The organism is Streptomyces sp. NPDC088915, from assembly GCF_044749825.1.
In the GTDB taxonomy this organism is placed as follows: Bacteria; Actinomycetota; Actinomycetes; order Streptomycetales; family Streptomycetaceae; genus Streptomyces.
The window spans coordinates 1-110,380 of the sequence record NZ_JBIVIR010000015.1; the positions used below are offsets into that span (position 1 = coordinate 1).

A 110,380-nucleotide genomic window follows, 5' to 3' on the forward strand; every position below is an offset into this window, starting at 1 on the left:
AGGCTGAGGTTGAGCTCGACGAGGGTGTTGCGGACGTAGGCGTGTTCGGGGGTGCCCTCTTCGAGTGCGGTCAGGCGGGTGAGGAGGGCGGCGGAAAGCTGCTGGGCGTCGTCGGTGGAGACGGTGGTGGGCCGGGTCAGCTCGGGCAGTCCGTCCAGCGCCGCCCGGCGCATCGAAGCCCCCGGATTCCCGGCGACCTCCGGATCGGAAGCCGGATCGGCCGCCAGGGGGCGGATGGAGCTGTTTCGGACGGTGGACATGAGGCTCCTTCGACGGTGGCGATGGGCCTGCGCCGCTGCCGTACAAAGGTGGCGGAGGGGGTCCTTCTGTCGAGCTTCCTCTCAAGAGAATGCCCGTTTCGGGGGGTTTGACACGATTTTCGGGGTAGTCGCGAACGGATGACGCGGACGGTGGGGGCGGCGCGAACGGTAAGAACGCGTCGGTCGCGCGGCCTCGCGGTGGGAACGTCGCCCGGAGGAGGTGCCCGCGATGGGAGAAGTCCGGCTCTCGGAACGTGAGTGGCGTGCCCTCGCGGAGATGGAGGAGCGGCTGGACCGGGACGAACGCCTCGCCCGGCGGTTGCGCACGATGCGACGACGGCCCCGCCTGCTTCCGCCCTTCCCCTCCCCGTCGGCCGGCGTGCGCCGCCGTCTGCCGGCCCTCGTCATGGCCTCCCTCGCCGTCGCGGCTCTCGTTCTGCTCGTCCTCGCCGTGACCACCGGGGCCCCGGCGCTCATCCGGGCCTTCGCGGCCGTGTGGATCCTCACCCTCCTGGCGGTCCTCGGCGTTTTCGTCCACTGGGCGCGGCGCAGGGCGGGGAAGGGGAGGGGAAGGGGCTAGCGCGCATCATCTGCGCGCTATGTGAGGTTTGAGGCAAGCGGGCGAGGGTGAGGCGCAGGAGACGAGGGAACCCCACACCAGAGAGGAACGCACAGTGTCGCTCGACGGAAAGAACGTTCTCGTCCTCACGACGAACTACGGCACGGAGCAGGACGAGCTGGAGAAGCCGGTGGCCGTCCTCCGCGAGGCGGGAGCCCGCGTCACGGTCGCCGCGCAGAAGGACGAGGGCGTCCAGACCCTCGTCTCGGACAAGGACCCGGGCTCCGTGGTCCAGCCGGACACGACGCTCGCCGAGGCCTCCGCGGACGGATTCGACGCCGTGGTCGTCCCGGGCGGCACCGTGAACGCCGACCAGCTCCGCACGGACGACGACGCCCGCCGTCTCGTCTCCGCCTTCGCGGAGTCGGGCAGGCCGGTGGCCGCCATCTGCCACGGACCGTGGCTCCTCGTGGACAGCGGGCTGGCCAAGGGACGCCGACTGACCTCGTACCCGTCCCTCAGCCCCGACCTCGAGAACGCGGGCGCCACCTGGGTGGACGAGGAGGTCGTCGTCGACACCTCCGGGAGCCACCCCCTGATCACCTCCCGCAACCCGGGCGACCTCGACGCCTTCTCGTCGGCGATCGTCCGCAGCCTGGGCGGCGACGCGGGGGCGTAGCGCCCGCCCCGCGTCCTGAGGCGCCGCCCCTGCGGACGTACACGCCCGGGCGCAGGAGCCACCGCTCGCCCCGTGAACCGTGGACCGTGCCGGCCCCCCGACGACGACCGTCGGGGGGCCGGCACGGTCCACGGGGCGGAGCGGAAGGAGCGCATGCACATGTCCCGGGACCTCATCCGGTACGCGGAACAGGGCTTCCCGGCAGCCTGGGCCCGCCTGCCCACGGCGCCGGACGCCCTCCTCCCGCCCTTCCGGGCCCCTTTCCGCTCCGGTTGCCGCTCCGAGCTGCGTGAGTGAGCTTGTAAGGGGTACTGGGAGGTTCCGAGCGGGACCACCGATCCCCGGTCGTCCGATTCTCAGGAGGAAACATGGCTTACCCCGAGCAGGACCCGAACCAGCAGGAAGGCCCCGCGGACGGTGGTGCGGCCGGTAAGCCCGGCGTGCACGACGGTGGTGCCGACGGCGGTGCCGAGGGTCCGGCGGACGGTGGTGCGGCGGGTACGCCGGGCGTGCACGACGGCGGCGCTGACGGCGGTGCCGAGGGTCCGGCGGACGGTGGTGCGGCCGGTAAGCCGGGCGTGCACGACGGTGGTGCCGACGGCGGTGCCGAGGGTCCCGCGGACGGTGGCGCGGCCGGTAAGCCCGGCGTCCACGACGGAGGCGCCGACGGCGCGGCCGACGAGAGCGGTCGCGGCGTTTGAGCACGACCTCCACGACGCTTCGGGACACCGCCGCCGACACCGGCCGCGGTGTCCTCGAAGCGCGTCTGACGAGCCTCGGCCGCGAGGAGTTCGCCCGCGACGTCTGGGGGCGCACCCCGCTGCTCACCCGCGGAGCCGGTGACTTCTCCGACCTGTTCTCGGCGTCCGCCGTGGACGAGCTGATCTCCCGGCGCGGACTGCGCACGCCGTTCCTCCGCGTCGCCAAGAACGGCTCCACCCTCCCCGAGCCGTCGTTCACCTCCTCCGGAGGAGTCGGCGCGACGGTCGCGGACCAGCTCGACGACACCGCGCTGTGGCGGAGCTTCGCCGACGGCGCCACCCTGGTCCTGCAGGCGCTGCAGCGCACCTGGGAGCCGGTCACGGACTTCGCGTCGCGGCTCGGCACCGAGCTGGGCCATCCGGTGCAGGCCAACGCCTACGTCACCCCGCCGCAGAACCGCGGGTTCGACGCCCACTACGACGTGCACGACGTCTTCGTCCTGCAGATCGCCGGCACGAAGCGCTGGATCGTCCACGAGCCCGTCCACCCGGACCCGCTGCGCGACCAGCCCTGGACCGACCACCGGGCCGCCGTCGCCGAAGCCGCCCGGGGCGAGGCGCACCTCGACACCGTGCTCGCGCCCGGCGACGTCCTCTACCTGCCGCGCGGCTGGCTGCACGCCGCCGAGGCGCAGGGCGCGGTGTCGATCCACCTGACGCTCGGCGTCCACACCTGGACGCGACACGCCCTCGCCGAACAGCTCACACGGGCCGCCCTCGCGCTGCTGCGCGACGACCCCGAGATGCGCGCCTCCCTCCCCCTGGGCGTGGACGGGCCCGAGGACGCACTCGCCCTCGTACGCCGACGTCTCGTCGACGCCCTCGCCGAGGCCGATCCCGAGCCGCTGTTCCACCGCGCCCGCCGCGCCCAGGCGCGCCCCGGCCCGCTGGGCCCGCTGGCGCAGCTCGCGGCCGTCGAGGGGCTCTCCACCGGGACGCCGGTGCGCCTGCGCGAGGCGCTGGAGGCGCGGCTCGACGGCGGGCGGCTCTCCACCCGCGTCGGCTGGCTCGATCTCCCGGAGACGGACCTGTCCCCGGTGCGCCGGATCCTCGACGGGGAGGTCCATCGCGCCGGCGACCTCGGCCTCCCCCTCGTCGAGCGGCTCCTGCGCGCGGGCGTCCTCGTGCCCGCCGAGCGGTGAAGCGGGCGGGATGACGGCTCCGGCACGCTTCTTCTGCGCCGAGGCCGCCCGGCTGCGCGGCGACGCGCTCGCGGGCACGGCTCCGTACGGCTCGGTCTGGATCCTCGTCGAGTACCGGGCCGGCTGGCCGACCAACGGCTTCGACGGTCTCGACCTCGAACCGGAGGTCAAGGCGCGGGTGTACGCCGCCGCCCAGGCGCTGCGCGCCCGCATCCTGCTCATCAGGCGCCACGGGCGCCGCAGGCCGGACGACCCGCCGCGCTGGGCCGTCCTGCGGTACGACGGGGACGGCGCCCACCGCCAGAAGTGGGGCGTCTGGCGGAACGACGGGGACCTGGTGGAGATCGTCGACGCCCTGGACTCGCCCGGAGAGCGGGACCGCCCGCCCGTCCTCCTGGTCTGCGCCCACGGCACGCACGACGCCTGCTGCGCCGTCCGCGGGCGTCCGGTGGGGCGCGCGCTGAGCGACCGCTGGCCGGAGCTGGTGTGGGAGTGCACGCACGTGGGGGGCGACCGGTTCGCCGCCAACGTCCTCGTCGCGCCCGACGGCGTCTACTACGGCAACCTCGACGCCGCTTCGGCGGTGACCGTGGTCGAAGGGCACCTGGCGGACCGCATCCGCGCGGACCACCTGCGCGGGTACACCGACCTCGTCCCGTCCCAGCAGGCCGCCCTGTCCGCCGTGCTCCGGCACGCGGGCCCCTCGGGGCGGCACGACTACGCGATCGGTGAGACGGTCCGCGAGGGCGACCGCTGGCGGATCCGCGTCACCGGCCGCCTCGCCGGACTCTCGGCCTTCGAGGCCGAGGTCCACACCCACCGGTCCCCGCCCCTCCGACTCACCTGCCGCGGCCTGGCCGCCGCCTCGGCGGTGTCCTACGAGGTCGTGTCGCTCCGCGTCGGCTGACCGGGCGCCCGGGCCGTCCACGACGGGCCGGGCGGGAAGCCCGAATCCGGGCGGTCGCGGAGCGTTTCCCTTTCGGGCCGCTCGTCGTTGCCCGAGCGGCAGGGTGCGTTCCCGCACCTTGTTCCCGGCACGTGCCCACCTGCGAGGAACGATGATGACCAGCCAGGACTTCCTGACGGCGAAGATCGGGCGAGGGTTCGACCAGCTCGACGTGAACGGCACCGGTGTGCTCACCGAGGACGACCACGTGGAGATGGGCCGCCGGGTGGCGGCCGCCCTCGGTCACGCCGACGGCTCCCCGGAGACCGGTCGGATCGTCGACGCCTACACCGCGATCTGGCGGGAGGTACACCTGCCGTTCCTTCCGGCCGGCAGCCGGGGAATCCCCAGGGAGCGGTTCATCGCCTCCACCCGTGCGCTCGCCGAGAACCCGGAGGCCGCGCGGGCCGCCCTCGGCCGGATCGCCGAGACCTACCTGCAGATCGCCGACATCGATCAGGACGGCCGGATCAGCCCGGCCGAGTTCCTCGCCTTCCAGCGCGGGCACTTCCCTGAGCTGACCGAGCAGAGCGCGGCCGAGGCGTTCCGCCGCCTCGACACCAACGGCGACGGTGCGCTGTCGGCCACCGAGTTCACCGACGCGGTCATCGAGTTCTGGACCAGCTCGGACCCCGACGCCGCCGGCAACTGGTGGATGGGGCGCCCCGTCGCCCCCCACGCCTGACCCGACCGCACCACGGCGTCCCGGCCGCCGGCGCCGTCGGCTTCTTCCTCCGGTGTCCGGCCCCCGGGGCATGGGCCGGGCCGCCTCCGGCAGTGCGGTGACCTACGGGTGACCGGGGCCGGCGGGGCCGTGGGTCGGCAGGACGTGGAGCAGTTCCAGGAGGTAGAGGAAGGCCTTGGCCATCGGGGCGTCCTCGGTCTCCTGGCGCACGCGCGCCCAGTCGACCCGCTCGCGCAGTCCGCGTGCCACCGGCAGGAGGGTGCCGAAGTCACAGTGGTGCTCCGAGAACGCCATCAGCCGGGAGACCAGGAGGTCGGTCGGCGCGATCACCGGCATGTGGACGGAGTCCACCGGGAGCGTCTGGGCCCGTTCGAGGAGCTCGGTCGTGACCGGCTGTCCCGCCAGGGAGAAGATCAGGTCGATCTCCTCGCCGCCGGAACGCGCCTTGACCAGCCAGTCCTCGGGCGGCTCGACGATCCGGATGCCGTTCTCCCGCAGCGCGTTCGTGACGGCCTCGGCGTCCTCCCGCCGTACGGCGAAGTCCGTGTCGTGCTGGAGCCGGACCGGGATGCCGTGCGCGTAGGCGGCGACACCGCCGACCAGGGCGAACGGGCACCCCAGTGCCTTCAGGACGGCTCCGACCTGCTTCGTCGTCTCCAGGATCGCCTGGGTGTGGTCGGGCGGCAGCGCGGTCATGTCGCCCTCGCGGGCTCCCCGGCCTCCGGACTCCTCCCGCGGAGCCTTCCGCGGTTCGGGAGAGCCGGTACCCGCGTACACGGGGTCGTGGCCGGCGGACGCGGGGTACGCCTCTCCGTTCGCCGACCGGCGCGCGGCCGGGTCTTCCGTGAGGTTCATCGCCTGCTCCTGTCCTCGCCACTGGTCGCGATGGCCCCTCCCAGAGGGGTGGAACCGCATCTACCCAGACCGGGCCCGGCCATACGCCCCCGACGACCGGTCGCCACCGGGGACAATTCGCCGTCCGTGACCTGTCTGTCCTCCTCCGTACCGGGTAGTCGCCGGAACGAGAGAGCGTCATCGGAACGATCTTGAGGAGGCCCGCCGTGCGGAGCACGGAGCAGCGGACGAAAAGCGAACGGAACCGGCTCACGGACGAGGAGTTCCGCGCCCTGATGCAGGAGGCGTCGGCCGAGGCACGACGCCTGTCGCTCGGCGATCCACCCGGGGCGGAGTCCGACTTCGCCCTGCGCACCCAGCACGCCGAATTCGGAGCCGCCGCCCACTGACCGGCGGTCCGGGCGCCGCCCGCCGCGCGGTCGGCCCGCCGCACGCCGGATAGGGCCGACGCGGACGGGTAGTCGCGTACCGGCCGTGCGACATCCGGATTCCGGAGGGAGATGGACGCCATGACCGGACCGAGCAACCCCGACCCGGAGCCCCGGGACACACCCGGCTTCGGCGCTGGGGGAGGAACCGGCACCCCCAGCACAGGTACGCCCAGCAGCGGCACACCCAGCACCGGCGCACCCGGCTTCGGCCCCGGGGGCGCAGCCGGTGCGCCAGGCCTCGGCGCCGAAGGCAGGACCGGCGCCCCGGGGCCCGGCGCCGAAGGCGGGATCGCGCCCGGCGAGACGCCACCGGCCGAGTCCGGGACGGGAACGGGGACCGGGCCCTACCGGCCGCTCAAACGGGGATGGGCCACCGGCCCGCTCCTCGCCCTGTGGGCCGTCGTGATCGTGTTCGCGCTGTTCTTCCTCGCGTACGCGATCATCCTGGCCACCGACTGAGCCGGCACCCGCCGCTTCCCGGACCGTATCGGGCCGAGCCGCCCCGCCCGCGCGGGCGGCTCCCGAACCACGACTTCCACCCTGTGAAAGGAAACCCCCCATGGACCGCAACGAGCCCGACACGGACGAGGCCCGCGGCGACGACGTCTACCAGCCCACCCACTCCGACGTGGACAACCGTCCCACCGACGAACTCGATCCGGACAACGCGATCCTGACGGACCCGCTGGAGGACATGTCCAACCCCGGCTACTCGCCCCCCGAGCGCCCGCGAGGGGTGACCCGGTACGGCACCACCCAGCGGGAGCAGCGCGAGGGCGAGTCGCTCGACGACCGGCTCGCCCAGGAGGTCCCCGACCAGCAGCCGCCGGAGGGCGACAGCATCGGCGACCTCCCGGGCGGCACGGGCGAACCCGTCGACGAGCAGGCCGGCACCACCCGGGCGGGCCGCCTCACCTCCGTCGACACCCCGAGGGAGACGGGGAACCGCACCGTCGCCCGGGACGTCGGCCCGGACGACTGGGCCGCGCCGGCCGAGGAGGCCGCGATGCACGTGGACACCGGGGCGGACGCCACGGTGGACGAACCCGAACCGTTCGGGCGGCGCGAGGAGCCCGGGACGGAGCGCTGACCGCCTCCGGACCCCGCCCGTTCCGACCGACCCCCGTGGGGACACCATGAACCTCGACTTCCTGAAACCGCTCCTGGGACACCCCGGCCCCTGGGCCTCCGTCTACGTCGAGACGGGCCGGTCCACCGAGGACGCGGCGCAGATCCAGCAGCTGCGCCACCGCGCCGTGACCGGACAGCTCGTCGACGAGGGCGCCGAACCGGCCACGATCCGCGCGGTCGCCGAACGGCTCGCCGCCGAACCCGTCTCCGACGCGCCGCCCGGACGCGCCCTCTTCGCGACGGCGGGCGAGGTCGTCCTCGACCTCCCCCTCGCGACGGCCCCGCCGTCCGCCGGGGCCACGTGGACGAGCCTCCCGCACATCGCACCCCTGGTGCTCCTGCGGAGCGACGAACCCGCCTGCCAGGTGGCCCTCATCGACCGCGCGGGCGCCGACCTCGAACTGCGGGACTCCCGCGGCACGCGGAACCTGGGCGAGGCGCACGGGAAGCAGTGGCAGGGCCGCGGACACCGCTCCCTCCCGCAGGACCGGTACGAATGGCACTACAGCAACAAGGTCGAGGACGCCTGGGAGGAGACGGCCGACATCATCGCCGGCGAACTCGTCAAGCGCTGCCCGCAGGACGGCGGCACCCTCCTGGTCCTGGCCGGGGACGCGCGCGAGCGCAAGGCGGTACGGGAACGGCTGCCGCAGCGGCTCCGGAGCGTCGCCGTCGAGGTGGACCACGGCAGCCGCGCGCCCGGCGCCTCCACCGAGCTCCTCGACCGGCAGATCGAGGAGGCCCGCTCCCGCTACGCCCGGGAACGGGTGCGGAGCGCGCTCGACGACTTCCGCAGGGCGCGCGGCCGTCCCGGCGAACACCGCGAGACGACCGTCGACACCGGTCGCGGACCGGCCGCCGAGGGAATCCCGGCCGTGGCCGCCGCCGCCCGGGAGCACCAGGTCGCCACCCTCCTCCTCGGCCGGGACGCCCCCGACGCGAGCCGCCCCGTGTGGGTCGGCCCGGGGCCCGACGAGATCGCCGCGGGCCGTGCCGAGGCCAGGGGATGGGGCTTCGGCCGGCCGGAGGAGGCGCGCGCCGACGACGCGCTGCTGCGCGCCTGCGTCGCCGCGGGCACCGAGGTCCTCGTGGTGCCGGAGGAGATGGCGGGTCCCGCGGGCGGCCTCGGAGCCGTCCTGCGCTGGAGCGACTGACACCACCGCTCCGTCGCGGCCGGCCCGCTCCCGTACGTCGTCCGTCATCCGTCGCCGTAGAACGACCTGTGCCCCCGCCGTCCACGGCGGGGGCACGGGTGTGTCCGTCGGCCTACGCCCCCGCCGCCGTACGGGCGGGAGCGCCGGTCAGGGCTTGCGCCAGTCGTCGGACGTCAGGTGCGAGCCGGCCATCGGGCCCATGCGGAGCATCCCGCCGTCCACCGCCCAGGACGCCCCGGTCACGTACGACGCGTCGGGGCCCGCCAGGAAGGCGACGACGGCGGCGACCTCGCGCGCGTCCCCCGGCCGCCCGAGGGGAACGCCCGGCCGGGACGTGCTCCGGACGTCCTCGTCCTCCTGGCCGGTCATCGGGGTGGCGATCTCACCGGGCGCGACGGAGTTGACCGTGATGCCGTACTCGCCCAGCTCCAGGGCCATGACCTGGGTGAGCAGCCCGAGGCCGCCCTTGGCCGCGCAGTACGGCCCGGCGCCCACCCGGGGCTGGTGCTCGTGCACCGAGGTGATCTGCACGATGCGGCCCCCGCGCCCCCGGTCGATCATCCGGCGGGCGGCGCGCTGGGCGCACAGGAACGGGCCCGTCAGGTCGACGTCGAGCACCTCCCTGACCTTCTCCAGGCTCAGGTCGAGGAAGGACTCGGCCGTGCCCGTGCCGGCGTTGTTGACCAGGACGTCGACCCCGCCCAGCTCCTCCGCGAGCCGGTCGACCACGTCGGCCGCGCCCGGCAGCTCCGTCAGGTCCAGACGGGCGACGGCCGCCCGCCTCCCGTGGGCGCGGACCTCCTCCGCCGTGGCCTGCGCGCCCGCCTCGTCGGTGTGCCACGTGATGCCCACGTCGAGCCCCGCCTCCGCGAGCCGTACCGCGACGGCGCGTCCGATGCCCGAGTCCGAACCGGTGACGATCGCCGTACGCGGGTCGAAGCCCTGGATGTCGGCCATGGCTCCGCCTCCTCTCGTGCTCCTGGTGCTTCTCGTCCGTACTGCCCCCGCCGCTACCCCCGTCGCGGCCGGCCATGCTCCGCCACCGTCGGTGACGACCCCGCCCCCCACCTGTGGAGAGCGGCACGGAAACGGACGACGAAGGGGAGACGGGCATGGCGCCCGCCGGATCGGGGAGACGCGTCAGGAGAAGGGCACCGGTACGCAAGGACACCGGTCCACCCGACGTGAGGAGAAGCCATGAGCGGTCCGCAGAGCCCTGAACAGCGCAGGAGCGGAAAGGGCGCGGCCACCCCGCAGGACCTCGCCGAACTCAAGGCTCGCCAGGCCCACCGGCCCGACGAGAAGGGCCGGGGCACGGCACACGGCACGGACAAGGGGGAGAAGGGCGGCGGCGAGGGCGGCGGAACCCCTCCCGACCAGCGCCCCGACGAGACCTGACCCCGCGGAACGACCCCGCCGCGGGCCGTGGGACGAAGGACCACGCGCCCCGGCGCACCACCGGCACCCCGACGGTTCGCACCGCCGGGGTGCCGGCACGAGTGGACCCCGCCCGACCGGGCAGGGGCCGGGTGCCGCTGTCCGGGCCCTTCCCCTCCTGCCCGGGCAGCGGTCCGGGCCTCCGGGCGCCCCGCCGCCGACGCCCGCCCGTCACTCCTCCGCCCCGCCGCCCGTCACCCCTCCACGCCCGTGGCCTCGTGCGTGGCGCCGACGGGCTTCGACTCCGGTGAGCCGCGCTGGCGCAGGTACACGGAGAGGACCGCCATCGAGGCCACGGCCAGCAACTCCGACTGCCAGTTCTGCAGGGACCGGCTCCAGAAGTCGGACGAGGCCAGATAGGAGCGCCAGGGGATCGGCGTCTGGAGCTGCCGCAGCCGCAGCTCGTCGTAGGCGGCGACGCCCGAGACCGACTGCGCCAGCCAGGACAGCAGGAAGAAGGCGGCCATGACCAGGCCGAGCGACCGGGAGTACAGGGCCTGCCGCCAGTCCTTGGTGCTCGCCCACCGGGGCGAGTCCGCCTTCGCGTGGTCGCCCATCCGCTGGTCGCGTTCGCTCTCCGTACCCACCCTGTCCAGGGGCTTGGACTCGGGCGAGCCGCGCTGGAGCAGATAGACCGTGCCGAAGATGTACAGGAAGAACTGGAGGAACTCCGACTGCCAGTTCTCGGTGACGTCGACGGCGAAGTCCGAGGACATCAGATAGTCGCCGAAGCCGACCTGCTGCAGCCCTTCGAGGGCGAGCTGCTCGTTGAACTCCGCACGCCCGGCGACGGCCTGCGCGCCGAGCACGATCAGGAAGGCGGCCCCGAAACAGAGGGTGAGGCTGTTCGACCGCCAGAAGCCCTCGCGGTCCCGGCGGGCCGTCATCGGTGCATCATCCCGATCGCGGTGAAGTACGCGAGGCCTCCCACGACGGTCAGCACGCACACGGTGAACACGGTCCGCACGGTCACGCCCCCTTCAGTGCGCAGCGGTACGGCTCGTCGCCGCCCTCCGGCACGCATCCGGCGGCGGTCACCCGCCACCCGTCGTCGAACTGCGACAGGAACAGCGTCTCGCCGCCCAGCCGGAGCAGCGCCTGCCGGCCGTAGACGTCCACGCTCGACGCGCCCTCGCCCCGGGGCAGGTCCTGCGAGGGCAACGCCCGTGCGCACGGCTGCTTCTCGTCCTCCTCCAGCTGCTCGCGGCTCTCCGGCGCGAGCAGCGCGCACGCCGCGCCGTACGCGCCGGAGGCGAGGGCCTCCTCGAAGGCGCGGCCCGCCCGGGTCGCCCCGTCCTGACGCGCCTGCGAGGCACCGCACCCGCACAACACCATCGCGGCCGCCAACGCTCCGAAGAGCACGGGGATCCTCACCCAGTTCCTCCGTCCGGTCCTCACGGCCACGGCGCCAGATCTCGTAGGCCGTCTCCCAGCTACGCGCTTCCGGGCCGGGACGGCAAGAACGGCGAGGCCGAATGCTCCTGTACCTCACCTGTTCGAGTGCCCCGAGCCGCGGCTTCTGCGACCGGGGTCCGAACATCCGTTGTCAGTGGCCCTGGTTAGTCTCCCCGCATATCGCAGTTCAGGGGCTTTCGACCCCCTGGTTCGGGCTGCGCGGATCCGGACGACAAGCGGAGGGGACACGGCCGATGGCGTGGCTGACAGCGGACGAGGGGTACGAGATCACCCTCGATGAGGGGCGCGTGGTCGCACGGCGCGCCGGGGGACGGCAGTTGAAGTCCCTGCCGAAGGCACTGCGGGACCATCCCGAGGTCGACCGGCTCCGGCGGCTCGCCGAATGGCTGGACCGGCACGTGGCCGCGTGCGTGGCCCAGGTGGACACCTGGATGGTGTCCTCGCTCCCCGTGCCCACCGGGCTGATCGCCCGCGTGTGGCCGGACGAGGCCTGGCAGTCCGCCCTCCGCGACATGGCCGTGGTGGGCGACGACCCGGACGAGGTCGGCTTCCTGCGGGACGTCACCGCCGACGGCGGACTGAAGGTCGTCGACCTCGACGGCGAGACCGTACGGCTCTCCCCGCGCACCGTCACCCTCCCGCACCCCGTGCTCCTCCCCGACCTCGACGACGTGCGGGACTTCGCCGCCGAACTCGGCATCACCCAGCGGGTGGAGCAGATCCACCGGGCCACCTGGACCAGGCCGGCCGCCGCCCATCCGGAGACGGCGACGGAGGTACGGGACTACGCGGGCGGGAAGTTCGCCTCGCGCTTCGGCCTCGCGGCCCGCGCGACCTCGCTCGGCCACCGCGTCTCCGGCGGCTACGCCACCTGCAAGGTCCGCGACGGGGGCCGCGCCACGGAGGCGTCGGTGTGGATCGGCGAGCCGTACTGGGACGGGGAGTCGGAGACCGGCGCGCTCGGCTGGCACGACGACGACGGCCGCGCCGTGCGGCTGAACGAGGTCGGACCGGTGGCCTGGTCCGAGGGAATGCGCATGGCCGCGGCGCTGTACGCCGGCCGCACGATCGAAGAGGGTGGGGACGCGTGACCGGCACGACCGCTTCCGACAGGACCGTGGACGGGGCTCCCGGAGGAGCCCGCGACGACGCGGAACTCCTCGCGGCCGGAGCCGTGCTCCCGCCCGACGCCCGGGACGCGGGGGCCTCGGCGGTCGACCTGACCGCCCGGACCTACCGCCACCCCGTCCTCGGCGAGGACCGGGTCGTCGTCCGCCTCGCCGCGGCCGAACTCGGCCCCGCCGAGGACCTCGCCGCCGGTTTCCTCGGCCTCGAACCCCACGGGGAACCGGCCGTCGTGGGCCTCGGCCGCCGCCAGGAGCTGGGCTTCCCCGAATGGGTCCTGGTGCACCACCCCGAGGACGGCCACCACGCCCTCGCGGTCGTGCCGGAGCTCGACCGCCTCGCCCGGCAGGCCAGGACCAAGCCCAAGGCCGCCCTGGACGCCTGCCTCGAACTCGCCGGCCGGCTCGCCTCCGCCGTCCCGCACTTCCTGCCCGTCTTCTACGAGCAGGCCGCCCGCGTCTTCCTCGGCGTCGAGAACACCACGTACGCGGGGCAGCTCTTCGCCCGCGCCCGCACCAGCGAGGCCCAGCACGGCCTCGTCGTCGACGAGGACCGGCTCGACGCCGTCTTCCTCGAATTCGCCCTCGTCGGCGCGCTGCCGGTGAAGGTCCTCACCGGCTACGGCAAGGAGCTCGCCGCCCGGCTCGCGCCCACCGAGGCGTACGAGCGCTTCCGCCGCCTGTGCGTGCGCCGGACCGCCGGCGGACTCGCCCCCTCGGCCCAGGCCACCACGGAACTGCGCCGCCTGGCCCGCGCCGCCGGCCTGTCCGCCGCCGAGGCGGAGCAGGACCACCTCGCCGAACTCCTGCCGCTGCCCGCCACCCTGCGGGCGGCCGAGGGCTGGTGGAAGACGCACCGGTCCGCCCTCGTCGCCCTGGCCCGCCGCGTCCCGGCCGTACGGGGCACGCTCCTGGAGATGATGCCGCCCTCCGACGACGGCGAACTCAGCGAGCTGTGGCTGGGGATCCTCACGGAGTCCGGGGCCGACGCCGGGCTGACCGGCGCCGACGTGCCGCCGGAGGAGCGCTGCGCCGACGGCGCGGCCGGCTGGCTGGAGCGCTTCCACACCGCCCGGCACCGGGGCTGGGGCGACCGCCGCACCCTGCCGGCCCTCCTCGACCTGGTGGAACGGGCGGCCGGACGGCTGCGCGCCGACCTGGCGGCCCGCCCGGACGACCGGGCCTTCCTGCGGATCGGCGTCGAGGACCTCGACCTGCTCGACCTACTGCTCGCGCTGGACCTCCCGGTCGCCGACCCGAAGCCGGAGAGCCCCAGGGCGAGCGGCGCCTCCCTCAACCTGTCGGACTGGGCGCGCGGCGAGAACCCCCGCGACCTGACCGCGCTCGCCGCCGACCCGCGCTTCCGCCCCGCCTTCCGACGCTCCGCGAACGCCTACCACGACGCCTCCTCCGGAGCGGACGTGATGCGCCGGCTCGCCGCGGCGGCCGGAGGCCGCCCGATGCTCACCGAGTGGGTGCGCGAGGTCGCCCGCGACTCGGTGGCGGCCGGACTGCCCGGAGTGCCCAAGGCGATCGCCCGCCTGTCGTGGCTGCCCGCCGAGGCCCTCGCGCTCGCTCCGGAGGAGGTGGCGGCCGCCGCCGGAGCCGACCTCGGCGAGACCCTGGCGCGCACCCTGCGCGGCGGCCTGTGGGAGGAGTTCCACTGGCCGGCGTGGGAGGAGGCCGTCGCGGACCTGACCCCCGGGCGCGACAAACTCGACGACCTCGCCGTCTTCGAGGCCTGGCCCCACCTGATCGTGGCCAACTCCACCCGGGTGCGGGTCATCGACGCCGACTCCACCGTCCTCACCCACGACCTGCGCGTGCCCGCCGGCCGGTCCTCCCACCGGTGCGGCTTCCACTACGTGGACGGCGCCCTCCTCGTGTTCTGGACCGGCTACGGCAACAGCTCCGTACAGGGCTACTGGCACACCTCGCCCGACCGCGTGTTCACCCTGGACGCCGAGATCAGCTACTGGTCCCTCCGCTCCGACCGGCCCACCCTGCCGCTGCCCGGCGGCGGCCGCACCATCGGCGGCGGAGTCCTGCACGTCGGCGACACGAAGCTGCCGAGGGAACGGGCGGTGATCTCCGACGGCACCTCGTACTGGGTGTGGGAGAACACGGGGGACCACCGGGGGGAGGGCGCCTGGGTCGAGTACGACCCCGCCGAGAACACCCGGGGCCGGCGCTCCCTGCCCGGCTTCCTCGCGGACGCGACCCGCTCCCACGCCCCCGGCGCCGAACTGGCCCCGCACTCCTCGTGGGTGCGTCCCGCCCCCGTGGTGGAGGGCTCGGCCCTCGGCGCCCCCGCCGACGGCCTGCTCGGCTGGCGGGTCCTGCGGATCCCCGGCGACGGCTGGTGCGCCGACGACACCGCGGGGCGCACCGTCTCCCTCCCCGAGGGCTCGGACATGCCCGTCGCCGCCCTGACGTTCCCCGGCGACGACCGGCCCAGGGCCCTGACCCGCCAGTGGCGGGAACTGCTGCTCACCGACCCGGACGGCGTGGTCACGACGGTGTCCGACGGCGACCGGAACGACATCTACGGCACCGCCGCCACGCCCCTGCCGCCGCTGACCCACTTCTACGCCCTCCGCCCGCGCGACCCGCGGGGCTCGGACGCGCTGCGCGCCGCCGACGCGGAGACGGCCGGCACCCTCCTGAAGGCGGCCGTCCTGGCCGAGCGGGCCGCGGACGTCCCGGACCTGGTGACCGCCGCGCTGCCGGGGATCACCGCGCCCGAACTGGTCGCGGGCGTGGCGAAGGCGCTGCGCTTCGCCGTCGCGCAGCAGAACGCCCTGGACGCCGTGGCCGCCCGGCTCGACCCGGCGGCCGAACCCGGGGAGGCGCGCGCCGAGGGCCCCCACGACAGCCTGCTCGCCGAGGCGCTCGACGGCCTCACCGGCTCCGGCTACTACAGCCGGGGCGCCGCCTCGGACGTGGCCCACCGCTTCCTGGAGGAACTGGCGGCGGCGCGGGCCGGCGCCTCCGCCGCGGCCGCGCCGGGGACGCTCCACTACGACCTGCCCTCCCTGCCGTACTCCCCGTTCTCCCTCGTCCCCTTCCTGCACGAACCGGCGGCGCTCGCCTACCGGGCCGTCGCGCCCGGCAGCGGTGCCGAGCACCGGGCCGCGCTGCTCGACGTGCTCGGCCGGGTCGACGCCCTGGGCCTCGCCTCGACGGCGGGCTCGACCGACCACTGGCGGCGGGTGACGCTCCACCTCGCCACCCCCCACCTGCACACCCCCGACGGCCAGGAGCGCGGCACCTCGTACCGCACCGTCCTGCCGCTCGGCGGGGGAGCGGTCCTCGGGATCACCGAGAACGACCGGGGCGTCGCCGACGGGCGGGAGTTCGAGGCGCTCCTCCACGACCCCGACGGCCGGTTCGGGGCACCCGCCCCGTACACCCTGCGCACCGCGACGCCGGTGGGCGACCGCACGCGCGGCGCCGACTGGCTGACCGCCTTCCTGCGGGAGGCGGAGAACCGCGCCGAGGTCCCCTTCCTCGACGAAGCCTCCTTCCTCGACGGGGCGGCCGAGGAGTTCAGCGGGCTCACCGGCGTCCCCGGAGCACTGGCCCGGCTCGTCCTCGCCGGCATGCCGAACGTGGACGACTGGGAGAACAACTTCCTGCCGACGGAGCTGCGCACGTCCCTCGGTCTGAAGGTCGCCGAGGCGGCCCGGGCCCGCGACGAACTGCGCGGGCTCTCCGTCGAGGTGCGACGGGCCGTGGTGGCGGCCCTGCTGCCCGAGGACCCGGCGCGCCTGTGGACCGAGGGCCCCGACGCGGCGTCGGCGGCGGCGGTCTGGAACGCGCACGTGGGACGGCGCACCCGGGTCCCCGACCGGCTGATCGCGGAGGCCGACCGCGAGGTCGTCACCGGCTGGCCCGTCCACCGGGCCCTCTCGGCGCTCCTCGGCCCCGACGCGTCGCCCGAGCTCTCCACCGACGTCGCGTGGCACATCGCGGGGGACCGGCCGGCGCCCGTGACCCCGGTCGACCACCCGTTCACCGAATCGGTGCTGACCGCCTCGATGGGCCTGGCCGCCTGGCTGGCCCACCGGCTCCCCGCCGGCGATCCCGCGCGGGCGGCCCTGCCCAGCGCCCTCACCGCCGTACGGCAGCGCCTGGCCTCGCCCGAACTCCTCGTCTCCGCCGGGCCCTACACCAGCCTCACGGACTTCCGGAAGGTGGCGGGCACGCCGACCGAGACGGCACCGGACCACGAGCGGTACGGCGCGGTCCTCATGGCCACGCACGACGACCGGCCCCGGCCCGCCCTGCGGCCCGCCCTGCTCGACTCCACCGGCTCCGACCCGTACCTGACGGTCCTGCGCGGCCCCGACCAGCATCCGACGGGGGTCGAGACGGCCCTGCGGCGGGCCCACGACCCGGCGTTCGCACGGCTCCTCGCCGACCCGGGCGCGCCCGCCGCCGGGGAGACGGACCGGGACGGCACCTGGTGGCCGCAGGACCCCTCGCGCTCCGTGCCCGACCTGGTCGCGGAGGTCGCCGGGACCCACGGCCTGGGGGCGGACGCGGCGACGCTGTACCTGACGCTCCTCGCCCTGCCCGACCCCACCGACCGCAACACCGCCCGGTGGACGGGGTGGAAGCCGGCCCGCCTCAAGGCGGCCCGCGCCGAACTGGCCGCCACCGACCTCGTGGTGTCGGCCGTACGGGCCCGGGCGGGACGCTCGCTGTTCCTGCCCGGAGCCTGGTCCGAGCAGAAGGGGCGCGGACTGCCGGTCGAGCAGTGGAAGCTGCCGATGTACGGGCCTTTCCTGTGCGCCCCGGTGCCGGTCGAACCGGCCGCCGAACTGTTCGCCCGGGCCTGGCGGCGGATCCTCGACGGCGACGTCCCCCGCTTCGAGGAGCTGAAGGTCCGGCGCACCAGGCGCCGCCGCTGACCGGCCGTCGTCACTTACCGGCCCTCATCACTGACCGGCCGCCGCCGCTGACCGACCGCCGTCGGTCCGGCCGCCGCCCGGTCGACCACCCGCCGAACACGGCGGTGGCACGGCACACCGCCGCCCGCCCGCCCGCCGCACGCGGCGACGGCGCGGCGCACCCCGACCCGGGTGCGCCGCGCCGGCCCCCGTACCCCTTTCCGGAGGAACCCCGCATGACCGTCACCGAACAGCCCGCCCCCGCCCGGCAGGTCCGGTCGGCCGAGGAGCGCCACGCCGCCGAACTCGCCTTCCTCGCCGCCCAGGACCCCGGCCCGCGCCCGCCCGGCTGGGCCCTGACCCCCCGCGCGGTCGTCACGTTCGTCTGCGGCAGCGACGGCGCGGAACTGACCCTGCCGAAGCGCCGCGCGGGCCTGCCGGCGAAGCTGGAGATCACCCCGAAGTTCGTCGGCGAACGCGCCCTGGTGGAACGCTGCGTGGTCACCCTCGCCGGAGAGCGCGGACTGCTCCTCACCGGCGAGCCCGGCACCGCCAAGTCGATGCTGTCGGAACTGCTCGCGGCCGCCGTCAGCGGCACCAGCTCCCTCACCGTGCAGGGCACCGCCGGCACCACCGAGGACGCCTTCCGCTACGGCTGGAACTACGCCCTGCTGCTCGCCCAGGGCCCCACCCCGCAGGCCCTCGTCGACTCCCCGGTCCTCGCCGCCATGCGCACCGGCCGGGTGGTGCGGGTCGAGGAGATCACCCGCTGCCTGCCCGAGGTGCAGGACGCCCTGGTCTCCCTGCTGTCCGACCGCCGGATCACCGTCCCCGAACTGACCTCCACCGAGGACGCGGTGGTCGCCGCCGCGCCCGGATTCACCGTCATCGCCACCGCCAACCTGCGCGACCGGGGCGTCTCCGAGATGTCCGCCGCGCTCAAGCGCCGCTTCAACTTCGAGACCGTCGACCCGATCGCGGACGCCGACGCCGAGGCCGTCCTGATCCGCCGCCAGGCCGTCGCGGCGGTCCAGCGCGCGGGCGCGTCCTTCGGCGTCGACGACGCCGTCCTGGACGCCCTCGTCACCGTCTTCCGGGACCTGCGCTCCGGCCGCTCCACCGAGGGCTGGGACGTGGAGCGGCCGGGCACGGTCATGTCCACCGCCGAGGCCGTCCAGGTCGCGGCCTCCCTCGGGGTCGCGGCCGCCTACCTCCCGGGCGGGGACGTCCTCGACCTCCTGCCCGGCCACCTCCTCGGCGTCGTCCGCAAGGACGACCCGGCCGACCACGCGCGCCTCCTCGGCTACTGGGACGGCCCGGTCCGCCGCCGGGCCGAGAACGGCTCGGCGATGTGGCGCCGCCTCTGGGACCTGCGCGGGAGCCTGCGGTGACGACCCTCGACCCACGGGCGGCCGTGGACGCCCTCGCCGCGTCCCGCGGCCCGTACCTCCTCGGGGTGCGCCACCACAGCCCGGCGCTGGCCGCCGTGGTGCCCGCCCTCCTCGACGAGGCGGGCGCCGAGGTGGTCTGCGTGGAACTCCCGGCCGACTTCCGGCCCTGGCTGGAGCACCTGGCGGACCCGGAGACCGTCGCCCCCGTCGCCCTGGCCGGGGCGGGCGGGGACGGACGCCTGTCGTTCTACCCCTTCGCGGACTTCTCCCCGGAACTCGCGGCGGTCCGGTGGGCCCGGGACCACGGCGCGGAGGTCGTCTGCTGCGACCTCCCCCTGTCCGACCCCGGCTGGTCCCTGCCGGGCACGGACCGGAACCGCGACGACGGGATCGACGACGGAGCGGACGCTGGGGCGGACGGCGACCGCGCCGCCCCGGGACGCGGCGCCTTCGCCGCCGCGCTCGCCGCCGCCGGCACCGGCCGGGACGGCGAGGACATGTGGGACCGCGCCGTGGAGGTGCTGGCCCCCGGCTGCGCCCCGGAAGCGGTGCGCCGCGCCGCCCTGGGCGTGGGCTGGGCCCTGCGCGCCGACGCCGACGTGCCCGCCGTCGACCTCGCCCGCGAGGCCCGGATGCGACGGGTGATCGCCGAGGCCTCGGCCGGGGGCCGGCGCGTCGCCGCCGTGATCGGAGCCTTCCACGCGCCCGCGCTGCTCGTACGGGGGGAGGGGCCCACCGATGCGGACCGGACGGCTTCGGGCACGACCACGGCGGTTCCGGCCACGGCCCCGGAGAGCGCTGTCACCGGCACCGGCGTCAACACCGGTACCGGCCCCGGTACGGACGCGCCTGGCAAGGCCGGCCGGGGCCGCGCTCCGGGGACCTCGGGCGCGGTTCCGGCCGTGACGCAGCCGGACACGATTCCGGAGGCCTCGGGCACGGCCGTGACGGTTCCGGCCACGACCTCGGAGGCTCCGAGTACGGGCGCGACGGTTCCGGCCACGGCCCCGGAGGCTCCGAGTACGGGCGCGACGGTTTCGGCCACGGCCCCGGAGGTCCCGGGCACGGACCCGGCCCCGGCGGTGACCTCGTTCGTTCCGTACTCCTTCGACCTGCTCGACTCCCGGTCCGGCTATCCCGCCGGGATCCGTGACCCGCTGTGGCAGCAGGCCGTGCTCACCGCGGCCGGGGACCCCGGCCGGATCCGGGAGGCGGCCTCCGCCGCGGTGACCGGCCTGTGCCGGGAGATGCGCCGCGCCGGGCACACCGCCGGCACCGGCGAGGCCGCCGAGACGCTGCGGCTTGCCTGCGACCTGGCCGCGCTGCGCGGTCTCCCCGCCCCCGGGCGCGGAGAACTCCTGGAGGCCGTCACCACCGTCCTCGGACAGGGCGAACCCCTCGGCCGGGGCCGGGCGCTGGCCCGCGCCCTGGAGGCCGTGCTCGTCGGCACGGCACGCGGCCGGATCAGCCCGCACGCGCCCCGCTCCGGACTGGGCCCCTCGGTCGAGGAGGAGCTCGCCCGGCTGCGGCTGCCCCGCCCGGAGGAGCCCGAGCCCCGGGAGGTACGCCTCGACCCGCTCCGTTCGCCCCTCGACGGGCGCCGCGAGGTGCTGCTGCAACGCCTCCTCGTCATCGGCGCCTCCTACGGCGAGCCCCTGGCCGTCGCGGCCACCGGCGACGGCACCGCGCTCGGCACCAAGTGGCGCCTGACGTGGAACCCGTCCGTGCCCGCACGGCTCGACCTCGCCGGAGTACGAGGGGTCACCGCGGCCCAGGCCGCCGCCGGCACCCTGGCCGAGACCGCGCGCCGCGAGGCCGCCGAGGGCGGCCCCACCCCGGACCAGGTCCTCGCCGGGCTCGCCGCCGCCGCCCGCTGCGACCTGCCCGACCTGGTCGACGCGCGGCTGCGCGAGGCCTCCGCCGTCCTGCCCGACACCGCGGGACTGCCCGAACTCCTCGAAGCGCTGGACCTCCTGGAGGGCGTGCGGCGCGGCCACTACCCCGGCACCACCGAGGACGCCCGCGCCGCGGCCGGCACGCTCACCGGTGAACTCCTGGAGGCCGCCGTGCGGTCACTGCCCGGCCTGGCCGGCAGCGACACCCCCGCGGACGCCGGAGCCCTCGTCGCACTCGCGGACCGGTCGGCCGCCCGGCACCTGGGCCTCCGGATGGACCGGGCCCTCGCCGAACTCGCCTCCGAAGGATCCCCGTTGATCCAGGGCGCCGCCCTGGCCGTACGGGTGCTGCTCGACCTGGACCCGGCCGCGGACCTCGGAGAGCGGACGGCCGGCTGGATCGACGGCGCGACCTCCCCCGACGCGCGACGGGCCCTGACGAAGCGCCTCGCCGGACTGCTCACGGCCGCCGGCCCGCTGCTCCAGGCCTCCCCGGAGGCGCTCACCCCGCTCCTCGACCGGGTCGACGCCCTCGCCGACCAGGACTTCCTCGACCGGCTCCCGGCCCTGCGCGGCGGCTTCGACGCCCTCGCCCCGGCCGCCCGGGACCGGCTCCTGACCACGGTGACCGAGCGGCTCGGCGACCGGCTCGACCTCTCCCTCGACGCCCCGCCCGAGCTGCTCGCCCTGTGGGCGGCGGCCGACGCGGCCGGACTCGCCGCGCTCAAGTCCCTGGCGCTGCCCGACCCGTACTCCGTACCTGAGACCGACGCCGACGCCGAAACCGACGCCACCGCCCTCGCGGACACGCCCCCCACCCGGGCACCGGACCGGCGACTCGCCCCGGCCGACCGCTGGCGACTCCTCCTCGGCCGCCACCGGGACCGGCTGTCCGCCGACGCGCGCCGCTACGCCCGCGCCCTGGACGAGCTGTACGGCAGTGGGCGCGGCGAAGGAGCCGACGACCTGGACGCCGGATCCGGCGGGGGCGCCGGACAGGAGCACTCCTTCCCCACCGCGCGCGAGTGGTCGCGGGAACTGGAGGCCCTCTTCGGCGCCGACGTGCGCGAAGAGGTCCTGGCCGAGGCCGCCGATGCGGGACGCACCGACGTGCTCGCCCAGCTGGACCCGGCGGCGGTCCGCCCCTCGGTGGAACTCCTCGGCTCGGTGCTCTCCCTGGCCGGAGGCATGCCCGAGGCCCAACTCGCCCGGCTGCGACCGCTGGTGAAGCGGCTCGTCGACGAGCTCGCCCGCGAGCTGGCCACCCGCCTGCGCCCGACGCTCTCCGGACTCGCCACCCCGCGCCCCACCCGTCGGCCCGGCGGACGCCTCGACCTCGCCCGCACCCTGCGCGCCAACCTCGCCCACACCCGGCGCACGGACGACGGCCGGGTCGTGGTCGTGCCGGAACGGCCGGTGTTCAGCACCCGGGCGAGCAAGGAGTCGGACTGGCGCCTGATCCTCGTGGTCGACGTCTCCGGCTCGATGGAGGCCTCGGTGATCTGGTCGGCGCTGACCGCCGCGGTCCTCGGCGGCGTGCCGACCCTGTCCACGCACTTCCTGGCCTTCTCCACGCAGGTGGTGGACCTGACCGACCGGGTCGACGACCCCCTGTCCCTGCTCCTGGAGGTGCGGGTCGGCGGCGGCACGCACATCGCGGCGGGCCTCGCGCACGCCCGCTCGCTGATCACCGTGCCGAGCCGCACCCTCGTCGTCGTGGTCAGCGACTTCGAGGAGGGCGCGCCGCTCGCCGGCCTCCTCGGCGAGGTCCGCGCCCTGGCCGCCTCCGGCGCGCACCTGATGGGCTGCGCGGCGCTCGACGACGCCGGGGCGCCCCGCTACTCGGTGCCGGTGGCGCGCCGGCTCGTCGCCGCCGGGATGCCGGTGGCCGCCCTCAGTCCGCTCGCCCTCGCCCGCTGGGTGGGCGACCGCCTCCGTGGAGAACCCCGTTGAGCCCCGCATCCCTGCCGCCCGTCGCCCCCGACGTCCTCGCCGAGGCCGTGGAACAGCTCAGCGCACGGCTGCGCAAGAAGCTCGACGCCGCGATCGAGGGCTGTGCCGAGCACGCCGCCCGGGCCGACGACGGTTCCCTCGGCGTGCGCTTCGGCGAGGACGCCCTCGTCACCCTGCGCCCCGGCCCCTCGGGCACGGTCACCGAAGCCGGACAGGCCGTCTGCACCTGCCTGCTCGCCCCGCGCTGTCTGCACCGCGCCGCGGTCCTCGGCGCGGCACCGATCGCGGACGCGGAAGCGGCACCGGACCTCCCGGACCCGGCCGCAGACCTTCCGGACCCGACCGCAGTCCCTACGAAGCCGACCGCAGACCTTTCGGACCCGACCGGGTCCACCGCTGACACCACGCCCACCTCCGGAGGATCCGCTCCCACCGCCCCCGAGCCCTCCGCGCCCCCGCTCACCCCCGCCCAGGTCCGGGCCGCCAGCGCCCTGTGGGAGGCGGCCGCCGAGGCCCTGTCCGCGGGAGTCACGGCCGGCGGGGCGGTGGTCCAGGCTGAACTGCTGCGCGCCGCCCACACCGCGCGCCTGGCCGGACTGCCCCGCGCCGAAGCGGCCGCACTGCGCGTCGTACGGGGACTGCGCGCCGCGCGGGAGCGCGGCCGGGGGCAGCGCCTCGGCGACCTCGCGGGCGCCTTCCGCGAACTCCTCGCCGGGGCCGCCCTGCTCGCCTCGGGGACGGCGGGGCCCGGCGCGGCCGGGACCGCGCGCCGCGCCTACGTGCAGGGCGGCAGCCTCAGGGCGTACGGCCTCTGCCGGGAGCCGGTGCTCTCCGCCACCGGGTACGGAGGCGTGTCCACCCACCTGGTGGGCCCGGACGGTTCCCGCTACACGGTGTCCGACGTGCGCCCCGGCGGACTGGCCAGGGCCAGGGGAGCGGGGTCCGCGTCCGTGGCGCTCGGCGGGGCCGTCCTCGACCACGCGGGCCTCGCGCGCGGAGGGCTGCGGATCGTCGGCGCCACCGTCTCGCCGGACGGGCGGCTCGGGGCGGGCCGGGGCGTGAGCGCGACCCCGCTGCGCGGGGTGGACTGGTCCGAGGAGCCCGCCGCCGCGCTGTTCGCCCGGCCGGTGGGCGAGGCGATGGCCGCGGCGCTCGACGACGGTGCACGGGAGGCCGACACTCCCGAAGCCGCCCTCCTCGGCTGTGACGTGGAGGTGGTCGGCGCGGCGGGGGAGTACCTCGTGGCCCGGGTCGCCGGGGGCGGACCGCTGCTGCGGCTGCGCCCCGCCCACCCCCATCCGGAGCTGCCGCACGCCGCCAACCTGCGCAGGATCGCGGAGCACCCCGGGCTCGCCCTGCGCGTCCTCGGCCGTCCGGACCTGGACCGGGCGGCGACGCTCCGGCCGCTGGCGGTCGGCCCGGTGCCGGGGGAGCCGTACACGCTGCGGCTGCCGGAGGAGTGGCTCGGCAGGGCCGACCTGGGCTACGACCGCCTCCAGGGAAGCCACTTCCCGCGCGGGGCCGCAGGCCCGGGGCCGGTCGTCCCGCCGGCCGCCGTACCGGATCCGCTGGCGGACGCGCCGCTGTGGCGGGTGCGGCGGCTCCTGGAGACGGGGGTCGCGGGCGGGCGGCGCGCCGTGGCCGAGGCCGGTCGGGGGACGGACGCGGCCGCCCTCCTCGCCCCGCTGCGCCGGGCGGGCCTCGGCGGGGCGGCGCAGCTCGCGGCGGCCCTGACGGCGGAGGCGGACCGCCGCCCCCGGGACGCCTTCGGCCGCCTCACCGACGCCTCGGCCGACGGCTACGCCCGGGCGTGGCTCGCCTCGGCGGTCCATCTGGCGGCCGCGGAACGGTCGTTGGTGGTGGCGTCCTGGTCCTGACCGAGCCCCGGGGCCGGGCACCCACGAAGACCCGGCTCCTGGCCCCGGTGGACTGCGCGAAAGTGCGGACCTGCGTGGGACGGTGCTCCTCCACGAGGACCCGGACGTGCTTCGCACAGCGACCACGGAAGAAGGGCCCGCTCTCCAGGGGGAGTTCACCGTTCCTCCCGCTCACCCGGAAGGACCGGCGGCTTCCGGTGCACGCGTCGGCGGCGGGGCGCGTGCGCCGGTGGTCCCCGGGACGAGCGGCCCGTACGGCCGTACTAGCGTGGGACGACGACCCACTCGCTCTCCCCGGGGATCCGCGACCGGTGGCGTCCGGACGCCGGGGCGCTCCTCCGGACGGGGCGCCGGACGCTCTACCTGCTCACCGCGCCGGTGACCGCCGCGGCCGGATTCCTGCCGGTACTCGGCGGAGTGCTCGCCGCGGCGGTCGCCGCCCTCGTCTGCGCCGCCCTGGGCGCGGCGCCGTGGAAGAGGCGGAAGCGATGGACGGGAACGGACCTCGCCGGGTCCTCCGACAGGCGCGGGAAGCGGCTGCTGGGAGCCCTCGGCGCTGTTCACCGGCGTGGTCGCCGTGGCGAACACGACGACCGCGGCGGCCCCCGGACCGGCCCTTTCGGCGTTCCTCGACGGCGGCTGGTGACACACCGCCGGCCCACCGGGCGCCGCGCCCCGGGCCGGTGTCACCCGCTCGGCGGACGGAGACCCCGCCGGGGGCGGGGAACGGTAGGTCCCGGACCGTGCGACGGGCGGACACGAGGACGGGACGAGGGCATGCGACATGTGCTGCGGAAGCGGCGGGAGGCCGCCCGGGCGCGGCAGGAGAGGCTCCAGCGGCTCCGCCGCGACGACCGGACGCTCCTCGACCGCCTGTACGGGACTCCGTACGAGGACGTCGCCTTCCCGCCGCCCCGCCCCCTGGACGACGCCGAGGCGGTGGAGATCCTGGGGTTCGCGCTGCGCCTCGGCCGTGCGCTCTTCCTCGCCGGGGCGGAGACCCGGCGGATCGAGTCGTCCGTCGTGGCCGTCACCGCCGCCTGGGGGATGGGCAGCCAGGAGGTCGACATCAACGCCCGGTCGATACAGGTGCAGTACGCCCCCGAGGGCCGCCGGCCCGTCGTCATGCTGAAGGTGATGGGCTCGGAGGACAGCCGGGACCTGGACCGGCTCGCCGCCCTCGAACGCCTCACCACCCACGCCGCCTCCGGCCGGCTGACCCGGGAGGCCGCCGCCGGGGCCCTGGACAGGATCGAGACCGGCACCTCCCGCTGGCCCTGGTGGTTCGGCCTGGGCGGCGGGGCGGTCCTGGCGGCGATGCTGTGCGTCCTGGCCTCCGGGACCGTCCGCGCGGCCCTGGTGTCGCCCCTGGTGTTCCTGCTCGCCGACCGGGGCGCCTGGGCCCTCTCCCGGGGCGGGCTGCCGTCCTTCTTCGTCACCGTCGCGCAGACCGTCCTGCTCCTCGTCGCGGTCACGGGGCTCACGGCGGCCGGGGGCCTGAGCCACGCGGAAGCGGCCAGTGTGATCGCGGCGAACGTGATCCTGCTGCTGCCGATCTTCACGATCATCTCGCTGACCGAGGACGCGATCGACGGCTTCCGCTCCATGGCGGCGGGCCGCGCGGTGAGTCTGCTCGCCTTCTTCACCGCCCTGGGCTGCGGCTTCCTCGCGGTCGGCTTCCTGCTGCGGGGCGCCGACGCGGACGCCCGCTCCACCGCCCTGGTCCCCCTGCCGGTCGTCCTCTCGCTGCTGACCAGCGCGATCGGCGCCCTCGGGAACACCGTGTTCATGGGCGGAGGACCGCGGATCGTCCCGCCCGCGGTCACCACCGCGGTCCTGGGCGCGGGGGTCAAACTGGCCTGCGTCGACGCGTTCGGCTGGTCCGCGCCCCTGGCGACCGGCCTCGCGACGGTGGTGATGGGCCTCGCCGCCGCGGTCCTGTCGCCGCGCACGGGCATCCCGGTCCGCGCGTTCGTGATCCCCGGCATCGCCGGAGGCGTGCTGCCGGGCCCGGACCTGTACCGGAGCCTGCTGCAGTGGCTGCTGCACGTGGAGGGCGCGGGGGCCTATCTGGTGTCCACGATGGCGTCGGTGGCCGCCATCGGCATCGGCGTGGTCTTCGGAACGCTGCTCGGCACCGGCGCCGAACGCCGGTGGCGCTACCGGAGCACCGGGACCGGAACGGGGGCCGGCCCCTCCCGTACCGCAGGGGGAACGGTCCCCGCCGCGGGCGAGCCCGAGCGGGACGCCGGGGCCCGCTGAACCGCCGTCCTTCAGGCGGGGTGACCCGGCGTGAGGTCCGCGACGTCACCGAGCCGGAGGAGCGGCGCCCCGTCCGGCCCCGACGGGCTCTGCTCGACGGGGGCGAGCAGGAAGCCGACGTGGTCCCCGCCCTCGACGCGCTCCAGGATCCGGCCGACCAGCCAGGCGCGGGAGTCGGCCAGCACAGGCGCCCCGCCCTCGGCCGGCCGCCAGTCCACCCGGGCGAACTTGTCGGTGTCGTCGCCCGTCCGCCCGCCGAAGAGCGCCGCCGTCTCCTTCTGGTCGCTCCGCAGGACGTGGACCGCCAGGTGGGAGGCGCGGCACGCGACGCGATAGGTACGGTTGGCGGTGGAGAGCCACGCCATGAAACGGGGCGGGTCGATCGAGCACGGGGAGGCGAACCCCACGAGGCAGCCTCCCCGCTCGCCGTCCGCCGTCGCCGCCGTGACGACGTACATCGGATAGTCGAGGGCATCGGTGAAACCGTCGGCCACGGTCGGCTCCTGGGGGACGAGCCCCGGAGCGCCTCCCCGGGGGGTGGTACCCCTTGCCCCGATGGCCGACCGGCAAACGCGCGACATGGGCCGCTTGTATGACATAAGGCCTCTTCGGCGGGGTAGCGGCAGACCCATGGACACGACACCCCTGCGCGCCGTCGCTCTCGTCTGCACCCTCTCCCCATCACCCGCACGTTCCAGTTCGCAGCTCCTGGCGGAACAGGTCATGGCGGCGCTGGGCGAGCACGGCGTCACCGGCAAGACCATCAGGATCGCCGACCGCAACGTCCTGCCCGGCGTGAAGACCGACATGGGGGAGGGGGACGACTGGCCGGAGATCCGCGACACGATCCTGGGCGCGGACATCCTGGTCCTCTCGACCCCCATCTGGCTCGGCCACCCCTCCAGCATCGCCCAGCGCGTCCTGGAGCGGCTGGACGCCGAACTCTCCGAGACGGACGACGAGGGCCGGATGCTGACCTACGGCAAGGTGGCGGCCGTCTGCGTGGTCGGGAACGAGGACGGCGCGCACAAGGTGAGCGCGGACCTCTTCCAGGGCCTCAACGACGTCGGCTTCTCCCTCGCGCCCAACGCCGTCACCTACTGGGTCGGGGAGGCCATGCAGGGCACCGACTACCAGGACCTCGACAAGACCCCCGAGGCCACGGCCGGCACCACCGCGACCCTCGCCGCCAACACGGCCCACCTGGCCCGCCGCCTCAAGTCCGCCCCGTACCCGCCGTCCTGACCCCGGCCCCCATCCCGAACCCGATCGAGACCGAGGAGCGACCGACATGACCCACCACCGGAACGACGGACCGCACCCCCGCACCACCCCTCCCTCCGAGGCCCCGGGGGAGAGCGGCGACGAGGAGGCGCGCAAGGAGGCGGCCGACGCGGTCGTCGGCGAGGCGGGCGACGAAGAGGACCGTGACGAAGAGGACCGTGACGAAGAGGGCGACGAGGTCTCCCCGTAAAGGGATGCGCCGCAGCGAAAAGCCGGGGAGGGCCGTGAGAACGTCACGGCCCTCCCCGGCGTACAGCTGCGTACGCGCGCGCCGGAGGGCTCAGGCGGTCATGGCCGGAGGCGCGCTGCCCGGGGCCTGGAGCGGTACGGAACCCGGGCCGGTCACCGTCAGGGCGATGCCGAGGCTCGCGCACATCCTGCGGGCCCGGGCGAGCGCGCTGTAGGAGGCCGGGGACGGGGAAGGGGTCGGGAATTCGAGGAGGACCCGGGCGGGACGGTAGGCGGAGACGATCGCCTCGATCTCCAGGGCCGCCGCGGCACGGCTGGTGACGTCGAGCTCGCGCAGGAGTCTCAGGTGCAGGGTGCCGTCCTCGAGGACATGGCTCACGAGCATGGTCTACCTCCCGGACCGGGTGGGCGCCGCGGACGCGGCACAGGGCGGTGATGAGGAGAGGGACCGACGAGCGGTCCCGGTGCGGCGCACGGTGGGCGGTTCGTGGAACTCGACGGGAAGACCGTGAGCGCCGCATCCTCGGCGCGAGCCGGCCTCGATGCCGTTCTCCGCCGCAGGACGCTCCGTGTCCAGCCTGAAGCAGCTCGACAGGTGGCTGCCACCCTCCATTATGCAAGGAACGCGCCTGCCTGCACCTTTCCCGTTCCGGCTCCGCGCACCGGACTCGTGGGGCCTGATTGAGGCAAGGGCGGCCGGGTACGCGGGTGACGACCACAACGGAACGAAGGAGGCAAACCGGTGAGTACGGTCGAGAAGACCATCGATGTGGACGTCCCGGTGCGGAGCGCCTACGACCAGTGGACGCAGTTCGAGGAGTTCCCCCACTTCATGGAGGGCGTGGAGGAGGTGCGGCAGGTCGACGACCGCCACTGCCACTGGCGGACCAAGGTGGCGGGAGTGCGCCGCGAGTTCGACACCGAGATCGTCGACCAGCTTCCCGACGAGCGCGTCGCGTGGCGCACCGTGGGCGGAGAGGTCCGGCAGAAGGGCGTCGTGACCTTCCAGCGCCTCGACGAGGACCACACCAGGGTCCGGCTCGCGATGGAGGTGGAGCCGGAAGGCGTGGTGGAGAAGACCGGCGACGCCCTCGGGATCCTCGACCTGCGGGTCAAGGGCGACCTGAAGCGGTTCAAGGGGTTCATCGAGGAGCGCGGGCAGGCGACCGGCGGCTGGCGCGGCCGCGTCCGTCCCTCGGACGCCACGGGCACCGGCCCGGCCACGACCGGCGGCACGACGGCGCCGACCGGCGGCCCGGCGAGCACCCGGAGCACGACGGCCACCCCGGGCCCGGCCGGTCGCTTCCCCACCGTCCCGGGCCAGGCCGACAGGTCCTCGCGCGGCGCGGACGCCTGGCCGCCCGCCGACCGTCCCTGAGGTTCCCGGACACCGCTGAAACACCGATCAGGGCCAGGGGCCGGTCGCGGGGACGGACGACGTCCCGCGACCGGCCCCGCCGCCGTCCACCGGCCCCACGACCGCCCGCCCCTCCCGCGGGACCGGGCCGGGACCGGGAACGGTCCCGGGGACGCCGAGCGCGCGTCCGGGCCGATGATCTGGAAACTTGGGGTACATGAGCAAGACCGCCCTCGTCGTCATCGACATGCTCAACCGCTACGACCACCCGGACGCCGAACTCCTCGTCCCCTCCGTCGAACGGGCCCTCCCCGCCGTGGTGGGCCTCCTGGAACGGGCCCGCGAGCGGGACGTGCCGGTCGTCTACGCCAACGACAACTTCGGCAAGTGGCGCTCCCACCACGGGGAGATCCTGGAGGCGGCCCTCGGCGGCCCCCGCGCCGACCTGGTCGACCCCGTCCGCCCGGACGAGGCGTCCTACTTCGTCGTCAAGGCGCGCCACTCCGCCTTCTACGAGACCCCGCTCGCCTACCTGCTGGAAACGCTCGACGTGGACCACCTCGTGCTCTGCGGACAGGTCACGGAGCAGTGCGTGCTCTACTCCGCCCTCGACGCCCACATCCGGCACCTCTCCGTCACCGTCGCCCGGGACGCCGTCGCCCACATCCACGAGGACCTGGCCGACGCCGCCCTGCGCATGATGGAGACCAACATGGGCGCGCGCATCACCCCCGCCGACAAGGCCCTGGACTGAGCGCGGCGCCCGTCCCGCGCCCCGGGACGGACCCGTACGACGGCGGCTGCCGGGCGGCCCGGCCCCTCCCGGGGCACATTGGTACGGAGGGGCGACCGCGCCCCCGCGTCGGCCGGCCGCGCGTACGGCACGCGGTGCCGGGTAGTCGGGGGCAGGAGACCCTTTCCGGAAGCGAGGAGGCTCCTTCCGGCAGCGGGCGGAGAAGAGACGGGGCCGGTCCCCGCCGCCCGGGCCCGAACCGTCTTTCCCGGCGTGAGCGAGAAGGGGCATGACATGAGCACCGATGACGGCACTTCCCGCGTGGTGGTGGGCGTGGACGGCTCCCCCGCGTCGCACGCCGCCCTGCGCTGGGCGCTCCGGTACGCGCGGCGCACCGGCACGACCGTGCACGCCGTGGGGGTCTACGACCTCCCCGGGGCGGAAGGATGGTCCGCGCCGGCCGTGGACGTGCTGTTCGACGAGGAACAGGCCCGCCTGTCGCTCTCCGAGGAGCTCACGGCCGTCCTCCCCCCGGACGACGACGTCCCCGTGGTCCAGCACGTGGTGCGCGGGAACGCCGCCCGGGTGCTGATCGACGCGTCGGAGGGCGCCGAGCTGCTCGTCGTGGGGAGCCGGGGCCGGGGCGGTTTCGCGAGCCTGCTCCTCGGCTCGGTGAGCCAGCAGAGCGCCGCGCACGCGTCCTGTCCCGTCGTCATCGTCCGCCCGGAGACGGCCGACGGCGCTCCGCCCGCGGGCGACACCACCCCCTGACAAGCGTCGGTGACACGGAGGTCGGACCATCATGAACGCATCCATGTCCTTGGTGCTTCTGCCGGACGGCCATCTCGTCCTTCCCGCCGACGAGGTGACCGGCCTGCTCCGGCACCTCGCGGCCGGGTGGCTGGAGTCGACCGGCGAAGACGACCTCGACCTCGCACCGGAGACGGTGGTGGCCCTGGCGGGAGCGCTGACGGAGGTCGCCGACCGGATCGACGTGGAGTGCATCGCGCTCGCGCCGCGCGGCGACGAGGACCCGTTCGACCAGGAGAGGCCGTTCGCCGACGGGAGCGGCGAGGAGGGCCCGCCCGACGACGGGGCCCCCTTCGACGGCGTCCCGTACAACGAGGGCAGCCCGTTCGACGAGGGGCGCCCGTTCGGCGAAGGGGGCCGCTTCGAGGACGGGAACCCCCTCAGGGACGAGCACGGAGACCCGTACGACGGAGGCGGTCCGCCGCAGCCCTGAGGGAGCGCCCGCGCGGAGCCGGGCTCCACGGGTCCTCCTTCAGGAGCAGGTCCACGTCGGTGAGGCGCCGGGCGCGCGCGTCGAGCGCCGGATCGCCCAGGGCGTCCCAGGCGAGCGGGGCGGCGACGGGCGCGCCGGCCCTGGCCCGCACCGTGTACGGGGCCACCGCGGTCTGCCCGTACGCGTTGCGCTGGATGTCGAGGTAGAGGCGCCCCTCCCGGGCCTTCTTGCGCACCTCGGTGGTGAGCAGGTCGGGGTGGCGGGCGGCGAGCACCCCGGAGACGTCGGCGGCGAAGGCCCGCACGTCGTCGAAGGGGGCGCTCCGGTCCAGCGGCACCAGGACGTGCAGCCCCCGCGAGCCGGTGGTCATGAGCAGCGACGGCAGCCCCAGCTCGTCGAGGAGGTCGCGGAGCCACCGGGCGGCGTCCCGTACCGGCGCGAACCCCTCCCCGGACGGGTCGAGGTCGAAGACCAGCCGGTCGGGGTGGTGGGGGCGGTCGACCTTCGACAGCCACCGGTGCAGGGTGACGGAGCCCTGGTCGGCGAGGAGGACCAGGGTGGCCGCGTCCTCGGCCAGGACGTACGTGACGGTGCCGCCCTCCTTCGGCATCTCGGCGCGCCCCACCCAGTCCGGGAAGTGGTCCGGCGCGTCCTTCTGGAAGAAGCCCCGGTCGCCGATGCCGCCCGGATGGCGCTCCAGGGTCAGCGGGCGGCCGCGCAGGTGCGGCAGCATCTTCGGTGCCACGGCGCGGTAGTACTCCGCGAGGTCGGCCTTGGTGACGCCGTCCTCGGGGAAGAGCACCTTCTCCGGCCTGCTGACCGTGACGGCGCGCCTGCCCGCCCGTACCTTCAGGGTCTCCGTCATCGCGTTCTCCCTCTCCGTGCCCGACGTCTCCGTGCCCGAGGTCTCCGTGCCCGAGGTCTCCGTGCCCGACGTCTCCGCGCCCGACGTCCGTCCCCGGTCGCCCGTGCGTTCGCGCGGGGTCCCCTCACGAGCCGCTACCCGCGAAGCCGCGCGCCTACCGTGCGTCCCCGGCGGCCGGCGGACCCGCGGGACGCATACGACCCGGTGGTCCGGGGCACTCGCGCCGTGACCCCCGGAAGCCGCATGTGAGGAGTTTGACCATGAGGGCGTTGACCTGGCACGGACACCGGGACGTTCGTGTGGACACCGTGCCCGACCCCCGGATCGTCGACCCGACGGACGTGATCGTCCGGGTCACCTCCAGCGGAATCTGCGGCTCCGACCTGCACCTGTACGAGGTGTTCGGGCCCTTCCTGGACCCCGGCGACATCCTCGGCCACGAACCCATGGGGATCGTGGAGGAGGTCGGCCCCGAGGTGAGGAACCTCAAGGTCGGCGACCGGGTCGTGGTGCCGTTCAACGTCTCCTGCGGCACGTGCTGGACGTGCGACCAGGGCCTGCAGTCCCAGTGCGAGACCACCCAGGTCAGGGAGTACGGGACGGGCGCCTCCCTGTTCGGGTACACCAAGCTCTACGGGCAGGTCCCCGGCGGACAGGCGGAGTTCCTGCGCGTCCCCTTCGGCGACACCCTGCCCATCAAGGTCGGCCAGGACGCCCCCGACCAGCGCTACCTCTACCTCTCCGACGTGCTGCCGACCGCCTGGCAGGCCGTGGCGTACGCCGACATCCCGCCCGGCGGCACCGTGACCGTCCTCGGACTCGGCCCCATCGGCGACATGGCCGCCCGCGTCGCCCTGCACAAGGGCGCGAGCAAGGTCATCGGCGTGGACCTCGTCCCCGAGCGGCTCCGCCGCGCCCGCGGCCGCGGCGTGGAGGTCCTGAACCTCAAGGAGCACGGCAAGGACCTCGGCGACCGGGTGCGGGACCTCACGGACGGCCGGGGCACGGACGCGGTCATCGACGCCGTCGGCATGGAGGCCCACGGCGCCCCGCTCACCAAGCTCGCGCAGAAGGTCCCCGGGTTCCTGCCCGACGCGATCGCCCAGAAGATGATGACCAAGGCCGGCATGGACAGCATGGCCGCCTTCGACACCGCGGTGGACGTGGTCCGCCGCGGCGGCACCATCAGCCTGTCCGGCGTCTACGGCGGCGCCGTCGACCCCGTGCCGATGTTCAGCCTCTTCGACAAGCAGATCCAGCTCCGCATGGGTCAGGCCAACGTCTGGCGGTGGGTCGAGGACATCCTCCCGCTCCTCGACGACGCCGACCCGCTCGGCGTCGACGACTTCGCCACCCACACCCTGCCCCTGGAGGACGCCCCCCAGGCGTACAAGACCTTCCAGGACAAGGAGGACGGCATGATCAAGACGGTGCTGACCCCCGGCCGCTGAGCGGGCGCGTCCCGCTCCGCCCGACCGGGCGCGTGCCGTATCCGCCCCGGTCGGGCGGTGTGAAACCGCGACTTCGTGGAACCCGTCTCTCATGAAAGCGACACCGCAGGACATGCCAGGACCCACGCGCGCCCCTCTGCTCGACAGCACCGCAGCCCTGCTGATGAAGGGGTACGCGTGGCTTCCCGATCTGCGCCGGCGCGCCGGGAACGCCCCGGCCGTCCCCGTGCGGATCCTCGGCCGGCGCGGGGTGGCGCTGCACGGCAAGGAGGCCGTGGACTTCTTCTACGACGAGCGGCACGTCCGTCGGCACGACGCCCTGCCCGGGCCCGTCCTGGACACCCTGTTCGGCCGCGGAGCCGTCCACACCCTCGACGGGGGGCCGCACCGCGGCCGGAAGGCGATGTTCCTGACGCTGCTCAAGGACCCGGAGCGGATCGCCGCCCTGGTGGAACACGCCCAGCGCGCGTGGGACCGGGCCGAGGCCGGCTGGCAGGGCCGGGAACGGGTGGTGCTCTTCGACGGGGCCGCCCGCGTGCTGACCCGGGCCGTGCACGACTGGGCCGGCGTCCCGCTGTCCGACGGCGAGGAGGAGACCGCCGCGCGGGACCTCGTGGCCATGGTGGACGGCTTCGCCGCCGTCGGCCCCCGGCACGTGCGCGCACGGCGGGCGAGGACGCGGCAGGAGGAGCGGCTCGCCCCGCTGATCGAGGAACTGCGGTCCGCGGGCGCCCCCTCGGGGCAGGCGACGATCGCCCAGGCGGTGGCCGCGCACACCGACGCGAACGGCCGGCAGCTCGACCCGCACACCGCGGCCGTCGAACTCCTGAACGTCCTGCGCCCCACGGTCGCGGTCAGCTGGTTCCTCACCTTCGCCGCCCACGCCCTGCACCGCTGGCCGGAGCACCGTCCGCTCCTGGCGGCGGACGAGCGGTACGCCTGGGGCTTCGCCCAGGAGGTCCGCCGCTTCTACCCCTTCGCACCGTTCACCGGCGGTCTCGCGGCGGCCGACACCCGGTGGGGCGGCGTCCCGATCGAGAAGGGCACCCTGGTCCTCCTCGACCTGTACGGGCACGACCACGACCCCGACCTGTGGCCGGAGCCGTACGCCTTCGACCCGACCCGCTTCACCCGGCCGGGTGCGACGATCGGCCGTGACGACCTCGTCCCGCAGGGCGGCGGCGACCCGGCGGCGGGCCACCGCTGCCCCGGCGAGGACATCACCCTCGCCCTCCTGGCCGCCCTGGTCCCGCGCCTCGCCCGGCTGCCCCACGACGTGCCCGACCAGGACCTGTCGATCCCCCTGCACCGCGTGCCGACGCTCCCGCGCAGCGGATACGTCATGGAACGCGTGCGCCTGGGGGCGTCGACGGCCGCGGGCTGACCGCCGTACCACCCGACCGGACACCGGAAGAGGAGAACGGAATGAGCGACGCGCACACCCCCGGGAACTCGGACGACCCGATACCCCGCGACCGCGAGGACGAACAGGCGGCCGAGGGCGAGGACCCGCTGGCCATCACCGTCACGCGGGACCCCGGCGAAGAGGAGCTGCCGGACACCGAAGAGTCCGGCACGGGCCCCAGAGGGCGCCCCGAGAACGGAACCGTCAACCCCGAGCAACCCGTCCCCGACGAACCGGCCGACTGACCGGGGCGTCACCGTCGTCACCACCCCCGCAGCCCTTGGAAACGGAGAGCCCCGCCCTTGAGCCCCGCCGACCTCGTGTTCACGGCCCTGGGCCTCGGAGCGTTGGCGGCGGCGGTCCTGCCGCGACTCGTCCGGCGCATGCCGTTCTCGATGCCCATGGTGTTCCTGCTGGTCGGAGCCCTGAGCGGCCTGCTGCCCCTGCCGATGCCCGCACTCGACCCCGTGGCGGACCGGGTCTGGGTCGAGCACGTCACCGAGATCTGCGTGATCGTCTCCCTCATGGGCGCCGGGCTCGCGCTGAACCGGCGCTTCGGGCTGCGCGCCTGGGCCGGGCCGTGGCGGCTCCTGGGCATCACCCTGCCCCTGACCGTCGTCGCGACCACCGCGCTCACCTGGTGGCTCTTCGACTGGCCCCTGGCCACCGCGCTCCTCGTGGGCGCCCTCCTCGCGCCCACCGACCCGGTGCTGGCCGCGGAGGTGCGGGTGGGGGAGCCGACCGACGAGGAGGACGACGAGGACGAGGTCCGCTTCACGCTCACCGCCGAGGCCGGCCTCAACGACGGACTGGCCTTCCCCTTCGTCCTCGCCGCCGTCGCGCTCGCGGGCGCGGGCGGCGTCTGGGCGGAGGCCGACTGGGGGAACTGGTTCGGCTTCGACCTCGTGGCCAGGGCGGTGATCGCCGTCGCCATCGGGATCGTCCTCGGGCGGCTGCTCGGCTGGATGTTCTTCCGGGCCGAAGCTGAATCGTTTCGGCTGTCCGAACACATGGAGGGCTTCGTCGCGCTCGCCGCGACCTTCCTGTCGTACGGCCTCACCGAACTCGCCCACGGCTACGGCTTCGTGGCCGTCTTCGTCACCGCCTGTGCCATCCGGGCCGCCGAGCGCGGCCACGGCTACCACAAGGTGCTGCACGGCTTCACCGAGCAGATCGAGCGGCTCCTGACGGCGGCCCTGCTCTTCCTCCTCGGCCACTACCTCGCCGCCACCGGCATCGAGGCGCTGACCTGGCCGATGCTCCTGCTCGCCCTGGCCCTGATCGTGGTCGTCCGTCCGGTGACCGGGTGGATCGCGCAGCTCGGCTTCGTCACCGGCCCCCGGGAGCGCGTCGTCGCCGCCGTCTTCGGACTGCGCGGCATCGGCTCCCTCTTCTACCTCGCCTACGCCCTCGGCCACCACGGATTCGAGGACCACGCGCAGGAGTTGTGGGTCCTGACCGCCACCACCGTGGCGCTCTCCGTCGTGCTCCACGGCGCGAGCGCCACCCCGGTCATCCGCCGTCTGGACCGCCTGCGCGAGATCCGTCCCTCCGACGCGCCGCCGTGAGCCCTCGCGCTCTCGCCCTGGTGGGCCCGGCCGGAGCCGGGCCCACCAGGGCGAGAGGAGCGGACGAACCGTCAGCGGCGCTTCCTGAGCCTGCCGAGGAGCTGCCGGGCGCGGGCCTGGTTCCGGGGATCGGCGGCGGCGCGCCGTACCGACGCGATCGCCCGCTGCCCCTGGGGGCTGCGGCCGAACCGCTTGATGCGGGCCAACAGTGCGGACATGGAACCTCCTGTGCTCGTACGTCGTCTGCGTGGTGCTCCGGGGCGGAACGCCGGACGGCGGGACCCGGTCCCGACGGGGCGTCGATCACCTCCCGTGACGGCGCCTCCACGGTTTCCGCATACCCCTGATGCGGCCGGACACGCGACGCCCCGCCACCCGGCCGCCGCCCGGCCCGATCGAGACCGGTCGGACGCCGACTCCCTTTGCCTGAAAGGGTTTTGAGGGGGCACACATACCACATGACCGTTTCCAAGACCGGCGTCCTCGTCCTCGACACCACCGACCCCGAACCCCTCGCCCGCTTCTACGCCGCCCTGCTCGACGCCACCGTCGAACCGAGCCCCGGCGACCCCGACCTGCTGCTGCTCTCCGGCTCGGAGGGCCTCGTCCTGGGCATCCGCCGCGACCCCGGCCAGGCGCCGGCGAGCTGGCCCCGGCCGGACGACGCCCAGCAGGCCCACCTGCTCATCCTCGTGGCGCCCGACGCGCTCGACGAGGCCGAGCGGGAAGCCGTCTCGCTCGGCGCGCGCCCCGTCTCCGCCGACCGCAACGGCAGCCGCCTCGACCGGCGCACCGACACGCGCCGCTACACGGACCCGGCCGGCCACGCCTTCGTGCTCGCCCCCGTCGGCGGCGTTTCCGCGTGACGCCGGGGGGCAGCCGCCCCACGGACCCGCCCGTACGACCGAGGAGGACGACCATGAGCCATCACGAGCGCCGACGCACCCTGCCCGCGGACTCCCCGCCGCGCACCACGCCCTCGGAGGCCGTCGGCGAGAGCGGCGACGTCGAGGCGCGCCGGGAGGCCGAGAAGGCCACGCGGAAGCACCCGGACGGGGCCGCGGACGACGAGGGCGGCATGAACGCCAAGCGCCAGACCCCGGGCCTGGGCCGCGAGGAACAGCGCCGCCCGCACGGCCGCAGGGGCGAGGCCGAGACCGAGGAGGGCCGGCCGTAGGAGGTCAGGACCCCGTCCGGGACGCGTGCCGCCCCGCGCCGGTGACGACGAGCGAGACGTTCTGCCCGCCGAAGCCGAAGGAGTTGCTGAGCACGGCCTCCTGGGGAACGTCCCGCCGCTCCGCGACCACGTCGAGGTCGATGCCGGGGTCGACACCGGCCGCGGCGAGGTTGCGGGTCGGCGGGATGACGCCGTGCTCCACGCTGAGGACGGCGATGAGCGCCTCGATCGCACCGGCGGCGCCGAAGAGGTGCCCGAGCGCCGCCTTGGGGGCGGTCACGGTGGCGCGGCCGAAGACCTTCCCGATCGCGAGCGCCTCGGCGACGTCGCCGACCGGGGTCCCGGTGGCGTGGGCGTTGACGTGGCCGATCCGCTCGGGAGCCAGCCCGGCCTGCGTGAGCGCCTTGCGCATGGCCGCGATCTGGCCGGAGCCGTCGGGCGCGGGCGCCGTGATGTGGTGGGCGTCGGCGGCGATGCCGGCGCCCGCGAGCACCGCGTGGACGCGGGCGCCCCGGGCCTCGGCGTGTTCGGCGCTCTCGAGCACCACGACGGCCGCGCCCTCGCCGAGGACGAATCCGCTGCGGTCCGCGGCGAACGGCCGCGAGGCCGAGGCGGGTTCGGCGGTGTGCCGTGACAGCGCCTGCGCCTGGACGAAGCCGGCGACGGTGATCGGGGTGATCGCGGCCTCGGTCCCGCCCGCGATGACCACGTCCGCCTCGCCGGCCCGGATGAGCCGGGCCCCCAGGGCGATCGCCTCGGCACCGGAGGAGCACGCCGAGACGGGTGTGTAGACCCCGGCCCGCGCGCCGTACTCGATGCTGATCAGCGCCGCCGCCGCGTTGGGCATGAGCATCGGGACCGTGCGGGGCGAGACGCGCCGCACCCCGGACGCCTCCAGGACGTCGTCCTCCCTCAGCAGCGTCTGTACGCCCCCGATGCCCGTGCCGACCGCCGACGCGAGCCGGTCCGGGTCCACCCGCGGGGCGCCGGCGTCGGCCCAGGCCTCGGCCGCCGCGGTGAGGGCCGCCTGCTGCGAGCGGTCGAGCCGCCTGGCCCGCGCCGGCGGCAGCGCCCCGGCGGGGTCGGCCGCCATGATCCCCGCGACGGTGCCGGGAAGGCCCGTGTGCTCGTGGCCCGGCAGGACGTCGCCGCGGATGCCGGACTCGCCGGCGAGCAGGGCGTCCCAGGTGGACGCCACGTCTCCGCCGAGGGGCGTGATCGCGCCGAGTCCGGTCACGACGACTTCGGTCCGGTGCATGTCCTTCACCTTTTCTTGTATGCGATACAAGCGAACGGATCCATGTTGTATCACATACAATTCGAGGGTGGAGAAGAAGCGAACCGAAGCCGGATCGACGCCGACCCGGCCGACATCCGCCCGATCGACGGCACCGGCCCGCTCGCGCGACCGCGGCCGCGCGACGCGACGCCGACTGATCGAGGAGGCCGCGCGGCTCTGCAAGGAGCGGCCCGGCGCCGAGGTGAGCGTCGCGGAGATCGCGGAGGCGGCGGGGGCCTTCCCCAACCAGGTCACCTACCACTTCGGCTCCAAGGACTCGCTGCTCGTGCACGCCGCCTTCCTCGGCCTGCTGCACGACGCCCGGCGGATCGAGCGCATCGGCCGCCAGGCCCCCGACGCGGCGGCGTTCCGGCGCAACATCGCCCGCGCCGTCCTGGCCATGCCCTCGCTCCCCCCGGTCGCGCGGGCGCTCGCCGCCGGGATCTCCAAGCCCGAACTCGCCCCCGTGGTCGACCGGCACCTCCAGTTGCTCTTCCGGCAGTCCGAGCGCTTCGTGGGCCGGCTCGTCGACACCCGCGGCTGGCGGACCCGGCGGCCGCTCGACGTGGAGGCCAGGACGTTCTGGAGCACCGCACTCGGCGCGGTGCTGCTCGTCCGCGCCGGGGCGCACGGCACCGTCGCCGACCTCGACCTCGCCGGAGCCCTGTCCCTCCACGACGCGTCCGAGCGCGAGCCCGCGTACGACCGGCCCGGCCGGGCGGATCCGGAAGCCTGAGGCCCCGTGCCGGAACGCCGCGACCCGGTGTCCGGCCCTGTCGGAGACGGCTCGCCGTCGCCGCGTGCGCGACCGGTTCAGCCGAGCAGCCGGAGCACCGCCCGCTCCACCGCGCCCCGCGTGGCCGGATGCCCGAACCCGCCGTCCTCGCCCAGCCGTTCCAGCGCCCCGGCGACGGTGACGCCCTCCTCGAAGCGCTCGACGACGAGCGGGTCGATGTACGAGGCGCGGCAGACCGACGGCGTGTTGCCGAGGTGGCCGCTGACCTCGCACACGGCCCGCCGGACCGCCTTCGACCGCGCTGTCCGCGACTCCCCGGCCACCGGGGCCGACACCCCCAGCGCGACGGCGGCGAGCACCGTGGCGTGCCAGGTGCGGAAGTCCTTGGCGGTGAGGTCGGCGCCGGAACGCTCCCGCAGGTACGCGTTCACCTCCGCCGCCCGCACGTCGTGCCAGTCCCGGCCCTCCCAGTACGCGAAGAGGCGCCCACCGCCGCCGCGCCGCCGGAGCAGCGCCCGGACGACCTCGTGCGCCGGCCCGTCCACCAGGCTCCGCGTCTGCCGGACGCCCGACTTCGCCGGGTAGTCGAGGGACACCTGCCCGCGCGCGCAGCGGGCGTGCTCGCGCAGCAGGGTCGTGAGGCCGTGCGAGGAGTTCTCCCGCAGGTAGCGCTCGCCGCCGACCCGGAAGAACCCCAGGTCGAGCAGGCGGACCGTGCAGGCGAGGACCCGGTCGCGGCACAGCCCGCGCAGGTCCAGGTCGTGCTCGACCGCCCGCCGCAGCCGGGGGAGCCGGCGGGCCACCTCCCGCACGTGCTCGTGCTTCGCCTCCTCCCGGCGGCGCCGGAACTCCTCGTGGTACAGGTACTGCCTGCGGCCCGCCGCGTCCGTCCCCACGGCCTGCACGTGCCCCGTGGGCCACGGGCAGACCCAGACGTCCCGCCACGCGGGCGGGATCGCCAGCGCGAGCACCCTGTCCCGGTCCTCCGCGCCCAAGGGGGCGCCGTCCGCGTCCAGGTACCGGAAACCCCTGCCGTGGTGGACGCGCCGCCAGCCGGGCCGCCCGGGATCACTCGTTCTCAGTCGCACCCCTTCCCATTGCCCCGGCGCGGCCCCGCCCACTCCCCGGCGGGCCGGGGGAGGAATGGTGCGTACGGGACGGGGGAGACGCGACGGTGAGGGCGGCCGTCCCGCACGGAGCGCGCCGCCCCGGGACCCACACCGGCAGGACGAACAGGACGGAGGAGCGCGATGGACACCGGCGAGAACGAGTACCGGATCGCCCGGTTCAGGGAGCGGCTCGCGCGTGAGGACACGGCCGAGCTCGGGGTGCGCGTCGAGGCGCGCGGCACCGCCGTGCTCCTGACGGGCACCGTCCCCACGGCCGTGCACCGGGAGGAGATCCTCCGGCTCGCCGAGACGGAACTGGCCGGCCTGCCGGTCCACGCGGACCTGACGGTCGCCTGCATCGATCCCCCCGAGCGCCCGGAGGAGCTGCTGTGACCGCCCCCGAGAAGCACGAGGACGGGGCCGTCGTCCGGGTGGCGGCCGTCGGCGACATCCATCTGAGCCCGGACTGCCGGGGCCTGTTGCGCCCCTCCTTCGAGACCCTGCCGCTCTGCGCGGACGTCCTCCTCCTCGCCGGGGACCTCACCCGGCACGGAACGGTCTCCGAGGCGGAGGTGGTCGCGGACGAGGTCCGGGACCTCGGCGTCCCCGTGGTGGCCGTCCTCGGCAACCACGACTACCACTCCGACCAGGAGGCGGACATCGCGCGCGTCCTCACCGACGCGGGCGTCGCCGTCCTGGAGGGCGACCGGACGGTCCTGCCGGTGGACGGCGGCCGGCTCGGCATCGCCGGTACGAAGGGGTTCTGCGGCGGCTTCGCGGGCCGCAGCGCCGGGGAGTTCGGCGAACGCGAGATGAAGGACTTCGTCCGCACCACGCGCAAGGCCGCCGAGGGCCTCCACGAGGCCCTGTCCGAGCTGGCCGACTGCGAGGCGCGGATCGCCCTCACCCACTTCTCGCCCGTCCCCGACACCCTCGCGGGCGAACCGATCGAGATCTACCCCTTCCTGGGCAGCTACCTCCTGGCCGAGGCCATCGACGGGGCGGGCGCCGACCTCGCGGTGCACGGCCACGCCCACATGGGCACCGAGCACGGCATGACGGCGGGCGGAGTGCGCGTCCGCAACGTCGCCCAGCCCGTCATCGGCAAGGCGTTCGCCCTCTACCACCTGCCCCTCACCCGGACGCGGGAGCACCCCGAGGCCCGGGAAGCGCCCGGCAGGGCCGGCCGGCCCCCGGCGGCCGACGCCCCCATGTGACACCGGCCGCGCCACCCCGCACGACGCGGAAGCCGTACGACCCGGAGGTCGTACGGCTTCCGCGTCCCGGGCCACGGAACGGCCCTACGGCAGGGGGGTGCCGCCGGTCGCGTTGACGATCTCCCCGGTGATGTAGCTCGCCCCGGGCGAGGCCAGGAAGACGTACGCGGGCGCCATCTCCGCCGGCTGGGCGGGGCGCCCCAGGGGCGACTGGCCGCCGAACTCCTTCACGTCCGGCATCGTCGAGGGGATCAGCGGGGTCCACACGGGCCCCGGGGCGACCCCGTTGACGCGGACGCCGCGCTCGGCGAGCAGCTGCGCCATGCTGTGGGTGAAGGAGACGATCGCGGCCTTCGTCATCGCGTAGTCGAGGAGGTGCGGGCTCGGCTGGTAGCCCTGCACCGAGGTGGTGTTGATGATGGACCCGCCGCGCGGCATGTGGGGGAGGACCGCGCGGGAGAGCCAGAACATCCCGTACAGGTTGGTCTTCATCACCCGGTCGAACTGCTCCGTGGTGATGGCCTCGATCCCGTCGGGCTGGGACATCTGGTACGCGGCGTTGTTGACGAGGACGTCCACGCGCCCCAGCTCGTCCACCGCCCGGTCGATCAGGGCCGCGCACTGCTCCTCGTCGCGGACGTCGCACTCGACGGGAACCGCCGTGCGGCCCGCCTCGCGGACCAGGCGCGCCGTCTCCTTCGCCTCCTCCGTCTCCTCGGGAAGGTGGGTGAAGACGACGTCCGCGCCCTCGCGGGCGAACGCCAGGCACACGGCCCTGCCGATCCCGGAGTCCCCGCCGGTGACGACCGCCGCCCGGTCGAGGAGCAGGTCGTGGCCCCGGTAGGAGTCCTCGCCGTGGTCGGGCCGCGGGTCCATCCGCTCGGTCGAACCGGGATGCTCCTGCTGCTGGTCGGGGAACGGGGGGACGGGGTGGTGAGGGGTGTTCTCGCTGGTGTTCATGAGGTTCGGCTACCCGGGGGCCCGGCCCGTATCCCGCTTTCCGGCCGGACAGGAGCCGTCCGGCCGTCCCCCGGGGGCACGCGAATGAGTCGCGGGGACCGGGGCAGGCGGAGTCCGGACGCCGGCGGACCGCCGGCCGTCCTTTCCCCACCGGAGGAGTTGGTGACGCATGACCGAGCACGCGTGGAGTTACCGGTCGACCGCGGGGCACCTCGCCGGCGCCGACCTGACCGGTTACAAGGTCGAGGCGTCCGACGGCGCCATCGGGAAGGTGGACAAGCACTCGGACGAGGTCGACGACGCCTATCTGGTCGTGGACACCGGGGTCTGGATCTTCGGCAAGGAGGTCCTGCTGCCGGCGAGCACCGTGACCCGGATCGACCCGGAGGAGCAGAAGATCTTCGTGGACCGGACCAAGGAGCAGATCAAGGACGCTCCGGAGTTCTCCCGCGAGACGCACCTCGGCGACCCGGCCTACCGCGAGCAGCTGGGCACGTACTACGGCCTGGGCGGACCTTTCGGCGGCCGTCTCGTCTGACGCGCCGGGACGCCCTCCGCACCGTACCCCCCCCGGACCGGATGGCCGCGGGGCTGGGCACGGAGGGACGTGGGGGGGCCCCCAACACACGGTTTTGGGGCCCGCCCCTCGTCCGTCCGGCCCCTGCTCCGCCGGACGGGGTGCCCACTAGGCCGCGGCGGCTCCGCTCCGCAGGGCCACCTCGCGTTCCTGTTCCGTCAACCCGCCCCAGACTCCGTAGGGTTCCGCCACGCTGAGGGCGTGCTCCAGGCAGCGGACGCGCACCGGGCACGTCGCGCAGACGGCCTTGGCCGCCTCCTCGCGGGCCGTGCGGTCCGGTCCCCGTTCGCCCTCGGGGTGGAAGAACACCTCGGTGCCCACGCCGCGGCACGCGGCCGACATCTGCCAGTTCCACTGGTGCTCCGCCCGCCCGGGCAGATGCGACACCTTAGCCATCCCGCTTGTCCTCCTCGCGTCGGTTCGTGAATGCCTCCAATGTCGCGTCTGGCCGCAAAGGGCACCTCGAAACGCCCGGGCGCGGAAAACGCGCCGACGCGTGGGGACGGAAGGGCTACCCGGGCAGCTCGACCGAGAGGTGCGGGGACAGGGCGCGCAGGAAGGCGGGCGCGTCGAAGGCCGCACCGGCGGAGGTAACGCCGAGCGCCCCGGACCGGCCGGTGAGGAGGCGGTCCAGCGCCTCCACGGCGAGCGGCGCGCTGACGGCGTAGATGTCCCGGCCGCGCGCCACGGCCCGCCGCTCCTCCCCGCCGGAGCGCACCACGACGTCGACGAGGAACGTCTGGTCGGACCGCCCGCGCTCGTCGACGGCGGCCGGCGCCGGCGTGTCGGGGGCGGCCAGGTCCCGCGCCGCCTCGACCGTCATGTAGGTGCGCACCTCGGCAACGGCCAGGTGGCTGGGGACCGTGACGACGTCGGCCATGGTGAACTCCCCGATCACGGACCGGACCCCCAGCGGCTCGGGGAAGGTCCACTCCAGGGTCGGCGGGGCGTCGTCGCGGTGCTGAAGCCTCCCGCCCTCGAACACCACGCGCCGGCCGTCCCTGCGCTCCCGGGAGACCGCGCCCGCCGTGCGGGTCCCGGCGGTGGGGTGCCAGCCGCTCAGCCCGTACGCGACGTGCACCTCGTCGGCCTCCGTCCGGTCGCCCATCGCCGCCGTGACCAGCAGATCGCCGAGACCGCCGAAGAACGCCATCGCGGGGACCACCGGGACGCCGGCCGCGGCGGCGCGCTCCGCGAAGTGCGCGAACGTGTCGAGGTTGGCCTCGATCTCCGCGGCCACGTCCACGTACGGGATCCCGGCGCGCAGCGCCGCCTCGACCACCGGTCCCGCGGTCGTGGCGAAGGGACCGGCGCAGTTGACCACGGCGTCCGCACCGGCCAGCGCGCGGTCGAGCGAGACCGGGTCGTCGACCGTGGCCGGCCGGACGCCGAGCCCCGGGCGGGAGTCCGCGAGCGCCCGCAGCCTGCCCTCGTCGCGCCCGGCCAGGACCGGCACGAACCCCCGCTCCAGCAGCTCCGCCACCACGAACCGCCCGGTGTGCCCGTACGCGCCGAACACCGTCACGACCTGCCCCGCACCCATCACGAATCTCCCACCGCTCTTGATTGTTCAACCGTGAACCATCTTGGTGGGGGCGGCCGATCGGCACCAGGACCGGAAGTGCCGTCGGCCGCACACTTTCGGACAAGGGCCTCGGACGGGCTTTGGGGGAGCTCTAAAGGGAGACGGAGCCGGGCAGTTCGGTGACGGGCCGGCGGTCGGCCCGGGGGAGGCCGAGGGACTCGCGGACCCGGTGCACGGCCGCGAGCTCCCCGGCCCCGTGCGGACCCCGGTCGAAGAGCTCCAGCGCCTGCTCCGGAGTGGCCAGGACCCGGACGGGCGCGCGGCCGGTGTCCGGATCGACGGGAGGGGGACCGAGACGCGTGAGGACGGCGGCGTACCGGACGAGCGCGTACGGCCCGGCCGGGTCGAGGAGGTGCCCGAGGTACAGGGGACGGGCGGCCGTGCCCGCCGCCGTCCCGCCCGCCTCGCGGACCGGGACCGCCCAGGGGGCGTCGCGGTCCGCCGGTCCGGGCGCGCCGCCGGGCAGCCGGGCCGCGCCGGTGCCGGGCTCGAGGAGGACGAGGACCCGTCCGTCCGGGGCGAACAGCCAGCCCCGCGACCGGTGGAGCGGCAGGCCGTCCGGGACGGGGCCGGGCCGGAAGGGGTGGTGGAGGCGCTCCCGCGCGGTGCCCAGGGCGCCGACCCGGTCGAGGACGCCGGGAGCGATCGGGACGCCGTCCTCCAGGAGCGCGGGGCCGCCGCCGTTGATCCGGGCGCGCAGCGCGGACAGGGCGCGGCGGGCGTCGCCCGGGATCATCAGACCGGGCAGGTCGGCGGGCTCCACGAACTCCACGGCCTCGACCTCGTGCCCCGGCAGCCGGATCGCGGCGATCCGCCCCTCGTCCCAGACGCCCCCGTCGTACACGTGCACGATCTCGCCGGGGAACCGCATGACCCCGGGCGCCCCGAAGGCGTCGGCGGAGACCCAGTCGACGGCGAGGCCCCGGTCGACGACCGCCGTCACCCCGAGTTCCTCCCACAGTTCCCGGGCGGCGGCCCGGGCGGGCGGCTCGCCCCTGTCGACGGCCCCGCCCGGCAGGAGGCGCGAGGGGCGGTAGTCGACCCGCTGGACCAGGACCCGCCCGCGCTCGTCGGTGATCAGCACGGACGTCCCGGCCCACAGCGCGGCGGAGGCGCGCAGGGCCCCGTACTCCTCGTCGGTCATCGACGTGCCGGGAGACCCGTCGGGTGCGGAAGGCGTCGTCGTCATCTCTCTCCGATCGGTGCGGCGCCCCGGAGGGCGGCGAAGACGGGCCGCGCTGCGGCCGGTGGGGACGCCACGGAGCCGTCCGGTGCCGTGGGGACCGTCTCCTTCCCCGGCGGTCCGACGGGCACACGTCCTCCCGGACCGCTCAACGGACGAGGGGAGCGGGGCGTCACGCCCGGTCCTCCCGCGAGGGAGCGACCCCACCGCCGGGCACGCCGTACCGCGTGCTCAGTCCACCCGGATCCCCAGGACGCACGCGTCGTCCTCGTGGCCCGCGATCCCGGGATCGGCCAGCAGCGCGTCGACCACCTCTCGCGGCTCCAGGAGCGACGAGGCCGCCACCGCGTCCGCCAGCCGCGCGATCCCCACGGCCACGTCCTCGCCCCGGTGCTCGACCATGCCGTCGGTGTAGAGCACCAGCAGGTCGCCCGGGCGCAGCGGCGTCGACGAGGTCTCGTACGCGTATCCCGGCAGCGCGCCGAGGAGCGGACCGCGCTGCTTGGCCTCCAGCGGCTCGGCGCGGCCGTCGCGCAGCAGCAGCGGCGCGGGATGGCCGGCGTCGGCCCAGTGCAGGACCTTCTCGTCGTCGAGGTGGCCGACCACCACCGTCGCCGTCTGCCCCGCCGGATCGCTGCACACCAGCTCGTTCAGCCAGGTCGTGATCTCCCCGGCGGACGCGCCCGTCTGCGCGAGGCCCGCCAGGGCGTGCCGCTGCTGCGCCATCCGCGCCACGGCCTCCAGACCGTGCCCCGACGCGTCGCCGATCGCCACGAGCACCCGGCCGTCCGGCAGCAGCCGGCACTTGTACCAGTCGCCGCCCACCGCCGCGTCGGGCTCGGCCGGCCGGTAGGAGGCCGCCACCGTGAGGCCGACCGCCGCGAGCGCCTCCGAGTGCGTCGGGAGGATCGCCTCGCGCAGCGTGTCCGCGATCCTCCGCTCCGCCTCCGTCTGCCGCCGCAGCAGGTCCGTCTCCCGCTCCGTCTCGGCCAGCCGCCGCCGACTCCGGATCTGCGGCGTGAGGTCGCGGGCCACCAGGTTGAGGGCCCAGGCCCTGCCGTCCGTCCCGGTGGCCGGCCGCCCCAGGAGGTCGAGCGTGCGCACCTCGCCGAGCACCACGAAACGGATCCGGGTCCAGGCGGGCTCCTCGCCCGCGAGGACCGAGGTGAGGAACTCGGCGAACGCCGTCAGGTCGTCCGGCAGCAGCGCGTCGCACAACTGCTCCAGGGACCACGGCATGCGCACGTCGGCGTGGAGGATCCGGCTGAGCCCCTCCGACCAGGTCACCTTCCCGGAGAGCAGGTCCCAGTTCCCCCATCCCATCGAGGCGATGAACTGCGCGTCGATCGTCATCATCTCGGCCGTGCTCTGCAGCGGCCGCCACGTCACGAGGAGCTGCTCGCCGCACCGGGCGGCGGTGTACAGCAGCGGGGTCCGGTGGATCCGCCCGAGCCGCTGCTCCGTGTAGTCCACCACCTGCCCGTTCAGGGGCTTGCCGGTGCCCACCACGTCCGTCAGGGCGGCGAGCAGGCCCGAGTCCGCCGCGCCCGGCCGCGCCTCCAGGAAACGCTGCCCGACCTGGTGGTCCGGCTCTTCCAGCCAGTCGGCCGACCGGATGCGGTTGCCGGCGACGATCCGGAAGTCCGGGATGCCGCCCGACTCGTTCCACAGCGGTTCGAGCAGCACGGCCGAGGCCGGGATCGCGGCGAGGACCGAACAGGTCCCGCGGGCGCCCGGCTCGTGGCTGCCGCACAGGCACGGCGACGCCTCGCCTGTCCCCGCGGAGGGCGGCAGCACCGCCAGGGACCGCACCGGCGACGTCCGGTCGGTACCGGCCGGCGCGCCCGGCGGACGCTCCGTGTTCCGGCGCACCGCCGCACGCAGGGAGGTGACCTCGCGGCCGATCATGTCCTTGAGGGCATCGACGCTGTCGGGCAGGGGAAAGCTCATCGTCCGCCTCCGCGAACCGCACGACGTGCCGCTCGCCGCCGGGCACCGGCGGCGCCTCGCTCGGCTCCACCGGCCACCCGCCCGACGGCGACCCGCACGGCCGCCAGGGCCCCGGCCGCCAGAGGGGCGGCTGCCCACCGCCGCCCGGGTTCATGCACGGGGCCGGACGCGCCCGGGGACACCGCACCGCGACGGCCCTCCGGCCCCGGAACGTGCCCCACCGGCGGCTCAGGCGGCCTCAGCGGCCCCGGTCGGTGTTGAGCCGGGCCGCCCGGCGCGTCAGGTGGTCCCGCTCGGCCAGGTTGGGCGCCTTGCGGGCCGCCTCCGCGTACAGCCGGGCCGCCGTCGCCGTGTCACCGGCGCGCTCGTGGAGGTACGCCTCCACCGCCGTGTACCGGGGCAGCGCACCGTCCAGGGCCGCGAGCGCCGCCAAGCCGGCCCGCGGCCCGTCGGCCTCGCCGACCGCCACCGCGCGGTTGAGCCGGACGACCGGGCTGTCCGTCAGGCGCGCGAGCTCGTCGTACCACTCGACGATCTGCACCCAGTCCGTCTCCTCCGCGGTGGGCGCGTCGGCGTGCAGCGCCGCGACGGCGGCCTGGGCCTGGAACTCGCCCAGCCGGCCGCGGGCAAGGGCCGCCTGCAGGATCCCGACGCCTTCGGCGATCACGCCCGTGTCCCACCGGCCCCGGTCCTGCTCGGCGAGCGGCACCAGGCTGCCGTCGGGCGCGGTCCTGGCCGCGCGCCGGGCGTGGTGGAGCAGCATCAGGGCGAGCAGCCCCGACACCTCCGGATGGTCGATCACGGCCGCGAGCTGCCGGGTGAGCCGGATCGCCTCGGCGGCGAGGTCGACGTCGCCCGAGTACCCCTCGTTGAAGACGAGGTAGAGCACGCGCAGCACGGTGGCCACGTCGCCGGGCCGGTCGAGGCGCACGCCGGAGACCGTGCGCTTGGCCCGGCTGATGCGCTGCGCCATGGTCGTCTCGGGCACCAGGTAGGCCTCGGCGATCTGGCGCGTGGTCAGCCCGCCCACGGCGCGCAGCGTGAGCGCGACCGCCGACGACGGCGTCAACGACGGGTGGGCGCACAGGAAGTAGAGCCGGAGCGTGTCGTCCACGGCGGACACGGGTCCCGGGGCCGGTTCCTCCTCCACGAGGTCCTCGCGCCGGCGGCGGGCGGTGTCCGCCCGGGTCGCGTCGAGGAACCGGCGCCAGGCCACGGTGACCAGCCAGCCCTTCGGATCCCGCGGCGGACCGGCCGGCCAGACGCGGACCGCCTCGACCAGCGCGTCCTGTACGGCGTCCTCGGCCGCCGCGAAGTCGGCTCCGCGGCGGACGAGGATCCCGAGGGCACCCGGGACGAGGCCCCTGAGCAGGGCTTCGTCCATCAGTGGCACCACTCCGTGGTGGTGGGAGGGGCGGTCAGGAAGGGGCGCACCTCGAGCCACTCGTGGATCGGCTTCCCGCCCGCCCCGGGCGCGGCCGACAGCTCGCCCGCCAGCTCCACGGCACGCTCGTAGCCGTCGACGTCGATCACCATCCAGCCGGCGATGAGGTCCTTGGTCTCGGCGAACGGACCGTCGGTGACCGGCGGGCGGCCCTCGCCGTCGTAGCGGACCCACGCCCCCTCCGGGGCGACCGCCTGGCCGTCGACGAACTCCCCGCTCTCCCGCAGCCGGTCCGCGAAGTCGTTCATGTACCGCATGTGCGCCGAGATCTCCTCCGGCGTCCACTGGTCCATCGGCACGCAGTTGACCGGCTCCGGGGCGCCTCGGTAGTGCTTCAGCAGCAGGTACTTGGCCATGGTGACCTCTCCTCGAAGGGCGTGCGACCCATTGTGGTCGCGTTCACCCCGGGGACGGAGCGGGGCACGGGATCTCGACATCACCCGCCGAGGTTTTCCCGATTTTTCTCGCGAGACGCGTGAGAGAGGACGTGAAAAGGGGCGGCTCCGGCCCGGAGCCGCCCCGAAGGCGCAGGTCAGCCGGTCGCGCCGGGGACCCAGTGGTGGTGGACGCGCATGACGCGCGGGGCGATGCCCGTATCCGGCCAGCCGTGCTCGGTGGCGACGGGCGTCATCTTCTCGGCGAACGCGTTCATCTGCTGCTCGGTTTCCCAGATGTCGAAGACCTCCAGCCCGTCGTCCGTCGACACGCACGCGTGGACCAGGCAGCCGTCGAAGACGCCGGGCGTCTGCTGGAGGGCGGCGTTGAGCTTGTCGTACTGCTCCGTGGTGACTCCCGGGACGACGGCGTGGACGAAGAACGCCATGGCGGTCCCTCCTCGTGAGGCGGGGCGGAGGGCCCCGGCCCGCCCCTGTGGCGGCGGTCCGCCCCTCTCCCTCTGCCGGCACACCACCTACTGCCCCGTACGGCACCCGAGCGCCCCCGGCACCGCCTCAGCGGCGCCGCCGGGGGAGGTGCGGGCCCCTGAGGGCGGCGCGGGCCGCGTTGGCGCCGGGGGCCCCGTGGACGCCGCCGCCCGGGTGCGCCGTGGCGGAGGCGAGGTAGAGGCCGCGGATCGGGGTGCGCGGCCGCCCGGTGCCCGGTACGGGGCGGAAGACGAGCTGCTGGTGCAGATTGGTGGTGCCCTGGTTGACGGCTCCGCCCACCAGGGCCGGATTGAGCCGCTCCAGGTCGGGCGGCGCCAGCACCCGCCGGGCGCGGACGGTGGCGCGGAACCCGGGCGCCAAGCGCTCGATGCCCGCCTCGACGCGGTCGGCGATCGCCTCCTTCTCGCGCTCGTCCCAGCGTCCGCGGATGTCGTCCTCCCCGGCGTCGGACCGGATGTGCTGCGGGACGTGCGTGTAGCCCCACGCCGACTCCGTACCGGCGGGGGAGCGGCTCGGGTCCGCCGTGGTCATCTGCCCGAGCACGGTGAACGGCACCTCCGGCACCTGCCGCATGGCGATCTGCCCGGCGAAGCGGGTGAGCGCGTCCATGCCCTCGGCGACGTGCACGGTCCCGGCGCGCCGCGCGCCCTCGGAGGTCCAGGGGATCGGACGGTCGAGCGCCCAGTCCACCTTGACCGTGGAGAAGTCCCACTGGAAGCGGCGCAGCTCGGCGCGGAGCCGCGGCGGCAGGTGCTCCTCTCCGACGAGCCGCTCGTACAGCAGGGGCGCCGGGACGTCGGCGAGGACCGCCCGCCGCGCGGGGACCTCGGTGCCGTCCTCGGTGCGGACGGCGACCGCCCGCCCGCCGCGGACCACGACCTGCGCCACGGGACGGCCGCAGCGCAGCTCGCCGCCCCGGTCGAGCAGCCGGGCCACGAGCGCGTCGGTGAGCCGGCCCGCACCGCCCACCGGCACGGGGAAGCCGTGGTCCTGACCGAGCATGCTCATGAGCCAGCCGAAGCCGCCGCCGAGGGCCGACTCGGGGCCCAGGTCCGCATGGAGCGCGTTCCCGGCGATCAGCAGCTTCCCGCCGTCGCCCGCGAAGTTCTCCTCGCCGAAGCGACGGGCGGGCAGGAGCATCGTGCGCAGCAGCCGCAGCGCGTCGTTCGGACCGGTCCGGGCGAGGAGCCGCGCCCCCGCCCGTACCGGCGGGAACGGGGTGAACAGACACCCGATCAGGTCGTCGGCGACACCGCGCCAGAGCCGGTGCAGCCGCTCCCAGGCCGCGCCGTCGCCCGCGGCGAAACCGGCCGCCGACGCGGCGGTCTCCCGGACGTCGCGTTCGAGGACCGCGCAGCGCCCGTCGGCGAGCGGATGGGCCACGACGGCCGGGGCGTGGCTCCAGCGCAGGCCGTACCGGTGGAGCGCCAGGTCCCGGATCACCGGCGACGCGGCGGCGAGCGGGTAGAAGGCGCTGAACGTGTCGTGGACGTAGTCGGGGTGGACGCCCCGGTCGCTGCGCACGGCCCCGCCCGGCTCGTCCCGGGCCTCCAGGACGACGACGTGCCATCCGGCGTCGACGAGGAGGTTGGCCGCCACCAGGCCGTTGGGTCCGGCGCCGATGACCACCGCGTCGGGCGCCGTCACGGCCGGGCTCCCTGCCCGCGGCCCGCTTCCCGGGCCCGGGCGACGGCCAGCTCCTCCAGGCGCGCCAGCATCCCGCGGTGCCGCCAGCGCGTCAGCGTGTCGACGGCCGCGTTGTGCCAGCGCGCCGCGGGGCCCCGGAGGGGGTGCTCGTCGACGATGACGAGGGTGTCGCCGCCCCACGGCACCAGGCGGAAGGCGATGCGGGCGGTGCCCAGGTCGGTCTTCGCCTCCAGTTCCAGGCGGCGGCCCGGCTCGCAGATCCGGGAGGTGGTGCGGCCCCGGTACGACTTCGGCCCGAGCTTCAGCACGTATCCCAGCTCCGCGCCGGGGGCGGGCCAGTCCCCGTCCTCCTCCCACGTGTCGTGGGTGCCGACCACGAACCGCGAGTACAGCCGGCCGTCGCTCAGGACCGACCAGACGTCCTCGGGCGTGGCCTCGACGAGGCGGTTCCACTGTGCCATGGCTGCGATCTCCTCAGGAGGAAAGTCGGGAGGGAGGTCAGAAGGGAAGTCAGGAGGAACGTCGGAAGGGAAGCCGGGAGGGAGATCAGGAGGGAAGCCGGAGCGGACGCCGGGAGCGGACGCGGAGGGCGCCGGCCACCACTCCGGCCCCGGCGGCCAGGGCGGCGGCCCGGCGCCCCGCCGTACGGAGCCGCGCGTGCCGGCCGCCGGACACCGCCGCGGTGTCCCCGGACGGGTCGTGGAGGATTCCGGCGGTGTCCGGGGCCGTGCCCGGGCCGCCGAAGTACGTCTTCTCGGTACGCCGCCGGATCGCGCGCCGCACCAGACCGGGCGCCAGGGCGTGGGCGGCCGGCAGGAGCCGCGCACCCGGTCCGACGACCACGCGCCGCCGGGGGCGGACCGCCGCGCGCACGACGGCCGCCGCGACCCGCTCCGGGGTGGCGACGGCCGGCAGGGACCGCACACGACGGCCCGTGCGATTGGCCGCGTGCTGGAAGAAGGGGGTGTCGACGCCGGTCGGAAGGACGGTGCAGACGGCGACCCCGTGGTCCCCGGAGAGCGCCAGCTCCTGGCGCAGCACCTCGTCGAGGGTGATCAGGGCGGCCTTCGAGGCCGCGTAGGGACCCTGGTAGGGCGCCTCGACGGCGCCCCCGAGCAGGGACGAGACGTTGACGATCACGCCCCGGCCCCGGCGGCGCATCGCGGGCAGTGCCGCCCGCAGCCCGTGGAACACGCCCAGGACGTTGACCTCCCACAGCCGCCGCACGTCGTCCGACGGCACCTGGTCGAGGCGGCCCAGGACGCCGACCCCGGCCGCGTTCACCCAGACGTCGATCCGGCCGTACCGGTCGAGCGCCGCCCGGGCGACCCTGGCCGTCGCGGCCTCGTCCGTGACGTCGGCGGGGACGGCCGCCGCCTCGGCCCGGGCGTGCGCGGCCGTGCACTCGCGCGCCACCTCCGCCAGGGCGTCCGTGCTGCGGGCGGTGACGACCAGGCGCGCGCCGCACTCGGCGAACGCCCGTGCCACGGCGCGTCCGATCCCGCTCGACGCGCCCGTGACCACGACGACGGTGCCGGGCGCGGGCCCGCGTTCTCCTGTCCTCATGCGTCGCATCTGACCCGCTTCAGGGGGTTCATGCACTCGGGGTGGTCCATCGGAGCGGGACCGGACCCCGCCCTACGCCTGCTTCCCCGGCGTGTCACCGGGCGACCGCCGGTCCCCGGCGTCCCGCTCGATCCCCTCGAACCGGCGCACGTCCTCCTCGTCCCAGGCGCGGGTGTCCCGCGGCTCGGTGTACGGCTCCTGGTCCGGCGGCATCCCGCCGAGCACGGCCCGCTGCCGCACCGTCTCGGCGTCGAACTCCAGCCCCAGGAGCAGGGCGAGGTTGCTGATCCAGAGCCAGACCAGGAAGACGATGACGCCGGCCATCGTGCCGTACGTCTTGTTGTACGAGGCGAACTGGCTGACGTACAGGGCGAACCCGGCGGAGGCGAGCATCCAGATCAGCAGGGCCAGGAAACTGCCGGGGGTGATCCACTTCCACCCCTTGACCTTGGCGTTGGGACTGGCCCCGTACAGCAGCGCGATCATGGCCGACACCAGCAGGACCAGGACCGGCCACTTGGCGATCGACCACACCGTCAGCGCGGTGTCACCGATGCCGAGCGCGGTCCCGGCCTGGCGCGCCAGGGTGCCGGTGAACACCACGATCAGGGCGCTGACCACCGCGAGGACCATCAGGACGGCCGTCATCCCGACCCGTACGGGCAGGAGCTTCCACACCGGGCGGCCCTCCGGCATGTCGTAGACCTGGTTGGCCGCCCTGATGAACGCCCCCACGTAGCCGGACGCCGACCAGAGGGCGAGCACCACGCCGATGATCGCCATGACCGAGCCCGTGCCGGCCTGCCCCTGGAGCTGTTCCACGGCGTTGTTCAGCATGTCGCGGGCCGGGCCGGGGGTGAGCTGCCGCAGGTTCTCCATCACCCGGTCGGTGGTCGACTTCCCGCTGATGCCGAGCAGCGAGAGGAGCACCAGGATGGCCGGGAAGAGGGCCAGGATGCCGTAGTAGGTGAGGGCGGCCGCGCGGTCCGTCAGCTCGTCGTCCTTGAACTCCCGCACCGACCCCTTGAGGACCCCGAGCCAGGACCGGCCCTTCAGGTCGGTGGGGGCGTCCGGCGCGCGCCGCTCGACTTCGGGCCCCGGACCGACCTCCTCGGGCGTCGGCGTCGCGCGCTCCGCGGCCTCGCCGCCGCGTTCTTCGTCTCCTGCGTGGTGAGATGTGACCATGCCCCTGCGGGTGCCCCCGCTCGGCGCGCATAAGCCCACGTCGTCAGGCCGCGTCGGCCCGTCCGGTGTCCGTGCCGGCCCTGCTCCCGGACGCGGCCCCGCCGCGGACCGACCGGTGCCGCGCCGGGCGGCGTTCGGCGGCCGGCCGGCCGGGGGCCTTCACCAGCCGGAGATGGCGGCCGGCGTGGCGCGAGGCCCTCGGCGGACCCATCACCCGGTCCTCGACCCGGTCCATGAGGAACAGCAGCAGTCCCAGCAGGGGGAGCAGCAGGACGGCGATCGCAACCACGGCACATTTCCTCCTCGTCGAACGCGTCGGACTCGCCGAACCGCGTTTCCTCGCTCCTCGTGCGGGTGCCCGGATCGGCGTCCGACGCGCGACGGCTCGTGTGAAGGTTCTGCGACCACCCGAACGGGCCGGCCCCTGGTGCCGGCGGGCCGGTCTTCGCCGTCGGCGGGCCCGTGCTAACCGGCGGCCATGTCGGGGCCGGGCAGGAGCGTCTCGTCGAGGTGGTAGCCGAGTTGGTGCAGGCCGCGGGCGACGGCGATCGCCCGCCCGCGCAGTTCGGTGACCTCTGCGGGTTCCCGGGCGCCCCGTGCGGGAGCCGGGTCGGTGCCGGGGTCGGGCGGGGGCGGCGTGGCGGCGAGGACCGCGTCCCAGGCCTCGCGGGCGATGCGCTCCGCCGTGGCGTCGTCGATGCGGCGGTCGCCCGGGTCGGCGCCCTCGCCCTCCCGGGCGTCCTCCGGGGGCTTCTCGCCCGTACCCGTACGGCTCAGATAGGACTCGATGGCCGCCCGGGCCGCGCGGACGTCGGCCGATCCGGCCCGGTCCCCTTCCGGTTCTGTCGTCATGGGGGCACCGTAAGCACGCGGGGCCGTCACCGGGGCGGTGCCACGCGGTACCCCGCCCCGGTTCGGACCGGATGCCGTCCCGCCGCGGTCACACCGCCCCGCGGCCGTGGGAGGACGGCCTCAGTAGGTGTGCCCGACGTGCGCGAGGGCCTGCTTGAGGAGTACTCCCCGGCCGCCCGGCATCTCGCCCTGCACGGCAGGGGAGGCCGCTTCCTGCGGGCTGAACCAGACGAGGTCGAGGGCGTCCTGGCGGGGTCGGCAGTCGCCGGTCACCGGCACGATGTAGGCGAGGGACACCGCGTGCTGACGGGGGTCGTGGTACGGGGTGATGCCCGCCGTGGGGAAGTACTCGGCGACGGTGAAGGGCTGCAGGGAGGCGGGCACCCGGGGGAGGGCCACCGGGCCGAGGTCCTTCTCCAGGTGGCGCAGCAGCGCGTCACGGACCCGCTCGTGGTGCATGACACGGCCGGACACCAGGGTGCGGCTGATCGTTCCGTCCGCGCCTATGCGCAGGAGCAGTCCGACGCTGGTGACTTCGCCGCTGTCGTCCACGCGCACGGGCACGGCCTCGACGTACAGGATGGGCATGTGGGCCCTGGCCATCTCCAGGTCGTCCGTGGACAGCCAGCCGGGCGTGGTCTCGGTCATGTCAGACATCGCTTGATCATACTTACCCGGTCGGCTCCAGCGGAACGGGGCAGGACGGCCACACCCCTCGTTCGGGTGACGTTTCCGGGGAACCCCTATGCGGCTCCCCGGTCCGCGAAGGGCCGGGCCGTACGAGCCGCGTGGGCCGTACGGGTCGTGCGCGTCGTGCTCCGGGGCGGACGGAGTTCGGCCCTGCCGAAGAGGAGGGCGTAGCCGGAGGGGAGCTGGTCGACGATGCGGTCGACGAGCTCGGGACCGGCCAGCCGGGCCACGGGGGCGAGGACGGCGCCGACGTCCCAGCGGGTGGTGGCGGGGCTGCCGCCGGTGCGCCGGGCCAGGTCCTTGACGAACTCCCAGCCGGTGAGGGGGGTGGTGGCGGGCACCTGGGCGGTGAAGGTCAGGGCCGCCTCGACGGGGAGGCGGGCGGCGAGCTCGACCCGCTCGTCACCGACGAGCTGCCGTCCCAGGGCCGCAAGCACGGCGCTCACGGACTCCTCGGCCCGCTCGCGGGTGGGATAGGCGCCTTCGTAGCGGACCCGTTCGAGCAGGCCGGAGTAGGAGACTCCGTCGGGTGCCGACGCGGGTGCCGACGCGGGCCGGGGCGCGGGGGCCGTGGGGGACAGGGGGGTCGTCGTCTCGGTCCGGAGGGTCATGATCGTGTGTATCGCCGTTCTCTTCGGGCCCGGCGGGGCCGGGCGGAGCGGACGGGTTTCGACGGGGTGGGCCGGACTCACCGGGAGAGGTGCGGCCGGCCGAAGAGGAGGTCGTAACCGGGCGGGAGCTGGAGGAGGAGCTGGCCGGTGAGGTCCTCCCCGGCGGCGTCGGCGACGACGCTGAGGACGGCGCTGACGTCCCAGGCCGCGGTCCGCTCGGTGGCTCCCTCGATCCAGGCGGCCGTCGCGCGCACGAAGCGTTCCGGCGAGAGCGGTTCGGCGGCCTGGAGGGGGTTGAGCAGGACGACGGCGAAGGTCTCCGGGAGGCGGGCGGCGAGCGCGGCCCGCACGTCGCCGACCAGATGGGCGCCGAGCAGCGCCAGTACGACGCGGGCGGCCCGTTCGGCTTCCTGGGGCGTGTCGTAGTCGCCGCGTTCCCGGACGTGGTCGAGGAACGTGTGCCATCGCGGTCTCATCACGGCCCCTTCCTTCGGGTGGGGAGGCGGAGCGACGGGGAGCGGGAGCGAGGAGAGGTGACGGGGGAGCGGGGGAGGGGAGACGGGCTTCCGTCCCCCGCTCCGGTCTCGCGGCGGCTCAGCCGCTGATCTGCTTGCGGCCGTCGCCGCGGCCGATGGCGATCTTGCGGGGCTTCGCGCGCTCGGCGATCGGGATCCGCAGGGTGAGGACGCCGGCCTCGTAGTCGGCCGTGATCTTCTCGGTGTCGAGGGTGTCGGCCAGCATGAGCTGCCGGGAGAAGACACCGAGGGGCCGCTCGGACAGCTCCATCTGGACGTCGTCGGCCTTGGGGACGGGCCGGCGCTCGGCCTTGACCGTCAGCATGTTCCGCTCGACGTCGATGTCGATCGCGTCCGTCGACACCCCGGGCAGATCCATGACGATCACATACGCGTCGCCCTCGCGGTAGGCGTCCATCGGGACCGCGGAAGGACGGGACCACGTGCCGCTCGTGCCCAGCATCTGCTGCGTGAGGCGGTCGAGCTCGCGGAACGGGTCGGTGCGCATCAACATCGCGAAACACCTCCAAGTGGGATCAGGCAGTGACTGCCAATGCGCTTCACCTGACACCGTTGTAACATGTCAACGGATGGACGACAAGTCCATCGTCAACGGAAAGACGACAAGGGGAAAGGATGTGATCCCATGACAGGAGCCGACCTTCCCGTCACCTTCCACGCAGCTCTCACGGCCCTCGCCGCGATGGACGAAACCGTGCGGAGGGCCCGGTCCGCGGACGCGCCGGGTGGGCCGGGCGCACCGGACGCGCCGGACGCCTCGGGCGGGCGGGGCGACCCTTCGAGAACCTCCTCCGAGGAGGCGCTCGCCGCGCTCCTGCTCCTGCGCGAACTGCGCGAGCAGCTCGCCGGCTGGGAGCCCGGCCTCATCGAGGCCGCGCGCGACGCGGGCGCCAGCTGGGCCGAGCTCGCCCGCCCCCTCGGGGTCACCAGCCGGCAGGCGGCCGAGCGCCGCTATCTGCGGGTGCGCCCCGGCAATCCCGGCGCCACCGGGGAGCAGCGCGTCCAGGCCACCCGCGACCGCCGCGCCGCCGACCGCACCGTCACCACCTGGGCCCGGGGGAACGCGGCCGACCTGCGCCGCCTCGCCGGTCAGATCACCGCCCTCGACGCCCTCCCCGCCGCCCTCCGGCGCGACCTCGGCGAAGCCCTCGCGGACGACGACCCGGCCCTGCTCCTGGAACCCCTCGCCCGCACCCACCGCCACCTCGCCCCCCGCCACCCGGACCTGGCCGAGCGGGTCGGCACCCTCACCCACCGCACCGCCGCCCTCCGCGAGGAGAGCGACCAGCGCCGCTCCGGCCCCCCGTAGCCGTGCCAGGAAAGGGCGCCGACCACTCCTTGCGGTGAGGGCATACGCTGTTGCCCATGAGGCAAGAGGACGAGGACCTGGACGGCCTGGTGCGCAAGCGGATCCGCGCCCTGCGGTTGGCGCAGGGCTGGTCCCTGGAGGAGCTGGCCACCCGCGCCCGGCTCAGCCAGTCCTCCCTCAGCCGCATCGAGAACGGTCAGCGCCGTCTGGCCCTCGACCAGCTGGTCGTCCTCGCCCGAGCCCTGGACACCACGCTCGACCAGCTCGTGGAGACCGCCGCCGACGACGTCGTCATCAGCCCGATGATCGACGGCGCGCGCGGGCAGATGCGCTGGCCGATCAAGGGCGAGCCGGGCATGACCGTCATACGCCAGCGGATGACCGACCCACCGCCGGACAACCCCTCCCGCATGCGTGCGCACCCGGGACGGGAATGGCTCGTGGTCCTGTCCGGCACCGCGACCCTCATGCTGGGGCACCGCCGCTTCCGCATCGAGACCAACCAGGCGGCGGAGTTCCCGACGATGATGCCGCACGCGATCGGCGCGGAAGGGGGGCCCTGCGAGGTCCTGGGCATCTTCGACCGCGACGCCCGCCGCGGCCACCAGCGCGACAACGGCGACCGCGAAACCCGGGAGCCGCCCGGCCGGTGAGGCGGCACGGACGGCCGCGTCTTGCGCCTCGGGCAGCGGACGGGACGATCTCCTTGCGTAAACGGAATGAAGTCGTGCCGCACGCGCATGGCCGTCCTAGCGTGGAGCCATGACCCACGCACACCTCCCCTCCCACGCTCACGACGCCTCCGCCGGCCATTCCCACGGCCACGACGCCCCCCACGGCCACTCCCACAGTCGCTCTCGCAGCGCGGAGGACCAGGCGGAGCTCCTCGACCTGGACGCGGAAGTCCTCGCCGAGCACCTCGCCGACCTCGTCTCCTGGCTCCCCGTCCGGACGCCCCCGCGCGAGATCGTGGACCTGGGCGGCGGCACGGGAGCGGGCACCTTCGCGCTCCTCGACCGCTTCCCCGAAGCCCACGTCACCGCCGTCGACTCCTCGGCCGCGCACCTCCAGCGGCTGAGGGAGAAGGCGTGCGCCAGGGGCGTGGAGGAACGCGTGCGCACCGTGCAGGCCGACCTCGACCTGGTCGACTGGCCCGACCTCGGCACCCCCGACCTGGTGTGGGCCTCGGCCTCCCTGCACCACATGCGCCACCCCGACCGCGCCCTGCGCCAGGTCCACGGCCTCCTCGCCCCCGGCGGACTGTTCGCGGTGGTCGAACTGGCCGGGTTCCCCCGCTTCCTGCCCGAGGACGCCCCGGAGGAGCGGCCCGGTCTGGAAGAGCGCTGCCACACCGCCAGCGAGCGCTTCCACACCGAGCACGTGCCGCACCGCGGCGCCGACTGGGGGCCGATGCTCGCCGACGCCGGGTTCGCCCTCGACGGGGAACGCACGGTCACCGTGAACATCGAGGCCTCCCGCGACGACACGGTCGGCGCGTACGCCCTCGGCGGCCTGCGGCGCATCCGGCACGGCGTCGCCGACCTGCTCCCGCCCGAGGACCTCGCCGCGCTCGACCGGCTGCTCGACACCGACGGGCCCCACAGCATCCTGCGGCGCGAGGACCTCGGCGTACGCACCGAGCGGACCGTCTGGGCCGCCCGCCGAGAGGGCTGATCCGCGGTGCCGCCGTCGGTCCGGGGCGCGGAGGGAGACGACCGCGCCCCGGGCCCGTACCCGTGGGCACCGCCCCCTCAGTCCCCGTCGTCGACGGGGATGCCGAGGCGGTCGGCCACGTCGGTGAGGGCCGCCCCCAGGGGGAGCGCGACGCGGGTGACGGCGTGCCGGTCGCCCCGGGTCGGATCCCTATTGACGATCAGTACCGGCTTCCCGTCCTGGGCCGCCTGACGGACGAACCGGAGCCCGGACATCACCGTCAGCGAGGAGCCCAGTACCAGCAGCGAGGTCGCCCCGCGGACCAGCTCGCGGCAGTGCTCGACCCGCGCCGGCGGCACGGCTTCGCCGAAGAACACCACGTCCGGCTTGAGGACGCCGCCGCAGACCGCGCAGGGCACCACGCGGAAGTCCCCGACCTGCTCGTCGGTGAGGTCGGCGTCGCCGTCCGGGTTGATCCCGGCCGCCACCGGATCGAAGCCCGGGTTGGCCTCCTCCAGCCGCCGGGCGAGGTCACGGCGCGGGCTGAAGGTGCCGCAGGAGAGGCAGACGACCCGGTCCAGGCTGCCGTGGAGCTCCACGACGCCCTCGCTGCCGGCGGCCTGGTGCAGACCGTCGACGTTCTGGGTGATCACGCCCGAGAGCAGGCCGTGCCGCCCGAAGGCGGCCACGGACCGGTGCCCGGCGTTGGGGCGGGCGCGGCCGAAGGTGCGCCGGCCCAGGTGGCTGCGCGCCCAGTAGCGGCGCCGGGCCGGGGCACTGGCGGTGAAGTCCTGGTAGGTCATCGGGGTGTGCCGGCTCAGGCTCCCGCCCTCGCCCCGGTAGTCGGGAATGCCCGACTCGGTGGAGAGGCCCGCCCCGCTGAGCACCAGCACGCCGCCGGCCCCCAGCGCGTCGGCGACCGGCTCCGGATCCGTGGTGCCCGGCGGCAGGTCCTCGGCGGGGGTCCAGCTCAGAGTGGGACGCATGCGCATGCCGCCAGGGTACGGAACGGGCACCGCCGTCCGCCGCGACGGCGAGGATCCCTCCCTCACCGGCCGGTCAGACGAGGCAGAACTCGTTGCCCTCCGGGTCCTGGAGGACCACCGCGTAGTAGTCCATGCCGTTCGGCCGGTCCATCGCGTACAGGACGGTCGCGCCGATCGCCGTCAGCCGGGCCACCTCGCCGTCCACCCGCTCGCGGCGCAGCGCGAGCGGGACCTCGCGGCCGCCGCCGACCTTGAGGTCGAGGTGGACGCGGTTCTTGACGGTCTTCGGCTCCGGGACGCGCTGGAACCAGATTCGGGGGCCCGTGCCCTTCGGGTCCACGATCGACTCCGGGAGCTCCCCGGCGTCCCCGCCCAGCTCCTCCTCCGGGACGCCGATGGCCTCCCAGTACGCCCGCCAGGTGGCGTGGCCGACGGGCGGCGGATCGGGGACGTACCGCAGGGCCTCCAGCCAGAAGGGCACGAGGCGCTGCGGGTCCGCGCAGTCGATGGTCAGTTGCAGGGTCAACTCGGGGCGCTCGGAACGCCCGGGGCGCTCCGGCGGTGCGGTTCGGTCCATGGCACGAGCTTCCCAGACGCCACTGACAGACGACCGTTCCACGCCGACGGCCCGGACACGGCCCGCTGCCCAACCGTCCCTACCCGTCGGTCACTTCCTGGGGGAGAATCACCGGCAGACGACGATCGAGGGGGAACCGTCCATGGCCACCACCACCGGTACCGAAGCGCCCGAGCTCGCGGGATTCCCGCTGCTCGGCTCCATGTTCGACCTCAAGAACGACTCCCTGGCGACCTTCCTGCGCGCCCGGCGCGAGCACGGGGACGTCGTCCGGATCACCGCGGGACCGCCCGGCATCCGCACCACCGTCTACGGGGTCTTCTCCGCCGAGGGCGCCCAGCAGGTCCTCGCCGGGGAGTCGGCCAACTTCCGCAAGGACAACGCCTTCTACCAGGAGGTCCGCGAGTCCTTCGGCAACGGCCTCCTCACCAGCCAGGACGAGGACTACCTCCGTCAGCGCCGGCTCGTCCAGCCCCTCTTCACCCGCCGCCGCGTCGACGGCTACGCCGCGGCCGTCGCCGCCGAGGTCACCACCCTCACCGGCGAGTGGCGGGACGGCGGAGCCGAATCCGTCGACGTCCTCCAGGAGATGGCCCGGCTCGCCCTGCGCGCCGTCGCCCGCATCCTCTTCGGCACGGACGTCGACACGGCCGTGGAGATCGTGGAACGCAGCTTCCCCGAACTCGGCGCGTACGTCCTGCGCCGCGGCTACTCCCCCCTCAACGTCCCCCGCGACTGGCCCACCCCCGGCAACCGCAGGGCCGCCGCCGTCCACCGGGCGCTGTACGACGTCTGCGACCGCATCATCGCCGAACGCCGGGACTCCGGCCGGGCGACGGACGGGGGAGACGACCTCCTCACCCTCCTCGTCGGGGCCGAGAGCGCCGAGGACGGCAGTTTCGACGCCACCGAACTGCGCGAACAGGTCCTCGTGTTCCTGCTCGCCGGGCACGAGACCACCGCCACCTCCCTCGGCTTCGCCCTCCACCTGCTCGGCCTCCACCCGGAGGCGCAGAAGCGGGCCCAGGAGGAGGTCGACCGGGTCCTCGCCGGCCGCACCCCCGGCGCCGCCGACCTCGACGCGCTGCCCTACGTCACCCAGGTGCTCAAGGAGGCCATGCGCCTCTTCCCGGCCGCCCCGGTCATCGGCCGCCGCGCCGTCGCCGCCACCGAGATCAACGGCGTCGCCATCCCGGCGGGCGCGGACGTCGTCGTGGCCCCCTGGGTCACCCACCGCCACCCGGACTACTGGGAGGACGCCGAGCGCTTCGACCCCGACCGCTTCACGCCCGAGGCGGAGGCCGCCCGCCCCCGTTACGCCTGGTTCCCCTTCGGTGGCGGCCCGCGCGCCTGCATCGGCCAGCACTTCTCGATGCTGGAGTCGGTGATCGCCCTGGCGATGATCCTCCAGCGGTACGGGTTCGAGGCCGTCGACACCGAGGTGCCCCTCACCTCCGCGATCACCCTCCAGGCGACGGGCCCGGCCCGCTGCCGCCTGACCCCCAGGGAGGCGTGACCACCGCCGGGTCCTCGCACGGGCCCGGAACAGCGCGTCCGGAACGGCGGGCCCCGGAATATTCGGTGCCGTACCGGCCGGCGGAGGCGCAGACTCTCCCCATGGCGGACATGAGGGCGCTCCGGGACGAGATCGGCCGCTGGGCGGACGGCGGTTCCGGGACCGCGGCGAGGGAACTGGCCGCGGCCCTGGGGCCGCGGACGGCGGTGCTCCTGGAAGGACCGAGCGACTCCGCGGCCGTCGAGGCCCTGGCCGCGCGGCACGGCCGGGACCTCGCGGCGGAGGGCGTGTGCGTGGTCGCGATGGGCGGGGCGATGAACATCGCCCGCTACGCCGCCCTGCTCGGACCGCCCGGCCTGGGCCTGCGGCTGACGGGACTGTGCGACGAGAACGAGCGGGGCTTCTACGACCGAGGCCTGGAGCGGGCCGGAGCGCCGGCCGACGGCTTCTTCGTCTGCGTGGCGGACCTGGAGGACGAACTGGTCCGCGCGCTGGGCCCGGGAGCGGTCGAGGAGGTCATCCGGACGGAGGGCGACCTGCGCGCCTGGCAGACCTTCCTGAACCAGCCCGCCCAGCACGGCCGGCCCCGGGAACGGCAGGTGAGGCGCTTCCTCGGCACGAAGAAGGGCCGCAAGATCCGCTACGGCCGCCTCCTGGTGGAGGCCCTCGACGCCGGGCGGGTGCCGGGCCCCCTCGACGACCTCCTGACGATCCTGTGACCGCCGTACGACGGCACGGCGGCGCACCGCGCGCAGCGTACGACACCCTCCAGCTCTAGGGGTTCCGGATCTCGAAGCCGGAGCGGGCCTTCTCCAGCAGGTCCCCGGCGGTCTTGGCCGCGCCCTTCCCGTCGGGCACGTCCACCCCCAGGGTCACGCGCTCCTGCCGGGTGGTGACGACGATGAGGGTCTTGTACAGCCGCCGCGTGACGTTGTCCTCCTCCTGCCGGCTGTAGGTCTCGGTGATGACCGCCGCGTCACGGCCCTGCTGGGTGGTGGACTCGACGCTGGCGACGCTGGGGGCGCCGCCGGTCGGCGGCGAGGCCGACTCGTGCTCCCTCTTCCACCGCTCGGCGATCGCCCGGGGGGTCTCGGTGGCCTGCTCCATCCGGTCCACGAGCAGCCACGTGTCGCCCTTGGGCGTGGTGTAACGGGTGCCCCGGTAGGCCCCGTTCTCGTTGTCCAGCTTGTCCTCGACGGCGATCGCCCAGTCGGTCGGGGCCGCGACGGACAGTCCCATCCGGTACTCGTCGTACCTCTTCCAGCCCTCCGGCGGCCCGTCGCCCGTGAACCGGAGCACCAGGGTGACGAGCAGGGCCAGGACGACCACGGCGGCGGCCCCGGCACCGTAACGGCCGCGGAGCAGCCGTACCGGCAGCGGGGCGGGCGGCTCGCTCGGCGCACCGTCCACCACCACGGTGGGCGTACGCACCGGCGCGGGGTGGAGCGGGGGAGCGGCGAGGGCGTTCAGGAGGGGCCGTGCGGCCTGGACGGTGAGGCGGCTCTCGGGCTCCTTCCGCAGCAGGCCGGTGATCAGCGCCGTCATCTCCCGCGAGCGCTGGGGCGGGGGCAGCTCCGCGAGGAGGATCGCCTGGAGGGTGGAGGGGGTGGTGCGGCGGCGGAAGGGCGAGACGCCCTCGACCGCCTGGTAGAGCATCACCCCGAGGGACCACAGGTCGGACTCCGGGCCCGGCCGCCGCCCCAGGACGCGCTCGGGAGCGAGGTACTCGGGGGAGCCGATGAAGCTCCCGGTCTCGGTGAGCTTCTGCTCGCCCTCCACCTGGGCGATGCCGAAGTCGGTCAGGACGACCCGGTCGTGACGGCAGACCATCACGTTGCCGGGCTTGACGTCCCGGTGCAGGACGCCGGCCTCGTGGGCGGCGTGGAGCGCGCTCAGGACGGCCTGCCCGATCCGCGCCGCCTCCCGGGGCTCCAGCGTGCCCTCGTCGAGGACCTCGGCCAGGGACCTGCCCCGCAGGAGTTCCATCACGATCCACGGCCGGTCGTCCTCCACGACGACGTCGTGGAGGGTGACCACGGAGGGGTGGTCGATCCGGGCCGCGGCCCGTGCCTCGCGCCGCATGCGCTGGTGGGCGGTGCGGCGCTCGGCGGCGGAGAAGTGCTCGGGGACGCGGGGCTCCTTGACGGCCACGTCACGGTCCACGACCTCGTCCCGGGCCCGCCACACCGTGCCCATGCCGCCCGCACCCAGGCGTTCGAGCAGCCGGTAACGGCCGCCCAGCAGCCGTCCGGCACCGGTCTCCGAGGGAGACGGCGCACCGGCCGGCCGGGCCCCCTCCGCCGGCCTTTCGTGCCGTTCCCCCGGACCCGCGGAATCCCCGGAGCTCGCGGAGCCCCCGGGGCCCGCAGGATCCCCGGGGCCCGCGGATCCCCCGGGGCCCGCGGATTCCCCGGGGCCCGCGGCACCCACCGGGCCCGCGGGATCCGCCGGGCGCGGGGCGGTCGCTCCGGCCCGGGGAGGCGGCACCGGCGGCCGCAGCCCGTAGCTGGTGGGCTCGTCCCCGGTTCCCCCGCGCGTCGTCATGTCCCTCTCGCCCTCCCCGTTCCGTGCCCTGCGTGAGACGGATCCCCGAACGCCCCCGAGTCAAGGGGGAGTTCTGCCGGCCGCTCACCGTGCTCCGACCATAGACGCCCGCCGACGGGCCATCATCCCTTCCTGGAACTATTCGCACCTCCACCCGGCGCGGTAGGGACCGGACGCCTGCAACGCACGCGGTACGCGCACCCCGTGACCGGACACCGGCTCCGGAAGGCCCGTGCGGCACACGACTCGTACCGCACACGGCCCGCACGGCTCCCGGACCGTACAACCACCGTGGTATGCCGCTGGGTTGACGCCCGTCCGGTCGAGGGTGGCTAGGCTGCGGCGATGCAGCTCCGTCCTCTCCGCAGCCCCCTCGTCAACGCGCTCATCGGCGTCGCGATGACGGGACTGGCGCTGCTCCTCGGACAGGACGCCGCCGCCCAGCGCTGGCCGGTCCTCGACCCGGTGGCCTACGCGCTCATCGTCGTGGTCAACCTGCCCGCCGTGGTCCGGACGCGCTTCCCCGTCGCCGTCTTCGTCCTCGCGCAGAGCGGCTTCGCGGTCTACGTGGCCTTCGGGTACTGGCCCGTGGTCAACTCCCTGGCCACGCTCCTGGCGACCTACACCCTCGCCTCGGAGCGCCCGGCCCGGATCTCGGTGCCCGGCGCGGCGGTCACCGGCCTGACGTGGCTCGGCGCCGGCCTGCTCGACGAGGTGAACGGCGGACACCACGGCTCGCTGGCGGCCGCCGCGGGCCAGGCGGTGGTCTTCCCCGCCGTGCTCTGGTGGTTCGGCGCGCTCTCGCGCAGGACCACCGAACTCACCCGCGCGCTCGCCGCCGAGCAGGAGGAACGGGCCCGGCGGGAGGTCGCGTACGAACGCGGCAGGATCGCCCGGGAACTCCACGACGTGGTCGCCCACCACATGGCCGTGATCTCCGTGCAGTCGGGCCTCGCCCGGTTCGTCTTCGACAGCGATCCGGCCACCGCGCGCACCGCCCTGGACACCATCGCCGACACGGGCGCCGAGGCGCTCGACGAACTCCGCCGCATGCTCATGCTGTTGCGCGAGGGCACCGACCCGCGCGCCCCGGACCGCCCGATGCCCGGCCTGGCCCGCCTCGACGAACTCGTGGCACGGGTCGGGGCCGGAGGGACGCCCGTCGCGCTGACCGTCGCGGGGATCCCCCGTCCCATCGGCTCCGGCGCCGACCTCTGCGCCTACCGCGTCGTGCAGGAGTCGCTCACCAACGTCCTCAAGCACGCGCCCGGAGCCGCGACCGAGGTCGTCGTCCGCTACGGGCCCCGCCACTTGGAGGTCGCCGTCACCAACGAGGGCGGGCGAACGATTCCGGCCCACCTGCCCACAGGAACCGGCCACGGCTTGATCGGCATGCGGGAGCGCGCCAAGCTGTACGGCGGGCGGATCGACATCGGCCCGCGCGACGACGGCGACGGTTTCGCCGTGCGACTGACCCTGCCCCTCACGGCACGGGCCGGCGCACTGCCCGCCACCGGCCGTCGCGGTGGCCCCGCCCCGGACGACCGGCCCCCGCCGGCGCCCCGGGAGGGCTGAACCCGCCGGCGCGACAGGAGAGCCACCCCTCGGATGAGCCAGGTGATCAGGGTCCTGGTCGTCGACGACCAGTTCCTCATCCGCGCGGGCCTGGTCGGGCTCCTGAAGGCCGCCCCGGGCACGGAGGTGGTCGGCGAGGCCGTGGACGGCGAGGAGGCCGTGGCCCTCGCGGCGCGACTCCGCCCCGACGTCATCCTCATGGACATCCGCATGCCCGGCGGCAACGGGATCGACGCCACCGCCCGCATCCTCGCCGAGGCACCCGACCCGGCGCCCCGCGTCCTGATCCTCACCACCTTCGACCTCGACGAGTACGTGTACGGGGCGCTGCGCGTCGGCGCCTCCGGCTTCCTGCTCAAGGACTCCGGCCCCGAACGGCTCCTGGCGGCCGTGGCCGCCGTGGCGGGCGGCGACCACCTCTTCGCCCCGAGCGTCACCAGGCGCCTCGTCGAGGCCTTCGCCCACCGCGCCGCACCCGCCGCCGAGGAGACCGTGCGGTCCGGGGCCCCCGAACTCGACGCGCTGACCGGCCGGGAGCGCGAGGTGCTCCGACTGACCGGCAAGGGCCTGTCGAACGGGCAGATCGCCGGGGAGCTCCACATCAGCGAGGCCACCGTCAAGACCCACCTCAACCGCGCCATGGGGAAGCTCGGCCTGGCCAGCCGCGCGCAGGCGGTCGTCGTCGCCTACGAGAGCGGCCTCGTCGTCCCCGGCCTCTGACCCGACGTGCCCGGGGGCGACCCGGGGCGACCCGGGGCGACCCGGTACGGGACGGAGTTCCGGCGCCGTCGACGACACCGCCTGTGGACCGCCGAAGGCCCCCTCGGTAACCTGCGTCACCATGACGCGCGCCTGGACCCTCCCGACGTTGTTCCTGCTCTGCGGCTCCGCCGTCGCCGGCCTGACCTTCCGCGAGAACCCCGGTGGAGCGGCGGCGATCCTGCTGCTGTTCGTGCTCCTCGCGGGCGCGCACTCGCCCCTGGCCTTCCCCCGGTCGATCGGCGCGGAGGAGGCGCGACGCCTCGGCGCGCTCGACGGCCGGCCGGTCGTCTTCTGGCGGCCCGGTTGTCAATACTGCCTGCGCCTGCGCGCCCGGCTGGGCCGCGACGCCCACCGGCTGCACTGGGTCGACATCTGGCGCGACCCCGCCGGCGCGGCCGTGGTGAGGGCCGTCAACAACGGCGACGAGACCGTGCCGACCGTCTTCGTCGCGGACCGGCCGCACGTCAACCCCGAGCCCGCGTGGGTGCGGTCGCAGCTCCCCCCTCCCGCGTGACCCGGCGGGCGCACGGGTGTGAGGTCCGGTCCTCGGGGCAGGCGGTCCCCCTCAGGAGACGTCCGAGAACGGAGGAGTGAGCGGTATGGCGGAGAACGTGTGGAGCTACGGGCAGGCGTTCGGGCATCTGGTGGGCACGGACCTGACCGGCTGGCGGGTCGAGGCGTCCGACGGGCACATCGGCAAGGTCGACAAGCACTCCGACGAGGTCGACGATTCCTACCTGGTCGTCGACACCGGGGTGTGGATCTTCGGCAAGGAGGTGCTGATCCCGGCGAGCGCGGTCACCCGGATCGACCTGGAGGGGCAGGAGGTGCACCTCGACCTGACCAAGGAGCAGATCAAGGACGCGCCGGAGTTCCACTCCGACAAGCACCTCGCCGACCGGCAGTACCGGGAGGAGATCGCCGTGTACTACCGGACGGGCGGACCGTTCGGAAACGGGCCGCTCGGGGGCGGGCCGACCCCCGTCTGACCCCGGTCGGACACGACGAGGCGGTCCCCCGCAGCCGATCGGTTGCGGGGGACCGCCTCGTCCCGTGTCAGCCCTTCAGCTCCCCGCGGTCCGCCCTGCTCCTGGCGGCCGCCGAGTGCAGGGCCCGCAGGGCCAGCAGGAGGACGCCGACGTCGTCCAGGTAGACCGGGTCCGGGACGAGGTCGATCGGCGACACCGTGTACACCACGGCCGTCCAGAAGAGGGCCTTGGACTGCAACGGGACGCCGGCGTCGAGCAGCAGCCTGCGGGCCCGGAAGACGCGCACGAGCAGGACGGCCGCGTATCCCGCCACCACGAGCGCGAGGACGACGGCCACCACGATCCAGAAAGAGCTGTCCATGCCGCCCTTCTACCCCGGTTTCCCCGAACCGCCCCCGCCGGCGTTCTCGCCGGCAGGGGGAGGGGCCCTCCCCGGGCACGGGGAGGGCCCCTCGCGCGCACCTCGTCAGGCCGCCCGGTACGCCGTCGTCAGCCGTGCGACCGCGCCCGTCAGGTCACCCGAGAGCAGCAGCCGGTCCGCCTCCGCGAACGGCCCGGCCGTCGCCGGGGTGATGTCCTGACCGATCCTCTTCTGGACGACGTCCCGCGCCCGGGACAGCAGCTCCCGGCCCTCCGGAGACGTCCCGCGCCCGGCCGCCTGGAGCACCTTGGCCGCGACCCCGATCGCCTTGAGCGTCAGCTCGCCCCCGGCCTGCGGGACCGGCCGGGTCGTCAGCCCCCAGCCGAACGGGAACTGCGGGTCGTACGAGGCGTCGCCGACGTTGATCGGCAGCTGCGCCTCGGACTTCGGCCAGGTGACCGGGAGCTGACCGGTGAACGGCCGCGTCCCGTACAGCACGTCCGCCACGCCGTCTCCCTCGGTGCCGGGCAGCCAGGACGCCACCAGGGCGTCGATCGCCCCGAGCCGGTCCCCGATCAGCTGAGGCCGCCCGGAGACGACCAGGACCGCGCACGGCATCGCCGCGCAGACCTTGTCCACCGCCGCCTTGTCGGCCGCCGTCAGCTCCAGGTCGTGGCCGTTGCCCACGTCGCCGATGCCCTCGGCGTACGGCGTCTCGCCGACCACCACGACCCCGACGTCGTACCCCTCGGTCGCGGCCGAGGCGTCCTTCGAGTAGTCGACCGTCGTGTCCGGAGCCGCCTTGCGCATGCCTTCGAGGATCGTCGTGCCGGTCGTGTTCCGGCCGGACGAACCCTGCCAGCTGATGGTCCAGCCACCGGCCTGGTTGCCCAGGTCGTCGGCGTTGGAGCCGGCGACGTACACCTTCTGCGTCCTCTTCAGCGGCAGGACGCCGCCGTCGTTCTTCAGCAGCACCTGGGACTTGGCGACCGCCTCCCGTGCCACGGCGCGGTGCGCGGCCGAGCCGACCGCGGAGAGGTGCGTGGTGTCGGCGTACGGCTTCTCGAACAGGCCGAGCCGGAACTTCTGGGTCAGGATCCGCGCGACCGCGTCGTCCACGCGCGCCCGGGAGACCCGTCCGGCCGTGACCTCCTCCGCCAGGATCCGGGTGAAGTCTTGGTAGTTGGTCGGCACCATGATCATGTCGAGTCCGGCGTTGATCGAGGTCCGCACGTCGCTCGCGTAGTCGCCCGGGATCTGGTCGATCGCCTGCCAGTCGCTGATCACGAACCCCTCGAAGCCCATCCGCCCCTTGAGGACGCCGTTGATCATCTCGGCGTTGGCGTGCATCTTCACCGGGCCCTCGTCGTCACCGACGACGTCGAGCGAGGAGTACGAGGGCATGACCGTGCCCGCCCCGCGCTTGACCGCCTCGGCGAACGGCGCCAGGTGCACCGCCTCCAGCTCCTGCCGGGTCACCTTGGTGACGCCCTGGTCGATCGTGTACGAGCCCGTCGTCGACGACCCGAACTCCGTGCCGCCGTCGCCGACGAAGTGCTTGGCGCTGGTGAGCACCTTGTCGTTGCGGTCCAGGTCCGCGCCGCTGCTCGCGCCCTGCATGCCGTTGATGACCGTCTCCATGGCCTTCACCAGGGCCGGGTCCTCGCCGAACGCCTCGTACGAACGGCCCCAGCGCTCGTCCCGGGTGACGCACAGGCAGGGGGCGAAGTCCCACGGGATGCCGGTGGCCCGGACCTCCTTGGCGGTGACCGCCCCGGTCCGCTCGGCGACCTTCGGGTCGCGCCCGGCGCCGATGCCGATGTTGTGCGGCATGATCGTCGCGCCGATGACGTTGTTGTGCCCGTGCACCGCGTCCACGCCGTAGATCAGCGGGATCTGGAAGCGGGTGGCCCGGGCCCTGAGCTGGTAGGCGTCGATCATCTTCGCCCACGCCTCGGGCGTGTTGGGCGTCGGCACCGAGCCGCCGCCGGAGAGCAGCGAGCCGAGCCGGTAGGAGGCGATGTCGCCCTGCGACCGCAGCGCGTTGCGCTCGGCCTGCGTCATCTGCCCGGCCTTCTCCTCCAGGGTCATCCGCCCGAGCAGGTCGGCGACCCGCTTCTTCACCGGCAGCCGCTCGTCGAGGTACGGAAGGCCGTGGGCGTCCACGACGACCTGCGGCGTCTCGGCGGGCGCCTTGGCGCCGGTCACGTCGAGGGTGAGCGGGATCGTCTCGGCCTCCTCGGCCGCACCGTCCTTCCTCGTCGCCACGGTGACGGTCTGCGAGGTGCCGGACGGGGTGCCGGCCGGGAAGGTCAGGGTGCCGCTGACCGGCGCGTAGTCCTTCCCGGCCTCGGCGGTCCCCTTCCCGGTGGTGTACGCGACGGTGACGGGCTCGCCGATGGGGCCCGAACCGGTGGTGGCCACCGACACCTTCACCCGCGCGCTGCCGCCCTCGGCCACCGGGTACACGGCGGCGTCGGTGATCACCCTGGTGTTCAGCGCGGGCTCCGCCTTGCCGTACAGCTCCACCCCGTCCAGGGCGAACGAGCCGGGGGAGCCGGGCGGCAGGGTCAGGGCGTAGCCCCACATCTCGTTGAGCCCGAGGATCTGGTCGATGCCTCCGACGGGCTGGTAGTCGGCCCGGTACTGGAACTCGGAGAACGGGATCTCGACGAGGTGCCAGCCCTCCCAGTCGTCGGTGAAGGACGTGGTCCACAGCTCGGACGCCTCGCCATTGGCGCCGCCGTCCTTGAGCTCGAAGTTGATCCGCTTGCCCGAACCGGGCGGCAGGGGAGCGGTGTTCCGGCCGTACCACCAGAAGCGGATGCCCTTGGACGCGGTCCAGTCGTGGGCCGGCTCGTCGAAGGCGAAGTCGTGGGTGAAGCCGCCCCAGCCGCTGATGTCGAACGTGCCCTCCAGGACCTTGGAGCCCTCGGGCGCGTCGGCCCGCTCGGCGATCCGCAGCGCCGGGTGGTCGTCGGCGTCGCTGCCCCAGGTGAAGATGCCCTCCGCCGGCGGGTTGCCGAAGGGGACCTCCCCCTCGAACCGGTCGACGGCCACCGGCGCGGGCTCGTCGGCGGCGGCGCTCGGCAGCGCCCCGGCCAGCAGCCCGCCGAGCACGGCGACGGCGCCGGCCACCGCCGTCGCGGTTCTGCCCCGGACACGGTTCCCGAAGCGGCTCTGGTGTCTGGTGCGTGGCATTGCGGCTCCTTCAGTACGGGCGGGATCCTTCGATCACTTCACGAACACGGTCCGCGACCGCGGAGCCCCCGCGTCAAGGGACGACATCGCTGCCGGGACCGCTCTGGGAGCGCTCTCAGAGCGGTGCGGGCGAGTCAACCGTCAGCCCGTCACGTCGTCAAGAGTTCACACGGACAACGACTGAAACCGGCGCGGCTCCCATCGGGAGGCCTTCATGCGACCTGTGTGTATTCAAACCCTGAACGCTCGAAGGGGCTTGACGAGCCGTCCCTCCAGGGGGAAGAGCCCCGGCATGGGGTGGGCGGGGCGCCGGTTAGGGTGCTGGTTCGACGTCGAAGGGGGAACCGCACCATGACGTTTCCGCATGCGCAATCGCATCCACCATCGCATCCACCGCACCACCCGCAGCAGTACCCGCCTCCGTACCCGCAGCAGCACCCGCCCGCGTACCCGTACCCGCCCGCGTACCCGTACGCACCCGTGTACCCGTCGGCGCCCGGCTGCGAGGTCTGCGGGGCGCAGCCCGCGACCGCCGTGACCGCCCGCGCCCACCAGGGCATGATCGTCGTCATGCGCACGGTCACGCGGCGCGGGACCTTCTGCCGCACGTGCGGACTCGCCGTCTACCGGCAGATGACCTCCGGCACCCTGCTGACCGGCTGGTGGGGCCTCTTCTCCCTCTTCGTCACGCCCTTCGTGATCCTGGCGAACGTCTTCGGCGCCCGGGCCGCCCTGCGCCGCCTCCCCGAGCCGTACGGCGCCGTGCGACCGCCGCTCGACCCCGGCAGGCGAGTCCTGCGCCGGGCTCCCGCGATGCTGATCCTCACCCCGGTCGCCCTGCTCGCCCTGGCGGTCCCCACCCTGGTGCTCGTGGGCCTGTTCACGGACGACGGGGGGCCCGCCGCGCTGTCCGTGGGCGATTGCGTACGCAACGAGGCCGACTGGCCCGACCAGCAGTTGCGGAAGGTCGACTGCGGGTCCCCGTCGGCGGAGTACCGGGTGCTGGACGAGGCGTCCTGCGGCCCCGGCGACTACCTCCTGCGCTCCGAGTACGTGATCGACTCGCCCGGCCGCCCGGGCTCCTGCGTCGCGCCCCTCTGACGGGCCGGCGCGCGAAGGCGCCCGGACCGCGTCGGCCGGGCACGAACGACACGAAGGGGAGAGACCCGTGGAGCAGACTTCGTTCGTCCGGTTCCAGGGAGTGGTGAGGCATCCGCGGGGGCACTTCCCCGGTGTCTTCGTGCTCGCCAACGAGCTGGCGGCACAAGGCAGGCTGACCGACGAGCAGTACCGGTTCTGGAGGGCCGGCAACGACTGGTACGACGCCCATTACACCAACCCGACCCACGTGGACCCCGCCGTGTACGACCCCCGGGTGCATCCGGGCGCCGTCGCCTGGTTCAAGGCGTCCGCCCGGCACCTCATCGAGCGCGTGGACGGCTACCTGGAACTCCTCGCGGCCCACGGCGTCGAGTGCCACCGTCTGGAGTCCTCGAACCCCGGCAGGGTCCTCTACGAGGACGCGGACCAGATCGTGGTGGCGGCGGAGGAGGAGCCGGACCCGGACGCACCCCGGCCCGGTGCCGCCCGAGGCGGGGGCACCGGGCCGGGGCGCAACGGTCAGGCGGTCGGCGTCACTTGCCGTACCACGCGTTGCGGATCGTCAGGGTCGACGTGTTGCCCTGCTTGTCCGTGACCTCGGCGGAGAGGGCGATGCCGCCGTCCTTCGCCGGGCTCCTCACGGAGATCCGGCCGCCTCGGACCTCCACGGACTTCCAGGTCTTCCCGTCGTCGTAACTCACGGACACGGCCAGCGCCTTGAGGTTCCCGCCGGCCGCCGAGCCCTGCACGGTCACCGGCACCAGGACCGGAAGGCCCGCGGGAAGGCGCGAGGCGAGGTCGACGGGGGGCGCGAAGCGGACCGTGGACACCGGCAGGGCGGTGGTGGCCGCGACCTGCTTCGAGCGGAACGTGAAGCCGGCGTCGATCCGGGTGGAGGCCGCGGCGACGTCCGCCGGGCGCTCCACGGAGGCCGTCAGCCGGTACTCGGCGTCGGCGGCGTCCACGGTGAAGGGCTGCGAGCCGCTCAGCGGGTCGTCGTTCCGGCCGACCTCGACGCCGTCGCGGTACAGCGTCGACGTGGCGGAGGCGTATCGCGTGCTCCCCGCGTGGCCCTCGCCGTCGGCGAGCAGCGGCAGGGCGCCGACGAGCCGCTGCTCGCCCGTGTCCGGGTCGGGGGCGGTGCGGAAGACGCCCATGCCCTCGCCCAGGAGGGGGCCGAAGACCCCGGTGTTGAACGTCTCCCGGTACGTCCCGCCGGCCTCGTACCGCTTCGGCCGGACCATCTCGTAGGCACCCTCGAAGGCCGGGTAGCCCCATTCGTCGGGCTCGCCCGTCTGGTTGAACCGGGTGAGCCACGTGACCCCGTCGCCGGTCGAGACGTGGAAGGTGCGCGTGCCCGGCGCCGGCTGGGGCGCGGAGAAGCCGTTGCCCTCCGGCGCACCGGGAAGGTGGGCGTACGGGGAGGCGAGGGCGGACTTCCCGGGGGCGGAGGCGCCGAGGCCGACCTTCAGCGTGGCCAGCTCGTTCGCCCTCACGTGCCGGGCGTATCCGGTCGCGACCCTGCTCACCTTGCCGCCGAAGGCCACCGCGTACTGGCTGGTGGCGTCCTTGAGGAAGTGCGCGTCCCAGGTCTGCAGGAGGGAGCCGTCGGTGACGGCCGGGCCCGTGTGGGCGGTGCGGAATCCGGTGAAGCCCCGGAGGACCCAGCCGTTGCCGACCCGGCCGATGTCGGTGGCGCGCTCGTAGTACGTCCCCGCGTAGTCCGCCTTGTCGATGCCCGGCACGGTGAGGGCCACCGGCCTCGTGGTGCGCGCGTCGGCGACGACCGTGGTGTCACCGGTGACGTCCAGCTTCGGCCGGGCGATCCAGTCGGTGCCCTTGGTGTAGTCCGCCGGATCCTGGTAGACGGCCGTGCTGAGCGTGTACGAGCCCTTGGGGACGCGGATCGTGCGGTCGCCCGGCTCGTCGTCGACGCGGGCCTCGAAGCCCGCGGCGGGGCCGCCGACGCCGACCAGGGTGCTGGAGAAGTTCTGTGCGTCGGTGCCGTCGCGGCCGAGGGTCCTGAGCGTGAGGTCGTAGGACTCCGCCTCCCGTACGGCCACCGCGGCCGTACGGACGGACTGCCCCGCGCCGGTGGCGGTGACGTAGCCCGAGTAGGCGCCGTCGGCGTCACCGATCCTGGTGTCGGCGACGAGGTCCACCTCGGCCGTGCCGCCGGCGGGCACGGTCACCCGCGGGGAGCCGAGCGCGAAGAAGCCGGCCGGGGCCGGCCCGCCCGCCGGGTCCAGGCCGGACACCGACAGGTCGAGGGTGACGTCGTCGGCCCCGAGGTTGCGGTAGACGACCTTCCCGGTGAGGGGGTCGTCGTCGGCGTGCGGCCACCGCGCCGTGCCGAGGTTCAGCGAGACCGGTTCGGCGATCACGCTCTGGGACAGCGCCCGGTCGACCTGGACGCGGCCCGAGCCCTGCTGGAAGGCGGTGTGGTCGCCGCCCTCGGCGGACGCGACCAGCGCGCCCTTGAGCTCGGCGGACTTCCAGTCCGGGTGCCGCTGCTTCAGGATCGCGGCCGCACCCGCGACGTGCGGGGTCGCCATGGAGGTGCCGTCGATCTGGAGGTACCCCGGAGCGGGGTGCGGGGTGCCCGGGCGGGTGTCGAGGGCGCTGCCGGGGGCGGCGGCCGCGGTGATGGCGACGCCGGGCGCGGTCACGTCCGGCTTGACGGCGCCGTCGCCGACGCGCGGCCCGGTGCTGGAGAAGGGGGCGAGCCGGTCGTCCTCGTCGACCGCGCCGACGGTCAGCGCGGCGTCCGCGCTGCCCGGCGAGCCCACCGTCGACCCGCCGGCCTCGCCCTCGTTGCCCGCCGCGACGGCGAACAGGACGCCCTTCTCGGCGGACAGCCTGTCGATCGTCGCCTCCAGCGGGTCGACGCCGGGGCTGTCGGCGCTGCCGAGGCTGAGGTTGACCACGTCCGCGCCCTCGGCGGCGGCCCACTCCATGCCCGCGACGACGGCGGAGTCGTCCCCGTAGCCCTCGTCGTCGAGGACCTTCCCGCTGATCACCTCGGCGCCGGGGGCGACGCCCTTGTACCGGCCGCCGGACCTGGCGCCGGTGCCGGCGGCGATCGACGCGACGTGCGTGCCGTGTCCGACGCGGTCCACGGCGTCGGGGGAGGCGGAGAAGTTCTTCTCGCCCACCACCCGCGTCCTCAGGTCGTCGTGGGTCTTGTCGACGCCGGTGTCGAGGACGGCGATCTTCACGCCCGTACCGTCGTAGCCGGACTCCCACGCCCGGTCGGCGCCGATCTGCCGGACGCTGCGGTCCAGGCTCGCGCCGCGCACCCCGTCCAGCCACACCTTTCCGATGCCGGAGGCGGTGGCGCGTACGCCGTCCTTGCGCCGGTCGGTCAGCGCCTCCCACACCTCGGCCAGGTCGTCCCGCGAGGCGTGGACCGCGTCGGCGCCGAGGGTCGGGAACGTGCGCCGCAGCCGGGTCTCCCCGGCCGTGCGCACCTCGGCCCGCGCGGCGGTGGCGCCCCCTTCGTACTGCACGATCAGCTTGAGCCCGTCGCGGTGGCTCTCGCGCAGCCTCGGGTCGGTGAGCACGTCGAGGTCGAAGAGCCGCTGGTCCAGCCTGCCCGTGGCGATCAGGCGCTGCGCGTCGGCGGGCACCACCAGGGTGTGCTCCCCGGTGCGCCGCAGCTGTACGGGTATGTGTGCGCGGCCCTCGGCGGCCTCGAAGCCCACCATCCGGCCGGTGGCGTCCACCACCACGCGGTCGCCGGTGACGAGCGGGATCCGCTGGTCGCCGCCGACGCGGGTGATGTCCGGTGCGGCCGTCGCGTGCGCGGCGATCGCCGTCGCGGGGCCGGTCGTGCCCGCCGCCAGGGCCGCCGAAGCGGCCACCGCGACGGTGAAGGCGCCTGCTCTCTTCACATGTGCGCGCAAGTCTCCCCCAGGAGTCAGGGATGGGGTGGATCGGTCGTTTCCGGTCGGGGCGCGAGGGCGCCCGCCACCGGCCAGCGCAGTATGTGAGGTGGAAAAGGCGTGATCAACGCCGGTGCGGGGGAGGGGAGTCGAGCCGTAGGGTTTCAGGCCATCCTGAGGTCGGCGCGTTCGATGGGACGACGACGGCGGTGTGACGGCTCCGTGACGGCCGGACGATGCTTGTACGACACCGGCGGCGCACCGGCCCGCCGGATCGCGCTCCGGCGCAGCTCCCACGGGCTTTTCGCGGAGCGGCGCCCCCGCGGACGGAGGGCGCCGCTCCGATTGGCCGTATCCGTGCCCGGAGGGAACGGCTCTCCGTCCGGGCACGGGAACGCGGTCCGGACGCCACCGACCGGGGAGCCACGACCGCGGGCCTCTCCTTACGCGTCCTCCTCCTCGTAGTGCAGCGTGCCGTCCTCGTCCATGCGCGGGTGCATCTTCGTCGGCCCGTACTCGTCGATGTCCGAGGGGCGCGGCCCCTCGGGACCGTCGGGGCCGAAGCGGACCATCCGCTCGACGCGGCAGATCCGGAACTCCCGGCCGTCCACCCGTACCTCGTCGGCGCGCTCGGCGGCCCGGAACAGCTCACCGGCCCGCCGGTACCGCTCCCGCTTCTCGTCGCCCCACTGGTACAGCCGGGCCCACAGGTCGGTGAGGTCGTCGTACAGGTCCCGCCGCGCCTCGTGCGGGGACGGCGCCAGGCCGCCGACCGGCTGCCAGACGTCGCCGGAGCGCTCCACGATGCCGAAGCCGACGGGCAGCATGGCGACGTCCGGATGGGTGGTGACCGCCTTGCGGGAGTCGGCCCGGACGGCGGCCGGGTAGCGCTTCCCGGCGTAGTGGAACTCCCGCAGCCCGATCCGCAGGGCCTCGGCCATGAGTCCGCGCACCTTCTCCGGGTCGAGCACGGTGCCGGTGTCGAGGCAGCGGCGGGCGCCGCGCTGCCGCTCCCAGACCCGGAAGACCGGCTCGGGGTCGGTGGGGCGCGGCGGTTCGAGACCGTCGTCGCCCATGCGCGCGACCTCGTCGCCCCGCACGATCCGGTACGTCGTGCCCAGCACGACGAGTTCGTCGACCGGCTCCCGTTCGAGGACGCGTACGGCCGCGAGGAGTTCGCGCCGCACCTCCGGGTCGTCGGTGTCGTCCTTGGCCCAGAAGAAGAATTTCGACTGCAGGCCGTCCCGGGTCTGCTGCGGCATCCCGTCCTGCAACGGCATCACCACCCGCCACGGGGCGTCCGCGCCCGCCTCCCGCGCCGCCACCCCGAACAGCGAACCGCGCACGGCGAGCCGCGGATACCGCACGGCGGCCTCGGCGGCGTCGGCCTCGGTCACCCAGGCGACGGGATCACCCTCCCGCACCAGCCCCGCGCGTACTTCGTCGAGTCGTCGCTTCCAGTGTTCGTCCATGCGCGCATTGTGGCGCCGGACCCGGTGGGCGGTCCGGTGATCCGCCCATCACCTCAACTTACGGGTGACAACGGGAGACGTTTCGAGACACCGCCGGCGCGGGCTCGGAGCGCGTCGGCCCCCCTTCGACCGCGCGAGCCGTCCGCCGCGTAGGATCGCCGTCGGGCGGGGCCGTAGCGCAGAGGTCGACGCGCGCGGTCTCCAAAATCGCGAGGACGCCGGTTCGACTCCGGCCGGTCCCGCCCGTCCTCCCGTACGGCCCGGAGGCCCGGCCGAGGGCGCGTCCTACGACGCCACGGCGGCGGTGGCGTGCGGATCGCCGGCGTCCGGACCGTCACTGTCCGGATCGTCGGCGCCCGGTTCGCGCGGGGGAGCGGCGAGCTGTTCGCGCAGGTAGTTCCAGACCACCGAGACCAGCGCGGCCGCGGGCACCGCGAGGAGGCTGCCCACGATGCCGGCCAGGCTGCCGCCCAGCGTCACCGCGAGGAGCACGACCGCCGCGTGCAGACCGAGGCCGCGGCTCTGGATCATCGGCTGGAACACGTTGCCCTCCAGCTGCTGCACCACGACGATGATCGCGAGCACGATCAGCGCGTCCGTCAGACCGTTCGACACCAGCGCGATGAGCACCGCGACGAGACCCGCGAACAGGGCGCCCACGATCGGCACGAACGCGGAGACGAAGGTCAGCACGGCCAGGGGGAGCACCAGGGGCACGTCGAGGAACCACAGGCCCAGGCCGATGAACACGGCGTCGAGCAGGCCGACGAACGCCTGCGAGCGCACGAACGCCCCCAGGGTCTCCCAGCCGCGCTCGGCCACGACGGGGACGTCGGTGGCGAGGCGGCCGGGAAGCTGGCGGGTGAGCCACGGCAGGAAACGCGGGCCGTCCTTGAGGAAGAAGAACATCAGGAAGAGCGCCAGGACGGCCGTGACGAGACCGTTGAACACGGTGCTCACACCCGTGACGACGGTGGTGACCATGCTGCCGACGCTGTCCTGGATCCGTGCGACCGCGGCGTCGAAGGCGCCGGAGATCTGGTCGTCGCCGATGTTCAGCGGTGGCCCGGCGGCCCACTCGCGCAGCCTCTGGATCCCCTCGACCACGCCGTCGGCCAACTCGCCGGACTGGGACGCGACCGGCACCGCGATCAGCGCCACGATGCCCGCGACGACCACGAGGAAGAGGACGGTGACCACGGCCGCGGCCAGGGCGGGCGCCCACCCGAGCCTCCGCAGGAAGCGGGCGAGGGGCCAGGTCATGGTGGTGAGGAACAGGGCCACTATGAGCGGCCAGACGACCGACCACATGCGGCCCAGGATCCACAGGGCCACGGCCGCCATCAGCAGGACCAGCAGCGACTCGGCGGAGACGCGTGCTGCCGTGCGCAGCGCGGCGGCGGTTTTCGATGAACTCAGCATGGCAGGCATGGCATCACCCTAATGAACGGCCGCGGCGCCCCTCACCGCCCGATGGCCAGGTCGAAGAGGTGGATGTTGCCGTTGCCCGGCAGCACCACGAACTCCACCCGCTTGGCGGGGTCGAGGGGGATCGAGTGGGCGAACACGCGGTACGCGATGCCGGCGTTGCCGTACCCGCCGGGCCGGTTGCGCCCGTCGCTCGACGCCACCAGGGTCGCCCCGTGGGCGTTCGCCGGATCGAACGACCAGTTCGGGAACCCGAACGAGCCGGTGCTGCTCGTCCCGTCCGTGTAGTACACGGTCGCGGTGCCCGACGCCCCGCTCGTCACGCCCGAGCCGAGGAAGACGAGCCGGGTGCCCGTACCGCTCAGGGCGACGGCCTGGCCCGCGGCGGAGACGTTGTTCCTGGTCCCGCTCGGCACGTCCGGCCAGCGCAGCTCGGCGCCCAGGGCGTTGACGGTCCCGCCGGGACGCAGCCCGGCGTCGGCGAGCTTCTGCGCGGAGAAGCTGTTGCCCCCGCCGTCGTAGTTCCCGGGCGCCGTGTCGCTCTCGTCGGTCACCCCCACGTTGTTGTACGCGGCGGCCAGGTTCGCCAGGGGAGTACCGCTGTGCTGCGTCCTGGTCCCGGTGGCGGACCCGGCTCCGTCGCCGCCCCGGTAGGTCGCGGTCGCGGTGAACGTGCGGACGGTGAAGCCGGGGCGTCGCTCCGGCACCCGGATCCGGAAGGCGGCCTCGGCGGAGGCGCCCTTGGCCAGGGCGCCGTCCACTTCGAGGACCGAGGGCTGGACGGCCCAGCCGACCGGCCCCTCGAAGGACACCTTCAGCGAGCGCATCCGCTCCGGTCCCGCGTTCGTGACGGTCACCTTCACCGTCGAGACGGCCGGCCCGTCCAGGTCGACGGGGGAGATCGTCACCGCGGTGGCCGCGGCCGCGACCGTGGCTGTGGTCGAGATCGGGGTCGAGGCCGTCGTGGGGACGGCGGTCGCGGTCGCGACGGGGAGGAGCGCGAGCGCGCCCGCCACGACGAGGGCCCCGAGCGATCCGATCGGTCCTGCTGGTCTCACGTACGGCTCCTTCACGGTGGGGGAGGGGATGGAGGCGGGGTCAGACGACGGGGGGCATCTCGGTGGCGCGCGAGTCCAGACCCGTGCGGAGGTTGACCCAGGCGCCCCGGGTGAAGTCCGGTATCTGCACGGGACGCCCCTTGGCTGCCAGGGACATGACACTCAGGGGGACGGGGGCGCACCAGGCCGCCGAGTCGTAGACGTCGATGTCGGGCACCAGGCCCGCCCGCATGAGCTGGACCGTCCGCCACTGCAGGACGTAGTCCATGCCGCCGTGACCGCCGTTGTTCTCCGCGTCGTCCCCGATCTTCTTCCACAGCCAGTGGTCGAACTCCTTGCGGTAGGAGCCGAAGTCCCGCCAGGAGTGCCCGCTGTGGTCCGGCTCGACGTAGACGCGTCCGCCGTCGGCCGACAGCACGCCCGCGTAGTCCTCGAAGATGCCCCGGCTGCCGGCGAGGGAGTTGATCCGGCTGTAGGGCCGCGGAGAGCTCACGTCGTGCTCGGCCCGGATGACCCGGCCCTTGGCCGTCTCGATCAGACAGGTGACCAGGTCGCCGTTGACGTACGTCTCCTTCCAGGAGGGGTGGTCCCTCGGCACGAACCGCGCCCGGTAGTCGGCCAGGCCCTTCGGCTCGGTCGCCGTGGCGCGCAGGGTGGTCATGCGGTCGCCCCGGTTGATGTCCATGGCCGCGGCGATCGGCGCGAGGCCGTGCATGGCGTAGAAGGAGGCGGTGCTCCGGGTGTGCCAGAGCCGCCGCCACGCGTCGGTGTAGTACGTGTCGGAGAACAGCAGCTCGCGCAGGTCGTGCAGGTAGCCGCCGTGTCCGTTCGTGACGTCGCCGAACAGCCCCTCGTGCGCCATCTTGAGCATGGCCAGCTCGTTGCGGCCGTAGCTGCAGTTCTCCGAGAGCATCAGGTGCCTGCGGGTGCGCTCGGAGGTGTCGACGAGGTCCCACAGCTCGTCGAGTTCCGTGGCGATGGGCAGCTCGACGACGACGTGCTTGCCGGCGAGCAGCGCGGCCTTGCCCTGCGGGTGGTGGAACTCCCAGGGCGTGGCGATGTAGACGAGGTCGACGTCGTCGCGCCGCAGCATCCGCGCGTACGAGTCGGCCGAGCCGCCGTACTCGGCGGGGCGGGGCCTGCCGGCCGCGACGAGGCCGTCCGCGACCCGCTTGACGCGGTCGGCGCGCACGTCGCAGACGGCGGTGACCGTACAGCCGGGGACGACGGACCAGCCCGTGGTCATGCCGGAACCCCGGTTGCCCAGTCCGATCACACCGACGCGCACCGTCCGGTGGACGTCGTAGGGCACGTCGATCATGGACTTCTGGCCCGGCTTCCGGCGTGGCGCGGACGCCGCCGTCACCGCCGCGGCCGCGTCGGGGGCGGCTCCCACCCCGGTCGCCAGGACCCCGGTGGTGGCCAGGGCGCCTCCCAGGAGCAGGCGGCGCGAGACTGCGGGGAGTTGTGACATGGGTTCATCGCTCCTCAGTACGTACGGCATGCGGCAGCGGACGCGTGACGACTCTGACGGGGCGATCAGGGGTGTGTCAATAGGTGCTCGTTGAGAGGCAGTTCTAAGCAGGATCGCGCATGGAACGGCGAGTTTCGCGCATGCCGGTGCTCCGTGCGGGGTTCGGCGTCTCCGGGGTGCCGGGGCCGGCCGGCCGGGGGACGACGCGGAGCCGGTCCGCGGCCGGGTCGTGGCCGATCGGGTCGCCCGGCTCCTGGAAGTGCAGCGCGACCCCGGCGCCGGTCCGGTACGCGTCGAGGCCGGCGCGGCAGTAGGCGACCGTCGGTTCCGGCGGGGCGTCGAGCGGGAACCACCCCATGCCGTCGCACACCTCGGGCTCCATGACCTCCGGCGTTCCGGACCAGCGGCGGACCTCGAAGAAGAACCCGACCCGCGCGCGTCCGTCCGGGGAACGGTGGTGCACGGTGACCGCGGCGCGCACGTCGTCCGGGTCCACGACCAGGCCCGTCTCCTCCCGCGTCTCGCGGACGAGCGCGGTGACGACGTCCTCGGCGGGTCTGTCGACGTGACCTGAGGGGAAGTGCCAGTGCCCCGCTGCGTAGACGGCGCCGGCCCGCCTCGACAGCAGGACCTCCGGCCCCCTCTCCCCGTCGCGGACGGCGATCAGGTGCACGTCCACCGGCACCGTGTGCCGCCCGTCCCCGCTCAACGGACCCTCCTCGGTCGGTGGGAGAGGAGCCGGGCGGGAAGAACGACCGGGACGGTGGGCAAGGGCCACATGACGGCCTCCAGGAAGGGGGGTTCGGGGTGCCGCCGGGTTCAACGAGGACGCCCGCCCTTCCGGACGCGCGTTTTCCGGACGCATGTCTTTCGGACACACGTCTTTCGGACGTGACGCGGACCCCGCGAACGGACGGAAGTCCTTTCGTGTCGAGTGCGCCGAACCGGAGAGAGGACCGGCCGGGACCCCGTGTGCCGCACGGGGTCCCGGCCGGTCGCTCACGGTCGCGGTGGCGTCAGCCGACGGTCCACCGCTGGAGCGTGCCGCCGGTGTCGGCCTGCTGGGTGACGGCCGCGCCGTCGGCGGAGGAGGCGGTGGTCAGGACCAGTCCGCTCGCCGCGGAGGCGACGGTGTGGGTGCCGTCGGCCCGGCGGGTGAGGGACCAGCGCTGGTTGGCCCCGCCGGTGCAGGTCCACTGGATGATCCTCGCACCGGCACTGGTGGAGCCGCCCTCGACGTCGGCGCACAGACCGGATTCGGCGTTCTTGAGCTCGTAGGTCCCGTCGGACCGCCGGGTGAAGGTCCAGCGCTGGTTGGCGCCGCCGGTCGGCGTCCAGGTGATGAGCCGGGTGCCGGCGGTGGTGCCGTGGTCGGGGTTGTCGAGCGCCTTGCCCGCGGCGGTGAGGGTGTGGACCCCGTCGAAGGAGGCCGTGACCGCCCAGGTGAAGGTCGTCGAGCCGGACGCGGTGCCGGAGGACGCGGTCACGGTGACCGTCGACGTCCCCGCCGTGGTGGGGGTGCCGGTGATCAGACCGGCGGCGCTGATGCCCAGACCGGCGGGAAGGCCCGTGGCGCCGAAGGTCAGGGGCTTGCCCAGGGAGTCGACGGCCTCCAGCTGGAGGGAGACGGCCTCGTTCAGCACGGTCGACCGGTTGCCCGGGCTGCCGACCGTCACCGTCTCGGGGGCCTGGGCCGTCGGCGTCAGGGTCAGGGTCTGCTCGGCGGCCGTGCGGGTGCCGCCGACCGGGTTGCCGGTGGTGTTGGTCCAGCTGCGGGCCGGGGTGGTCTCGGCGAGGCGGCCGGAGTCGGCGGAGAGGCCGATCACGAGGCCGCTGTAACGGTTGACCAGCTTGTACGTGCCGGTGGCCGCGCCGTCGGCGGGCGAGGTGCCGCGGACGACGAACCACTGCTGACCGACGGTGGGCCCGCCGGACCCGGCCGCGGTGACCGTGGGCCTGGTGCCCCAGGCACGGGCGGCGGTGGAGGCACTGCTCACGCCGAGCAGCCCGCCCGTGGCGGAGTTGGCGATGCGGTAGGAGCCGTCGCCGTTGGAGGCGAAGGTCCAGGCGTCGAGGCCGGAGCCGGTGGCGGCGGCGAGCGAGGTGGTGGCCGAACCGCCGGAGACCTGGGCAAGGACGCGGCCGCCGCCGCCCGAGATGCGGTAGGCCTTGGAGGTGTCGACCGGCGCGGCGGGCCCGGTCGTGTTGATCGTCAGGTTGACGTACTCGCCACTGGACCCGCCGGAGCAGCCGAAGGAGCAGTACGAGCGGAAGTTCCTGCCGACGATCCCGGAGCCTGTCCTGTTGCCGCCGTCGAGGAACCAGCGGTACCAGGAGGCGTTCTTGTAGGCGCCGGTGTCGCCGAGCCGGAACCACTTCTGGGTGGTCAGATCGGCGGTGGCGTAGATCTCCTGGGAGGCGCCGCCGCTCTGGTCGACCGCCTGCGGCTGGCCGATGTACAGGCCGAGGTGGGCGTTGTAGGTGATGTCCATGACGAACAGCGGGGACGTCGGGGGCGTCAGGCCCGCGGCCACCTGCTGGCTCACGCTGCCGCTGTTGGCGGGGTCGTACTCCTTCGACGGCGGGACGTACCCCGTCGTGCTGCCGGAGCTGACCGGGACCATGGTGCTCTCGCGGCCTCCCGTGCCGGGCTGGGACCAGGCGCCGCCGTACCACTTCCGCCAGGAGGAGGGCGCCATCTTCCCCGAGATCGGGGCGCGGGCGACGTGCCCGTGGAACGCGGCCCAGCCGCCGCCCTTGTTCACGATCCGGGAGCCGTAGAAGACGTAGAAGTAGCCGGATCCGGTGTCGACGAACAGCCTCGGGTCACCGGTGCCGTAGTGGTAGGTCTGCTGCGGGAAGGCGGCGGTGTCACCGCGCTCGGTGCTGTACGGCGAGGTGATGACGTGGTCCTTGATGGTCCACGTGCGGCCCTGGTCCTTGGAGACGGCGTAGTCGATGCCGTCGTAGTGCACGCCGTCGCCGAAGGGCTGCGGGGTGAACTCGTTGTGCACGAGGCCGTACCAGTCGCCCGTGTCCGGATCGACCCACACGCCCGCCAGATCACAGTAGTTGCGGTGGGCGTAGGAGCCCGTCGAAGGGGCCCGGGTGGACTTCACGCCGGTCGGGCTGTTGTTGCAGCGCCACGTCGTGTCGTTGTTGCGGTCGTCGGGGTTGGCCGGGTCGGCCGCGTCGCTGAGGGCGCTCGACCGGGTGGCGGTGTCGAAGTCGGTGCCGGTGAAGAAGCTCCACTTCCGCGGGTCGTTCGCGCCGTAGAGGGCGTGGGCCTGCTGGAAGTAGAACGTGCCGTCCTTGTCGATGTACGCACCGGCGGGCGTGTCGTCGGGATGCGTCCAGGATCCCTTGGCGCCGACGGTGACGGTGTACGAGGCGTCGGCGGCGGAGGAGGCGCCGGCCGGTGCGGCGGCCGCCGCGGGCACCTTCAGCGTGCCGCCGCCCGCGAGGGCCAGTACGGCGGCGACGAGGGCTCCGGCGAGTCTGGTTCGAGGAGTGGTCACGAGTACTCCTTGATCGGGGGGAGCCGAGAGGGGGCGGCTCCTGGTGGGGGGCGTCCTTGCGGACGGTGGTCGTGTGCGGGGCGGTGCGGTGCGCCGTGGGGATGGGGGAGCGGCGACCGGGATTCCGCGGTCCGGGAGCTTCAGGAGTGCGGTGCGGTGGGGTGGGGTGCGTGGCGCGACGGACGCGCCGCACCGACGGCCCCGAGCCTCGGCCGCCGTCGGCTGGGTGGACCGTACGGCTCATTTGACCGGTAAAACAAGAGCCTTGGAGCGGAAGCGCCGCTTTTCCCGGAGCCGGTGGCGCGGGCGTTGACGGGCCCTCTTTCCCGCAGTACGTTGCAGCCGTTTGTGATCGGCGAGGACGAGGTGGCCATGGCGACGATGCAGGACGTGGCCGACCGCGCCGGCGTCACCAAGCAGACGGTCTCCAACGTCCTCTCCGGCCGTGTCGCCGTACGGCCCGCCACCGAGGCCCGGGTCCGCGAGGCCATCGCCGAACTCGGCTACGTCCCCAACTTGGTGGCCCGCTCGCTCGCCACCGGCAGCACGCGCACGGTGGGCCTCTTCGTCCCGACCGTGTCGACCGCCTTCTACGCGGAACTGGCCGAGGAGGCCGAGGACGTCCTCGACGAACACGGCTACCGCCTGCTCCTGTGCACCACCCGCCGGGACGGGGAGCGCGCCAGGAGGCACCTCGCCGGACTGACCAGCCGGTCCGTCGACGCCCTCCTCATCGCGGGCGACGAGGGGCTGACCGACCACCTGCCGCTGCTGTCCCGCGCCCGCTTCCCGGTCGTCCTGTGCGCCTGGGAGACCCGGGCCCCCGCACGCTTCCCCGTGGTCACCATCGACTACGAGCACGGCGGCCACCTCGCCGGACGGCACCTGCGCGCACTCGGCCACGAGAAGGTGGCCGTCCTCGCCAGCCCGGCCCACGGGATGCGCGTGAGCGGCTTCCGCCGCGCGTTCGCCGAGGACGGCCTGGACGTCCCCGACACCGCCGTGCACACGGCCGCGGAGCCGTCGTTCACGGGCGGGGTCGCGGCGGCCGAGGAGGCCCTGAGGGCCCATCCGGCGGCGACCGCGCTGTTCGCCACCCACGACGTGCTCGCCGTCGGAGCCCTCGAAGCCGCCCGGGCCCAGGGGCGCTCGATCCCGGACGACCTGTCGGTGGTGGCCCACGACGACACGCCGGAAGGCCTGCTCGCCCGCCCCACCCTCACCAGCGTCGCCCTGCCCAAGAGGGAGATGGCGCGCGAGGCCGTCACGCTGCTCCTCGACGCGGTCGGGGGCACGGGTGCCACCGGATCCGCCGGGCCCGCCGAGCCGCACCGGCGCCTCCTGCTCCCGCGGCTCATCGCCCGGGACAGCACGGCTCCGCTCGTCTGACGCCCCGCCGAAGACCGCCCACGGCCGGTGAGGGCCCGCCCCCCACGGAACGGAACTCCCGCCTCCCCCAGGGGTAGTAATCGCTTTCTATCCCGGGCATGCTGTCGGCCACAGGGCCGCCCCGGGCGCTCGCCCGGGCACCTTCCCCCGCGTCCATCCGAGAGGTCTGCCCCGCCATGCCCTCATCGCCCTCGTCATCCACCGACGGAGCCGCTTCCCCTGGACCCGCCTCCCCCGGACCCGTCTCCCCGCTCTCCCGTCGCGGTCTGCTCCGCGCCGCTCTCGGCACCGCCGCCCTCACCCTCCCGCTCGCCGCGCCGTCCCCCGCGCACGCCGCCGACGCCTACGACACCCTCCGTGCGACCTGGCGCGACCTGCTCCTCGGCACCGGCTTCGACGCGGGAGCCGAGCCCTTCGCCGCCAAGCTGGCCGCGCTCGGCGCCACCGCCCGCGACCTGCGCGCCGCCATGGCGCCGGCGCACGGCTCCCTCTGGCCGGACCTTCCCTACGCGGACCCCGAGCCGGACACGGACGCCGAGTCCTACACGTACTCCGGGAACCTCCAGAACAGCTACGCGCGGCTGCGCACCCTCGCCGAGGCGTACGCCCAGCCTGGCACCGGCCTCACCGGCGACACCGGGCTGCGCGACGAGATCCTCGCCGGCCTCGACCACCTCCACGACCAGGCGTACCACGCGGGCCAGGTCCGGTACGGCAACTGGTACAGCTGGCAGATCGGCGCTCCGCAGGCGCTGCTCGACATCGACGTCCTGCTGTACGACCACCTCGGCACCGCCCGCGTCGCCGAACACTGCGCCGCCGTCGACCACTTCGTCCCGGACGGCGCGGTCGCGCACTACACCGGCACCTCCACCGGCGCCAACCGCGTCGACCTCTGCCGGGTGCTCGCGCTGCGTGGCGTCCTCGGGAAGTCCCCGGCGAAGCTCGCCCTGGCCCGCGACGCGCTCTCGCCCGTCTTCCCGTACGTCACCTCCGGCGACGGCCTCTACGCCGACGGCAGCTTCGTCCAGCACACCTACGTCCCCTACGCCGGTTCGTACGGGGCCGTCATGCTCGGCGGCCTCTCCCACCTCTTCGCCCTGCTCAAGGGCTCCGCCTGGGAGGTCACCGACAGCGGCCGGCAGGTGGTGCTCGACTCGGTCGAGAAGGCGTACGCGCCCTTCCTCTTCAACGGCCTCGCCATGGACGCCGTCTCCGGCCGGGCGGTCAGCCGGGGAGTGCAGAAGACCGACACCCGGGCCGTCCGGCAGGACGACCACCTGCGCGGCCACGGGATCATCGCCTGCGTCGCCCTGCTCGCGCGGAGCGCCTCGGCGGCCGAGAAGACCCGCTGGGAGGGCATGGTCAAGGGCTGGATCGCCCGCGCCTCCTACAGCCCGCTCCTGACGAGCCCCGCCCTCGGCGTCGCCGCGCTCGCCCGGCTCAAGGAGACCGCCGACGGTCCGGCCGCGCCGAGCCCCGAGCCGACCGGGCACCGGCTCTTCCCCGGCATGGACCGGGCCGTGCACCGGCGGCCGGGCTGGGCGGCCTCGCTCTCCATGGCCTCGAAGCGGATCACGTACTACGAGAACGGCAACGGCGAGAACCTGCGCGCCTGGCACAGCGGTTCGGGCATGCTCTACTGGTGGGGCGACACCTTCGCCAACGGGCAGTACAGCGACGACTTCTGGCCCACCGTCGACCCCTACCGGCTGCCCGGCACCACCGCCTCCCGCAAACCGCTCGCCGACGGCGAGGGCGGCACCTGGGGCGCCGCGCGGCCCGACGTCCGCTGGGTCGGCGGGGCGACGGACGGCACGTACGCGGCGGTCGGACAGTATCTGAAGGGGCTCTCCTCCACGCTCCTCGCCAAGAAGTCCTGGTTCTTCCTCGACGACGCGGTCGTCTGCCTGGGCGCCGGGATCCACGGCCGGGACGGCACCGGAGTCGAGTCGATCGTGGAGAACCGCAACCTCGGCGAGAACGGCGTCCACGCCCTCACCGTCGACGGCGCCGCCCAGTCCACGGCGCCCGGCTGGAGCGCCACGCTCACCGGGGCCCGCTGGGCGCACCTCGCGGGGCACGCCGGCTACGTCTTCCCGGGCGGCGCGCCCTCCTCGCTCAAGGCCCTGCGCCAGGCGCGCACGGGCAGGTGGTCGGAGATCAACCTGGGCGCCGTGACCGACCCGGTCACGCGCCGGTACCTGACGCTCTGGTTCGACCACGGCACCGACCCGACCTGGGCGACGTACGCGTACGTCCTCATGCCGGGGGCGAGCCGGGAGCGGACCGCGGCCCGCGCGGCCGACCGGGGCTGGGTCACCGTCCTCGCCAACACCGACGACCAGCAGGGCGTGCGCGTCCCCTCCCTGGGCCTCACCGGCGTCAACCTCTGGCTCGCCGGCACGGTCGGCGAGGTCACGGCCGGCGCCCCCGCGTCGGTCCTGATCCGCGAGTCGGGCACCACGGCCACGCTCTGCGTCTCCGGCCCCCTCCGGGACGGCGCGGCGATCGACCTGACGTGGAACCGCCCCGTCTCCGCCGTCCTCTCCCGGGACCCGGCGGTCCAGGTCCTCGGCACGGGCGCCGCGCTCCGGCTCCGCGTCACCCCGGGAACCCTCGCGGCCACCCACAAGGCGGTCGTACGACTGGGTTGAGAAGTCGGCGCAACAGGACCGGCGGACTGTGTGATCATCGTACGTACGGCCCGGGAGCGCCGAGGGCACCGGGCCACGTCACTGGGGGAAACGGACATGGAACACGGCCAGGCCGGGGGAGTGCGCGCGGGAGAAGCGCACGCAACGGAAACGCGCGGGGAGCGTACGCGCGCCGAGCGGGCGACCGAAGGGCTGACCGTCGCCCTGGCGTCGGCCCTCTCGTTCGGCCTCCTCGCCGGCCCGGTGGCGGTCTTCGGCGTGACCGCCCGGCACCTGGTCACCGACACCGGAACCACCGCGTTCAGCCGGTTCGTGGTGCCGGTGGTCTTCCTCGCCCTCGTGGCGCTGCCGCTCGTCCTCGCCCGCGCGGTGTTCCGCTCGGGCCGGCGCAAGGGACGGGAGCGGCTGACGGCGGCGGCCCCGGCGGCGCTGACACTGCTCGCGGGATCCGTGGTGCCCTTCGCGGTCCTGTTCCTGTTCCTGGTGTACGCGGACTGACGCTCCGGCCGCGGCGGTCCGCCCGACGCCCGCCGAGGGAAACCTCTCGGCCCCGGTCCCGGTCCCGGTCCCGACCTCGACCTCGACCTCGGTCGAGGACTGGGCTCACGGTCCGCGCCAGAGGTTGGCGAAGGCCGCGTTCTCGATGGTCCGCCTCTGGCGTACGGCCTCCAGCTCCATCACCGCGTCGTGGACGGCGGCCACCACGGTCGTCACCGCCTCGTCGTCGAGCCCCGGCTGCTCGTCGGGCCGTTCGTCGCCGATTCCCACGGCCGAGGCGAGGACGGCCAGGACGGGGTCGCCCGCCTCCCAACGGTCGGCCGCCCGGCGGCGGGCGGGCGTGTCGACCGGCACCACGCGTTCCGAACCGAAGGGCGACCGGCCGCTCCGCTTCCGCGTCAGCTCCCCGTCCTCCTCCAGCGCGGCCCGGTACACGGACGAGAGGTCCCGGCCCCGGCGCCACAGCCAGTCCTCGATCCGCTCGTAGGGCGGCTGCCGGACGAGCCCCGTCACGGCCTCGCCCAGGAGCCGGTCGTCCGACACCGGCGGCCCGCCCGGCACGATGCGGTCGCCGTCCACGGCGACGGCCCCCGCGCCGATGAGATCGACCAGCTCGGCCCCCGCGAGCGCGAGCGACAGGTCGCCCTGCCCCACGGCACGCTCCGGTTCCGGCTCCACGGTGATGATGAACAGGTCCTTCGCCGTACTCATGAACGGCTCCCCTCGGAGGCATCGACAAGGCACGTCCCCACCGGCCGGACTCGCGGCCGGCTCGGCGGCGGAGCGCCCACCACGATCAGTATCGCCTTCACCCGGCCGACCGAAGCCCTGCCGCTCTCCGACGACTCCTCACGGCCGGAGCCCGACGTGTCCGAGCGCGACCGCGCTGAGGTCGGTGATGGCCCGCGGATCCCCCCGGCGCCAGGCATCGGCCCACCCGCCGGGCGGGACGGGCAGCCCGGCGAGTGCTCCCGGAGGACCGGTGAGGGCGCGCAGGGCGAGCAGGTCGGCGCCTCCGGGAGCCTCGGCGAGGCGGCGCAGGGTGCCGCTGCGCCGGATCCAGAGCAGACGCGGCGGGAGCCACAGCAGCAGGACGAAGAGCACCGGAAGGACGATGAGGGCCGCCGTGATCACGTCGGCGACCTGACCGACGGTCTCCTGGAACGACACGCCCGCGTCGGCGAAACCGGAGCTGGCGTCCGCCGCGGACCGGAGCGGCTTCTCCAGGACGTCACCGACGAACGGCACGTCCGACGCCGCGTCGCCCGCCTCCCCGAGCTCCTTGGCGAGGCTGTCGCCGGAACTCTCCACCTTGCGCCCCGGCTCGGCCAGCAGCATGATCGTCCCGCGGACGGCGAGGGCCGCCCACACCGCGACGGCGATCAGGGCCACGGCGATCAGGTCCACGAGCACCTGGCGGTTCCGGCGGGCGGGTGTCTGGGCGTAGAAGCGCAACGGAGGGCTCCCGTTCGGGTCAAGGCGTCGAGGAGGTCCGGCCGCCCCGACCGCGACCCGGCCGACCGGTCGTCGGAGTCAACTCTTCCACCGCTCCTCACGTGCAAACGTGCGAGACGCGGGATCCGGGCCGTCGCACCCGCCGCGAGCGGGCCGGCGAGGGCTCTGTCGGTGGTGCCGCGGATGACGGACCGCGTGACACGTGGTTCCCGAGCGACCCTGCGCCCTCTCGCCTCGCGGCCCTCTGCGGTACGCACGACCGGCGCGTACTCCCGGGACCGACCGCCCTCCCGGACCTCGTCCTCGAAGACGTGCGGCCGCGGAGCGCGGGCGGATCCTGACCTGCCGTGACCGACCGCCGACCGCCGACCGGCCGACCAACCGACCAACCGACCAACCGACCAACCGACCAACCGACCAACCGACCAACCGACCGGCCGACCAACCGACCAACCGACCATGCCAGGCTGGGCTCCTGCTGACCGCGATGGCGGGACTGCCCGGTGCGGGAAAGAGCTCGGTCGCCGAGGAACTGGGGCGCAGGCTGGTCACGGGAGATCGACGGCTTCCACGAACCGACGTGGGAGGCGGTGCGGCGGCGCCGGAATTCCTGACTGCGGCGGGCGGAGCGCCGCCGACCCGGACACGGCCGACGATCTTGACGTGACCCACGGGGGTGACGTCGGATGGGGCGAGAAGCCGGCATCGGGAAGCGGCACTGTCACAGGGAGCTCGACATGTTCGTCATGGAAGAGGACGTCTTCGACCCCGACGAGATGCTGAGCCTCTACGACTCGGTCGGCTGGGAGGGCTACACCGCCGACGTCGACAAGCTCTGCCGCGGCCTGCGGAACTCTCACCTCGTCATCACCGCGCGAGACGGTTCGGGAACGCTCCTCGGCCTGGCCCGGACCGTTTCCGACGACGAACACATCTGCTACGTCCAGGACGTCGTGGTCGACCCCGCGCACCACAGGCAGGGCGTCGGCCGGGCCCTGGTCGAACACCTCGTGCGACGCTACTCGCACTGCCGGTTCCTCCTCCTCTCCACGGACCACGAGTCGTCACCGGAAGGGAAGCGCAACCACGCGTTCTACCGGAGCCTCGGCTTCCTGTCCTACGAGGAGAAGCAGATGGCGGGCTTCGGACTGCCCAGGAACCGCGCCTGAACCGGTGAAGACCGTTTGCCGAGGGCTGAGCGGACGGAGGACTCAGGCACGTACGGAGGATCAGGCACGTACGGAGGGTTCAGGCGCGCACGGCGGTGATCAACACGCCGTTCTGCGCCTGGATCCGCAGGGCGGTGCCGTCCCAGCTGACCGGCAGCGGGAAGGGTGTGGTGTCCACCGGCGAGCCGGGATCGCTGGTGCCGGACGTCGCGTCCTCACCCCACTGCAGGGTGTGGGAGGCCTTGTGGCCGACCGTGCCCGGTACGCCGGCCCCCGCCCAGACGTTCTCCGACGACCTGCCGTCCACCCTGACGGTCAACCGGCCTCCCGTGAGCTCGAACGAACCGGTCTCGTCGTCGCCGTCGAGGCTCCATCTGCGCCCCTTGATCTCGATCCGCGCGTACTCGTCGTTCACCTCCCCCGGCGGGGTGAAGGAGAGGTTCCACGTGCCCTGCGCGAACGCCTCGACGGCCGCGCCCGTGACGGTGGCACTGGCGGGTCTGCCGTCCGAGGTCCGCCCGCCCCCGCCGTCGCCCTTCTTCCCGCCGCACGCCGCCAGGGCGAGAGAAAGCAGCCCGAGTCCCCCGTACTTGAGCGCGTCCCGTCTCCCGACGATCCGTCGTACCTGCCCGAAGCTGCCCAGCACCACGCCGCCCTTCCTCGACCTGCCGCCCGACCGCCGCTCCGTGCGGGGGAGTTCGAGTCTGACGTACGGTCAGATGGCGTCGCAGCGGATTCCGCACATTCGGGCACGGCGCCCCGGAGCCGGCGCACCATGCCGGAAAGGCGGGCTTCGGCGCGGAGTCGTCATCCGCACCGGTCCCACAGCCGGTGAGCAGCACGCCGAGGAACTCGACAGCCGCGATCATCTTCATGCGCATGACTGAAACAGCAGTGACACCGAGGACGGAGCGGACGCGGCTCAACGTGCGCGGACCGTTCTACGGAGCCGGGACCGACACCTGCGGTACTGGCCGCATCCATGGCCCCGGGCCCCTGCTCTACGAGGCCGACCGCTTCACCGCATACGTGTACCGGCAGCCCCGCACGCCGCGGCCCCCCGATCCTGACCCGCCGGACACCCCCTAGTGTCGGACCCATGATCGTATGGCTGAACGGCACCCACGGTGCGGGCAAGACGACGACCAGCGCGCTCGTACAGCAGTTGATCCCCGATTCACGCGTGTTCGACGCCGAGAAGGTCGGCGAGACGCTCATGGACATCACGCCGGGGCTGCCCGAGACGGACAACTTCCAGCACTGGCCGCCGTGGCGGCCCCTCGTGGTCGAGACCGCCCGTCGCGTACTCGACTACACCGGCGGAACCCTGGTGATCCCCATGACCGTCCTGGTCGAGCAGTACTGGCGCGAGATCAGCTCGGGCCTCGCCCGCCACGCCGTTCCGGTACGGCACTTCGTCCTCCACGCCGACCAGGACACCCTCCGCGGGCGCATCGCGAACGACACCCTCACCGGCCCCGACTCCCCGTTCCGCCTCGCGTACCTCGAGCCCTACGCCGAGGCCGCCCGCACGTGGCTGCACGACGAGGCCGAGGTCGTCGACACCACCCACCTCACGCCTGCTCAGGCCGCTCTGCGGATCACGGAGGCCCTCCAGGGCTGAGGGGTGGTCCCGAGAAGCGTGCTCGACAACGCGCCGACGCGGCGTCCCGCACCCCGCCCGTACAACCCGGGCACCCCCACCGGGATCACGGATCCCGGCGCCCGGTGGGGCTGGGCGGGCCCGGTGAGGGCTCGCCCGCCGCGAGGTGCTCCAGGACCTCCGCCAGTTCCTCGCAGGCGCGGCGCACCGACCGGCGGATCGCGTGCTGCTCGGTGATGACGGAGGCGAGGAGCAGGGCCGTCAGAGCGGCGGAGCCGTTGAACGCCTGGAGCTTGACCATGATCTCGACGTCCGACAGGTGGAGGAAGGCACCCTGCCCGGAAGTCGCCTCGGCGGTGGTGAGCACGGACGCGAAGAGCGCGCACAGCACGCTTCCGGCGAGCTGGAAGCGGAGTGCCGCCCAGACCAGCAGGGGGAAGACGAGGAAGAGCAGGCTCATCGGACTGAGCACGGCCAGCGGTACGAGGACGAGGGTCGCGAGCCCCAGGGCGACCGCCTCCTTCCAGCGCCGCACCCGGAACCGTCCGGCCGGGCCCGCGAGCACGAGCAGGAGCGGGGCGACGAGCAGCACCCCCATCGTGTCGCCCGCCCACCAGGCCAGCCAGACGGCCCAGAACTCGCGCTCGTCCAGGGAACCCGTGGCCACGTGCAGCCCGACCCCCGCCGTCGAGCTGATCAGCATGGCACCGAACCCGCCGAGGAAGACCAGGGAGAGCCCGTCCCGCAGCCGCGCCATGTCGAGCCGGAAGCCGACCTGTCTCAGCAGCAGGAAGGCGCAGAGCGGCGCGGCGGTGTTGCTCACGACGGTGACCGCCGTGGTGAGCCCCGGGGTGGTGAGGGAGGCGATGACGAGGAAGGAGCCGAGGGCGATCCCGGGCCAGACCCGCACGCCGAGCAGCAGCAGGGCGGCGACGGCGACACCGGTGGGTGGCCAGACGGGGGTGACCACCACGCCTTCGACGACGAGGCGGCCCAGCAGGCCGAGCCGTCCGGCCGCGTAGTAGCAAGCGGCCACGGCCAGCGAGAGCAGGGCCGCTTCCGTAGGGGGCCGGAACTGCCGAGTAACCAACACACCAGCCATCAGACACCGGCCGGACCGCCTCGACCGGGCAAGAACCCCCTGCGTGTCGGACGCCGCCGTACGGAACGGGTCCGATCCGCCCCGGAGCCCGGTCCGACCCGGCCGGATGCGGTCCGGTGCGCTCCTGGCGCCGTGCGTCGGGCGGTCACCCGTTCGGGGGCGGGCCGACCGGGGGCGAGGCCCCTCCCCTCAGGCCCTGGTCGTCGGCCACGCCGTACCGCCGTCGTGGCCGACGACCAGGACGGCGGCGTCGTCCTCGTGCCCCACCGTGCTCGCCAGCTTCATGACGGCGGTGGCGAGCGCGTCGACGTCCAGCCCGGCGACGGCGGTGATCCCGGCGAGCCGCATCACCTGGTCCAGGCCGTCGTCGAGGTGGAGCGAGGGCCCCTCCACCACCCCGTCGGTCAGCAGGACGAAGACACCACCGGTGGCGAGCCGGTGGCGCGTGACGGGATAGTCGACCCCGCGCAGCACGCCGAGCGGGGGCCCGCCCTCACCGTCGTCGATGCCGGAGCGGCCGTCGGCGGTGGCCCAGATGTGGGGGATGTGACCGGCCCGGGCGCACTCCAGGGTGCCGGCGGCGGGGTCGAGCCGCAGGAAGGTGCAGGTGGCGAAGAGATCGGCGCCCAGGGAGACCAGCAGGTCGTTGGTGCGGGCGAGCAGCTCTCCCGGGTCCCCGCTCACGGAGGCCAGTGCGCGCAGTCCCACGCGGACCTGCCCCATGAAGGCGGCGGCCTCGATGTTGTGCCCCTGCACGTCACCGATGGACATGCCGATGTGGCCGTCGGGCAGGACGAAGGCGTCGTACCAGTCGCCACCGACGTTGAGCCCGTGGTTGGCGGGCATGTAGCCGACGGCCAGCCGGACGCCCGGAAAGCTGGGGAGGTCCGGGGGCAGCATCCCGCGCTGCAGGGCCACGGCGAGCTCGACGCGGGAACGCTGCGTCTCGGCCAGCTCCCGCGCCCGGGCGGTCAGCGACCCGAGTCGGACCAGCAGCTCCTCGCTGCTGTCGGCCGGCCGTCTGCGGAACATCGATCACTCCGGCGTCGCGAGAGTCCCTCGCATCAGTTCGTCCCGTCTCCAGCGCGTAAGACCATATGAGACCACCTCGGTATGAACGGGCCTTCCCTACTCTGCCCGGAGGAGACGACGTCCGCATCTCATCGCTCCCGCGCCATGCGCCACCCGGCGGCTTGCGACGGGGTGGAACGGCGATGGCCAATGCGACGTCACCGGATGGCGGGGCGTCACGGCCGTGGCCGCAGGCTGGCGCCGCACGCTCGGGCTACTCGCGAACGGCCGCGTGCTGGCGGTCGGCCTGAGTTCGGAAGGACAGTGCGACGTGCGGTCCTGGCGCGAGATGGCCGTCCTCCCGTGCGGCGACTGGCACTCGGTCGGCGTCCGGTCGAACGGTTCCGCACTGGCCACGGAGAGCAACCGGCGACGACAGTGTGCCGTCGAAGGATGGCGCGACCTGGTCGCCGTGTCGGCCGGGTATCTCCACACCGTCGGGGTCACCGCGTCCGGACGGGTGCTCGCAACAGGGGACAACAGCCTGGAGCAGTGTGAAGTCGACCTCTGGTCCGGAGTCCGGCCTTCCTAGGATTTCGAACCGCACCAACGTGAATTGACGCGCCATCACTTCCGAGCCTCGCAAACCTCTTCCCGATTCCGGCACCCAGCCGATTCCGGCCCGTTGCGCGTACAGTTCGGATCGGACGAGTTCGAGAGAGGGCCGGTCCAGTTGTGGCCGCGGCCGACGGCTACCAGTTCGACACCGTGACGAAGCGGCGGGAGGACGGCGAGTCGGGGTGGTCGTCCGCGGAGACCGGGCCGGTGACCCTCCGATGCTCGCATCCGTCGGTACGGGGGTGGTGATCGGAGCTCCGGTCGAGCCCCGTCCGAGCGATGAGGGAGTCCGATGAAGCCCGCGCGCTTCCGCCGGCCGAGCCGGCCCGTGGGTTCAGAAAGCACCGTCCCCTCCTCCGCCCCGAGTCGGCCCGGTCGAACGACGGCTTCGCTGGGCATGGCCGCAGGCTGCTACGCCCTCGCCATGTCGCTGTTCGGCACCACGCTCAGCCTGTTCCTCGCGGACGCCGTGGGCGCCGGTCCGGGGCTCATCGGTCTGTACTTCACCGGATGCGCCGTGATCGGCGTCGGCATCAACCTCGCGACGGGCCGACTGTCCGACCGGCTGCCCGACCGGAGGATCGCGCTCGCCGCGACCGCCCTCGCAGGGGTCGCGGGCGCGCTGGTCTTCACCGGCGCCCGGAACTACGCGCTGGTGTTCGTCACCGGAGCCGTACTCCTCGGCCTCAACGAGGCGTACATCTCCCAGCTCTTCGCGTACGTCAAGGAGTTCGCCGACTCCACGGGTCGCGAGGTCACCCGGTTCAGTTCCTCGGTGCGGTCGGTCTTCTCCGCCGGGTGGGTGGTCGGTCCGCCGGTGGGCCTCTTCCTGTGGACACACGCCGGTTTCGGGCGCGTGTACGCGGGCGCGGCGGTTCTGCTGCTCGTGACCGCCGTGCTCGGCCGGTGGTTCCTGCCCGCTCTGCCCCCTGTGCCCAGGCAGCCTCGGTCGGAGCCCGGACATGGGACCGAGGAGCGTCGGAGCAGGTCCGGCATGCGTCAGATCCTCGCCGCCGTCCCCCGCCGCAGCCGCCTGCTGCTCGGCTCGGTCACGGCGGTCAACGTGGCGAACCAGATGTACCTCATCGCCATCGCCCTGTACGTGACCAAGGACCTGCACCTGTCGGCGTCCTTGGTCGGGGTGATGGCCGGGGTCTGCGCGGCGCTGGAGATCCCCCTGATGATCGTGGTGGGCCGCGCGGCCGACCGCGTCGGGAAGGTGTGGGTCGTGGCGGTCGCCGTGCTCCTCGCGGCCCTCTTCTTCTGTCTGCTCCCGATGGCCGGAACGGCGCCGGTGCTGATCGTCCTCCAACTCCCCAACGCCCTGTGGATCGCGGTGATCGCGAGCATTCCGATGGTGCTGGTGCAGCAGGAGGTCCCCGGCGGCGCCGGCACCGTGTCCGCGCTCTACTCGTCCACTTTCCCGGTGGCCCAGCTGATGGCCGGCGCGCTCACCGGCGTGGTCGCCGCGCGGGCGGGCTACCGCAGCGTCTTCTGGATCTGCGCCGGCCTGTGCGCGCTCGCCGCCGTCCTGATCCTCCTCCGGATGGCTCCCTCCCGCGCCTCGGCCGAAGCTCCCCGAACAGAACGGTCGTAGAGGGGAAAGGACCGGCGTGACGATTCGCTTTCCGACAGTGCGAGCCGACGGACCCCGACGCCCCACGGATCGCGACCCCTCTGGCGAAGAACTCGACCGGGACCCGGCCGGGCCCGGGGCTCCCTGTGACCGGGGCGGGTCGAAGGACCGACGTGTGTGGCTCATGGATCTCCTTGGCGTCGGACGGCTCGGCGACGCGCCGACGTACGGCCCGGGACGCCGAGACGCGCGGGCCTGTCAGGCGGTCAGCCGGTGCGGGTCGCCCGGCACGGGGCCCGGGGTGAGCCGAGTGAAGGATTCGGTGCGGATGATCTCGTCCCGTTCGTCTTCCGGCAGGCGGGCGAGGAGACCGGGCAGGGGCCGCTCACGCGCGACCTCGCCGCGGTGGGCGAGGATCGCCGCCCACTTCACCTCGGCCCACGGACTGACGTCGACGACGGTGCTCACGTACGTGTCCGGCACGGCCAGAACGGTCTTCCCGACACCCGTCAACAGCGCTCCCAGCCTGCCCACCCCGGATTTCGAGTGCGTGGCCGCGTACAGGGCCGTCGGCTGCCAGGGGTCGCCGGCCTCGGGGTACAGATGGGCCAGACCGGCGGCTTCGACGGCGAGCAGGGTGATCTGGTGGGTACGCCGGTGGTCCGGGTGGCCGGTCAGCTGCCCCAGCGCGTCGTGTCCGACGACGACCTCGGGCCGGAAGGCGCGGATGTGCGCGACGAGACGGCCGACGGCCTCGTCGAGGGGCGCGTCGACGAGCCGGGGCTCGCCGGGAGCCGACTCCGGGTCGCGGGCGTCGCCGTAGCCGAGCAGGCGCGGGGGAGCGGCACCCAGGACGGCGAGGGCGTCGGTGAGTTCGGGCGCACGGCGGCTGTCCGGCGCCCAGGTGGCGGTGACGACGGACGTACGGGCGCCGGCGGCGTGGTGCTGGGCGAGCACGCCGCCGGCCAGGAGGCTCTCGTCGTCGGGATGCGCGAACACTCCCAGCAGGGAGGGCAGGAGCGAGGGTTTCACGGTGGGGGGGGGTCTCCTCTGAATGACGAGGGCAAGGGGACCGGCGAGCGCCGGAAGTCGCGGGCGAGCCCGGGCGGCCGAGGCCGCCCACGCCGGTGCCGGCGCCTCCTCCAGGACGCGGCGGGCCACCGTGTCGTGACGTAGGCGGCGGCGACCGCCGCGAAGTCGTTCACCCGGGCCACCCCAGCTCGCTGTAGGAGCGGCCGGCCCGGACGCCCTCGATCGCGAGACGGGTGTAGGGCACGATCGGCTCCGGCAGGTCCTTGGCGGAGAACCAGTCCCAGCCGAGGCACCGGTCGGGTTCGCGCACCTCGGGGACGCCCTCCCAGTGGCGGGGCCGGAAGAAGAGCTGCATCCTCGGCCGGGCTCCCGGCCGGTCCACCGTGTGCACGGTGTGGACGAGTTCGAGGTCGGCCGGATCGATGACCAGTCCGGCCTCCTCGTAGGCCTCGCGCGCAAGACCGGCGGTCGCCGCCTCCGCCTCCAGGTGTCCGGCGAGGGCGTGCCACGTCCTCCCCGCGTACGCCGAGTCCGGGTGCCGCAGCCCCAGCAGGACCTTGCCGTCGCGCTCCAGGTGGAGGTGGACGCCGACGACGTGCGGTACGGTCCCGGACGGAATGCTCGCGGCAGCGGGTCCCGCTGTACGTTCGCCGGCTCCGACTCCGACTCCGACTCCGGCGGCGGGCGTGGGATGCGCGGCGGCGTGCCGCTCGATGAGCTCACGGGTGGTGGGCAGCATGGTCAGACGGGGCAGCTGATCGGGTCGGATCCACGCGAGCAGTTGCCCTTCCGTCAGCGTGAGCGTGGAAGGATCGCCGTTCCACCGGCCGGTGAAGAGCTGGATCGGCACGCGGGTCCCGTCGGTACCGATGACGTGCTCGACCCTGTACGGCTCCAAGTCGTCCGGTTCCAGGCCGGCCTCCTCGCGCAGTTCGCGGACGATCGTGTCGCGGAGGGTGGTGTCGCCGGGCTCCCGGCCGCCGCCGAGCACGTCCCAGCAGCCCGGCGCCCAGATCTCCGGCTTGTTCGCGTCCCGAAGGTGCAGCAGGTACCGGCCGTGGCCGTCGTGGATGACCGCCGAGGCGTTCACCGGGGTGACCGCGCCGTCCAATGCGGCCGCGCGGAGCTTCGCGCGCAGGGTCTGCGGCCCGACCTCGTCCTGCGGCAGCCAGGCGAACCCGGTGACCTCCTCCTGCCGAAGAGTCAGGGCGGGGCTGCCCGCCAGACGGAAGACGAAGCGGAAGTCGTAGTGCTCGTGCGCGGGTTCGCCCTTCACCGGGTCCGCGTCGATGGTGTGGACGTCGATGTCGATCGGTGCGCGTCCGAACTCCGGTACCAGGACGAGGTCCGAGGGCGGGATCCCGGTCTCCTCCTCGACCTCTCGCAGCGCGGCGCCCAGCAGCGTGTCGTCACCGGCTTCGACGTGGCCCCCGGGCGGAAGCAGCAGGCGGGTCGCCCGGTGGCGGATGTGCAGGACACGGCCGTCGGCGTCGAGGACGACTCCGCTGCACGTGACGTGGCCGGGCAGAGTGGAGCGGTCGGTGGCGTCGGTGGTGGCGTCGAGGGCTGCCGACAACCCGGCGAGGGCGTCGCGTTCGCCGGGGTGGTGGCCGAGGTAGTCGGAGAGGAGGCCGCGGATCCGGGCGTGGGACGGGGGCACGGGGCCCGGCTCTCGGGCGAGCCGGTCGTGGGTGCCTTCCTGGACGACGCGAGGGACTGCTTCCGCCGGCGGGTCCGTGTCGGTCGGTTCGGGTGTACGGGCCGAGGTCAACGTGGTTCCCCTTGGTGGTCGTCACGGCTGTGTCGTGAGGCCTAACGACCCCTGTCGGAAGTCGAACGCTTGTGTTTCGGCCGAACTCCGGGCCTTGCGACGCCAGGCCTGTGCGAACGTGTGAACCGCATCCACCGGTGCGTCACAAGGAGCGGAGTCGGTAAGGAGTTGGCCGAAACGCCGAGCCCTCCGAGGCGCGGGGCCGACTCGCCCGATGAGGCCGGCACAGTAATCCGGACGGAAGCCCTTCACGGCATCGTGTTCGAGACCGCGCGAGGCAGGCCCGGGCACCACCGGGCCGACGAGGGGGAGACCGATGACTTCAGGCGCGACGAACACGCCGGATACACCGGACACGGCGAGCGCGACGAGCACGTTCTCCGTCGGGGGCGAATACCGGGTGGGTCGGCTCGGATTCGGCGCCATGCGCCTGCCGACCGAGCCCGGTCCCGGACGGGAAGCCGCCCTCGCGGTCGCCAGGCGCGCCGTCGAACGGGGGGTCACCCTGATCGACACCGCCCACCTGTACGGATGGGGCGCCAACGAGGAACTCCTGGCCGAGGCCCTCCACCCGTACCCGGAAGGGCTGCTGATCACCACCAAGGTCGGGGTCGTCCGGTCCGGGCCGGAAGGATGGGCGTACGACGCACGGCCGGAGAGCCTGCGCGCGCAGGTCGAGCGGGGCCTGCGCCGACTCCGGACCGAACGCGTCGGCCTCCTGCAACTGCACCGGATCGATCCGAAGATTCCGGTCGCCGAACAGGTCGGTGCCCTCGGCGAACTCCGACGGGAAGGGAAGATCGGGCACATCGGGCTGTCCGAGGTCACCGCCGCGCAGCTCGCCGAGGCCCGGCAGAGCACCGCGATCGCGAGCGTGCAGAACCGCTACAACCTCTTCGACCGAGAACACGAGTCGGTTCTGGAGGCGTGCGAGGCCGCCGGCATCGCCTTCCTTCCCTGGCGACCCGTCGCCGCGGCAGCCGAAGCCGACCGGTCCTCCGCCCTCGCCACCGTCGCCGCCGAACTCGGTGTCACCGAGCCCCAGGTCCTGCTCGCCTGGCTGCTCGCCCGTTCCCCGGTCGTCCTGCCGATCCCCGGAACCGCCTCGCTCGCCCATCTGGAGGAGAACCTCGCCGCGGCGGACCTCCGGCTCACCGGCTCCCAGCGCCGGCTCCTCGACCGCACGGCCGCGCCAGGCCAACAGGACGATCAGCGTTGACCGGTGTCCGCGGGCGGCTTCGCCGACGGCCCCCCCCCGGCGAAGCCGCCGCGTACCGCCGGCTCCCCTCCGACCCGGATCACCGGCCGACGAGCAGCGCCTCCACCGTCGAGACCGGATCCCAGTCCGCGTCGAGGCCGATCAGCCGCTCGACGACCCGGCGCCAGGCCGCCGCGTCCGTGCCGAGCCCGGACCGTACGAGGTCCGCGAGAAGGGCGCTGGCCTCGGCGGCCCCGGGCGGGGCGTCCGTACGGCGGGCGGCGGCGCCCAGGTAGGCGAGCAGCCGCGCGGCCGGGGCCGCGAGCCGCACCAGGTCCGCACCGGTGAGGAGCCCCGCCGCGAGCAGCCCGTCCACCTGGGTGGACGGTGCACAGTGGAACAGACCGCCGAGACCGTACCGGGCCCGCTCCCGGGTGAGCCGCGCACCGCCGGGCAGGCCGTCGGGGCCCGGCTCGGGCAGCAGCGCCGCATGCCGCAGCCGTACGTCCTCGGGGACGCCGTCCATGCCGACGACGTCCTGCCAGTACGGGATCGGCTCCCGGGCGTGGACGGCTTCGAGGGCGACCCAGTCCACGGACTCGCCCGGCGGGAGGGACTCGACGAGATCACGCGCATGCGGGGCGTGCCGGGCGCGCCGCAGCTTCCGGACGAGCTTCTCCGGCGCCAGTTCGCGGTCGAGACGGGCGCGGAGGACGGCGGCGGGATCGGCGGACGTCAGGGCCTTCGCGCACACGGTGGCGGCGGAGCGACCCAGCACGTCCCGCCCCGCTAGCCGCGCCAGCCGGTCGGCACCGCCGTGCTCGAACAGCCTCAGACAGCCGAGCAGTTGGTGCCCGAGGGGAAACCGCGAGCCCTCCCGTTCGAGCAACTCCTCCACGAGGTCCGGTTCGGCCGAGCACAGCCACGTCGCACCGCCGGCCGGCCACGCGGAGCCCCCGGCGCGCCAGTCGGCCAGCACCCGGGCGCCCAGGGACGGCCGTCCGGCGCCGGGCCGCGACCGGGCGACGATCCGGTGGACGACGGACCGGGGAAGCCAGTGCCGCAGCAGGGCGAGGTCGACCTCGGGGTCGTCGAGGTCGACGAGGCGCCCCACCGCGCCGCTCCGCTTCATCCAGCGGGACTGGGCCGCGAGGACGCGCAGCGCGTCGCGGTCGCGGCCCGCGAGCAGCCGGTCGAGGACCGCGAGCGGCGTGCGGTCGTGGCGCAGCAGGTACGCGGCGAGCAGCCAGGGCCCGTCGGGGCCGAGCCGGGGCAGTACGGCCTCGACCGCCTCGGCGTCGGCGAGGCAGAGCAGGGTGCCCTCCGGCCAGCCCCACAGATGGTCGCCGCGCTCCAGCAGTCCGATCGCCTCGTCGGGGGTGCCCGGTCTCGCCCTGCCGAGGGACGTTTCCGTGCTCGCCGCCGGAACGGCCCCGGACCGTACGCGCTCCAGGAGCTGTTCCCAGGTCGACCCCTCCGAGGCGGCTTCGGACGCCGCCACGGTCGCGGCCAGGCGGAGCCAGGCGTCGGGGTCGGCGCCGAGTTCGGTACGCAGCCGACGGGCGAGCGCGGCCCGCCACGCGTCGGCGAACGCGAGCCGCCCCCAGTCGTGGGGCAGCAGGAGCAGGCGCCGCGCGGGCAGCAGGGCGAGCAGCTCCTCGGCGGGCAACACACCCTGTGCGTAAGCGTTTTCGATGTGCTGGGCGCCGGAACCGTACGTCTCGGGGAGCCGCGCGCACACCTGCGCGAGGCTGGGCGCCTCATACGCGAAGCCGTCCTCGGACGCGGGGACGCCGTGGGCGGCGCAGGCGACGGCGAACCAGTGCGGGGTGGCGAGGCCGGGCGCGGTCGCCGGCTCGTACACGGCCAGCGCGCGCAGTACCTCGGGATCGTCCGGCCGGGGCGCACCGTCCGGAGCGAGGGAGTACAGCAGGTCGAGCGCGGCCAGAGCGTGCACGCGTTCATGTCGGTGGAGGGCGCGCCGGGGCGCGGCTTCCGAGACCGGCTGCACGGGCTCGACGTCGGCCGCGATCGACGGCTCGCCCCGGACGGGCGACCCGGCCCCGGTCGACGGTTCGGCCTCGGCGGCGGCCCCGGCCGGGGCCTTCCCCCCGTACTCGGGCAGCAGGTCGTCGAACGCCGCCCAGGCCTCCTCCCGTTCCCCCAGATGGGCCGCCGTCGACGCGTGCAGCGCGGCGACCGCCGCCGTGCCCAGCAGGTCCCGATCGGCGAGACGGGCGAGCGCGGCCAGGGCGTGGGCGGCGGGGCGCGCGGTGCCGACCAGCTCGACCGGATCGAGGAGCCCGGCCGCCGCCATGCCCTCCGCCCAGACGGCGGCGCTGTCGTCGAGCTCCTCCTCCGCGAGGCGACGCGCGGGTGGGGCGGTGTTCCCCGCGCGACGGCCCCCGGCCCGCCACGGCTCGTTGAGGGCGCTCAGCCGGAACGCGTGGCGCTGCGCGTCGCTCGCCGTCTCGTGGCGGGCCAGCTCCTCGCAGGCCTTGGGCATGAACGGGGTCGCGGCATGGGCCGCGGCGAGGGCGTCGAGATCATGGGCGTACGGCTCCGACAGCAGGTCGCGCAGGGTGCTGGTGCCCCGGGCGGTGGCGAGCAGCGCGGGCAGCCGGGAGGGGTCCTCGTACGGCTCGCCCTGCGCGCGCAGTCGGAGCGACCCGTCGCCGTCCGGGGCGGCCAGGGCCTCGGTGACCGTGTCCACGACGGCCCGGCTCAACCAGGCGGCCGCGGCGGGATCGTCGAGCAGGGCGCGGACGGCGTCCGGGCCGCTCCGCTCCCAGATTTTCGACAGGGCGTACTGCTGGGCGACCTGGCGCACGCCCCACCGGAGCGCCGGCAGGACGAGCCGCGGGTCGCCCGAGCCGAGCAGCGGAGCGACCCAGGTGCGCGGGACCCGGCCGTGCGGCGCCGTCAGCTCGGCGCGCAGCGCGTCGTCGAGCGGAACGGCGTCGAACCGCTCCACGACGGTGCGGCGCAGGGACTGGGTGGCGCGCGGATTGCGATAGGCGGCCGCCGAGACCCGGGGGTCGCCGACCGCGACCAACCGCGCGAGGACCCGGCTGTCGAGCCGGGGATGACGGGCCAGGGCCGCCCGGGTGCGGGTGTCGCCGTGGTCGACGACGGCGGCGACGAGAGCGGGCGCCGGAGGGCTCCCGCCGGCGAGCAGCTCCGTCGTCACCCGCTCGGGGAGGGCGGCGAACGCGGCTGCGGCGTGCCGCGGATCCGCGTGCGTGAGGAGCAGGCCGAGCGTGCGGTGGACACTGCGGGGCGCGGGCGGACGGAGCGTGTCGCCGGCCACCGGCGGGACCGGCGGCGTGGCGAGCAGCTCGGGCAGACCGCCGCGGTACCCGACCAGCGCGTCGTGCAGCCCGCACCAGCGGGCCGCATCCGCCCCGAGGTGACGCCCCGTCAATTACCTGAGACGGGCAGCCGTCTCTTCATCGACCCCGCCCGCAGCGGCGACCTCGGCCGCCACCGAGCGCGCGGGCCGCGCCCGCTCCACCGCCCGCAGCGCGGCACCACTCGGCGGGCCCGTTCTTTCCGGATTCCGACCGGCCCCGACCAGCTCGCGCAGCAGTTCCCCTGCCGCCCCCGCCCGCGTCTTCGTCATGATCACCATGCTAGGCAGGGGCACTGACAATCCCGACCGGCACTGTCACTGTCACCGGCGCCTGCTCTGTCCCTCAGCTCTGCGCCCGGCCGAGCGCGTGCTCCACCGCCGTGTAGGTGACCCCGTGGTCCGCCAGGGTCTCGGACACGACTCCGGGGCGGGCCGTCAGGGCCAGGAGCAGGTGCTCGTCGCCGATCGCCTTCTCGCGCCGGCCCAGGCAGACGCGCAGCGACTGCTCGAGGACCTTTTTGCTCTCCCGGGTGAAGGGCCGCCGCTTCGCGCCCCGGCCCCGGGCGTCGGGCCCGGCGGCGAGTGCGCCCGTGCCGTGCGTCTCCTCGACCCGCGCGACGATCCGCGTCACGTCGATGCCGAGGTCCGCCAGCGCGTCCACCTCGACCGCCGAGAGTCCGCCCCGGCGGCGGGCCGCCGCGAGCGCGGCCTCCAGCGACGCGCGCCGCTCCGTCGTCCCCAGGGCCCGCAGGACGAAGGCCGCTCTGGTGTCCTCCGCGTCGAGCAGCGCCAGCAGGAGGTGCTCCTCCGTGACCGCGGACGCGCCTTCGCGCTCGGCCACCGCCACCGCCCCGGTCACCGCCGCCCGGGCACCCTTGGTGAACCTCTCGAACATCAATGCCTCCCGTGCTTCTTGTGGACGGCCTGACGGCTGACGCCCAGTTCGGCCGCGATCTCCTGCCACGACCAGCCTTGGGCACGCGCGCTGCGCACCTGAACGGCTTCCAACTGTTCGAGGAGACGCCGCAGCGCGGAGACGGCACGCAGTCCAACCCGTGGATCGCGGTCACCCGCCCGCTCGGCGAGATCGGTCGCATCACTCATGACGTCAACTTACGTTGACAAGGCGGGTGTGTCAACCAAGGTTGACGTAGCGGGGGTGAGGCGTGCTCCTTGCGGTCGCCGCCCGAATTTTTCGGAACAGGGCGCGCATGGGTGGGGGGATCGGGGGCAAGCGCGCGGTGAGCGCATGGGACCGCTCCAACTGTTCAGGGGCCCGCCGGTCTTTCCCCCACCGGCGGGCCCTTGGCGCTCAGTGCCACCGGCGTGCGGCGAGGGCGACGCCGAGCAACGGAGCGGGAGCCTGGGCCAACGCGGCGGTCTTGTGGCGCGCCGGGCCCCGTCGAGGGCGTGAAATGCCCCTCGCCAGTGATCGTTCCGTCCGTATGATCGAACCCGTTCACCCAGGTCACGGGGGAGACGAGGGCCGTACAGACACCGACGTCGGCGCCGCTGTCGCGGCCGGGCCCTGGGAACGGGGGAGGACGTGGGAAGACCGGGGCGCGACCATGTCCCGGTCTTCCCGACGTCGTTGACGTGCCCGGCCGGGTTGTGGGGTCGGGCAAGGAGGGGAGGGTGCCCGTGGATTCGGACCGGCGCGGCCGACGTCTCCCCTCACCGGTACCCGGTCTACGGCGTGGTCGTTGTACCCCGGCCCCGGCGCCGGCCCCGGCCCCGGTCTCGCCCCCGGCCCCGGTCTCGCCCCCGGCCCCGGTCTCGCCCCCGGCCTCCCGAGCCCTCGACCGCGAAACGGACTCACTGTGCCCGACACCACCCCGCCCCCGCCCCCGCCCCCGCCCCTGCCCCCGCTTCCGGCCCTCGACGTCCAGGCGGACCGGCTGATCGGTCTGGGCGTACCCGAACTCGCCGGACTGACCGCCGAAGAGGTGCGGTCCTTCGCGGCGGAGGCCGCCGGGGAGGCCGGGGGCTCCCTGCTCGCCGTCCACCCCGGCGCCCTCCCCGCCTCGGTGCTCGCCCCGCTGCTGCGCCACGCCGGGCAGCCCGGCTTCGTCGTCACCGACATGCCCGACGTCGACCTCTTCGCCCCGACCGCCGTCGAGCTGCCCGACGGACCCCTCTACCTCGTCGACGGCGTCGACCGCGGCGACCGCATGTCCAACTGGAGTCCCGACGAGGCCCTCCCCGCCCTCACCGCCGAGGGCCGCACCCCTCTGCTGCTCACCGAGGGCATGCACTGGGTGCTCCAGACCCCGGACGTCCTGGTCCGCAACCACTGCTTCATGACCATCGGTTCCCGGCTGCGCAAGGCGAACGGTTCCTGGGACGCCCGTACCCCGGCGATCTGGATCAGCAACGGCACCGGGCGGGACGGCCGCGCACGGCGC

General features: G+C 74.4%; 105 protein-coding genes, 1 tRNA gene and 4 pseudogenes (1 of these 110 cut by a window edge). 57 read left to right on the forward strand and 53 right to left on the reverse strand.

The genetic code is table 11. From position 1 onward, the window contains the following. A pseudogene (locus tag ACIP5O_RS25450) lies at positions 1-260 on the reverse strand (RNA polymerase sigma factor SigF); the annotation flags it as partial. Between the two features lie 229 nt (positions 261-489). On the opposite strand from ACIP5O_RS25450, the gene ACIP5O_RS25455 reads away from it, so the two are divergent. The 3 genes from ACIP5O_RS25455 (at position 490) to ACIP5O_RS25465 (ending at position 1,795) form a co-directional block, all read left to right on the forward strand. After that, a complete protein-coding gene (locus ACIP5O_RS25455) occupies positions 490-840 on the forward strand; it encodes a hypothetical protein (protein ID WP_401296987.1) in 351 nt (116 codons plus the stop codon). Positions 841-934: 94 nt separating this feature from the next. Continuing rightward, positions 935-1,498 carry a type 1 glutamine amidotransferase domain-containing protein gene (locus tag ACIP5O_RS25460; protein ID WP_401296989.1) on the forward strand — a complete coding sequence of 188 codons (564 nt, stop codon included), beginning with the start codon at positions 935-937 and terminating at the stop codon, positions 1,496-1,498. 159 nt (positions 1,499-1,657) lie between these two features. Then, complete coding sequence (locus tag ACIP5O_RS25465; protein ID WP_401296990.1) at positions 1,658-1,795, forward strand: hypothetical protein; 138 nt, start codon at positions 1,658-1,660, stop codon at positions 1,793-1,795. Positions 1,796-1,854: 59 nt separating this feature from the next. On the opposite strand, the gene ACIP5O_RS25470 is transcribed toward ACIP5O_RS25465, so the two are convergent. Further along, positions 1,855-2,151: a hypothetical protein gene (locus tag ACIP5O_RS25470; RefSeq protein WP_401296992.1), complete on the reverse strand. Its 297-nt coding sequence runs from the start codon at positions 2,149-2,151 to the stop codon at positions 1,855-1,857. A gap of 44 nt (positions 2,152-2,195) precedes the next feature. Between ACIP5O_RS25470 and ACIP5O_RS25475 the strand changes: the two genes are divergently transcribed. From ACIP5O_RS25475 to ACIP5O_RS25485, 3 genes are all read left to right on the forward strand, one after another. Then, positions 2,196-3,401 carry a cupin domain-containing protein gene (locus ACIP5O_RS25475; protein WP_401296994.1) on the forward strand — a complete coding sequence of 402 codons (1,206 nt, stop codon included), beginning with the start codon at positions 2,196-2,198 and terminating at the stop codon, positions 3,399-3,401. 10 nt (positions 3,402-3,411) lie between these two features. Next, the gene (locus ACIP5O_RS25480) at positions 3,412-4,308 is read left to right on the forward strand and encodes a sucrase ferredoxin (RefSeq protein WP_401296998.1); all 897 of its coding nucleotides are present in this window, start codon (positions 3,412-3,414) and stop codon (positions 4,306-4,308) included. A gap of 154 nt (positions 4,309-4,462) precedes the next feature. Next, entirely contained in the window at positions 4,463-5,032 is a 570-nt protein-coding gene (locus ACIP5O_RS25485) for an EF-hand domain-containing protein (protein ID WP_401297000.1), read from the forward strand. A gap of 102 nt (positions 5,033-5,134) precedes the next feature. Here the strand turns inward: ACIP5O_RS25485 and ACIP5O_RS25490 are convergent, their stop codons facing one another. Then, entirely contained in the window at positions 5,135-5,887 is a 753-nt protein-coding gene (locus tag ACIP5O_RS25490; protein ID WP_401297002.1) for a nucleotidyltransferase family protein, read from the reverse strand. A gap of 206 nt (positions 5,888-6,093) precedes the next feature. Between ACIP5O_RS25490 and ACIP5O_RS25495 the strand changes: the two genes are divergently transcribed. From ACIP5O_RS25495 to ACIP5O_RS25510, 4 genes are all read left to right on the forward strand, one after another. Further along, positions 6,094-6,276 (forward strand): hypothetical protein, encoded by a 183-nt coding sequence (locus ACIP5O_RS25495; protein ID WP_401297004.1) that lies wholly within the window; start codon positions 6,094-6,096, stop codon positions 6,274-6,276. Positions 6,277-6,396: 120 nt separating this feature from the next. Next, positions 6,397-6,777, forward strand: coding sequence for a DUF6480 family protein (locus ACIP5O_RS25500; protein WP_401297005.1), 381 nt, complete (start codon positions 6,397-6,399; stop codon positions 6,775-6,777). Positions 6,778-6,877: 100 nt separating this feature from the next. After that, positions 6,878-7,408, forward strand: coding sequence for a DUF5709 domain-containing protein (locus tag ACIP5O_RS25505; protein WP_401297007.1), 531 nt, complete (start codon positions 6,878-6,880; stop codon positions 7,406-7,408). Between the two features lie 46 nt (positions 7,409-7,454). Further along, positions 7,455-8,603 (forward strand): hypothetical protein, encoded by a 1,149-nt coding sequence (locus tag ACIP5O_RS25510; protein ID WP_401297009.1) that lies wholly within the window; start codon positions 7,455-7,457, stop codon positions 8,601-8,603. Between the two features lie 147 nt (positions 8,604-8,750). Here ACIP5O_RS25510 and ACIP5O_RS25515 read toward each other — a convergent pair whose 3' ends face one another. Beyond that, the gene (locus ACIP5O_RS25515; RefSeq protein ID WP_401297011.1) at positions 8,751-9,560 is read right to left on the reverse strand and encodes an SDR family oxidoreductase; all 810 of its coding nucleotides are present in this window, start codon (positions 9,558-9,560) and stop codon (positions 8,751-8,753) included. Positions 9,561-9,800: 240 nt separating this feature from the next. Here ACIP5O_RS25515 and ACIP5O_RS25520 point away from each other — a divergent pair, with 240 nt between their 5' ends. Continuing rightward, positions 9,801-10,001: a hypothetical protein gene (locus tag ACIP5O_RS25520; RefSeq protein ID WP_401297013.1), complete on the forward strand. Its 201-nt coding sequence runs from the start codon at positions 9,801-9,803 to the stop codon at positions 9,999-10,001. A gap of 233 nt (positions 10,002-10,234) precedes the next feature. On the opposite strand, the gene ACIP5O_RS25525 is transcribed toward ACIP5O_RS25520, so the two are convergent. Together ACIP5O_RS25525 and ACIP5O_RS25530 are read right to left on the reverse strand one after the other, a co-directional pair. Further along, a complete protein-coding gene (locus ACIP5O_RS25525) occupies positions 10,235-10,927 on the reverse strand; it encodes a DUF6766 family protein (RefSeq protein WP_401297014.1) in 693 nt (230 codons plus the stop codon). Between the two features lie 82 nt (positions 10,928-11,009). Next, entirely contained in the window at positions 11,010-11,414 is a 405-nt protein-coding gene (locus tag ACIP5O_RS25530; protein ID WP_401297015.1) for a hypothetical protein, read from the reverse strand. 275 nt (positions 11,415-11,689) lie between these two features. On the opposite strand from ACIP5O_RS25530, the gene ACIP5O_RS25535 reads away from it, so the two are divergent. From ACIP5O_RS25535 to ACIP5O_RS25560, 6 genes are all read left to right on the forward strand, one after another. Then, positions 11,690-12,547, forward strand: coding sequence for a DUF4132 domain-containing protein (locus ACIP5O_RS25535; RefSeq protein ID WP_401297017.1), 858 nt, complete (start codon positions 11,690-11,692; stop codon positions 12,545-12,547). Continuing rightward, entirely contained in the window at positions 12,544-17,496 is a 4,953-nt protein-coding gene (locus ACIP5O_RS25540) for a DNA-binding protein (RefSeq protein ID WP_401297019.1), read from the forward strand. Before ACIP5O_RS25535 ends, ACIP5O_RS25540 begins: the two co-directional genes overlap by 4 nt. 215 nt (positions 17,497-17,711) lie before the next feature. Next, positions 17,712-18,866 carry an AAA family ATPase gene (locus ACIP5O_RS25545; RefSeq protein ID WP_401297021.1) on the forward strand — a complete coding sequence of 385 codons (1,155 nt, stop codon included), beginning with the start codon at positions 17,712-17,714 and terminating at the stop codon, positions 18,864-18,866. Beyond that, positions 18,863-22,714 (forward strand): DUF5682 family protein, encoded by a 3,852-nt coding sequence (locus ACIP5O_RS25550; protein ID WP_401297023.1) that lies wholly within the window; start codon positions 18,863-18,865, stop codon positions 22,712-22,714. Before ACIP5O_RS25545 ends, ACIP5O_RS25550 begins: the two co-directional genes overlap by 4 nt. After that, entirely contained in the window at positions 22,711-24,591 is a 1,881-nt protein-coding gene (locus tag ACIP5O_RS25555) for a hypothetical protein (RefSeq protein ID WP_401297025.1), read from the forward strand. The genes ACIP5O_RS25550 and ACIP5O_RS25555 overlap by 4 nt, the downstream gene beginning before the upstream one ends. A 777-nt stretch (positions 24,592-25,368) precedes the next feature. Then, positions 25,369-26,853, forward strand: coding sequence for a threonine/serine exporter ThrE family protein (locus tag ACIP5O_RS25560; RefSeq protein ID WP_401297027.1), 1,485 nt, complete (start codon positions 25,369-25,371; stop codon positions 26,851-26,853). A gap of 11 nt (positions 26,854-26,864) precedes the next feature. Here the strand turns inward: ACIP5O_RS25560 and ACIP5O_RS25565 are convergent, their stop codons facing one another. Then, the gene (locus ACIP5O_RS25565) at positions 26,865-27,311 is read right to left on the reverse strand and encodes a flavin reductase family protein (protein ID WP_401297370.1); all 447 of its coding nucleotides are present in this window, start codon (positions 27,309-27,311) and stop codon (positions 26,865-26,867) included. Between the two features lie 172 nt (positions 27,312-27,483). On the opposite strand from ACIP5O_RS25565, the gene ACIP5O_RS25570 reads away from it, so the two are divergent. Further along, a complete protein-coding gene (locus tag ACIP5O_RS25570) occupies positions 27,484-28,098 on the forward strand; it encodes a flavodoxin family protein (protein ID WP_401297029.1) in 615 nt (204 codons plus the stop codon). 46 nt (positions 28,099-28,144) lie between these two features. Continuing rightward, a complete protein-coding gene (locus tag ACIP5O_RS25575; protein WP_401297030.1) occupies positions 28,145-28,327 on the forward strand; it encodes a hypothetical protein in 183 nt (60 codons plus the stop codon). A gap of 90 nt (positions 28,328-28,417) precedes the next feature. Here the strand turns inward: ACIP5O_RS25575 and ACIP5O_RS25580 are convergent, their stop codons facing one another. Beyond that, positions 28,418-28,711: a hypothetical protein gene (locus ACIP5O_RS25580; protein WP_356549064.1), complete on the reverse strand. Its 294-nt coding sequence runs from the start codon at positions 28,709-28,711 to the stop codon at positions 28,418-28,420. A gap of 357 nt (positions 28,712-29,068) precedes the next feature. On the opposite strand from ACIP5O_RS25580, the pseudogene ACIP5O_RS25585 reads away from it, so the two are divergent. The 4 genes and pseudogenes from ACIP5O_RS25585 to ACIP5O_RS25600 all read left to right on the forward strand — a co-directional run. Next, a pseudogene (locus tag ACIP5O_RS25585) lies at positions 29,069-29,527 on the forward strand (SRPBCC family protein); the annotation flags it as partial. A gap of 373 nt (positions 29,528-29,900) precedes the next feature. Next, a complete protein-coding gene (locus ACIP5O_RS25590) occupies positions 29,901-30,437 on the forward strand; it encodes a cysteine hydrolase family protein (protein ID WP_401297032.1) in 537 nt (178 codons plus the stop codon). 273 nt (positions 30,438-30,710) lie between these two features. Beyond that, a complete protein-coding gene (locus tag ACIP5O_RS25595; protein ID WP_401297034.1) occupies positions 30,711-31,187 on the forward strand; it encodes a universal stress protein in 477 nt (158 codons plus the stop codon). Between the two features lie 43 nt (positions 31,188-31,230). Continuing rightward, complete coding sequence (locus ACIP5O_RS25600; protein WP_401297035.1) at positions 31,231-31,659, forward strand: DUF6213 family protein; 429 nt, start codon at positions 31,231-31,233, stop codon at positions 31,657-31,659. Here ACIP5O_RS25600 and ligD read toward each other — a convergent pair. Continuing rightward, complete coding sequence (gene ligD, locus ACIP5O_RS25605; RefSeq protein ID WP_401297037.1) at positions 31,607-32,524, reverse strand: non-homologous end-joining DNA ligase; 918 nt, start codon at positions 32,522-32,524, stop codon at positions 31,607-31,609. The genes ACIP5O_RS25600 and ligD overlap by 53 nt on opposite strands. Positions 32,525-32,784: 260 nt before the next feature. Between ligD and ACIP5O_RS25610 the strand changes: the two genes are divergently transcribed. From ACIP5O_RS25610 to ACIP5O_RS25625, 4 genes are all read left to right on the forward strand, one after another. After that, positions 32,785-33,975, forward strand: a complete 1,191-nt coding sequence (locus ACIP5O_RS25610; RefSeq protein ID WP_401297039.1) for a zinc-dependent alcohol dehydrogenase — start codon at positions 32,785-32,787, stop codon at positions 33,973-33,975. A gap of 112 nt (positions 33,976-34,087) precedes the next feature. Next, a complete protein-coding gene (locus ACIP5O_RS25615; RefSeq protein WP_401297041.1) occupies positions 34,088-35,359 on the forward strand; it encodes a cytochrome P450 in 1,272 nt (423 codons plus the stop codon). Positions 35,360-35,400: 41 nt separating this feature from the next. Continuing rightward, positions 35,401-35,625, forward strand: a complete 225-nt coding sequence (locus ACIP5O_RS25620; RefSeq protein WP_356549057.1) for a hypothetical protein — start codon at positions 35,401-35,403, stop codon at positions 35,623-35,625. Positions 35,626-35,682: 57 nt separating this feature from the next. Beyond that, positions 35,683-36,948 carry a cation:proton antiporter gene (locus ACIP5O_RS25625; protein ID WP_401297043.1) on the forward strand — a complete coding sequence of 422 codons (1,266 nt, stop codon included), beginning with the start codon at positions 35,683-35,685 and terminating at the stop codon, positions 36,946-36,948. Between the two features lie 71 nt (positions 36,949-37,019). Here the strand turns inward: ACIP5O_RS25625 and ACIP5O_RS25630 are convergent, their stop codons facing one another. Next, positions 37,020-37,166 carry a hypothetical protein gene (locus tag ACIP5O_RS25630; RefSeq protein ID WP_356549055.1) on the reverse strand — a complete coding sequence of 49 codons (147 nt, stop codon included), beginning with the start codon at positions 37,164-37,166 and terminating at the stop codon, positions 37,020-37,022. A gap of 240 nt (positions 37,167-37,406) precedes the next feature. On the opposite strand from ACIP5O_RS25630, the gene ACIP5O_RS25635 reads away from it, so the two are divergent. Next, a complete protein-coding gene (locus ACIP5O_RS25635) occupies positions 37,407-37,814 on the forward strand; it encodes a VOC family protein (protein WP_125662445.1) in 408 nt (135 codons plus the stop codon). 53 nt (positions 37,815-37,867) lie between these two features. Then, entirely contained in the window at positions 37,868-38,125 is a 258-nt protein-coding gene (locus ACIP5O_RS25640; RefSeq protein WP_401297046.1) for a hypothetical protein, read from the forward strand. A gap of 4 nt (positions 38,126-38,129) precedes the next feature. On the opposite strand, the gene ACIP5O_RS25645 is transcribed toward ACIP5O_RS25640, so the two are convergent. Continuing rightward, positions 38,130-39,383 (reverse strand): beta-ketoacyl-[acyl-carrier-protein] synthase family protein, encoded by a 1,254-nt coding sequence (locus ACIP5O_RS25645; protein WP_401297047.1) that lies wholly within the window; start codon positions 39,381-39,383, stop codon positions 38,130-38,132. A 67-nt stretch (positions 39,384-39,450) separates the two neighbouring features. On the opposite strand from ACIP5O_RS25645, the gene ACIP5O_RS25650 reads away from it, so the two are divergent. Next, positions 39,451-40,140, forward strand: a complete 690-nt coding sequence (locus ACIP5O_RS25650; protein ID WP_401297049.1) for a TetR/AcrR family transcriptional regulator C-terminal domain-containing protein — start codon at positions 39,451-39,453, stop codon at positions 40,138-40,140. Between the two features lie 77 nt (positions 40,141-40,217). On the opposite strand, the gene ACIP5O_RS25655 is transcribed toward ACIP5O_RS25650, so the two are convergent. After that, complete coding sequence (locus tag ACIP5O_RS25655; protein ID WP_401297051.1) at positions 40,218-41,228, reverse strand: DNA topoisomerase IB; 1,011 nt, start codon at positions 41,226-41,228, stop codon at positions 40,218-40,220. Between the two features lie 162 nt (positions 41,229-41,390). On the opposite strand from ACIP5O_RS25655, the gene ACIP5O_RS25660 reads away from it, so the two are divergent. Together ACIP5O_RS25660 and ACIP5O_RS25665 are read left to right on the forward strand one after the other, a co-directional pair. Next, positions 41,391-41,642 carry a BON domain-containing protein gene (locus tag ACIP5O_RS25660; RefSeq protein ID WP_356549050.1) on the forward strand — a complete coding sequence of 84 codons (252 nt, stop codon included), beginning with the start codon at positions 41,391-41,393 and terminating at the stop codon, positions 41,640-41,642. Further along, positions 41,639-42,466, forward strand: a complete 828-nt coding sequence (locus tag ACIP5O_RS25665; protein WP_401297052.1) for a metallophosphoesterase — start codon at positions 41,639-41,641, stop codon at positions 42,464-42,466. The genes ACIP5O_RS25660 and ACIP5O_RS25665 overlap by 4 nt, the downstream gene beginning before the upstream one ends. Positions 42,467-42,550: 84 nt before the next feature. On the opposite strand, the gene ACIP5O_RS25670 is transcribed toward ACIP5O_RS25665, so the two are convergent. Beyond that, on the reverse strand, positions 42,551-43,426 hold the full coding sequence (locus ACIP5O_RS25670; protein WP_401297054.1) for an SDR family oxidoreductase: 876 nt from the start codon (positions 43,424-43,426) through the stop codon (positions 42,551-42,553). A gap of 169 nt (positions 43,427-43,595) precedes the next feature. Between ACIP5O_RS25670 and ACIP5O_RS25675 the strand changes: the two genes are divergently transcribed. Then, on the forward strand, positions 43,596-43,964 hold the full coding sequence (locus ACIP5O_RS25675) for a PRC-barrel domain-containing protein (RefSeq protein ID WP_401297056.1): 369 nt from the start codon (positions 43,596-43,598) through the stop codon (positions 43,962-43,964). A gap of 147 nt (positions 43,965-44,111) precedes the next feature. Here ACIP5O_RS25675 and ACIP5O_RS25680 read toward each other — a convergent pair whose 3' ends face one another. From ACIP5O_RS25680 to ACIP5O_RS25760, 17 genes are all read right to left on the reverse strand, one after another. Further along, the gene (locus ACIP5O_RS25680) at positions 44,112-44,399 is read right to left on the reverse strand and encodes a WhiB family transcriptional regulator (protein ID WP_356539900.1); all 288 of its coding nucleotides are present in this window, start codon (positions 44,397-44,399) and stop codon (positions 44,112-44,114) included. 115 nt (positions 44,400-44,514) lie between these two features. Beyond that, the gene (locus ACIP5O_RS25685; protein WP_401297058.1) at positions 44,515-45,546 is read right to left on the reverse strand and encodes a saccharopine dehydrogenase family protein; all 1,032 of its coding nucleotides are present in this window, start codon (positions 45,544-45,546) and stop codon (positions 44,515-44,517) included. Between the two features lie 133 nt (positions 45,547-45,679). Then, positions 45,680-46,777, reverse strand: a complete 1,098-nt coding sequence (locus ACIP5O_RS25690; RefSeq protein ID WP_401297060.1) for an NUDIX domain-containing protein — start codon at positions 46,775-46,777, stop codon at positions 45,680-45,682. A gap of 225 nt (positions 46,778-47,002) precedes the next feature. Then, positions 47,003-48,721 carry a PP2C family protein-serine/threonine phosphatase gene (locus ACIP5O_RS25695; RefSeq protein ID WP_401297062.1) on the reverse strand — a complete coding sequence of 573 codons (1,719 nt, stop codon included), beginning with the start codon at positions 48,719-48,721 and terminating at the stop codon, positions 47,003-47,005. Between the two features lie 238 nt (positions 48,722-48,959). Next, positions 48,960-50,105, reverse strand: a complete 1,146-nt coding sequence (locus ACIP5O_RS25700) for an RNA polymerase sigma factor (protein ID WP_401297064.1) — start codon at positions 50,103-50,105, stop codon at positions 48,960-48,962. Next, on the reverse strand, positions 50,105-50,521 hold the full coding sequence (locus ACIP5O_RS25705) for a YciI family protein (RefSeq protein ID WP_356539909.1): 417 nt from the start codon (positions 50,519-50,521) through the stop codon (positions 50,105-50,107). Before ACIP5O_RS25705 ends, ACIP5O_RS25700 begins: the two co-directional genes overlap by 1 nt. A 176-nt stretch (positions 50,522-50,697) precedes the next feature. Beyond that, positions 50,698-50,988 carry a hypothetical protein gene (locus ACIP5O_RS25710; protein ID WP_401297066.1) on the reverse strand — a complete coding sequence of 97 codons (291 nt, stop codon included), beginning with the start codon at positions 50,986-50,988 and terminating at the stop codon, positions 50,698-50,700. A gap of 127 nt (positions 50,989-51,115) precedes the next feature. Beyond that, positions 51,116-52,696: a phytoene desaturase family protein gene (locus tag ACIP5O_RS25715; RefSeq protein WP_401297068.1), complete on the reverse strand. Its 1,581-nt coding sequence runs from the start codon at positions 52,694-52,696 to the stop codon at positions 51,116-51,118. Continuing rightward, positions 52,693-53,157, reverse strand: coding sequence for an SRPBCC family protein (locus tag ACIP5O_RS25720; RefSeq protein ID WP_401297069.1), 465 nt, complete (start codon positions 53,155-53,157; stop codon positions 52,693-52,695). Before ACIP5O_RS25720 ends, ACIP5O_RS25715 begins: the two co-directional genes overlap by 4 nt. An 85-nt stretch (positions 53,158-53,242) precedes the next feature. Continuing rightward, on the reverse strand, positions 53,243-54,262 hold the full coding sequence (locus ACIP5O_RS25725; RefSeq protein WP_401297071.1) for an SDR family NAD(P)-dependent oxidoreductase: 1,020 nt from the start codon (positions 54,260-54,262) through the stop codon (positions 53,243-53,245). 72 nt (positions 54,263-54,334) lie between these two features. Continuing rightward, entirely contained in the window at positions 54,335-55,447 is a 1,113-nt protein-coding gene (locus tag ACIP5O_RS25730; RefSeq protein ID WP_401297073.1) for a YihY/virulence factor BrkB family protein, read from the reverse strand. Positions 55,448-55,490: 43 nt separating this feature from the next. Then, positions 55,491-55,736 (reverse strand): hypothetical protein, encoded by a 246-nt coding sequence (locus tag ACIP5O_RS25735; RefSeq protein ID WP_401297075.1) that lies wholly within the window; start codon positions 55,734-55,736, stop codon positions 55,491-55,493. A gap of 176 nt (positions 55,737-55,912) precedes the next feature. Further along, on the reverse strand, positions 55,913-56,299 hold the full coding sequence (locus ACIP5O_RS25740) for a hypothetical protein (protein ID WP_401297077.1): 387 nt from the start codon (positions 56,297-56,299) through the stop codon (positions 55,913-55,915). Between the two features lie 120 nt (positions 56,300-56,419). Further along, positions 56,420-56,947, reverse strand: coding sequence for an NUDIX hydrolase family protein (locus ACIP5O_RS25745; protein WP_356540579.1), 528 nt, complete (start codon positions 56,945-56,947; stop codon positions 56,420-56,422). A 95-nt stretch (positions 56,948-57,042) separates the two neighbouring features. Beyond that, positions 57,043-57,600, reverse strand: coding sequence for a DUF2267 domain-containing protein (locus ACIP5O_RS25750; protein WP_401297079.1), 558 nt, complete (start codon positions 57,598-57,600; stop codon positions 57,043-57,045). Between the two features lie 77 nt (positions 57,601-57,677). Further along, positions 57,678-58,076, reverse strand: a complete 399-nt coding sequence (locus ACIP5O_RS25755; protein ID WP_356540581.1) for a DUF2267 domain-containing protein — start codon at positions 58,074-58,076, stop codon at positions 57,678-57,680. 118 nt (positions 58,077-58,194) lie between these two features. Continuing rightward, the gene (locus ACIP5O_RS25760; RefSeq protein WP_125663750.1) at positions 58,195-58,629 is read right to left on the reverse strand and encodes an Hsp20/alpha crystallin family protein; all 435 of its coding nucleotides are present in this window, start codon (positions 58,627-58,629) and stop codon (positions 58,195-58,197) included. 132 nt (positions 58,630-58,761) lie between these two features. Here ACIP5O_RS25760 and ACIP5O_RS25765 point away from each other — a divergent pair, with 132 nt between their 5' ends. The 3 genes from ACIP5O_RS25765 to ACIP5O_RS25775 all read left to right on the forward strand — a co-directional run bounded on the left by ACIP5O_RS25765 (position 58,762) and on the right by ACIP5O_RS25775 (position 61,119). Beyond that, a complete protein-coding gene (locus ACIP5O_RS25765; RefSeq protein WP_401297081.1) occupies positions 58,762-59,445 on the forward strand; it encodes a type III effector protein in 684 nt (227 codons plus the stop codon). A gap of 56 nt (positions 59,446-59,501) precedes the next feature. Further along, positions 59,502-60,098, forward strand: a complete 597-nt coding sequence (locus ACIP5O_RS25770; RefSeq protein WP_401297083.1) for a helix-turn-helix domain-containing protein — start codon at positions 59,502-59,504, stop codon at positions 60,096-60,098. A 109-nt stretch (positions 60,099-60,207) separates the two neighbouring features. Continuing rightward, complete coding sequence (locus tag ACIP5O_RS25775) at positions 60,208-61,119, forward strand: class I SAM-dependent methyltransferase (RefSeq protein ID WP_401297085.1); 912 nt, start codon at positions 60,208-60,210, stop codon at positions 61,117-61,119. Between the two features lie 77 nt (positions 61,120-61,196). On the opposite strand, the gene ACIP5O_RS25780 is transcribed toward ACIP5O_RS25775, so the two are convergent. Next, the gene (locus tag ACIP5O_RS25780; RefSeq protein WP_401297087.1) at positions 61,197-62,090 is read right to left on the reverse strand and encodes an NAD-dependent protein deacetylase; all 894 of its coding nucleotides are present in this window, start codon (positions 62,088-62,090) and stop codon (positions 61,197-61,199) included. Between the two features lie 67 nt (positions 62,091-62,157). Beyond that, the gene (locus ACIP5O_RS25785; protein ID WP_401297089.1) at positions 62,158-62,661 is read right to left on the reverse strand and encodes a VOC family protein; all 504 of its coding nucleotides are present in this window, start codon (positions 62,659-62,661) and stop codon (positions 62,158-62,160) included. A 142-nt stretch (positions 62,662-62,803) separates the two neighbouring features. On the opposite strand from ACIP5O_RS25785, the gene ACIP5O_RS25790 reads away from it, so the two are divergent. Next, positions 62,804-64,177 (forward strand): cytochrome P450, encoded by a 1,374-nt coding sequence (locus tag ACIP5O_RS25790; RefSeq protein WP_401297090.1) that lies wholly within the window; start codon positions 62,804-62,806, stop codon positions 64,175-64,177. Positions 64,178-64,278: 101 nt separating this feature from the next. Continuing rightward, on the forward strand, positions 64,279-64,896 hold the full coding sequence (locus ACIP5O_RS25795; protein WP_401297092.1) for a TOPRIM nucleotidyl transferase/hydrolase domain-containing protein: 618 nt from the start codon (positions 64,279-64,281) through the stop codon (positions 64,894-64,896). Positions 64,897-64,951: 55 nt separating this feature from the next. Here the strand turns inward: ACIP5O_RS25795 and ACIP5O_RS25800 are convergent, their stop codons facing one another. Further along, a complete protein-coding gene (locus ACIP5O_RS25800) occupies positions 64,952-66,721 on the reverse strand; it encodes a serine/threonine-protein kinase (protein ID WP_401297093.1) in 1,770 nt (589 codons plus the stop codon). A 345-nt stretch (positions 66,722-67,066) separates the two neighbouring features. Between ACIP5O_RS25800 and ACIP5O_RS25805 the strand changes: the two genes are divergently transcribed. The 4 genes from ACIP5O_RS25805 to ACIP5O_RS25820 all read left to right on the forward strand — a co-directional run bounded on the left by ACIP5O_RS25805 (position 67,067) and on the right by ACIP5O_RS25820 (position 70,047). After that, the gene (locus tag ACIP5O_RS25805) at positions 67,067-68,296 is read left to right on the forward strand and encodes a sensor histidine kinase (RefSeq protein WP_401297095.1); all 1,230 of its coding nucleotides are present in this window, start codon (positions 67,067-67,069) and stop codon (positions 68,294-68,296) included. 33 nt (positions 68,297-68,329) lie between these two features. Next, on the forward strand, positions 68,330-69,016 hold the full coding sequence (locus ACIP5O_RS25810; protein ID WP_401297096.1) for a response regulator: 687 nt from the start codon (positions 68,330-68,332) through the stop codon (positions 69,014-69,016). Positions 69,017-69,137: 121 nt separating this feature from the next. After that, entirely contained in the window at positions 69,138-69,572 is a 435-nt protein-coding gene (locus ACIP5O_RS25815) for a glutaredoxin domain-containing protein (protein WP_401297098.1), read from the forward strand. 85 nt (positions 69,573-69,657) lie between these two features. Further along, positions 69,658-70,047, forward strand: coding sequence for a PRC-barrel domain containing protein (locus ACIP5O_RS25820; RefSeq protein ID WP_401297100.1), 390 nt, complete (start codon positions 69,658-69,660; stop codon positions 70,045-70,047). Positions 70,048-70,114: 67 nt separating this feature from the next. Here ACIP5O_RS25820 and ACIP5O_RS25825 read toward each other — a convergent pair whose 3' ends face one another. Continuing rightward, positions 70,115-70,408 (reverse strand): YkvA family protein, encoded by a 294-nt coding sequence (locus tag ACIP5O_RS25825; RefSeq protein ID WP_356539947.1) that lies wholly within the window; start codon positions 70,406-70,408, stop codon positions 70,115-70,117. 105 nt (positions 70,409-70,513) lie between these two features. Then, a complete protein-coding gene (locus ACIP5O_RS25830) occupies positions 70,514-73,609 on the reverse strand; it encodes a glycoside hydrolase family 3 N-terminal domain-containing protein (protein WP_401297103.1) in 3,096 nt (1,031 codons plus the stop codon). Positions 73,610-73,960: 351 nt separating this feature from the next. Between ACIP5O_RS25830 and ACIP5O_RS25835 the strand changes: the two genes are divergently transcribed. Together ACIP5O_RS25835 and ACIP5O_RS25840 are read left to right on the forward strand one after the other, a co-directional pair. After that, positions 73,961-74,710 carry a hypothetical protein gene (locus ACIP5O_RS25835; RefSeq protein WP_401297104.1) on the forward strand — a complete coding sequence of 250 codons (750 nt, stop codon included), beginning with the start codon at positions 73,961-73,963 and terminating at the stop codon, positions 74,708-74,710. Between the two features lie 67 nt (positions 74,711-74,777). Beyond that, on the forward strand, positions 74,778-75,305 hold the full coding sequence (locus tag ACIP5O_RS25840; protein ID WP_401297106.1) for a hypothetical protein: 528 nt from the start codon (positions 74,778-74,780) through the stop codon (positions 75,303-75,305). On the opposite strand, the gene ACIP5O_RS25845 is transcribed toward ACIP5O_RS25840, so the two are convergent. Then, on the reverse strand, positions 75,244-78,603 hold the full coding sequence (locus tag ACIP5O_RS25845) for a S8 family peptidase (RefSeq protein ID WP_401297108.1): 3,360 nt from the start codon (positions 78,601-78,603) through the stop codon (positions 75,244-75,246). The two genes, ACIP5O_RS25840 and ACIP5O_RS25845, sit on opposite strands and share 62 nt — an antisense overlap. A 434-nt stretch (positions 78,604-79,037) precedes the next feature. Further along, entirely contained in the window at positions 79,038-80,066 is a 1,029-nt protein-coding gene (locus ACIP5O_RS25850) for a DUF5954 family protein (RefSeq protein ID WP_401297110.1), read from the reverse strand. Between the two features lie 167 nt (positions 80,067-80,233). On the opposite strand from ACIP5O_RS25850, the gene ACIP5O_RS25855 reads away from it, so the two are divergent. Next, positions 80,234-80,308 (forward strand) — tRNA-Trp (locus tag ACIP5O_RS25855). Positions 80,309-80,351: 43 nt separating this feature from the next. Here ACIP5O_RS25855 and ACIP5O_RS25860 read toward each other — a convergent pair. The 5 genes from ACIP5O_RS25860 to ACIP5O_RS25880 form a co-directional block, all read right to left on the reverse strand. Continuing rightward, positions 80,352-81,497 carry an AI-2E family transporter gene (locus tag ACIP5O_RS25860; RefSeq protein ID WP_401297112.1) on the reverse strand — a complete coding sequence of 382 codons (1,146 nt, stop codon included), beginning with the start codon at positions 81,495-81,497 and terminating at the stop codon, positions 80,352-80,354. Positions 81,498-81,529: 32 nt separating this feature from the next. Next, a complete protein-coding gene (locus ACIP5O_RS25865) occupies positions 81,530-82,552 on the reverse strand; it encodes an NEW3 domain-containing protein (protein ID WP_401297113.1) in 1,023 nt (340 codons plus the stop codon). Positions 82,553-82,592: 40 nt separating this feature from the next. Further along, positions 82,593-84,026, reverse strand: coding sequence for a Gfo/Idh/MocA family protein (locus tag ACIP5O_RS25870; protein ID WP_401297115.1), 1,434 nt, complete (start codon positions 84,024-84,026; stop codon positions 82,593-82,595). A gap of 103 nt (positions 84,027-84,129) precedes the next feature. Next, a complete protein-coding gene (locus tag ACIP5O_RS25875; protein WP_401297117.1) occupies positions 84,130-84,735 on the reverse strand; it encodes an NUDIX domain-containing protein in 606 nt (201 codons plus the stop codon). A 307-nt stretch (positions 84,736-85,042) separates the two neighbouring features. Beyond that, positions 85,043-87,544, reverse strand: coding sequence for an RICIN domain-containing protein (locus ACIP5O_RS25880; RefSeq protein ID WP_401297118.1), 2,502 nt, complete (start codon positions 87,542-87,544; stop codon positions 85,043-85,045). A gap of 372 nt (positions 87,545-87,916) precedes the next feature. Between ACIP5O_RS25880 and ACIP5O_RS25885 the strand changes: the two genes are divergently transcribed. The 3 genes from ACIP5O_RS25885 to ACIP5O_RS25895 all read left to right on the forward strand — a co-directional run bounded on the left by ACIP5O_RS25885 (position 87,917) and on the right by ACIP5O_RS25895 (position 92,088). Beyond that, the gene (locus ACIP5O_RS25885; RefSeq protein ID WP_401297120.1) at positions 87,917-88,933 is read left to right on the forward strand and encodes a LacI family DNA-binding transcriptional regulator; all 1,017 of its coding nucleotides are present in this window, start codon (positions 87,917-87,919) and stop codon (positions 88,931-88,933) included. 176 nt (positions 88,934-89,109) lie between these two features. Beyond that, positions 89,110-91,590 (forward strand): polysaccharide lyase 8 family protein, encoded by a 2,481-nt coding sequence (locus ACIP5O_RS25890; RefSeq protein WP_401297122.1) that lies wholly within the window; start codon positions 89,110-89,112, stop codon positions 91,588-91,590. A gap of 96 nt (positions 91,591-91,686) precedes the next feature. Then, on the forward strand, positions 91,687-92,088 hold the full coding sequence (locus ACIP5O_RS25895; RefSeq protein ID WP_401297124.1) for a hypothetical protein: 402 nt from the start codon (positions 91,687-91,689) through the stop codon (positions 92,086-92,088). A gap of 105 nt (positions 92,089-92,193) precedes the next feature. On the opposite strand, the gene ACIP5O_RS25900 is transcribed toward ACIP5O_RS25895, so the two are convergent. After that, positions 92,194-92,799, reverse strand: coding sequence for a GPP34 family phosphoprotein (locus tag ACIP5O_RS25900; protein ID WP_401297126.1), 606 nt, complete (start codon positions 92,797-92,799; stop codon positions 92,194-92,196). 138 nt (positions 92,800-92,937) lie between these two features. Then, a complete protein-coding gene (locus ACIP5O_RS25905) occupies positions 92,938-93,543 on the reverse strand; it encodes a hypothetical protein (protein ID WP_401297128.1) in 606 nt (201 codons plus the stop codon). Positions 93,544-93,745: 202 nt separating this feature from the next. Between ACIP5O_RS25905 and ACIP5O_RS25910 the strand changes: the two are divergent. The 3 genes and pseudogenes from ACIP5O_RS25910 to ACIP5O_RS25920 form a co-directional block, all read left to right on the forward strand. Continuing rightward, a pseudogene (locus tag ACIP5O_RS25910) lies at positions 93,746-93,994 on the forward strand (PT domain-containing protein); the annotation flags it as partial. Next, a pseudogene (locus ACIP5O_RS25915) lies at positions 93,925-94,326 on the forward strand (PT domain-containing protein); the annotation flags it as partial. The pseudogenes ACIP5O_RS25910 and ACIP5O_RS25915, both read left to right, overlap by 70 nt. Further along, a complete protein-coding gene (locus ACIP5O_RS25920; RefSeq protein ID WP_401297130.1) occupies positions 94,281-94,712 on the forward strand; it encodes a GNAT family N-acetyltransferase in 432 nt (143 codons plus the stop codon). The pseudogene ACIP5O_RS25915 and the gene ACIP5O_RS25920, both read left to right, overlap by 46 nt. A 79-nt stretch (positions 94,713-94,791) precedes the next feature. Here ACIP5O_RS25920 and ACIP5O_RS25925 read toward each other — a convergent pair whose 3' ends face one another. Continuing rightward, positions 94,792-95,361: a hypothetical protein gene (locus ACIP5O_RS25925; RefSeq protein WP_401297132.1), complete on the reverse strand. Its 570-nt coding sequence runs from the start codon at positions 95,359-95,361 to the stop codon at positions 94,792-94,794. A 230-nt stretch (positions 95,362-95,591) separates the two neighbouring features. On the opposite strand from ACIP5O_RS25925, the gene ACIP5O_RS25930 reads away from it, so the two are divergent. Further along, positions 95,592-95,801, forward strand: a complete 210-nt coding sequence (locus tag ACIP5O_RS25930; RefSeq protein WP_401297134.1) for a hypothetical protein — start codon at positions 95,592-95,594, stop codon at positions 95,799-95,801. Positions 95,802-95,811: 10 nt separating this feature from the next. After that, positions 95,812-96,336 carry an AAA family ATPase gene (locus ACIP5O_RS25935; protein WP_401297136.1) on the forward strand — a complete coding sequence of 175 codons (525 nt, stop codon included), beginning with the start codon at positions 95,812-95,814 and terminating at the stop codon, positions 96,334-96,336. A gap of 85 nt (positions 96,337-96,421) precedes the next feature. Here ACIP5O_RS25935 and ACIP5O_RS25940 read toward each other — a convergent pair whose 3' ends face one another. Both ACIP5O_RS25940 and ACIP5O_RS25945 read right to left on the reverse strand, forming a co-directional pair. Beyond that, positions 96,422-97,417, reverse strand: coding sequence for an MASE1 domain-containing protein (locus ACIP5O_RS25940; protein ID WP_401297138.1), 996 nt, complete (start codon positions 97,415-97,417; stop codon positions 96,422-96,424). Between the two features lie 189 nt (positions 97,418-97,606). Further along, positions 97,607-98,449, reverse strand: coding sequence for a PP2C family protein-serine/threonine phosphatase (locus ACIP5O_RS25945; RefSeq protein WP_401297140.1), 843 nt, complete (start codon positions 98,447-98,449; stop codon positions 97,607-97,609). 223 nt (positions 98,450-98,672) lie between these two features. On the opposite strand from ACIP5O_RS25945, the gene ACIP5O_RS25950 reads away from it, so the two are divergent. Both ACIP5O_RS25950 and ACIP5O_RS25955 read left to right on the forward strand, forming a co-directional pair. After that, complete coding sequence (locus ACIP5O_RS25950; RefSeq protein ID WP_401297142.1) at positions 98,673-99,020, forward strand: hypothetical protein; 348 nt, start codon at positions 98,673-98,675, stop codon at positions 99,018-99,020. Positions 99,021-99,443: 423 nt separating this feature from the next. Continuing rightward, the gene (locus ACIP5O_RS25955; protein WP_401297143.1) at positions 99,444-100,643 is read left to right on the forward strand and encodes a sugar efflux transporter; all 1,200 of its coding nucleotides are present in this window, start codon (positions 99,444-99,446) and stop codon (positions 100,641-100,643) included. Positions 100,644-100,880: 237 nt separating this feature from the next. Here ACIP5O_RS25955 and ACIP5O_RS25960 read toward each other — a convergent pair whose 3' ends face one another. After that, positions 100,881-101,654 carry a PIG-L deacetylase family protein gene (locus tag ACIP5O_RS25960; protein ID WP_401297145.1) on the reverse strand — a complete coding sequence of 258 codons (774 nt, stop codon included), beginning with the start codon at positions 101,652-101,654 and terminating at the stop codon, positions 100,881-100,883. 169 nt (positions 101,655-101,823) lie between these two features. Continuing rightward, entirely contained in the window at positions 101,824-103,314 is a 1,491-nt protein-coding gene (locus ACIP5O_RS25965) for an NUDIX domain-containing protein (protein WP_401297147.1), read from the reverse strand. Positions 103,315-103,741: 427 nt separating this feature from the next. Here ACIP5O_RS25965 and ACIP5O_RS25970 point away from each other — a divergent pair, with 427 nt between their 5' ends. Next, positions 103,742-104,644 (forward strand): aldo/keto reductase, encoded by a 903-nt coding sequence (locus tag ACIP5O_RS25970; RefSeq protein ID WP_401297149.1) that lies wholly within the window; start codon positions 103,742-103,744, stop codon positions 104,642-104,644. A 79-nt stretch (positions 104,645-104,723) separates the two neighbouring features. Here ACIP5O_RS25970 and ACIP5O_RS25975 read toward each other — a convergent pair whose 3' ends face one another. The 4 genes from ACIP5O_RS25975 to ACIP5O_RS25990 form a co-directional block, all read right to left on the reverse strand. Then, positions 104,724-108,047: a hypothetical protein gene (locus tag ACIP5O_RS25975; RefSeq protein WP_401297151.1), complete on the reverse strand. Its 3,324-nt coding sequence runs from the start codon at positions 108,045-108,047 to the stop codon at positions 104,724-104,726. Then, entirely contained in the window at positions 108,048-108,245 is a 198-nt protein-coding gene (locus tag ACIP5O_RS25980; protein ID WP_401297153.1) for a hypothetical protein, read from the reverse strand. A gap of 73 nt (positions 108,246-108,318) precedes the next feature. After that, a complete protein-coding gene (locus ACIP5O_RS25985) occupies positions 108,319-108,870 on the reverse strand; it encodes a Clp protease N-terminal domain-containing protein (RefSeq protein ID WP_401297155.1) in 552 nt (183 codons plus the stop codon). Continuing rightward, positions 108,870-109,079, reverse strand: coding sequence for a helix-turn-helix domain-containing protein (locus ACIP5O_RS25990; RefSeq protein WP_125660277.1), 210 nt, complete (start codon positions 109,077-109,079; stop codon positions 108,870-108,872). Before ACIP5O_RS25990 ends, ACIP5O_RS25985 begins: the two co-directional genes overlap by 1 nt. A gap of 716 nt (positions 109,080-109,795) precedes the next feature. On the opposite strand from ACIP5O_RS25990, the gene ACIP5O_RS25995 reads away from it, so the two are divergent. Then, positions 109,796-110,380 carry the 5' portion of a DUF5701 family protein gene (locus ACIP5O_RS25995; protein WP_401297158.1) on the forward strand. 90 nt of this gene lie beyond the right edge of the window, so only the first 585 of its 675 coding nucleotides appear in the window; its start codon is at positions 109,796-109,798; its stop codon lies off the right edge, out of view.

Bases quoted from the DNA above. Each gene is read 5' to 3' on its own strand.
- ACIP5O_RS25955 (WP_401297143.1), top strand. From the start codon at position 99,444: ATGGCCGCAGGCTGCTACGCCCTCGCCATGTCGCTGTTCGGCACCACG.
- ACIP5O_RS25725 (WP_401297071.1), bottom strand. From the start codon at position 54,262: ATGAGGACAGGAGAACGCGGGCCCGCGCCCGGCACCGTCGTCGTGGTC.
- ACIP5O_RS25500 (WP_401297005.1), top strand. From the start codon at position 6,397: ATGACCGGACCGAGCAACCCCGACCCGGAGCCCCGGGACACACCCGGC.
- ACIP5O_RS25945 (WP_401297140.1), bottom strand. From the start codon at position 98,449: ATGTTCCGCAGACGGCCGGCCGACAGCAGCGAGGAGCTGCTGGTCCGA.
- ACIP5O_RS25770 (WP_401297083.1), top strand. From the start codon at position 59,502: ATGAGGCAAGAGGACGAGGACCTGGACGGCCTGGTGCGCAAGCGGATC.
- ACIP5O_RS25830 (WP_401297103.1), bottom strand. From the start codon at position 73,609: ATGCCACGCACCAGACACCAGAGCCGCTTCGGGAACCGTGTCCGGGGC.
- ACIP5O_RS25575 (WP_401297030.1), top strand. From the start codon at position 28,145: ATGACCCACCACCGGAACGACGGACCGCACCCCCGCACCACCCCTCCC.
- ACIP5O_RS25485 (WP_401297000.1), top strand. From the start codon at position 4,463: ATGACCAGCCAGGACTTCCTGACGGCGAAGATCGGGCGAGGGTTCGAC.
- ACIP5O_RS25795 (WP_401297092.1), top strand. From the start codon at position 64,279: ATGGCGGACATGAGGGCGCTCCGGGACGAGATCGGCCGCTGGGCGGAC.
- ACIP5O_RS25615 (WP_401297041.1), top strand. From the start codon at position 34,088: ATGCCAGGACCCACGCGCGCCCCTCTGCTCGACAGCACCGCAGCCCTG.
- ACIP5O_RS25895 (WP_401297124.1), top strand. From the start codon at position 91,687: ATGGAACACGGCCAGGCCGGGGGAGTGCGCGCGGGAGAAGCGCACGCA.
- ACIP5O_RS25645 (WP_401297047.1), bottom strand. From the start codon at position 39,383: ATGCACCGGACCGAAGTCGTCGTGACCGGACTCGGCGCGATCACGCCC.
- ACIP5O_RS25775 (WP_401297085.1), top strand. From the start codon at position 60,208: ATGACCCACGCACACCTCCCCTCCCACGCTCACGACGCCTCCGCCGGC.
- ACIP5O_RS25695 (WP_401297062.1), bottom strand. From the start codon at position 48,721: ATGAGCTTTCCCCTGCCCGACAGCGTCGATGCCCTCAAGGACATGATC.
- ACIP5O_RS25620 (WP_356549057.1), top strand. From the start codon at position 35,401: ATGAGCGACGCGCACACCCCCGGGAACTCGGACGACCCGATACCCCGC.
- ACIP5O_RS25710 (WP_401297066.1), bottom strand. From the start codon at position 50,988: ATGGCGTTCTTCGTCCACGCCGTCGTCCCGGGAGTCACCACGGAGCAG.
- ACIP5O_RS25835 (WP_401297104.1), top strand. From the start codon at position 73,961: ATGACGTTTCCGCATGCGCAATCGCATCCACCATCGCATCCACCGCAC.
- ACIP5O_RS25680 (WP_356539900.1), bottom strand. From the start codon at position 44,399: ATGGCTAAGGTGTCGCATCTGCCCGGGCGGGCGGAGCACCAGTGGAAC.
- ACIP5O_RS25510 (WP_401297009.1), top strand. From the start codon at position 7,455: ATGAACCTCGACTTCCTGAAACCGCTCCTGGGACACCCCGGCCCCTGG.
- ACIP5O_RS25610 (WP_401297039.1), top strand. From the start codon at position 32,785: ATGAGGGCGTTGACCTGGCACGGACACCGGGACGTTCGTGTGGACACC.
- ACIP5O_RS25810 (WP_401297096.1), top strand. From the start codon at position 68,330: ATGAGCCAGGTGATCAGGGTCCTGGTCGTCGACGACCAGTTCCTCATC.
- ACIP5O_RS25765 (WP_401297081.1), top strand. From the start codon at position 58,762: ATGACAGGAGCCGACCTTCCCGTCACCTTCCACGCAGCTCTCACGGCC.
- ACIP5O_RS25990 (WP_125660277.1), bottom strand. From the start codon at position 109,079: ATGAGTGATGCGACCGATCTCGCCGAGCGGGCGGGTGACCGCGATCCA.
- ACIP5O_RS25520 (WP_401297013.1), top strand. From the start codon at position 9,801: ATGAGCGGTCCGCAGAGCCCTGAACAGCGCAGGAGCGGAAAGGGCGCG.
- ACIP5O_RS25935 (WP_401297136.1), top strand. From the start codon at position 95,812: ATGATCGTATGGCTGAACGGCACCCACGGTGCGGGCAAGACGACGACC.
- ACIP5O_RS25780 (WP_401297087.1), bottom strand. From the start codon at position 62,090: ATGCGCATGCGTCCCACTCTGAGCTGGACCCCCGCCGAGGACCTGCCG.
- ACIP5O_RS25515 (WP_401297011.1), bottom strand. From the start codon at position 9,560: ATGGCCGACATCCAGGGCTTCGACCCGCGTACGGCGATCGTCACCGGT.
- ACIP5O_RS25885 (WP_401297120.1), top strand. From the start codon at position 87,917: ATGGCGACGATGCAGGACGTGGCCGACCGCGCCGGCGTCACCAAGCAG.
- ACIP5O_RS25720 (WP_401297069.1), bottom strand. From the start codon at position 53,157: ATGGCACAGTGGAACCGCCTCGTCGAGGCCACGCCCGAGGACGTCTGG.
- ACIP5O_RS25630 (WP_356549055.1), bottom strand. From the start codon at position 37,166: ATGTCCGCACTGTTGGCCCGCATCAAGCGGTTCGGCCGCAGCCCCCAG.
- ACIP5O_RS25595 (WP_401297034.1), top strand. From the start codon at position 30,711: ATGAGCACCGATGACGGCACTTCCCGCGTGGTGGTGGGCGTGGACGGC.
- ACIP5O_RS25465 (WP_401296990.1), top strand. From the start codon at position 1,658: ATGTCCCGGGACCTCATCCGGTACGCGGAACAGGGCTTCCCGGCAGCC.
- ACIP5O_RS25635 (WP_125662445.1), top strand. From the start codon at position 37,407: ATGACCGTTTCCAAGACCGGCGTCCTCGTCCTCGACACCACCGACCCC.
- ACIP5O_RS25760 (WP_125663750.1), bottom strand. From the start codon at position 58,629: ATGTTGATGCGCACCGACCCGTTCCGCGAGCTCGACCGCCTCACGCAG.
- ACIP5O_RS25455 (WP_401296987.1), top strand. From the start codon at position 490: ATGGGAGAAGTCCGGCTCTCGGAACGTGAGTGGCGTGCCCTCGCGGAG.
- ACIP5O_RS25850 (WP_401297110.1), bottom strand. From the start codon at position 80,066: ATGGACGAACACTGGAAGCGACGACTCGACGAAGTACGCGCGGGGCTG.
- ACIP5O_RS25545 (WP_401297021.1), top strand. From the start codon at position 17,712: ATGACCGTCACCGAACAGCCCGCCCCCGCCCGGCAGGTCCGGTCGGCC.
- ACIP5O_RS25755 (WP_356540581.1), bottom strand. From the start codon at position 58,076: ATGAGACCGCGATGGCACACGTTCCTCGACCACGTCCGGGAACGCGGC.
- ACIP5O_RS25930 (WP_401297134.1), top strand. From the start codon at position 95,592: ATGACTGAAACAGCAGTGACACCGAGGACGGAGCGGACGCGGCTCAAC.
- ACIP5O_RS25970 (WP_401297149.1), top strand. From the start codon at position 103,742: ATGACTTCAGGCGCGACGAACACGCCGGATACACCGGACACGGCGAGC.
- ACIP5O_RS25600 (WP_401297035.1), top strand. From the start codon at position 31,231: ATGTCCTTGGTGCTTCTGCCGGACGGCCATCTCGTCCTTCCCGCCGAC.
- ACIP5O_RS25870 (WP_401297115.1), bottom strand. From the start codon at position 84,026: ATGTCACAACTCCCCGCAGTCTCGCGCCGCCTGCTCCTGGGAGGCGCC.
- ACIP5O_RS25525 (WP_401297014.1), bottom strand. From the start codon at position 10,927: ATGACGGCCCGCCGGGACCGCGAGGGCTTCTGGCGGTCGAACAGCCTC.
- ACIP5O_RS25940 (WP_401297138.1), bottom strand. From the start codon at position 97,417: ATGGCTGGTGTGTTGGTTACTCGGCAGTTCCGGCCCCCTACGGAAGCG.
- ACIP5O_RS25785 (WP_401297089.1), bottom strand. From the start codon at position 62,661: ATGGACCGAACCGCACCGCCGGAGCGCCCCGGGCGTTCCGAGCGCCCC.
- ACIP5O_RS25660 (WP_356549050.1), top strand. From the start codon at position 41,391: ATGGACACCGGCGAGAACGAGTACCGGATCGCCCGGTTCAGGGAGCGG.
- ACIP5O_RS25790 (WP_401297090.1), top strand. From the start codon at position 62,804: ATGGCCACCACCACCGGTACCGAAGCGCCCGAGCTCGCGGGATTCCCG.
- ACIP5O_RS25535 (WP_401297017.1), top strand. From the start codon at position 11,690: ATGGCGTGGCTGACAGCGGACGAGGGGTACGAGATCACCCTCGATGAG.
- ACIP5O_RS25890 (WP_401297122.1), top strand. From the start codon at position 89,110: ATGCCCTCATCGCCCTCGTCATCCACCGACGGAGCCGCTTCCCCTGGA.
- ACIP5O_RS25670 (WP_401297054.1), bottom strand. From the start codon at position 43,426: ATGAACACCAGCGAGAACACCCCTCACCACCCCGTCCCCCCGTTCCCC.
- ACIP5O_RS25480 (WP_401296998.1), top strand. From the start codon at position 3,412: ATGACGGCTCCGGCACGCTTCTTCTGCGCCGAGGCCGCCCGGCTGCGC.
- ACIP5O_RS25700 (WP_401297064.1), bottom strand. From the start codon at position 50,105: ATGGACGAAGCCCTGCTCAGGGGCCTCGTCCCGGGTGCCCTCGGGATC.
- ACIP5O_RS25580 (WP_356549064.1), bottom strand. From the start codon at position 28,711: ATGCTCGTGAGCCATGTCCTCGAGGACGGCACCCTGCACCTGAGACTC.
- ACIP5O_RS25815 (WP_401297098.1), top strand. From the start codon at position 69,138: ATGACGCGCGCCTGGACCCTCCCGACGTTGTTCCTGCTCTGCGGCTCC.
- ACIP5O_RS25740 (WP_401297077.1), bottom strand. From the start codon at position 56,299: ATGACGACAGAACCGGAAGGGGACCGGGCCGGATCGGCCGACGTCCGC.
- ACIP5O_RS25980 (WP_401297153.1), bottom strand. From the start codon at position 108,245: ATGACGAAGACGCGGGCGGGGGCGGCAGGGGAACTGCTGCGCGAGCTG.
- ACIP5O_RS25825 (WP_356539947.1), bottom strand. From the start codon at position 70,408: ATGGACAGCTCTTTCTGGATCGTGGTGGCCGTCGTCCTCGCGCTCGTG.
- ligD (WP_401297037.1), bottom strand. From the start codon at position 32,524: ATGACGGAGACCCTGAAGGTACGGGCGGGCAGGCGCGCCGTCACGGTC.
- ACIP5O_RS25805 (WP_401297095.1), top strand. From the start codon at position 67,067: ATGCAGCTCCGTCCTCTCCGCAGCCCCCTCGTCAACGCGCTCATCGGC.
- ACIP5O_RS25900 (WP_401297126.1), bottom strand. From the start codon at position 92,799: ATGAGTACGGCGAAGGACCTGTTCATCATCACCGTGGAGCCGGAACCG.
- ACIP5O_RS25705 (WP_356539909.1), bottom strand. From the start codon at position 50,521: ATGGCCAAGTACCTGCTGCTGAAGCACTACCGAGGCGCCCCGGAGCCG.
- ACIP5O_RS25685 (WP_401297058.1), bottom strand. From the start codon at position 45,546: ATGGGTGCGGGGCAGGTCGTGACGGTGTTCGGCGCGTACGGGCACACC.
- ACIP5O_RS25745 (WP_356540579.1), bottom strand. From the start codon at position 56,947: ATGACCGAGACCACGCCCGGCTGGCTGTCCACGGACGACCTGGAGATG.
- ACIP5O_RS25800 (WP_401297093.1), bottom strand. From the start codon at position 66,721: ATGACGACGCGCGGGGGAACCGGGGACGAGCCCACCAGCTACGGGCTG.
- ACIP5O_RS25565 (WP_401297370.1), bottom strand. From the start codon at position 27,311: ATGTACGTCGTCACGGCGGCGACGGCGGACGGCGAGCGGGGAGGCTGC.
- ACIP5O_RS25860 (WP_401297112.1), bottom strand. From the start codon at position 81,497: ATGCCTGCCATGCTGAGTTCATCGAAAACCGCCGCCGCGCTGCGCACG.
- ACIP5O_RS25690 (WP_401297060.1), bottom strand. From the start codon at position 46,777: ATGACGACGACGCCTTCCGCACCCGACGGGTCTCCCGGCACGTCGATG.
- ACIP5O_RS25750 (WP_401297079.1), bottom strand. From the start codon at position 57,600: ATGACCCTCCGGACCGAGACGACGACCCCCCTGTCCCCCACGGCCCCC.
- ACIP5O_RS25985 (WP_401297155.1), bottom strand. From the start codon at position 108,870: ATGTTCGAGAGGTTCACCAAGGGTGCCCGGGCGGCGGTGACCGGGGCG.
- ACIP5O_RS25505 (WP_401297007.1), top strand. From the start codon at position 6,878: ATGGACCGCAACGAGCCCGACACGGACGAGGCCCGCGGCGACGACGTC.
- ACIP5O_RS25730 (WP_401297073.1), bottom strand. From the start codon at position 55,447: ATGGTCACATCTCACCACGCAGGAGACGAAGAACGCGGCGGCGAGGCC.
- ACIP5O_RS25590 (WP_401297032.1), top strand. From the start codon at position 29,901: ATGAGCAAGACCGCCCTCGTCGTCATCGACATGCTCAACCGCTACGAC.
- ACIP5O_RS25560 (WP_401297027.1), top strand. From the start codon at position 25,369: ATGCGACATGTGCTGCGGAAGCGGCGGGAGGCCGCCCGGGCGCGGCAG.
- ACIP5O_RS25920 (WP_401297130.1), top strand. From the start codon at position 94,281: ATGTTCGTCATGGAAGAGGACGTCTTCGACCCCGACGAGATGCTGAGC.
- ACIP5O_RS25640 (WP_401297046.1), top strand. From the start codon at position 37,868: ATGAGCCATCACGAGCGCCGACGCACCCTGCCCGCGGACTCCCCGCCG.
- ACIP5O_RS25490 (WP_401297002.1), bottom strand. From the start codon at position 5,887: ATGAACCTCACGGAAGACCCGGCCGCGCGCCGGTCGGCGAACGGAGAG.
- ACIP5O_RS25820 (WP_401297100.1), top strand. From the start codon at position 69,658: ATGGCGGAGAACGTGTGGAGCTACGGGCAGGCGTTCGGGCATCTGGTG.
- ACIP5O_RS25675 (WP_401297056.1), top strand. From the start codon at position 43,596: ATGACCGAGCACGCGTGGAGTTACCGGTCGACCGCGGGGCACCTCGCC.
- ACIP5O_RS25570 (WP_401297029.1), top strand. From the start codon at position 27,484: ATGGACACGACACCCCTGCGCGCCGTCGCTCTCGTCTGCACCCTCTCC.